Raw genomic sequence first — 115,343 nt, 5'->3', positions numbered from 1 at the left:
GCTCCCCTGGCTCGCGCCGTACGGGGACTCGGCGATGACTGTCCGGTGCCGCGGCTGCGGCGCACTGCATGACGGACAGACGGACAGACGCTAAGCGGGGGATCTTTCAAACGACAAACCGATCACGGGTTTTGTAGCGCATGCCACAGTGCAGACAGCCAACCTCTCCATCAATACGGGCAACTTGCGTATCAATATGGACAAGAGGGGCCCCAGTGACGCATTTGTCACCGGGGCCCCTGCCGTGTACGGCGGTGTCGCTACTCGGCGGGTACGACGCTCACTTCGCCGATACCGAGGGCCCGGACGGGCTCCTCGATCGTCGCCGCGTCGCCGACCAGGACCGTCACCAGCCGGTCCACCGGGAAGGCGTTCACGGCCGCCGCGGTGGCCTCCACGGTGCCGGTCGCGGCGAGCTGCCGGTACAGCGTCGCCTGGTAGTCGTCGGGCAGGTGCTGTTCGACCTGGTCGGCCAGTGTGCTCGCCACGGCCGCCGCGGTCTCGTACTTGAGCGGGGCGACGCCGACCAGGTTCTGCACCGCGACATCACGCTCGGCGTCGGTGAGCCCCTCGGCCGCGAGCGTACGCAGCACCTTCCAGAGGTCCTCCAGGGCGGGACCGGTGTTCGGGGTGTCGAAGGAGCCGCTGATGGCGAGCAGCGCGGCACCCGTGCCGTCCGGGGCCGAGCGCAGGACCTGGCCGAACGCCCGCACACCGTAGGTGTAGCCCTTCTCCTCGCGCAGGACGCGGTCCAGGCGGGAGGTGAGGGTGCCGCCGAGGCAGTACGTGCCGAGCACCTGGGCGGCCCAGACACGGTCGTGCCGGTCGGCGCCGACGCGGCCGATGAGCAACTGGGTCTGCACAGCGCCCGGTCGGTCCACGATGACGACCCGGCCGGTGTCGTCGGCGGTCGCCGGCGGCACGGGCCGCGGCTCGGCCGACGAGCCCGTCCAGGCCCCCAGGGTGTCGCCGAGCAGCGCGTCCAGGTCGATGCCGGTGAGGTCGCCGACGACCACGGCGGTGGCCGTGGCAGGGCGGACGTGCCTCTCGTAGAAGGCGCGTACGGCCGGCGAGTCGATCTTCGCGACCGTCTCCTCGGTGCCCTGGCGCGGACGTGACATACGCGAGGCGGCCGGGAACAGCTCCTTGTACAGCTGCTTGGCGGAGCGGCGGGCCGGGTTGGCCGTCTCGTGCGGGATCTCGTCGAGCCGGTTGCGTACCAGCCGCTCGATCTCGCTGTCCGAGAACGCGGGCGCCCTGAGGGCGTCGGCCAGCAGACCGAGCGCCTTGGGGAGCCGCGACACGGGGACTTCGAGGCTGAGGCGCACACCGGGGTGGTCGGCGTGCGCGTCGAGGGTGGCGCCGCAGCGCTCCAGTTCGGCGGCGAACTCCTCGGCGGAGTGCTTGTCGGTGCCTTCGGAGAAGGCCCGGGCCATGATCGTGGCCACGCCGTCGAGACCGGCCGGCTCGGCCTCCAGGGGGGCGTCGACGAGCACCTCGACAGCGACGACCTGCTGGCCGGGGCGGTGGCAGCGCAGGACGGTCAGGCCGTTGCCGAGCGTGCCGCGTCCGGGTGCGGGGAAGGCCCAGGGCCTGGCCTCGCCCGCCTGGGGCTGGGGGTGGAACTCCATCGTGGCGAGCTCGGTCACTTGGCCGCCTCCTCGTCGGTGGCAGTGTCGGCGGTCGTGGGCTCGTAGACGAGCACAGCGCGGTTGTCGGGACGCAGCCGGTCCTTGGCGGCCTGCTGGACCTCCTCGGCCGTCACCTCCAGCACGCGCTGCACAGCGGTCAGCGCGAGCTGCGGGTCGCCGAACAGCACCGCGAAGCGGCACAGTTCGTCGGCGCGGCCCGCGACCGTGCCGAGCCGGTCCAGCCACTCGCGCTCCAACTGGGCCTGAGCGCGCTCCATTTCCTCGGCGGTGGGACCCTCCGCGGCGAACCGGGCGAGCTCCTCGTCGACAGCGGCCTCGATGACCGGCACCTCGACGTCCGCGGAGGTCTTCACGTCCAGCCAGCCCAGGGAGGGCGCTCCGGCCAGCCGCAGCAGGCCGAAGCCGGCCGCCACCGCCGTACGGTCCCGCCGTACGAGCCGGTTGTAGAGGCGGGAGGACTCGCCTCCGCCGAGGACGGTGAGCGCCAGGTCGGCCGCGTCGCACGCGCGCGTGCCGTCCTCCGGGAGCCGGTAGGCGGCCATCAACGCGCGCGCGGGGACCTCCTCCACGACGACCTCGCGCAGTTCCTCGCCGATGACGTCGGGCAGGGCGCCGGAGCGGGGCGCGGGCTTGCCGTCGTGCCCGGCGATGGATCCGAAGTACTTCGCGACCCAGGCGAGCGTCTCCTCGGGGTCGATGTCCCCGACGACCGAGAGGACGGCGTTGTTCGGCGCGTAGTACGTGCGGAAGAAGGCGCGCGCGTCCTCCAGGGTCGCCGCGTCGAGGTCCGCCATCGAGCCGATCGGCGTGTGGTGGTACGGGTGGCCCTCCGGGTAGGCGAGGGCGGTCAGCTTCTCGAACGCCGTTCCGTAGGGGACGTTGTCATAGCGCTGCCGGCGCTCGTTCTTGACGACGTCCCGCTGGTTCTCCATGGACTCGTCGTCGAGGGCCGCGAGCAGCGAGCCCATGCGGTCCGCCTCCAGCCAGAGGGCGAGCTCCAACTGGTGGGTGGGCATGGTCTCGAAGTAGTTGGTGCGCTCGAAACTGGTGGTGCCGTTGAGCGAACCGCCCGCTCCCTGGACCAGTTCGAAATGGCCGTTGCCCTTCACCTGGCCCGAGCCCTGGAACATCAGGTGCTCGAAGAGGTGAGCGAGGCCGGTACGGCCCTTGACCTCGTGGCGCGACCCGACGTCGTACCAGAGGCACACCGCCGCGACCGGGGTCAGGTGGTCCTCGGAGAGCACCACGCGCAGCCCGTTGGCGAGGCGGTGCTCGGTCGCTTTCAGGCCGCCGGAGCCTGCCTCGGCTGTGGCCGTGTGACCCATGGGCATGTACGTCCCTTCGATCGCGGATGCGGTTGTTGCAACCGCTGATTTCCTGCCGGTCCTGCCACTGTATGCAAGCGTGTGGAGTGCTGGCGAAGTTCCCGGCGGACGTACGCCGACAGCGAGATTCCCCGGCTGCCAGGCGGTACGTTTCAGCATCGTCGCCCACCGCCCAACACCGCCGCAGGGACGAGCCTTGGTCCGCGTTGTCAGTGCGGCAGTCCACAATGGTCCGCGTCAGATCCCGTTCACGTCTCAGCAAGGAGCCGGCAGCGATGGCCCGCCGCAGCACGAAGACCCCGCCGCCCGATGACTTCGAGGAGCGGATCCTCGACATCGACGTCGTCGACGAGATGCAGGGCTCCTTCCTCGAGTACGCCTACTCGGTCATCTACTCCCGAGCCCTGCCCGACGCGCGAGACGGCCTCAAACCCGTGCACCGCCGCATCGTCTACCAGATGAACGAGATGGGGCTGCGCCCTGACCGCGGCTATGTGAAGTGCGCCCGCGTCGTCGGCGAGGTCATGGGTAAGCTGCACCCGCACGGCGACTCGTCGATCTACGACGCCCTGGTGCGACTCGCCCAGCCGTTCTCCATGCGCGTGCCGCTGGTCGACGGCCACGGCAACTTCGGTTCGCTGGGCAACGACGACCCGCCCGCCGCCATGCGGTACACCGAGTGCCGGATGGCCGACGCGACGTCCCTGATGACGGAGTCCATCGACGAGGACACGGTCGACTTCGCCCCCAACTACGACGGCCAGGAACAGGAACCGGTGGCGCTGCCCGCCGCCTTCCCGAACCTGCTGGTGAACGGCGCGTCGGGCATCGCCGTCGGTATGGCCACGAACATGCCGCCGCACAACCTCAGTGAGGTCATCTCGGCGGCCCGTCACCTCATCCGCTACCCGAACGCGGACCTCGACACCCTGATGCGGCACGTCCCGGGCCCCGATCTGCCCACCGGCGGCCGGATCGTCGGCCTCACCGGAATCAGGGACGCGTACGAGAACGGCCGCGGCACGTTCAAGATCCGCGCCACGGTGTCGGTGGAGAACGTGACGGCGCGCCGGATGGGCCTGGTCGTCACCGAACTGCCCTTCACCGTCGGCCCGGAGAAGGTGATCGCGAAGATCAAGGACCTGGTCGGCTCGAAGAAGCTCCAGGGCATCGCCGACGTCAAGGACCTCACCGACCGCAACCACGGCCTGCGCCTGGTCATCGAGATCAAGAACGGCTTCGTGCCGGAAGCCGTCCTGGAACAGCTCTACAAGCTGACGCCGATGGAGGAGTCCTTCGGCATCAACAACGTGGCGCTGGTGGACGGCCAGCCCCTCACCCTGGGCCTCAAGGAGCTCCTGGAGGTCTATCTCGACCACCGCTTCGAGGTCGTGAGGCGTCGCTCGGAGTTCCGCCGCGCAAAGCGCCGCGACCGGCTGCACCTGGTCGAGGGCCTGCTCACCGCGCTGGTGGACATCGACGAGGTCATCCGGCTGATCCGTTCCAGCGACAACTCCGCGCAGGCGAAGGAACGCCTGATGGAGCGGTTCTCCCTCTCCGAGATCCAGACGCAGTACATCCTGGACACCCCGCTGCGCCGGCTGACCCGGTTCGACCGTATCGAGCTGGAGTCCGAGAAGGACCGGCTGGCCGCCGAGATCGCGGAACTGACCCGGATCCTGGACTCGGACGCGGAGCTGCGCAAGCTGGTCTCGTCCGAACTGGCCGCGGTGGCCAAGAAGTTCGGCACCGAGCGTCGTACGGTGCTGCTGGAGTCGGCGAGCTCTGTCACGGCCGCCGCGGTGCCGCTCCAGGTGGCCGACGACCCGTGCCGGGTCCTGCTGTCCTCGACGGACCTGCTGGCCCGTACGGCGAACGGCGAGCCGTTCCCGGCGGACGAGGACAGCAGACGCGCGAAGCACGATCTGATCGTCTCCGCGGTCCCGGCGACGGCACGGGGCGAGGTGGGCGCGGTGACGTCGGCCGGCCGCCTGCTGCGTATCAGCGTCATCGACCTTCCCCGGCTCCCCGACACGATGGCGGCGCCCAACCTCTCGGGCGGCGCCCCGCTGTCGGAGTTCCTCTCCCTGGAGGAGGGGGAGACGGTGGTCTGTCTGACGACGCTCGACGAGTCGTCCCCGGGTCTCGCGCTCGGCACGGAACAGGGCGTCGTGAAGCGTGTGGTCCCCGACTACCCGTCCAACAAGGGGGAGTTGGAGGTCATCACGCTCAAGGACGGCGACCGTATCGTCGGCGCCATCGAACTTCGCACCGGCGAGGAGGATCTGGTCTTCATCACGGACGACGCCCAACTGCTGCGCTTCCAGGCCTCCCACGTCCGCCCCCAGGGCCGCCCGGCCGGCGGTATGACCGGCATCAAGCTCACGGACGGCGCCAAGGTGATCTCGTTCACGGCGGTGGACCCGGCGGTGGACGCGGTCGTCTTCACTGCCGCGGGCTCACGCGGCACGCTGGACGACTCCGTGCAGACGACGGCGAAGCTGACCCCCTTCGACCAGTACCCGCGCAAGGGCCGGGCCACCGGCGGTGTCCGCTGCCAGCGGTTCCTGAAGGGCGAGGACTGTCTGTCCCTGGCCTGGGCGGGACCGACACCGGCGCGCGCGTCCCAGAAGAACGGCACCCCGGCGGAACTCCCGGAGATGGACCCGCGCCGCGACGGCTCGGGCGTGTCCCTGCCGAAGACGGTGGGAGTGGTGGCGGGCCCGGTGTAGCTCAGCCGACCGCTTCGGAGCCGTCCGGGCTCTGCTCCTGTACGTACCTCAGGACGCCCCACATGCTGTGCTCGTCAGCGTGTGGGGCGTCGTCCATACAGGCCTCCAATTCCTTGCCGAGGGCGGGCAGTCCGATGCCGGACCCGATGAGGACGAGCCGGCTGAGCCGGTCCTCGCCGTCGGCCCAGCGCTCGGGATAGAAGCGCAGGAACCGCCCGACGGCGTGCACGGTGTACCGGTTGCCCCGGTCGTGCGGCCCGAAGTCGACGTACCCCTTGATGCGGTAGAGCCCCTCGGGCCGGCTGTCGAGAAACTCCATCAGCCTGCGCGGATGGAGGGGGGTCGAGGAACTGAAGGAGAGACTGTCGTAGGCGGCGTGCAGATGCCCGGAGTGGCCTCCCTCGCCGCCGTCATGACCGTCTTCTTCCTCCCCGTGACCGTGCAGGTCGTCGAAGGACAACTGCCCGACGCGCTCCTCGGTCGGCCGGCAGTCGAAGAGGAACTCGGGGTCGACGCGCCCGTGGTCGGCGGGGACGACGGCGGCACGGTCCACCAGCCCGCGGACGATCCCCAGGATCCGCTCACCGCCGTCGGCGACCCGGCCGACCTTGTTGACGACGACGAGATCGGCGAGGGCGAGATGCCGGTCGATCTCGGGGTGCTTCGCCCGGGTGTCGTCGAACTCGACGGCGTCGACGACTTCGACGAGCCCTCCGTACACGACCCTGGGATTCTCAGTGGCGAGCACCATCCGCACGAGTTCCTGCGGCTCGGCGAGCCCACTGGCCTCGATGACGATGACGTCGATCCGGGCCGAGGGCCGAGTGAGTCGATCAAGATAGACATCGAGTTCGCTCGCATCAACAGCACAGCACAGACATCCATTGCCCAGGGAGACGGTGGAGTCCCCCAGCGCCCCCGCGACAGCCATGGCGTCGATCTCGATGGCCCCGAAGTCATTGACGATGGCCCCGATACGGCTGCCACCGCCGCGGTGGAGGAGATGGTTGAGAAGTGTGGTCTTGCCGGAACCGAGGAAGCCGGCGAGGACGATGACGGGGATCTGCCGAGGGCTCTGGCCCGGACCCGGCTGACTCAATCTGCGACCTCTCTCACGCCGACGCGCACACCGGCTCACGGCGCCGCGCACGTACCAGGAACGAATGCCGCTCCAGGATACGAGCCGGAGGAATCATCGCTGAGCGAACGATTGTCGGCAGCCGGGGCGGGGCACACGTTGGGCATGGCGCCGGAGTGTGCGACCCTCGCTTCCTTCCGTGCGCCTCCTCTCCGCCTCCCCCGCCGGTCGGCGAGCCGTGCTTGGCTGCGGGGTGTTCGTGCGACTGGAGCGGGCTCTCCAGCCATACGACGCTGCCGGGTTCCGCCGGTCGGAGCCACTCGGCACGCGAGAATCCACGCGCGCGTGCCCTCTTCGCTCTCCTGGAGGAGATGCCTCAAACCGCACCCGCCCTCGCCGCCGCCCGGGACGTCGTGACCACGACCGCCCGTCACACGCCGCTGCACGCCAACGTGGACCTTGGGCCGTGTTCACCGTCGCCTGCGGCATGGGCGCGTCGGCAGGCGAGACGATCTTCGCCGTCGCCCGTACGGCGGGCTGGATCGCCCACGCCCTCGAGGAGTACGGCGAGCGTCCGCTGCGGATGCGCCCGTCCGACCTACGTGGGTGAGCGCCCTCCGCAGCCGCTCCCGGAGTAGCCCGACCGTGCCGGAACCACCCGTTCCGCGCGGCTGGAAGTCGTCGCGCTCGAAGTCAGGTTAGGCTCACCTCTGTGAGTAGGTGCGCAACCGTCTCCCGGGACCTCGACGAGCCCCTCGCGGGCACCGCGGCGACCGCGAGGACGTGGCTGCTACTGGAGCAGTCCGGACCCTGGGGTGCCCAGGCGCTCACCACGAGCCACCTGGACCCCGCGCTCGGCCGCGCCCTGGAGAGGGCCGCGGAGGGCACCGGCGTACGGATCGCGCTGATCCGCCGGCCCGGCCGCCACGCCGACTTCGGAACGCCCGCCGTGCGGCAGGTGTACGCCGCCCACACCACGCCCGGAAACGTCTGGCTGCACAGCGCCACGACCCGCAGCCCCGAACAACTGCTCGACCTCGACTTCGCCGCGCTCGGCAAGGGTGCCCCGCAGACCTTCGAGACCACGCTGCAGGGGCGGCCCCACACGGGCGATCCCCTCGCACTCGTCTGCACCAACGGCAAGCGCGACCGCTGCTGTGCGCTGCTCGGCCGCCCCCTCGCGGCGGAACTGGCCGCTTCCGGGGTCGAGGGCGCCTGGGAGGTCACGCACCTCGGCGGACACCGATTCTCGCCGACGCTGCTCGTCCTGCCGTACGGATACGCGTACGGCCGTGCTCAGGCCCCCCACGTCAAGGAGATCCTCCAGGGCGTACGCGAAGGGCGTGTCGTCGTGGAGGGCTGCCGCGGCTGCTCCGCCTGGGAACGGCCCGGACAGGCCGCGGAACTGGCCGTCCGCTCGGCGGCGCGCGAGTACGCGACGGATGCGCTGAGCGTCGTACGGACGGACGGCTCGGCGCCGCGCTGGGAGGTGACCGTCACTCACGCGGACGGGCGCCGGTGGAGTGTCGTGGTGGCGCAGGGCGCCGCTCTGCCGCCTCGACCGGAGAGCTGCGGATCGGCGTTGGGCTCGCCGGCGCGGATGGACGTGGTGGCGGTGCGCGAACTGGAGTTCACGACTCCGGCGCACTGACCGCTCCACGCCGGGACCGGCATCCCTTACAGCCTCGGCCCACCTTTCATGCCTCCCGTACACGCATTGATCAAGGGATCCACGTCATACCCCACTACGGAACGGCCCGCTCGTCCCCGTACCGTCATGGGTATGAGCTCCACTCCCCCCGTACGCCGCCTGCGCCTCGGTCTGCCACGGCGGATGTTCTCGCAGGTGCTGCTGATGCAGGTGGCGATCGCCGCGGGAGTCGCGGTGCTCGCGACCGGGCTGTTCCTCGCGCCGCTCAGTGACCAGCTGGACGACCAGGCGATGCGCCGGGCGCTTGCCATCGCGCAGACCACCGCGGCCCAGTCGCAGATCGCGGAGGACCTGCAGGAAAGCCGGCCGTCGGTCGACGGGCCGGTACAGGCCGAGGCGGAGCGCATCCGGAAGGCCAGCGGCGCCGAGTACGTCGTGGTGATGGACATGCGGGGCGTGCGCTGGTCGCACACGGATCCGAAGGAGATCGGCCGGGTCGTCTCCACCGACCCCCGCCAGGCCCTCGCCGGCAAGGACGTCATGGAGATCGACAGTGGCACCCTGGGCCGCTCGGCCCGTGGCAAGGTACCGCTGCGCGACACCGGCGGCAGGATCGTCGGGGCGGTGTCGGTCGGCATCGAGTACGACAGCGTGCGCGCCCGGCTGATCCACCAGATCCCGGGACTTTTCGCGTACGCCGGTGGCGCCATGGCCGTCGGTGCCCTGGCCGCCTGGCTGATCTCCCGCAGGGTGCAGCGCCAGACCCGGGACCTCGCCTTCTCGGACATCGCGGCGCTGCTCGCGGAACGCGAGGCCGTACTGCACGGTATCCGCGAGGGCGTCGTCGCCCTGGACCGCGCGGGCCGCGTCCGGCTCCTCAACGACGAGGCACAGCGTCTGCTGGGCATCGGCGAGGAGGCCGTCGGCCGCTCCCTGGACGAGGCGCTCGGTGCCGGACGTACGACCGATGTACTGGCCGGCCGCGTGACCGGAACCGATCTGCTCACCGTGCGCGGCCAGCGCGTTCTGGTCGCCAACCGCATGCCCACCGACGACGGGGGCGCCGTCGCCACCCTGCGCGACCGCACCGAACTGGAGCAGCTCGGCCGCGAACTCGATTCCACACACGGTCTGCTCGACGCCCTGCGCGCCCAGGACCACGAACACGCCAACCGCATGCACACGCTCCTGGGGCTGCTCGAACTGGAGATGTACGACGACGCCGTGGAGTTCGTCGGCGAGGTGGTCGGCGATCATCGGGCCACCGCGGAACAGGTCGCAGAGAAGATCCGCGATCCGCTGCTCGCCGCGCTGCTGGTCGGCAAGGCCACCGTGGCGGCGGAGCGTGGTGTGGCCCTGTGGGTCTCGGACCGGACACTGCTCCCGGACCGACTGGTCGATCCCCGGGGGCTCGTCACCGTGGTCGGCAACCTGGTGGACAACGCGCTGGACGCCGTCGCGGGCACTCCGCACGCGCGCGTGGAGGTCGAACTGCGCGCAGAGGGCCGTACCGCGGTCCTCAGGGTGCGCGACACGGGGCCCGGAATCCCCGTGGAACAGCGTGAGTTGATCTTCACGGAGGGGTGGTCCACGAAGAAGCCCCCGGCGCACGGCAAGCGCGGAATCGGACTCCCCCTGGTACGCCGGCTCGCGGAGCGGCAGGGTGGCAGCGCGCGCGTGGAGGACGCCGAGGGCCGGGGCGCGGAGTTCACGGTCGTACTGCCGGAGGCACTCGCGGAGCCGGATCCGACAGTCGAACCCCGGCACGTTCACGTCCCGGCGGCGGACCACGTACCGTGCCCGGAACCTGCCGCCACCACATCCGGCGCGGTCCCCCCCGCCACCGCCGAGGAGGAGTCGGGATGATCGAGGTCCTGGTCGTGGACGACGACATCCGGGTGGCGCGCGTCAACGCCGCCTATGTGGAGAAGGTGCCCGGCTTCCGTGTCGCGGGAGAGGCGCACAGTGCGGCCGGGGCACTGCGACAACTGGAGGCGCTGCCACAGCTCGACCTCGTGCTCATGGATCACTACCTGCCCGACGGCACAGGGCTCTCGGTCGTCCAGGAGATGCGCCGACGCGGCCACGATACCGACGTGATCATGGTGACGGCGGCCCGGGACGTGTCGACCGTGCAGGCGGCGATGCGCCAGGGAGCGCTGCAGTATCTGGTCAAGCCGTTCGCCTTCGCGGGGCTGCGCGCCAAACTGGAGGCGTACGCCGAACTGCGCCGCACCCTCGACGGCGGCGGCGAGGCCGAACAGGCCGAGGTGGACCGGATCTTCGGCGCCCTGTCCTCCGGCCCCGAGCCCGAACTGCCCAAGGGGCACTCCCCCACCACCGCGGAACTCGTCCGCCGCGCCCTGGTGAACGCCGAAGGCCCCCTGTCGGCCCACGAGGTTGCCGAACGGACCGGGGTGAGCCGCCAGACCGCCCAGCGCTATCTGAAGCTGCTGGAGCGCACGGGACGGGCAAGACTGACCCTCAAGTACGGCGACGCGGGCCGCCCGGAACACCGCTACGTGTGGGCGACCCGCACCTGAGGAGCAGCCGGACTCAGCTGTCGGACCCTGCTCGCGCCCCCGCAGTCCATGGCCGGAGATGTGGCGCATGCCACAACATCGGCCTTCGGGGCGCAAGCCGTTCTTCTGCTCGCGAAAGTCTGTTGTGCGGCTCCGCGCGCTGGAACGGCGGAGCCGAAACGCGGGTTCGACGTACGGGCTCAACGCTCGTCGGCATTGAGGGAGAGACGCGATGATTGACGTCCTGGTGGTGGACGACGACCTCCGTGTCGCAGAGATCAACGTCAGGTACGTGGGCCAGGTTCCCGGATTCAGGGTCGCCGCCTGTGCGCACACCGCTGCCCAGGCCCTCGCCGCGGTGCAGCACGGCACGATCGACCTGGTCCTGCTCGACCACTACCTGCCCGACCAGACGGGACTCGAACTCGTCCACCGCATGCGGGACCAGGGGCACTGCACCGATGTCATCATGATCACGGGAGCGAGCGACGTGGTGACCGTGCAGGCCGCGATGCGCCTCGGCGCCCTGCACTACCTGGTCAAGCCCTTCACCTTCGCCGCGCTGCGCACCCGCCTCGACTCCTACGCCGCACTGCGCGCCACCGTCGACCGGGTGGGCGACCGGAACCACACCGGCCAGGAACAGGTCGACCGGATCTTCGGGGCCCTGCGCACCCCGCCCGCCCCCTCGTCCCCCGGCCTTCCGAGCGGCCACTCGGAACCGACCACGGACCTCATCTGCGGGGTGCTCCACCGCGCCGGCCACCCGCTCTCGGCTCACGAGGTGGCCGCCGAGACAGGCCTGAGCCGCTCCACGGCCCAGCGTTACCTGCGCCACCTGGAACAGGCAGGCCGCCTCCGCCTCTCCCTCAAGTACGGCGACACAGGCCGCCCCGAACACCAGTACGCATGGGTGGCCCCCTGAGTCACGGGTCGTCCACGAGCGCCACAGAGCCACCCGGCCGGTGTACGACTTTCGTACGACGGTGAGGTCGCGCCACCCGCTACACAGCTCCCGCGCCCGTGAGTGACCGCACCTCGGTCTCCGCGTGCTTGGCCCTGTCCGCGTCCTCCGCCGAGGTGACCGTGCCGAGCCAGCCGGCAAGGAATCCCAGGGGGATCGAGACGAGCCCCGGGTTCTGCAGCGGGAAGTACTGGAAGTCCACGCCGGGGAACAGCGATTCGGGGCTGCCCGACACCACAGGCGACAGCAACACGAGAATCACCGACGGAATCAGCCCCCCGTACACCGACCACACCGCGCCCCGGGTCGTGAAGCCGCCCCAGAACAATGAGTAGAGCAGCACCGGCAGATTCGCTGACGCTGCGACAGCGAAGGCGAGTCCCACCAGGAAGGCGACGTTGAGGTCGCGTGCCAGCAGGCCGAGGGCGATCGCGACCATGCCGATGCCGACCGCGGCGGTGCGTGCCACGGCCACCTCACTGCGCGGCTTCGCGCGGGGGCGACGCAGGGACGCGTACAGGTCGTGGGCCACGGACGCCGACGACGCGAGCGTGATGCCGGCGACCACCGCAAGAATCGTTGCGAATGCGATGGCGGCGACGATCGCGAACAGAACCGTTCCGCCTGTGGAATCCGCTCCACCACCCAGATCGAGGGCCAGCAACGGGACCGCGGTGTTCCCGGCCGCGTTCGACCCACGGACCGCCTCCGGTCCGACGATCGCTGCCGCGCCGAAGCCGAGGACGATCGTCATCAGATAGAAGCTGCCAATGAGTCCGATCGACCAGACGACCGATCGGCGCGCGGCCCGCGCGGTCGGCACGGTGTAGAAGCGGGAGAGGATGTGCGGCAGCCCGGCCGTACCCAGTACGAGGGCGAGCCCCAGGCTGATGAAGTCGAAGCGCGAGGTCCAGTCTCCGCCGTACCTCAGCCCGGGGGCGAGAAACGCGTCACCGTGACCGCTGCGCTCGGCCGCAGTGCGGAGCAGCTGGTCGAAGTCGCCGTGGAACCGCACCAGAACCAGCACGGTCAGCGTGATCGCCCCGCCCATCAGCAGGACAGCCTTGACGATCTGGATCCAGGTAGTGGCCCGCATCCCTCCCAACGACACATAGATCACCATGAGCGCGCCGACCGCGATCACCGTCCAGGACTGCGCCGCCTCACTCGTCCCGCCCAGCAGCAGCGCGACCAGACTGCCTGCCCCCACCATTTGCGCCACCAAATACAGAACGGACACGGTGACCGAGGAAGTTCCCGCCGCGATCCGTACCGGCCGCTCCCGCATCCGCGCCGCGACGACATCGGCCAGCGTGAACCGCCCGCAGTTGCGCACCAGTTCGGCGACCAGGAACAGCACGACGAGCCAGGCCACCAGGAAGCCAACCGAGTAGAGCAGCCCGTCGTAGCCGAAGAGCGCGATGAGGCCGGAAATGCCGAGGAAGGAGGCGGCGGACATGTAGTCGCCCGCGATGGCAAAACCATTCTCCATCGGGGAGAAGAGCCGGCCGCCTGCGTAGAACTCCTCGGCCGAACCCTGTCGGTGCCGGCTCACCCATGTGGTGATGGCCAGCGTGACGGCGACGAACGCGCTGAACAGCACCAGCGCCAGCATCTGATGGTTGCCGGTCACGATCCACCGCCCCTGAGACCACGCGTCAGCTCCTGGGTGTCCCAGCGCAGATCGAGCGCGGCCCGGTCCCTGCGCAGCCGCGCGTGCCGCGCGTACGCCCAGGTGAACAGGAACGTCGTGAGGAACTGTCCAAGCCCCGCCAGCATCGCCACGTTCACCGCGCCCATCACGGGCCGGGCCATGAACCCGGGTGCCGTGGTCGCGGTCACCACATAGCCCACGTACCAGGAGAAGAAAAGGGCGACGCCGGGGATCACGAACCTCCGATACCGCTTGCGCACCTCCTGGAAGGCCGCGCTGCGCTGCACCTCCAGATAGACGTCGGCCGCGCCGCTGCCCCGCCTCTCCTGCTCCCGGCGCGCGGGAGGGACGACAGGAGCGGGCGCGCCCGTGCCGTCCAACTCGCCCCAGCCAGAGGCGAGCGCGTCGTACCAGGGGTCGTCGAACCGTGTGTCCCCGCCCCCTCCCGCGTGGGCGGGGGCGGCGTCACGACTTTCGGGGGTCTCGGCCGAACTCTCGGGATCGCCTTCGCGTCGGCGAGAACGACCGGTGCTTGACTGCATGCCCAAGGATGGACAGAACGGGAAGATCCCCGGCTCTTCTTCTCCTCGGTCTTCACCCCATTAGGTGACTCACCCCGTGGCAGGCCGCACCGACCCCTTCCCATGGGCGTAACGCACTGCCTGAGGACGGTCCTTGATCCCCGTGGTCCCTGAGGCCGTCCGCGATCAGCGCCAGCACCTCGGTCTCCCCCGCGGTGACCCGTCGGGCGCTTCGGCAGGTGCGGCCGGTTCCCTCTCGGGCTCCGTCAGCCGCTCCAGGAGCCGCCGCTGGACACTCGGCGGCAGCCCTGCGTCCCCGGACAGCAGGCAGTGCACCCCTCATGCCGATCTCGACGCCGTCCGCGTCCTTGGTGAGGCAGCCGCGCGCCCACCGCGGTTCCCCGGACATCAGGCGGGTGTCCACCGTCGGGTGCAGCGGCGGACGGCGTGCGACGGTCACTCGGGACCGTCGCCCCAACCCCCCGTCCATCCGCTCCGCCCAGCCCCGGCCACCCGACCCCGCCGCTCTGATGCCAGGCCCAGCGCAGCGGTTACGCGTCGATTCGGGACCTGTCCAGCGTCGCCGCCGAGCTGGAGATGAATTCCTTGCGAGGAGCGACGTCGTTGCCCATCAGAAGGTCGAAGACCTGTTCGGCGGAGTCCAGGTCGGAGAGGTTGATGCGGCGCAGAGTGCGATGGCGGGGATCCATCGTGGTCTCGGCCAACTGGTCGGCGTCCATCTCGCCAAGACCCTTGTAGCGCTGGATCGAGTCCTTGTGGCGGACACCCTTGCTCTGGAACTCCAGAAGTTTCTCGCGCAGCTCACGGTCGGAGTACGTGTAGACGTACTTGTCCTGGCCCTTCTTCGGCTGCACGAGCTCGATACGGTGCAGCGGCGGCACCGCGGCGAACACTCGGCCCGCCTCGACCATGGGCCGCATGTAGCGGTGGAACAGCGTCAGAAGCAGGGTACGGATGTGGGAGCCGTCGACGTCGGCGTCGGTCATCATGATGATCTTGCCGTAGCGAGCCGCATCAATATCGAACGTACGACCGGAACCCGCTCCTATGACCTGGATGATCGCCCCGCACTCGGCGTTCTTGAGCATGTCGGTCACAGACGACTTCTGGACGTTGAGGATCTTGCCCCGGATCGGCAGCAGGGCCTGGAACTCCGAGTTCCGGGCGAGCTTGGCCGTGCCGAGCGCGGAGTCGCCCTCCACGATGAACAGTTCGCTGCGGTCGACGTCGTCACTGCGGCAGTCGGCGAGCTTGGCAGGCAGCGAGGAGGACTCCAGGGCCGTCTTCCGGCGCTGCGCGTCCTTGTGCTGACGGGCCGCGATGCGCGTACGCGCGGCAGCCACGGCCTTCTCCATGACCACGCGGGCCTGCGCGGCGGCATCCCGCTTGGTGGAGGTCAGAAAATCCTTGAGCTCCTTCGACACCACGTTCGTCACGATGCGGCGGGCCGCCGAAGTACCGAGCACCTCCTTGGTCTGACCCTCGAACTGCGGCTCGGCGAGACGGACGGTGACGACCGCGGTCAGGCCCTCCAGTGCGTCGTCCTTGACGATGTCGTCCTCGGCCACACGCAGCAGCTTCTTGGTGCGGAGCACCTCGTTCATCGTCTTCGCGACGGCCTGTTCGAACCCCGCCATATGGGTGCCGCCCTTGGGCGTGGCGATGATGTTCACGAACGACTTGACGGTCGTGTCGTAGCCCGTTCCCCAGCGCAGCGCCACGTCGACACCCAGCTCGCGGGTGACCTCGGTGGGTGTCATCTGGCCATGGTCGTCCAGGACCGGAACCGTCTCCTTGAAGATGCCCTGCCCGGAGAATCGGAGGATGTCGCAGACAGGCCTGTCGGCGGCCAGGTACTCACAGAACTCGCTGATGCCGCCGTCGAAGCGGAACGACTCCTCGCCCTTGCTGCCGCCCTCGCCGAGTCCGAACTCGTCACGGACGACGATGGTGAGGCCCGGCACCAGGAACGCCGTCTGCCGGGCCCGCTGGTGGAGGTTCTCCAGGGAGAGTTTGGCGTCCTTGAGGAAGATCTGGCGGTCGGCCCAGTAGCGCACGCGCGTGCCGGTGCGGGTCTTGGGAATCCGCTTGGTCTTGCGCAGGCCCCCCGCCTCGAACGTGGCATCCGGGCCGACAGCGGCGAAGGACCCCGGCACGCCACGCCTGAAGCTGATCGCGTGGGTGTTCCCCCCACGGTCGACCTCGACGTCCAGGCGGGCCGAGAGAGCGTTCACCACGGACGCGCCCACGCCGTGCAGGCCACCGGAAGCGGCATACGAGCCGCCGCCGAACTTGCCGCCGGCGTGCAGTTTGGTCATGACGACCTCGACACCGGAGAGGCCGGTCTTGGGTTCCACGTCCACGGGGATACCGCGGCCGTTGTCCCGCACCTCGACGGAGCCGTCGTCGTGCAGGACGACGTCGATGTGGTCGCAGTAGCCCCCAAGGGCCTCGTCCACGGAGTTGTCGATGATCTCCCAGAGGCAGTGCATCAGGCCACGGCTGTCGGTCGACCCGATGTACATGCCCGGGCGCTTGCGCACGGCCTCAAGCCCCTCGAGGACGAGCAGGTGCCGCGCGGTGTAGTTGGAACCGTCCCGGTCTGCTCCTGCCAGCAACGCTGTGGACGGCACGGACGTATCGGCGGTCACGCGGTTCGCTCCTCGCTGAATTTCAATTGGGGCCCTGGTGGGTAAGGGCCCGGCTTCGGTCGCCGCTCAGAGGGTACCGAGGCCTGGTAGAGCCGGTGTAACGCCACCCTCGTCATGAACTCACACTATTCCAAAGTCGTATGCTTGTTCGATCCCTCGTTGGAGTGAAGTACATATCACGTTCCCTTCCAGGCATGAACCATTTAGGCTCCGGGCACGTCCTCATGAACAACCGGCAACCCGGCCGGGGGACCGAATACCCCGACAGACGACAGACAGCGCGAACCCGTACAGACACGAAGACACGCAATACGGCACATTCGCCGCCAACCGGCAGCAGACAGCCGTCTCGAAAAGATTTTTTCGAGGAAGAGCCACAAGCGGGAACGTTTTCGGCCTGGTTGGATGTTGACCCTGGTACGACAGCTCGTCGAGCTAGAGAAGAGGCGACGTGACTACTGTTCTGACCCCCGCGAGCCCGCTGACGGCCGCTGATCGCTGCGACCGCTGCGGCGCCCAGGCATACCTTCGCGTTGTCTTGGCGAGCGGCGGAGAACTGCTCTTCTGCGCCCACCACGGCCGCAAGTTCGAGCCGGAACTCAAGAAGATCGCCGCTGAGATACAGGACGAGACGGAGCGACTGACGACCGTTCCGGCCAGTACAAACGAAGAAGAACGCTGAACTGCGCGTCGACGACGAGCCAGCCCCGGCGGCACAGGCCGGTTGAAGCGGGCGGCCACTCCTGCACCAGGGGTGGCCGCCCGCTTCACGCACAGCACTCACGGGCCGCCTCAGGCGCCGTCCCGGGCTGTAGAGAGCCTGAGGGCGCCGCCTGCAAGGGCCCTCAGGCCCCGTTCCCAGGATCGGCGGCAGCACCCCACCCCATCGTCCTTACGACGTCTGAGACCCGCGTGTAGACGCCCGGACTGCCGGGCCGTCCGCAGCCGCTCCCCCAGGACACGAGGCCGACCAGGCGCCCCTGGGCCACCAGCGGCCCGCCGCTGTCCCCCTGACAGGCGTCCGACCCCCCTGTGGCCTCGCCGGCACACAGCATGCTGTCGGCTCGGTACGTCCCGTCGGCGCTGCCCGGGTACGCCCGCTCACAGAGCGCGTCGGACAGCACGTGCACGCGTGCGGCGCGCAGACTGCGCGCGTAGTCGCCGCCCCCGGTGATGTCGCCCCAGCCGTACACCGTGGCGGTCGCGCCGGCCTGGTAACCCGGGTCGCCGGCAGCCGCCATCCCGATGACCGAGCCCGACGGAAGGGCTTCGGCAAGGGTGAGCACGGCGAAGTCCCCGGCGTTGCTGACCTTGTCGTAGCCCGGATTGACCCAGCTGTCGCGTACGGCGATCTCCCTGCCCTCGGCCGACTTCAGGTCCGTACGCCCGGTAATGACCTTCAGGTCCTGAACGCGGTTGGGCGGGGCTCCAAGGACGTCCCCGTCCATGCAGTGGGCCGCGGTCAGTACGGTGGTCCGGCCCACGGCCACGCCGCCGCAGAACTGTCCGGCCCGCGTACCCCCGAACCGGTCACGGCTGGACAGCGCAACCGTCCATGGGCCCTCGGACACTTCGACCGGGAATCCACCGACCACGACACTGTCGGCAGCCACGGGGGCCGCGGACGCCAGCGGTATCACGGTCGCCGCGGCCGCCAGGACCAGCGACCGGGTCAGGGCCGGGGACAGGGCCCGGACAATGGGACGACGCATGCGCGCTCCTCACTCTGGGTCAATCACGAGAAACCCAGAGTGATCCAACGGGCTCCGCCCCGCACGCGCGCGCCACGAAAGAGGGACGCTGCCGGCTGGAGCACCCGGCACCGCACGCGCCGGGCCGCGCTCCCCGCACGCCGCTTCGACGGCCCCGTACCCGCTCAGCACGAAGGCCCGGCTCCCCTGGGAGAGGCCGGACCTTCCGTGTCGTAGGACCGCGACCTAGTCGAGGTAGTCGCGCAGCACCTGGGAACGCGACGGGTGGCGCAGCTTCGACATCGTCTTGGACTCGATCTGGCGGATCCGCTCGCGGGTGACGCCGTACACCTTGCCGATCTCGTCGAGGGTCTTCGGCTGACCGTCGGTGAGACCGAAGCGCATCGAGACGACGCCCGCCTCACGCTCGGAGAGGGTGTCGAGGACGGAGTGCAACTGCTCCTGAAGGAGCGTGAAGCTGACCGCGTCGGCCGGGACGACCGCCTCGGAGTCCTCGATGAGGTCACCGAACTCGCTGTCGCCGTCCTCACCCAGGGGGGTGTGGAGGGAGATCGGCTCACGGCCGTACTTCTGGACCTCGATGACCTTCTCCGGGGTCATGTCGAGTTCCTTGGCCAGCTCCTCCGGGGTGGGCTCGCGCCCCAGGTCCTGGAGCATCTGGCGCTGCACACGCGCGAGCTTGTTGATGACCTCGACCATGTGCACCGGGATACGGATGGTGCGGGCCTGGTCGGCCATGGCTCGGGTGATCGCCTGACGGATCCACCAGGTGGCGTACGTGGAGAACTTGTAGCCCTTGGTGTAGTCGAACTTCTCGACCGCGCGGATCAGTCCGAGGTTGCCCTCCTGGATGAGGTCCAGGAAGAGCATGCCGCGGCCGGTGTAACGCTTGGCCAGGGAGACCACCAGACGGAGGTTGGCCTCCAGGAGGTGGTTCTTGGCGCGACGGCCGTCCTCGGCGATGATCTCCAGCTCGCGCTTGAGCTTCGGAGCCAGCTTGTCGGCGTTGGCCAGCTTGTCCTCGGCGAAGAGACCGGCCTCGATGCGCTTGGCGAGCTCGACCTCCTGCTCGGCGTTGAGCAGCGGGACCTTGCCGATCTGCTTGAGGTAGTCCTTGACGGGGTCGGCGGTGGCACCGGCCACCGCGACCTGCTGGGCCGGCGCGTCGTCCTCGTCGTCGTCGGAGAGGACGAAACCCTTGTTCTCGGCCCCCTCCTCTTCCTCTTCGCCGGCCTTGACGTCCTCGACTGCTTCGTCCTCGGGGACCTCGGCGTCGTCCTTGCCGGCGGTCGTCTTCTTGGCCACCGCCTTCTTCGCGACGGTCTTCTTCGCGACCGCCTTCTTGGCCGTCGTCGCCTTCTTGGCGGCGGCCTTCTTCACGGGCGCCTCGTCCTCGGCGGAGGGCTCGGCGGAGGGCGCCGTCGGGGTGGCGGAGGCGGTGGCCTTCTTGGTGGTCACCGTCTTCGCCGCGACCGTCTTGGTGGCGGTGCGCTTGGCCGGACTCTTCGCTGCGACGCTCTTTCGGGTGCGCTTGGGCTCCGCGGCACTGACCATCAGCGTCACACCCTCTTCCTCGAGGATCTGGTTGAGGCTGCGCAGTACGTTCTTCCACTGAGTGGCCGGAATCTGGTCAGCTTCGAAGGCCCGACGCACGTCGTCGCCGGCGATCTGCCCCTCAGCCTTTCCCCGCTCAATGAGCGCCATGACAGAGACGGACTCGGCGATCTCCGGCGGGAGCGTACGGGATGTGCTGGCCGACACGAACAACCTCTCGGAACGTTGGAAACGGCTTCCGGCCCCGTCCACTACGGACAGGAGCCGACGACCGCCGACTGGGGATGCCGACGGCGCGGGCAGGGCCGGGAAGATGCACAGCGCCTTGAACGGCGTCCGTATTCCCTCCGCGGCTGTCACCTCTTAGGTCATCGCGCTGCTTCCGCAAGCGTTACGCCCAATCCGCGTGGCCCGAGTCACACCCCGTAAGCACTCAAAAGCGATCAGATATGGCTAGAAGTGGTCAGCCGTGGCGGCGACCAGCCCGTCCCGACCTGCATGAGTCCGTATCCAGCCGCATCCAGAGCTGTGATGGACGCCTCAGGACGGCGCGCCACCTCTTCTCCTCACCGCTCATTGCATGGTCGCCCTGCCCCGCTGCCGGACCCCGCCGAGCCCTCTCGGGGCCCGGCGGGGCCCGGCAGTGACGGTTCGCGGGTCGAGCGAGCCCCCGGAGGGCGACACGGCCCCCGAGCGTGCCGCTCCCGGCGCGCGGTCAATGCTCGCGCGGGGCCGGGACCACGCGCTCCACCTCGGGGTGCACGACGAGGAGCTGCCGCATGGCCGCCTCCGCCCCCGCACCGTCGCCCACCCCGAGAGCGTCGGCGATCCGGGCGTGGTGTGCCAAGGATGCCTCGGTGGGCCGGTCGCAGCCCGTGATCGGACCGCCGGACACGTGAAGGGCGGCGGACACGATGCCGGAGAGGTGCTCCAGCATGCGGTTGGCCGCGAGCTGGATGAGCAGCGAGTGGAACTCGGCGTCGGCCCGCGAGAACGTCAGCGCGTCGCCCTGGCTCATGGCGTGGCCCATGATCTCGACCATGTCGACGAGCCTCTGCTGGACGTCCTCGCGCCCGTGCCCGGCGGCGAGGCGAGCGGCAAGCGGCTCGATCGTCCAGCGCAGCTCGCTGAGCTCCCGGCGCTGATCGTCGCGCTGCGGCCCGTAGGCCCGCCACTCGATGATGTCGGGGTCGAGGAGGTTCCAGTCGCTGACCGGACGCACGCGCGTGCCGACGTTCGGCCGGGCGCTCACCAGGCCCTTGGCCTCCAGGACGCGGAGCGACTCACGGACGACGGTGCGGGAGACCTCGAAACGCTGGCCGATCTCCTCGGGCACGAGGGGGCGGTCCGCGCCGAGGTCGCCGGAGACGATCATCTGGCCCAGTTGCTGGACGAGTTGACCGTGCAGCCCGCGACCACGGCTGCCCGAGGTACGGCGGCCGACACGGCCCAGCTCCGGGTCCGCGACATCCCAGGAGGGGACTCCGACGCGGCCGGCACCGGGGGCCTCGGCATAGGGGTAGCGGTCGAGTTCGCCCGGGCCGACGAGACCGGAGTCTGCGGAGCGGGCGGCGGTCATCATGGTGTGCGCAAGGGTACTCACGGATCATTTGTCGGCTCTGTCTCCAACTCCCTTGAGGTCTTTGGTGAAAAGCACACGAAAGGGTGATCGCTCACCCCGTCGCAATTGACGCCTTATCGGAAAGAAATGGGCGTTCCCCGGGGAGTTGTGCGCAGGGCAGGACCGGAAGGGTGCGGACGGTCGTCATCGGACCCTGCTGCGCAGGGTCGTGAGCAGATACGCACAGAGCAGAGCGGCCAGCGACAACGCCAGCGCGCCACCGACGGGTTGGGCGATCATCCGCGCTGCTGCGGACAGATACCGCTCGCCCCCGAACGGCCACTGCGCCAGGAACAGTTCTCGCAGCCGCACGGAGAACCCGGCCGCGCTCCGCACGGACGCGCCCTCCAGGACTTTCTGTACGAGAGGCACCACGAGGACCGGTACGGCGACCACCGCCGCGAGCCCGGCGGTGGTGGACCGGAAGATGCCCGCGGCCAGCACTCCGGCCCACGAGCAGCCGATCACGAGGCCGATCCAACTCGCGGTCAGCGCGAGCCAGTCCGCGGGTACCTGCGCCAGTTCCCGTCCGTAGACGAGGTAGAGCACTTCGGCGTCGCAGCCGACGGTGAGAAGGGCAAGCAGCAGCCCGGTGGCCGCGGCGACGAGGAGCTTCGCGGCGAGCAGCCCCAGCCGGCGGGGCACAGTGCCACGGTCCACGGCCAGGGCAGGGTGGCGGAACTCGTCGCCGAAGGCGATGGCGCCGAGCAGCCCGGCGCCGAGGGCCGCGGGCGGCAGCGGCAGCTCCTGCGGCCAGGCGGCCAGCAGACGGTGCTGCGGGGTGTGCCCGATGCGGGCCAGGAGCACGGCGACGAGCGCGGACGAGACGAGCACGGCCGCCCCGGTAAGGAAACCGGTACCGACACCGCCGGCCCGCCGGAGCTCGTAGCGGAGGGGGCGCAGAGGACTCGGAGCGGAACGGACGGAGATCGGGGGTGGGAGCGGGGGCAGGTTGGCGGAGGTGAGGGTGTCGGAGGGGCGTGGGCGGGCGCTCTGGAGGCGTTCAGGCGCGGACAGTGCCGGGGAACGGCCGGCTGTCGGCTCGGAGAGATCGGAGAGGTCCGAGAGACGGGTCGCCGGGGTGACCTCCGTCGGCACACAGGGGCCGTACCCGGCAGGGCCGTGCGATGCCGAAGGACCCTGAGGTGTGGCAGCAGAGCCCTGGCTCAGGGCAACGTCCTCAGGCGTGGCCCCAGCAGCGTTCTGATCACCCTGGCGGGTCGAGCCTGCGCCTGGACCCATGTCACCCACCTCGTCGGCGAGTTGGTGTACGAGGATGCCGTGCCGGAACGCGGTCTCGCCGATGATGGCGCACGTGCTGCCGTACACGGAGAGCCGGTTGCCGGACTCGTGTACGACCTCCACGGAGCTCTGTGCGGTCCGGGCCTCTTTGGTCAGCACGGCCGCGAGACGGGTGGCGTGCGGGCTTCGGACGGCGACGCGGGGGCGCAGCCGGGTGCGGGAGAACTCCGCGGCCTCCTGGTCGGCGACGAGTCGCCCCTGTTCCAGGGTGATGATCCGGTCGGCGGTGCGGGCCGCCTCCTTGGGGTCGGCGGTGGCGATCAGGACAGTGCCTCCGTGGGTCGCGTGGGCGCGCAGCATGCCGTGCAGCCACTGGCGCTCGCGGGGGGCCAGACCGTCGGTGTGCGAGTCGAGCACGAGGGTGTGCGGGTCCGCCAGCAGGGCGCAGGCCAGGCCGAGCCGGCAGTCCATGCCGCGTGACAGGGCGCCCAGGCGTTCGTCGCGCAGGCTGACGAGACCCACTACCTCGAGGACTTCGTCGGCACGGCGGACAGGGACGCCTGCCGCCGCGCACAACATGCGGAGTTGGCCTCGGACCGTGCGCGCGGGGTGCCCCGGCACGTCCCCCAGAAGAACGCCGACCTCACCTGACGGATGGGCGATTCGGTGCAGTGGGCGGCCTCTGAAGTAGGTGATTCCACGGCCCTGTTGCAGTTCGAGCATGAGCCTGAGCACCGTTGTCTTGCCGGCGCCGGGGGTACCGAGGAGCGCGGTGACGCAGCCCGCACGCGCCTCGAAGGAGACGTCGTCGACGGCGGGGGGAAGCTCCTTGCGAGGGTTGCTGGTCAGTCCGAAGGCCTGGATCACCCGTAGCAAGATAGCGCTTTATGTCTGTTTATCCGGGTGTGGCAGGGCCACATGGAGACGGCGTTGCCCCAGTCGGCGTTCAGTGTGCGATCCGCCCGTGGGGTTCGGCGTCAGACCTCGGGGCGCAGCATCGGAGGATTGAGCAGGGTGGCGCCACCGGCCCGGAAGAGCTGGGCGGGGCGACCGCCCTGCCGGGTGGTCGTACCTCCGGTGGGGACGAGGAAACCCGGGGTGCCTGTGACCTTGCGGTGGAAGTTGCGCGGGTCGAGGGCCACGCCCCAGACCGCCTCGTAGACACGGCGCAACTCCCCGACGGTGAACTCGGTCGGGCAGAACGCTGTGGCCAGCGACGAATACTCGATCTTGGAACGGGCGCGCTCCACCCCATCCGACAGGATCTGGGCATGGTCGAAGGCGAGTGGCGCCGCCTGTTCGCCGTCGCGGCCGTAGCCGCCCTGCTGCAGGAGCTCCTCGACGGGGGCCCAGCGTGCGCTGTTCGCGTCGCCGCCCGCCCGGGGAGCGGGCAGGTCGGGGGCGAGCGCGAGATGGGCGACGCTTACCACCCGCATCCGGGGGTCGCGCTTGGGGTCGCCGTAGGTCGCGAGCTGTTCCAGGTGGGCGCCGTTGTCCTGAGCCGGGGCGTCCGGGTCGTGGGCGCGCAGGCCGGTCTCCTCGGCCAGTTCACGCGCCGCTGCCTGCGCCAGATCCTCGTCGGCCCGTACAAAGCCGCCGGGAAGCGCCCAGCGCTCCTGAAAGGGCGGCTCGCCCCTCCGTACCGCCAGCGCGCACAGGGCATGACGACGCACGGTCAGCACGACCAGGTCCACGGTGACGGCGAAGGGCGGGAAGGCTGACGGGTCGTAGGGCATGCCGCGATCATAGTCGTCTGCCTGACGATAAACACTCCCCTCTCCCGGCTGCGCCCCTGGCTGATCCACCGTGGTCGGGCACGGGTGTCCCAGGTCGCTTCAGGTCGTCCTGGGCGATATGCCGTACGAGGTCACGCTCCCAGTTGCAGTCCGGCGGCAGCCTCCTCGACCATGGCGACGCCGAGACGGCCGACCCGTACGGAGAAGGGCTCCCCCGCGACCCGTAGCCCCGTCAGGCCGATCTCGCCCAGCGGCACGCTGCGTACGGGACGGAGCATGACCGTGCTCGCCGGGGCGTCCGGACGGATACCGGCCAGAGTCGCGAGCAGCAGTACCCCGGAGGCAGCGGCCGTGGCCGCCGGTCTGCAGGCCGCCGGGTGCGGCAACGGAGCGCTGCCTTCTGTGCGCTGCTCCCCCGCGTACATCTCCGGCAGCCGGTACTCGAAGGCCTCGGCCGCCGCCAGGAGGCCGTGCAGCAGGGAACTCGCCTCCTTCTCGTACCCGGCGGTGGCCAGGCCCGCTACGGCCACCGCGGTCTCCTGGATCCGCACAGCACCGCTCCGGTGGCCGAACGGGTTGTATCCCGCCTCCTTGATGCCCAGGCCGCGCAGTCCCCAGCCGGAGTCCATGGCCGGGCTGCCGAGCAGGCGGGCGAGTTGCCCGGTCTGCACCTTGTCGAGCAGGCCGGGGGCAGGCTCGCCCGCGCCCAGCAACCCGGTGTCGAGGAGATGGGCGGTGACCGCACCGAAGTGCGGCACGATGCGCCCGTCCGGGGTACGGGCAGCCGCCGGTCTTCCGCCACCCCGGTCCTCGATCCAGAAGTCCTCCCGGAACGCGGTGCGCAGTTCCTGGGCCCACTGCCGCAGCCCGGCGCCGCCAGGTCGTCCGTACGCGTCCAGGAGATCGGCGCCGAGGAGGGCGGCACGGTGAGCGTGGGCCTGCGTCTCGCAACGCAGAGGGCCGCCCGGCTGCGGATCGGGCAGATAGATCCCGTCACCCACGGTCGCGCGCAGCCAGGTCAGACAGCGCTCGGCAGTCGGGAGCAGTTCCTCGGTCGCCTGTTCCGGGAGCCCCCAGCGCCGGGCCTCCGCGAGGAGCACGGGGAAGAGCAGTGTGGCCTCCGTACCCGTGCAGCCCGGTGGCAGGTGTGCGCCCGCGTCTCGGCGCGGTCCAGGAAGCATGCCGGACCGCGGGCCCGGCCCTGTGAGCTGGGTACGGGCCAGGGTGCGCAGCGTGCCCGCCGCGAGGCCGGTCCCGAGGGGGAGCGTCATCCGGGCGGCGGCGAGGGCCTCGGCCGGCGCCATGCCGCAGCGCCACGGTGCCCCTGCAGCGAGATGGGTGTCGGAGGGATGCGCGGAGTCCCGCAAGAGCAGAGCCTGGAGATCCTCGATGCTGGTGCGGAGGAGCGCCTCGACGCGTGGATCGTCGCCGACGGCCCGTGCTGGGGCGAGAGGGCTGGTCGCCGCGTGGCCCACGGCTCGGACGGGTCCCGTGCCGTCCGGCCGTATGCGCAGTTCCAGGGTTGTGGAACCGCCCGGGGGCAGTTCGAGCTCCCAGCGCAGCAGGCCCGCGGAGGCCAGCGCGTCGGCGGGTGGCGGGTCGGCCGTGACGGCGGCGCCGCCGGTGGCGCAGGACCAGCGCAGGCCGAAGGCATGGACGCTGGCAGGCAGTTCGGGGCCTGCGCTGCCGGAGGCGATGGTGCCCAGGTCCGCGAGGTCGGTACCGAGAGACACCTCGACCGGCAGGCGCAGCGGGCGCAGCGCCGAACTGTGCAGGGTGATCCGCTCCGTGCCGTCCGCGTGGCGGAGGCGCTCGACGATGACGTCAGGGTCCGGCCCGCCGTCGGGTGAGGCGCGCAATGTCCCCACGAACCGGGCGCGGTCGGCGGCGGTCATCCGGGCCTGGACCGCGAGCGGTTCGCGGCCGGCCACGCGGATTTGGCACCGGGCGAGCACGCGCCTGCCCCCGCGATAGAAGCCCTCCAGTCCTCGGCCGGTGAGCTGCCCCTGGTCCGTGGAGATCGCGAGCCCGGGGAGTGCGACGCAGATCAGGGTGGTGTGGGTCGGGGGCAGTTGGGTGGGACGGCGGGCCGCAGAGGGTGGGGCAAGCGGTGGCCGGGAGGAGGAAGGCGGCGCGAACGGTGGCGGCGCGCCCCTTGCCGCAGGCGAGTAAGGACGTCCGGCGCCCGGGAAACGCGGCTCCGAGCCGCGCGGGTCCCCTGCGCTCCTCGGTGCTCCACCCCCGCCTCCCCGCAAGGGCGGCGCGGGTGTACTGGCGGCACGGGGGTCGTCGGCGGCCGGGGGCGGTGGCGGGTGCATGGGCGGCTTCTTCTGCGCTCTGGGCGCCGGGGGCGCGCTCGGCGCCTGGTGGGGAGCTTCGGCGGGGCGGGGGCGATGTGGCGGCGCGGCCCGTCCAGGGGGTCCGCCACTCAGGTGAACGGGCCAGGGCTTCCCCGAGTCACGCTTCCGGCGGCGGAAGCCGACCGAATGGCGGTGGGGCGGGGCATACGTCCGGCCGGTGCCGGGACGACTGCACCGGCTGTCCGCAGTGATGGGGATGGTGAGGTGTCCGTGAGTTGTCCTGGCGCCGGTCAGTGGTACGTGGGACGCACTGCCGTTGCTCAATCGCCGGACAGGTGTTCCATCTGCGCCGAACCGTTCGCCGACCACCAAGCGGTTGCCCGAGCGCCTCTCAACCGACCCGTCGCCATCAAGTCGCTCCGCAGGCGTCCCGCCGCTGCTCAGCCGCCGGTCACCGGTCCCGGTGCTCTTCGGGCGCCCAGCGGCTGTCCCGCGCGCGTCGGTCCCTCCGCCTGGCTTTCGGTTGCTGCCCAGCCCGCCATGGACCACCCCACCCCTGTTCACGCGTCATCCCCCTTCGCCCGGTGTCCGCGCGGGGCAGCCTCCCCGGTGCGGAGGCTGCGACGACGTACGGCGGGCTTGCCCGGGGGCTGGGGACGGGTCCCGTCCGTCCCCCGGGCGCGAGGGCGCGTGTCGGCGCCATCGAGCGCGCCGACCCGACGTCGGCGCCTCGTGGCAGACTCCAGCGCCCGTGCGGCGCCGCTGACCGACGTCGAGCAGGATGGGGGGCCTGTGGCGTCGAGCGGCGTCGTGGCGTCGGTGCTGTCGATCCGGCTGTCGCTCTCGATGCCCTCCGTACGGTCGACAGCGCTCGCGCCCTCGGCCCCCTCCGGTTCCTGCCACGATTCGGTGGCCGTGTCCTCGCCCGCGTCGCCGCCCCCGATCCACTCGGTGTCCGACGATGTCCGGGGTGGCCCGGCAGTCATACGTGCTCGGCCGCCGCGCTCCGCGCGCAGACAGCGGCGGATCGACTCCGGGTCCAAGCCCTCGTTGCAGGCCTGGTGCAGCAGGCGGGCGAACAGATAGCCCGGGTCCACGCCGAGCGCCATGGCCAGGGCTTCCCTGGCCTCCAGATCATCGCCGGTCGACCAGGCGACCCAGCCGGCGAGTGTCAGAGGTGCCGCGGCGTGCTCGCGGTACGGCCCGACGCAGCGGCGGGCGAGAGCCCGCCAGAGGCGCAGGGCCGGTGCCGCCTCCTCGCCCTCCATCCACTCCGCCGCGCGATCACGGGTCGTGCGATCCTGCAGACCCAGAATGAGCGTGGCGGCCTCGTCGTGTGCGAGCAGTTCGTCGTCGCGAAGGTCTGCCAGGAGCGTGCCGGAGACGGCGGGTGCGTCGGCGAATCGGTTCCTGATCCGGATCGCCTGTCGCAAAGTCTCCTCGGCCACGTCCACGCGGCTCGCGTCGTCGAGGATCCGCGGGACCAGGCGGGCATTCGCGGTGTCGAGTGCGCGTTCCTGTTCCAGCGCCGCGGCGGTCTCCAAGGGGTGGAACCTGGCCCGCAGCTCACGCAGTGTGCCCCGCACCTGCAGGCCGGCATAGGTCGCGGCGGCGGCCAGCACCGAGGTGCCGGGCAGGCCCATGGGTACTCCGTCGTCCGGACAGCAGTCGGGGGTCACGCAGCAGTAGGACCAGAAGCGGTTGTCGGCGATGCAGAGTGCCTCGACCACGGGCACGTCGAGTCGGCCGCATTCGGTGCGCAGCAACTGGGCGAGAGGGCGCAGACGTTCCCTCACCTGATGCCGCGCTTCGCCCTGCGCCGGTTCCTGGCAGAGGTATACGACCATGCTCTCGGGCCGTGCGCCTCTGCGCTCGCTGCCGGTCACCAGGCCGTGCGTCAACTGATGGGCCACAGCGGGCCAGTCGTCCGGGTTCGCGGGAATTCCAAGCCGGGCGCGGCCGCCGAACCGGCCGCGTCCGTCCTTGTCGTGCAGCGCGACCAGGACGATGCTGTCCTCGGGGTGGTAGCCGAGCAAATACGGCAGGGCATCGGCCAGTTCGGCCGGAGTGCGCAGGGTGACCTGATGCGTTTCGCTGTGATTCGTCATGCGGTGACGATCTCGCGGATTGCCAGATTCCGCTTGGGCCTGTGGATAACCTCGACCAGGGACACGTCAAAGACGGCGCAGGGCTCGTGCGGCCGGCAGGACGGGCACGGGGGCGTGCATCGCCGCTCGGTGTGCTCCCGAACCCGCCGAACACACACCCCGCCGGGTGGCCGTGATCCGCCGTCTCACGTGCCGGTTGTCAGCGGCGTCCTGTTGTATGGGGTGCATGGAGCACACGAGCAACGCGGATCTCCGAGCGGCGGCCGACACGGTCCTCGCCCGTCTCGTCGGAGATGCCACGGGCGCGGCCCGGCTGCGCGAGGACCAGTGGCGGGCGATCGAGGCGCTGGTCGCCGACAAGCGCCGGGCCCTGGTGGTGCAGCGCACGGGGTGGGGCAAGTCCGCGGTGTACTTCGTGGCGACCTCACTGCTGCGGGCCCTGGGCAGCGGCCCCACCGTGATCGTCTCTCCGCTGCTCGCGCTGATGCGCAACCAGGTGGAGGCCGCGGCCCGGGCGGGCATTCACGCCCGGACGATCAACTCCTCGAACACCGAGGAATGGGACACGGTTCAGAACGAGATCGCGGCGGGCGAGGTCGACGTCCTGCTGGTCAGTCCCGAGCGTCTCAACAACCCGGACTTCCGCGACCATGTACTGCCCAAGCTCGCCGCCGCGACGGGCCTGCTGGTGGTGGACGAGGCCCACTGCATCTCCGACTGGGGCCACGACTTCCGCCCCGACTACCGCCGACTGCGCACGATACTCACCGACCTCGCACCGGGCGTGCCCGTCCTGGCCACCACCGCCACGGCGAACGCGCGCGTGACCGCCGACGTGGCCGAGCAGCTGGGCACCGGAGGCACCTCGGACGCGCTGGTGCTGCGCGGCCCACTGGACCGGGAGAGTCTGAGCCTGAACGTGCTGCGGCTGCCGGACGCGGCGCACCGGATGGCATGGCTAGCCGACCACCTGTCCGCACTGCCGGGTTCCGGGATCATCTACACGCTCACGGTGGCCGCCGCCGAGGAGGTCACGGCCTTCCTCCGCCAACGTGGGCACACCGTGGCCTCGTACACCGGGAAAACGGAGAACGCCGACCGGCAGCAGGCCGAGGACGATCTGCTCGGCAACAGGGTGAAGGCCCTGGTGGCGACGTCCGCGCTCGGTATGGGCTTCGACAAACCGGACCTCGGCTTTGTCGTGCACCTCGGTTCGCCCTCCTCCCCGATCGCCTACTACCAGCAGGTCGGTCGCGCCGGCCGCGGTGTCGAGCACGCGGAGGTGCTGCTGCTCCCGGGGAAGGAGGACGAGGCGATCTGGGAGTACTTCGCCTCTCTGGCCTTCCCTCCTGAGGAGCTGGTGCGCCGCACGCTCGACGTCCTCGCACGCGCGGAGCGGCCGTTGTCGCTGCCTGCCCTGGAACCTCTGGTGGAGCTGCGCCGCTCGCGTCTGGAGAGCATGCTCAAGGTTCTCGACGTCGACGGGGCCGTCAACCGGGTCAAGGGCGGCTGGGTCGCCACGGGCCGGCCCTGGACATACGAGACGGAGCGCTACGAGTGGGTGGCGCGCCAGCGGAAGGCCGAGCAGCAGGCGATGCGCGCGTACGCGTCGACGACGGACTGCCGAATGGAGTTCCTGCAGCGCCAGTTGGACGACGAGGGCGCCAAGCCCTGCGGCCGCTGCGACAACTGCGCGGGAGCCCGGTTCACACCCGACGCCTCCACTGGGGCCGTGGACGCCGCACGCGCGGATCTGGGCCGGGCCGGTGTCGAGGTCGAGCCACGACGCATGTGGCCGACGGGGCTGCCGGCGATCGGAGTCGATCTGAAGGGACGTATTCCGGCCGGTGAACAGGCTTCCACTGGGCGCGCGTTGGGCCGGTTGTCGGACATCGGCTGGGGCAACCGGCTGCGCCCGATGTTTTCGCCGCAGGCGCCGGACGGGCCGGTGCCGGACGACGTGGCCGAGGCCGTCGTCGGCGTACTGGTCGACTGGGCGAAGGGACCCGACGGCTGGGCATCGGGGGCCTCGTCAGCACAGTCGCGCCCGGTAGGCGTCGTCACCGTCTCCTCGCGCACCCGACCGCAGCTGATCGCGTCCCTGGGCGCACGGGTCGCGGAGATCGGCCGGCTGCCGCTGCTGGGCAGCCTGGAGTACGCCGGTGACGCCCCGCCCGTGTCCCGCAGCAACAGCGCCCAGCGGCTGAAGGCCCTCGACGGAGCCCTGACCGTGCCGCCCGCACTGGCCTCCGCCCTCGCCGGGACGCAGGGGCCTGTCCTCCTTTTGGACGACTTCACGGAGACCGGCTGGACCCTCGCGGTGGCGGCCCGGATGCTTCGACGGGCCGGTGCGCAGGGCGTGTTGCCACTGGTCCTCGCCCTGCAGGGCTGATGACGGGAATATGAACCAAGCCGAACAAGCGGACCAACAGCATGTTCCCGGCGACCCCAGGCATCTACAAATGACACACCTGGCAGGGATATAATCCACAGATCACCAGAAGCCGGTCGGTGGCCCCATTTGCTCGTTGCCGCAACCCAGTTCGACAGCAAGAATTGGAGTCCGCTCCCGCACGGCATGTCCGTGGTCCGGCAGGGCTCCGCTGCGGTGTGCGCTCCCCCAAGTCCGATCTCCCGCCCGCAGTGTTGGGCGCGTAGCCGAAGGGAGGACCGTGACCTTCGGATTCGCTCCGTCCCCCGCGGCATCCATGTCGACGTCTGCCGACCTGTCCGCCGCTTCCACCAACTCAGCAGCCCGCATGCTCGAACCCGCGGAGTGGGCCGCAGCCGGGATTCCTCTGCTGCGCAATCCCCGCGAGGTCGTCAGCGGACTGCACGCCCGGCACCGTCCCGGGCCCGCGACGGCGATCGTGGCCGTCCTCGATCCGGACGAACGGCTGCGCGCGAGCGCCTCGTTCACCCGCCGCTCGGCGCCTGCCGACGGCTGGATGTTCCGTAACTCGCTGCTCGCACAGCTGCGTCGGGTCATCCCTCACGACCTGCGTCGCCGTACGCCGGTGCGCACTGCCGTCCTGCTCTACTGCCGTGACGGCGACGCGCGCTGGACGGAGGAGGACGGCGCGTGGATGTGGGGTCTGCGGGACGCCTGCACTCTGCACGGGCTGCGCTGCGGCGCGTACATCACGCTGACCCGCGACGGCTGGCAGGTGCTCGGCGAGGGCCGCGGCGGGCGCCGTCCGAACACGGATTCGCCACCGGAGCCGTTCGCCATGCCCGAGGCACCGCCACCGCTGCCGATGCCCCGCACCGGAGGCGCCGCCTCGGACATCCTGCGCCGCGCGGCGGCCCGCTGACACCGGTAGGGAGCCAACAACACGCCCCATATTCTCCGGCGGTTGGCCCACCTCCTGGAACTGCGCCTGGCAGCCACGGATGACATCCACGTCGTACATGAGCAGCCACCACGGACAACGGCGTCCGCCTGGTGCGACGTACGACAGTGATCACCTCGCGAACAAGTGCACGACCGGCCGACGCGCACGCGCACGGCGGTCCGGCACACGGCCCGCCCGTACGGCATCCAACGCAAACGACGGGAGCACGCGCACGCGTGCTCCCGTCGCCCGCACGACCCCGTTCCTGCCGGGGCCGTGGCATCGCCAGTGCATGACCGCTCTGACACGTCAGGGCACGTCGAATCCCCGCCGTACATGTATCGCTTCCGCGGCCCTCCGCGAGCCGGTCCGATGTCGCTGGACCGGTTGTCCCCAGAACCGGTCCCGGGGTGTCCCCCGGGCGAACCGGAACCGGCTCAGACCCCCGCGCCCAGCACCGAGTTGATCTGCTGCGGGTCGCCGCAGACGATCAGCAGGGCACCGGCTCGGGCGAGAGCCACGGGAAGGGCTGCGGCAGCCGTCGCGTCAGCACCGCCGTTGACGGCGACGACGACCACGGGACGGGTACCGGCACGACTCACAGCGGCGGCGTCGGCGTAGAAGACGTCGTCACCCGCGTCGTGCTGCGCCCAGTACGGGGCCTCGCCGAAGGACAGCTCGTGTGCGGCCCACGGGTGCGGCTCGCCGGTGGTGATCACCAGCACCTCACTGGGGGCCCGACCCGACTCCAGGAGCAGGTCGACGGCTTCCTCGGCAGCGTCCAGCGCACCCTCGGCCGAGGCCGGGATCAGCTGGATCTGCGGGGCCGCCGAAGCCGCGGAGGCAGGGGCAGAAGGGGTGGAAGGGACAGGGGCGGCCGGAGCCGCGGGCGCGTCGTGCGGTGCGCGCTGGGCCGGCGCGGTGGGCCGGAACGGACCCGGACGGCCGGGACGCGGCGAGGCCGCGGGGCGCGGGCCGGGTACGGGACGGGGGGTCGGCGCGCTGTGGCCACTGGCCGGAGCGACGCGGGGACCCTGGGCACTCTCGTGAATCTGAGGCTCCTCGGGAATGAGAGGCATGACCTGATATTTATCAAACGCCGGTGCGACTCGCATCGGCGGGTGGCACATGGGTGCGAACGGAATCGTCAGAAGTCGAAGCCGAGCTGGCCCTCGATCCCCGGAACGTTCCCGTTCGCCCAACTGCGGGCCTTCTTGAGGTGCCGCCACTGGGGCAGCGCATCAAGATACGCCCACGACAGCCGGTGGTACGGGGTGGGACCCCGCTCCTCCAGCGCGGCCTTGTGCACGGGCGACGGATACCCGGCATTGGCCGCAAAACCGAAGTCTGCATGGTCGATACCCAGTTCGGCCATCATTTTGTCGCGGTGAACCTTGGCGATCACGGACGCCGCCGCAACCGCCACGCACGACTGGTCTCCCTTGATCACCGTACGGACCTGCCACGGCGATCCCAGGTAGTCGTGCTTCCCATCGAGGATGACCGCGTCGGGGCGGACTGGCAATGCCTCCAGAGCGCGCTCCGCGGCGAGCCGCAGCGCTGCCGTCATCCCCAGGTCGTCGATCTCCTCCGGAGAGGCGTGCCCCAGTGCGTAGGACGTGACCCAGTTCCGCAGCACTTCCGCGAGTTGGGTACGCCGCTTGACTGCGAGCAGTTTGGAGTCGGTGAGTCCCTCGGGGGGCCGACGGAGACCGGTGACCGCCGCGCAGACGGTGACGGGGCCGGCCCACGCACCCCGCCCCACTTCGTCGACGCCGGCGATGACCTTCGCTCCGGTCGTGGCGCGCAGGGAGCGCTCGACGGTGTGGGTAGGTGCTTCGTACGGCATGGCGCTCTTAGCCTACGCCGCCCGGAACCCCACGCGACACCCCGGTTCCTCCAAGCGACTTGGGGGTCACCGAGCCCGCAACAGCGGGACCATCAACTGGTCGATCATCTCCTCGATGTCACGCTCCCTCCATTCGCTCGCGCACATCTTCGAGCGGTACATCATCATCGCCGGAATGGCATCGAAAACGTAGCTGTTGGCAGCGTCGGAACGAGTCTCCCCCCGCTCGATTCCACGGTCGACGATCTCCCGGAGGAGCCTCACCGTCGGCTCGACGACCCGTCCGAAGATCACGCCCTGGAAGCGTTCCGCCTGCGGGTTGTCGCATTCGTGAATGACCGAGCGCAGCGCGGATCCGGGACGCGAGAACATCGCCTCACGCACCTGCCGGCACAGTTCGAGAAGGTCGCCCCGCACGCTCCCGAGGTCGGGCGCCCGGTCGAAGCTCGGCAGTCCGGCCTGGAGCGCGTCCGCGACGAGGTCCTCCTTGGAGGGCCACCGTCTGTAGACCGCGGCCTTGCCGGTCTGGGCGCCGGCGGCGACACCTTCCATCGTCAGGCCGTTCCAGCCCACCGTGCTGAGCTGCTCCAGCGCGGCATCGAGGATCGCGCGTTCGAGCACGGCGCCGCGCCGGCGGGGGGAGGCCGTCCGAGCGGGGGCGGCCGTCCAGCGCGAGGTAACCATTCGAGTGTCTCCAGCGGCAAGGGGGAGCGGGCGGTGCGGGGATTATGAGGATTGTCGGCATTAGGGGGATCGCCGACGGGGTGAATCGCAGAGGCTACCGGGCAGCCGGAGTGCGACGCGGCGGCGACTTCAGTGAACGCTTGCGTTCACTGTCGGGAGCTCACTACCGTTTGACGCGACAGTGAACGCGAGCGTTCACTAGCGCTCTCATGGGGGACCCATAGTGACTACCTCTTCAATGACGAAGGACCAGAAACCAGGTGCTGCCCGCCGGGAGGGGCATCCCGGCATAGCGCTCACCGTCATCGCGGCCTGCCAACTCATGGTGGTACTCGACGCGACGATTGTGAACATCGCACTGCCGCACATTCAAGACGCCCTCAAGTTCAGCACCACCGACCTCACCTGGGTGGTCAGCGCCTACACGCTCACCTTCGGCGGTCTGCTCCTGCTCGGCGGCCGGGCCGGCGACATCCTCGGTCGCCGCCGGGTCTTCCTGACCGGCATCCTGCTGTTCATCGCCGCCTCCCTGCTCGGCGGACTCGCCCAGGAGCCCTGGCAGTTGCTGGCCGCGCGGGCCCTCCAGGGCGTGGGCGGCGCGATCGCCTCCCCCACCTCGCTGGCGCTCATCACCACCACGTTCGCCGAAGGCCCGGAGCGGAACAGGGCGTTCGGGGTCTTCGCCGCCGTCTCGGCCGGCGGCGGCGCCGTCGGCCTGCTCGCCGGCGGCATGCTGACGGAGTGGCTCGACTGGCGCTGGGTGCTCTTCGTCAACGTACCGATCGGTCTCCTGATCGCCGTGCTCACGCCGATGTACATCGGCGAGTCCGAACGGCACCCGGGCCGATTCGACATCATGGGCGCGCTCACCTCGACACTGGGCATGGCGGCCCTCGTCTACGGCTTCATCCGCGCGGCGGAGGAGGGCTGGCGGGACAGCCTGACCCTCGCGTCCTTCGGCACGGCGGTGATCCTGCTGGCCGCCTTCGTCTTTGTGGAGATGCGCGCCAAGGAGCCGATCACCCCGCTGAGGATGTTCGCCGACCGCAACCGCTCGGGCACGTACGTGATCATGCTGAGCCTGGCCGCGGCGATGTTCGGCATGTTCTTCTTCATCGTCCTCTTCGTGCAGAACGTCCTGCTGTACACGCCGATCGAGGCGGGCCTCGCCTTCCTGCCGGTGACCTTCGCGATCGCCATCGGCGCGGGCCTGTCGCAGCGGTTCCTGCCTGTCCTGGGGCCCAAACCGTTCATGGTGGTCGGGGCGGCCCTGGCCACGTTCGGCCTCATCTGGCAGGCCTTCATCACCCCCGACAGCTCGTACATCGGCGGCGTGCTCGGCCCGATGCTGGTGTTCGGCTTCGGTATGGGCCTGAACTTCGTGACGCTGACCCTGACAGCCGTCTCCGGGGTCGCCGCGCACGAGGCGGGCGCCGCTTCCGGGCTGCTCAACGTCACGCAGCAGGTGGGAGGTTCGCTCGGCCTCTCCATCCTGACGACGGTGTTCGGCTCGGCCAGCCGCGACGAGGCCGCGAAGCAGGTGCCCAAGTTCCTCGCCGAGGCGTCGGTGGAACAGAAAACGGAGTTCGCCAGGACCCAGCAGCTTCCGGCTCCCTGGAGCCACGAGGTACTCGCCCACGGCATCTCCACGGCCTTCGTCCCGGCCGCCGCGATGGCCGTCCTGGCCCTCGCCACCGCCTGGTTCGTGATCCGCGTCCGCAGGAGCGACCTGGACGCCCTGGCGGGCACGGCGAGCACCGCGGGCCCGGCCGGGGCCTGATCTCCCGCCTGCGGGCCCACAGGCCCTGCTGGCGGGGTCGCGTCCGACGGCGGCAGCCGTACGCCGCTCCGGGCGCCCGGAGCGGCGTACGGCACTGCTGTGCGCGGCAGGGGGTTCGCTCGTTCGGGCGCCGTCCCGCGCCCTGGTGCCGCTCCGGCAGCCACGTCAACAGCCGGCGCACGGCTGCGCGGCACCTCACCGGGGCCGCACCCTCGCACAAGGCAGGGCTCTCAGCCCGCCCGCGCCAGGAACCGCACGGCAGGGCTACAACCCCGTCGGGACCCACTCCGGCAGCGTTTCCGTCCGCTCCAGCCACGCCGACGGCGGCGTCCCCGCTCTCCCCGCGGCGAGTACGCCGCCCACGATGGCGCAGTTCGTGTCCACGTCGCCGCCTGCCTGGGCCGTCACCCAGAAGGCTTCTTCGTAGTCACCCAGGGCGCGCGCGGCGGACCAGAGCGCGAACGGCACGGTGTCGTGCGCCGACGTACGCCGGCCACAGCCCAGTACGGCCGCGACCGTGCCCGCGTCGGCGTAGTCGAGCATGTCCCGGGCGCGCCTCAGCCCGGCGGCGACGGCGCTACTCGGGACGAGCGCGATGACACCGTCGAGGAGTGCGCCGGGGGTCGACGGGCCGCCCGGAGCGGCGACCAGCGCGGCGGCCGCGGCGACGGCCATGGCGCCGACCACGGCCTCACGGTGCTGGTGCGTGGGGTAGGCCGAGATCTCCGCCTGGTGGGTGGCCTGCTCCGGGTCGTCCGCGTACCAGGCGCCAAGGGGAGCGATGCGCATGGCCGCGCCGTTGCCCCAGGAACCCTGTCCGTTGAACAGAGCGGACGCCAGCTCCCGCCAGTCGCCGCCCTCCCGGACCAGCCTCAGGAGCCGGTTCACCGCAGGGCCGTACCCGCGGTCGAAGTCGTGGTGCTGCGCGAAGGAACGGGCCAGCGCGTCCTGGTCGATGCGGTGGTGCGCGGCCAGCACGGCCACCACGGAGCACGCCATCTCCGTGTCGTCCGTCCACTGCCAGGGGCCGGGCGGCAGCTCCCGGAGCTTCAGCAGCGGGTGATTGGCGGGCACGAAGAACTGCGAGCCCAGCGCGTCCCCCACCGCGAGCCCACGCAGGCTGGTCAGGGCGCGCCCCAAGCGCTCACGGGGAGAGGAAACAGTCGTCATCGCCGTGCCACCCTATCCGGTGATTCCATACGATTCCGGATCACGCCAGCGCTCGAACGGCCGGTCAAGGGTGTACCTGCCGTCACTCCCGAGAACGAGCATCCGCATCTCGGCGTTCCCCGGATTCGACAGCGACTCGAACTCCGCGACCGTCCAGTGGAACCAGCGCATGCAGAAGAGCCGCATGGCCAGTCCGTGGGTCACCAGCAGCACGTTGGGCGGATGGTCGGGGGCCTCGAAGCTGCGGTAGAGACTTTCCAGGAAGCCGCCGACCCTGTCGTACACGTCGGCGCCGGACTCCCCCTGGGCGAAGCGGTAGAAGAAGTGCCCGTACGCGTCCCGGTACGCCTTCTGCAGCCGTACGTCGTCCCGGTCCTGCCAGTTGCCCCAGTCCTGCTCGCGCAGCCGGGGCTCCTCGCGTACGCGTATGCGGTCGGCGTTCAGGCGGAACGCGCGCAGGGTCTCGTGCGTACGACGGTATGGGGAGACGTACACACTGACCTGCTCCTGCCCGAACACCTCGCGCAGCCGCTTGCCCGTCTCCTCCGCCTGCCGCCGGCCGCGTTCGGTGAGGGCGAGAGCGTGGTCGGGCTCGCGTTCGTAGACGGTGTCATCGGCATTGCCCATTGACTCGCCGTGCCGGACAAGGACGATGCGCCGTGGTCTTACCATGCCAAAACCCTAGATCGGGTCGGCGCCGGGCGGACACTCACAGGGCTGTTATACGGCGTATGTCACACAAGTCGTGCGCGCTGGAGCACACGGGGCCCGGATCTCAGACTATCCAGCTGGGTTCGAGTTCGACGATGTCACCCGCGAGAGCCGCGACGTCCGCCTCCAGCTGGGCCCGCAGCGCCAGCCGTTCCACGCGCTCGGCCCGGTACTTGCCGTGCTCTGCGGCCGACCGCCACATCGACAGGATCAGGAACTCGTGCCCCGGCGCCTCGCCGAACAGCCCGCGCACCATGCCGGGCGAACCCGCCATCGCGGGGTTCCAGACCTTCTCCTGCATCAGCGCGAAGTGCTCCGCGCGCTCCTTGTGCACACGGCAGTGCGCCACCCGCACCAGGTCGGAGTCCGTGAAGCGCGGCTCGAAGCCGGTCTTCACGTCGAAACGGTGGTCGAAGAGCTTGACCTGCTGGTCCTTGAAGGTGCCCGACTGGGCGGTGGCGAGCCGGTCATGGGACCGGGCCATGAAGGAGTCGTAGAAGGCGCGGCTCTCCCAGAAGGCGAAGACGTGCGCCACACCGGGACGCCCCCGGCTCCAGCCCCCGCCCTGCCCCCGGAATCCCGGCTCACCCAGAAGTCCCGCCCACTTTCGCTGCCCCCGTTCGAAACCGCGGCGGTCCACCACGGTGCAGCGAATCCACTTGACCAGCACCGCGCCATCGTAAGGCCCCGGAGCGTGGCGCCGGTCACGCTCGGGCGGAGTGCGACCGCGCGAGCGCCCCCGCTCGCGTGGCACGATGGACAACCAGCTGTGATGTACCGGCAGTTGAAGCGACAACTTCCGGGGAACGGGGAAGGGGAACTCTGTGAAGGCCCTCAACAAGGGGATCCGCAAGGCCGAAATCTCACTGAAGTGGGATCCCAGTCCGGCGGGGCAGCCACCCACCGATCTCGACATCGTCGCCGCGACCTACCCGGCGACCGATCCGTACGGCGATCCCGCCTATGTGGTGCACTTCGACAGCCGTGCCCCGGACGGCACGATCACGCTCAACCGGGACAGCAAGGACGGCCAGGGCTTCGGCTGGGACGAGGTCATGACACTGGAGTTCGACCGCCTGGCCGCCCAGTACGCGCGCGTGGTGGTCGGCGTCATCATCCAGCAGCGCTCCACGCATCGGACGTTCGTCAGCGTCCCCAAGCCCGGCCTGCGCATTCGGGAGGGCTACACCGTCCTGGCCGAGGACGACTTCGGCGGCGTTCTGGCGTCGACGGCGGCCACGGTCGCGGAGTTCGTCCGCGGCGAGGCCGGGTCGTGGGACTTCCACTCCGGCGTCCAGGGCTTCGAGGACGACCCTTCGACGTTCACCAGGGCGATGGGCCGCATCCGTCAGGCCTGACCCAGCCCGAAGGGGAGAGCAGACAGGGAGTGACGACGGCGAGGGTGGCGGCCAGAGCATCGAGTACGGCCTGCCGATGGGTGACCGTGCTCGGCGGGCCGTCCCCTCCAGGCGCGAGCAGTCCGCGGTTAACCAGCAGGTAGAGCACGCGCAGCGTGCGCATGGTGTTGAGGCCCACGGGGGAACCGGCCACGGCTCCCCCGTCCGGAACGCCGCCGAGACAGCCTCCAGCCATCCCACCGAATCGGCGACACCGAGACCGGGCCGGCACAGAACCTGGGTCAGCGCACGAGCGATCCGGTCATCCTCCTGGGCGTCGAAGACATGCCCGGTGTCGGCCAACCCGCGCGACGGCCAGTTCGATCAACGGTTCGGGGTCCTGCTGGGGGCGCCGCGCGAGAGCCGCCAGCAGATCAGCGCCGTGCGCGGCGGCGTGCACCCAGCCGAGCACAGGGTCGTACCCGCGCAGATCGGTCTCGCCGGGATACCACCCGGCGAAGGCCTCCCACCACTCCCGCCGCCAGTCCCCCGCGTCGACGATCCGGGCGAGGGCAAGGGCAAGGGGAGCGAACGCACGCGCCTGAACGCCGGGATCGTCGAACAGCCCAGCCGTACGGTCCCCGACCCACCGACGCTCCGCCGCGTCGAGGCCGGGTATCCAGCGGACGGCCGTGACATAGCTCCCGCTCGTCGCGCACGGCGGGGTCCGGGAACGAAGATCCACGACCAGCGCGTCGAGCGCGGCGGCCCGAGCAGCCCCCGGGAGTTCGCTGATGTCAGCGTCGTGACGCTGCAACCTGTCGTCCATGGACGGAGGTTACGTGGCCACGGCAGGACGGAGGAGGGGCGCCGGCACATGGCCGGCGCCCCTCCTCCTCACTCACTGGTCAGGGACTGCCCGCCGAGGTCAGCTGCAACCGCTGGTCGACCCGCATCCCTCGCAGATATAGCAGGACCCGGCCCGCTGCATCTTCGTACCGCAGGAGAAGCACAGCGGGGCGTCCGCGTGGATGCCCAGCTGCATCTCCACCAGTTCGGCACTGGTGTGGACCTGCTGCAGCGCGGGCTCCGGCGTCTCCGTGGCGACGGCCTTCGGGGCTGCGACGGCCTTCAGCTCCTGGGTGCGGGGCGCCGACTGGGCCAGCCCCTCGATGTCGACCTCTTCCTCGGTCGGCTCGTAGGAGCCGGTCTCCAGGTGACGCTGACGCTCGTCGGCGGAGTGGATGCCGAGGGCGGAACGCGTCTCGAAGGGGAGGAAGTCCAACGCCAGACGGCGGAAGATGTAGTCGACGATCGACTGGGCCATACGGACATCGGGGTCGTCCGTCATCCCGGCCGGCTCGAAGCGCATGTTCGTGAACTTCGATACGTACGTCTCCAGCGGCACGCCGTACTGCAGGCCCACCGAGATGGCGATCGAGAAGGCGTCCATCATGCCCGCGAGGGTGGACCCCTGCTTGGACATCTTCAGGAAGACCTCGCCGAGGCCGTCGTCCGGGTAGGAGTTGGCGGTCATGTAGCCCTCGGCGCCGCCGACCGTGAAGGACGTGGTGATGCCGGGGCGGCCCTTGGGGAGGCGCTTGCGGACCGGGCGGTACTCGACGACCTTCTCGACGGCCTCACGGATCGTCGCCTCGGTCTTCACGGTCACCGCGGTCTTCTCGTCGTCCTTCTTCTTGACGGAGAGCGGCTGGCCGACCTTGCAGTTGTCGCGGTAGATCGCGAGTGCCTTGACGCCCATCTTCCAGGCCTCGAAGTAGATCTCCTCGACCTCCTCGACGGTCGCCGTCTCCGGCATGTTGACCGTCTTGGACAGTGCGCCGGAGATCCAGGGCTGGATCGCGGCCATCATGCGGACGTGGCCCATCGCGGAGATGGTCCGCTCGCCCATGGCGCAGTCGAACACCTCGTAGTGCTCGTGCTTGAGGCTCGGGGCGTCGATCACATGGCCGTGCTCGGCGATGTGGGCGACGATCGCCTCGATCTGCTCCTCCTGGTAACCCAGGCGGCGCAGGGCCTGCGGGACCGTGCCGTTGACGATCTGCATCGAGCCGCCGCCGACGAGCTTCTTGAACTTGACCAGGGCGAGGTCGGGCTCAAGACCCGTGGTGTCGCAGGACATCGCGAGACCGATGGTGCCGGTCGGGGCGATGACGGACGCCTGCGCGTTGCGGAAGCCGTTCTTCTCGCCGATGCGGACGACGTCCTGCCAGGCCTCCGTGGCGGCGGCCCAGATCGGGGTGTCCAGGTCGTCGATACGGACGGCCTTGTCGTTCTCGTCGGCGTGCTGCTTCATGACCCGCAGGTGCGGCTGCGCGTTGCGGGCGTAGCCGTCGTACGGGCCGACGACCGCGGCCAGTTCGGCGGAGCGGCGGTACGACGTGCCGGTCATCAGAGAGGTGATGGCTCCGGCCAGGGCGCGGCCGCCCACGGAGTCGTACGCGTGCCCGGTCGCCATCAACAGCGCGCCGAGGTTGGCGTAGCCGATGCCGAGCTGACGGAACGCGCGCGTGTTCTCGCCGATCTTCTGGGTCGGGAAGTCGGCGAAGCAGATGGAGATGTCCATCGCGGTGATGACGAGTTCCACGACCTTCGCGAAGCGGTCGATCTCGAAGGACTGGCGGCCCTTGCCGTCGTCCTTCAGGAACTTCATCAGGTTCAGCGAGGCGAGGTTGCAGGACGTGTTGTCCAGGTGCATGTACTCGCTGCACGGGTTCGATCCGTTGATACGCCCGGACTCCGGGCACGTGTGCCAGCGGTTGATCGTGTCGTCGTACTGGATGCCCGGGTCGGCGCAGGCCCAGGCCGCCTCGGCCATCTTGCGGAAGAGCGTCTTGGCGTCGACCTCCTCGATGACCTCACCGGTCATCCGGGAGGTGAGCCCGAACTTGCCGCCCGTCTCGACCGCCTTCATGAACGTGTCGTTCACACGGACCGAGTTGTTGGCGTTCTGGTACTGGACGGACGTGATGTCGTCGCCGCCCAGGTCCATGTCGAAGCCCGCGTCCCGCAGGGCGCGGATCTTCTCCTCTTCCTTCACCTTGGTCTCGATGAAGTTTTCGATGTCGGGGTGGTCGACGTCGAGGATGACCATCTTGGCCGCGCGGCGGGTGGCGCCGCCCGACTTGATCGTTCCGGCCGAGGCGTCGGCGCCGCGCATGAAGGAGACCGGGCCGGAGGCGTTGCCGCCGGAGGAGAGCAGTTCCTTGGAGGAGCGGATCCGGGAGAGGTTCAGGCCGGCGCCGGAGCCGCCCTTGAAGATCATGCCCTCTTCCTTGTACCAGTCGAGGATCGACTCCATGGAGTCGTCGACGGACAGGATGAAGCAGGCCGAGACCTGCTGGGGCTGCGGGGTCCCGACGTTGAACCAGACGGGACTGTTGAAGCTGAAGATCTGGTGCAGGAGGGCGTACGCCAGCTCGTGCTCGAAGATCTCGGCGTCGGCCGGGGAGGCGAAGTACTTGTAGTCCTCACCGGCCTTCGTGTACGTCTTCACGATGCGGTCGATGAGCTGCCTGAGGCTCACCTCGCGCTGCGGGGTGCCCACAGCACCGCGGAAGTACTTGCTGGTGACGATGTTGACCGCGTTCACCGACCAGAAGTCGGGGAACTCGACGCCACGCTGCTCGAAGTTGACCGAGCCGTCGCGCCAGTTGGTCATGACGACGTCACGGCTCGCCCACTCGACCTCGTCGTACGGGTGCACGCCGGGGGTGGTGTGGATCCGCTCGATGCGCAGGCCCTTGGTCGCCTTCGTCCCCTTGGCGCGGGAACTCCGTGCCGGACCGCTCGCCGTCTCTGTCATGCCGCCTCCCTGTATCGGGCAAAACGCCCAGAAGTGTCACGTTGTTCCCATGACACGGTGTTGTTTCTTGCGCTGCGGGCACCTCTCGATGCCGTCCGCAGCAGGTCTTGGATCGCCGTCACCCCGGCCGGCCCGAACACACTGTCCGGGTCCGGCACGCCGGTCAGTCGGCGGCGTTGGCGGGCACGGGGACCTGAGCAGCCCCTACGGACCCGCGATCGTCTTTCTGGCGCCCCACAGCCGGGTCTTCGTCGTCCACGGCGGGGCGGCGCGGCGCTTCCCTGAGCTCCGCGATGGCGGCCTCGAAGTCGTCCAGCGAGTCGAACGCCCGGTAGACGGACGCGAATCGCAGGTACGCGACGAGGTCGAGTTCCTGCAACGGACCGAGTATGGCCAGCCCCACGTCGTGGGTGGTCAGTTCGGCGCTTCCGGTGGCCCGCACCGCTTCCTCGACCCGCTGGCCGAGTTGGGCGAGTGCGTCCTCTGTGACAGGTCGCCCCTGACATGCCTTGCGCACACCGTTGATGACCTTCGTACGACTGAAAGGCTCGGTAACTCCGGACCGCTTGACCACCATGAGCGAGCACGTCTCGACGGTCGTGAACCGGCGGGAGCAGTCAGGGCACTGGCGGCGCCTGCGGATCGACGTGCCGTCGTCGGTCGTACGACTGTCGACGACGCGGCTGTCGGGGTGCCTGCAGAAGGGGCAGTGCATGTTCTCCAACCCTCCCTCACAGCAGACTCAATAGCCTCGCAAGAGCCCTTGAGCCCCTCGAAGCAGCCCCCAGCATAGGTGATGTCCGAGGGACCGAAGACCCGGGGGACCACAACTTCTGGGCTACTGCCGCAATCCAACCACTAGATGTGGGGATTGGCCCGTACATCCACCGCGTACGCGCGTGTCGCACCGGTATTGGCACGTGCCGTACGGCCACACCGCCACGGCAGCCCGGATTCGGCACGGGCGTACCGCCGGGGAACATGCGGAGATACGGTGAGAACCGCGCGCAGCGGGGGCCGATTCCCGGCTGACGGAGTTCCAGGTGGCAGACTTGAGCACCGGCCCACGAGGTCACCACCCCGGCGGTGAAGGGTACGCCAACGAGCCCTTTTGCCCGCGCGACACGGCGTTAGCCATACACCCAAACGTCCGATCACGGCAGGCCATCCGTAATTTTTCACTCGAACGTGTGTTTGGCGCAACCTTTCGAAAGCAACTACCGTTGTCCTGCACGGGAGACCATCGAGAGGGGCCGACGTGACCACCACCGCAGACAGCGCCACCATCACTGCCCAGGACCGCCAGGGCCGACTCGAGCCGGTGCATGCGATGAACGAAGCCACGAATCCCGAGGGACCCAAGCGGTCCCTCCCTGGGCGACCTCCAGGAATCCGAGCGGACAGCTCGGGACTCACCGACCGGCAACGGCGCGTGATCGAGGTCATCAGGGACTCCGTGCAACGGCGCGGTTACCCGCCGTCGATGCGCGAGATCGGGCAGGCGGTCGGACTCTCCAGTACGTCATCGGTCGCACACCAGCTCATGGCCCTGGAGCGCAAGGGATTCCTGCGGCGCGATCCGCACCGCCCGCGCGCCTATGAGGTACGCGGTTCCGACCAGGGGGCTTCCGCGCAGCCCACGGACACCGCCGGCAAGCCCGCCGCGTCGTACGTGCCACTTGTGGGACGTATCGCCGCCGGCGGACCCATCCTCGCCGAGGAATCGGTTGAGGACGTGTTCCCCCTCCCCCGCCAACTGGTGGGTGACGGAGAGCTCTTCGTCCTGAAGGTCGTCGGCGACTCGATGATCGAGGCCGCGATCTGCGACGGCGACTGGGTCACCGTACGCCGCCAGCCGGTCGCCGAGAACGGCGACATCGTGGCCGCGATGCTGGACGGCGAAGCCACCGTCAAGCGCTTCAAGCGCGAGGACGGCCACGTCTGGCTTCTCCCGCACAACTCCGCGTACCAGCCGATCCCCGGCGACGAGGCGACGATCCTCGGCAAGGTGGTGGCGGTCCTCCGCCGCGTGTGAGAGTTGCGGGAGGCGGGTCGTACGGACCCGCCCCTGACCGGGCCCCGGAACCCCTGCGCCGGTTCCGGGGCCCTGTGTTTGTCCCTGAATCCAGGTATTCGGGTGCGTCACTGTGCGGGCCGCCGACCGAAGTCGGCGGCCCGCACAGTGATGTCTACGCTTCCTCCGCCTGCTCGACCTCTTCCCCGGCAGGCTCGGTCGTCTCCGTCTGCTTCGCCACCGCGTCGATCGCCGCCAGTGATCGACGGACCACACTGCGGTCCGTGGTGTACCAGAAGTCCGGGAGGGACGCCTTCAGGTAGCTTCCGTACCGCGCGGTGGCCAGCCGCTGGTCCAGTACGGCGACCACACCGCGGTCGCCCGTCGCCCGTACCAGACGGCCGGCGCCCTGGGCCATGAGCAGCGCCGCGTGGGTGGCGGCTACGGCCATGAAGCCGTTGCCCCCGGCGTCCTCGACGGCCTTCTGGCGAGCGCTCATCAAAGGGTCGTCAGGGCGTGGGAACGGAATCTTGTCCATGACGACCAGCTGGCAGCTGGCGCCCGGGACGTCGACGCCCTGCCAGAGCGACAGCGTGCCGAACAGACAGGTCTTCGGGTCGGCCGCGAAGTTCTTGATCAACTCGCCGAGCGTCTCCTCGCCCTGGAGGAGGATGGGGAACTCGGGGATGCGGGAACGGAGTTCCTCCGCGGCGAGCTGGGCCGCCCGCATCGAGGAGAACAGGCCGAGCGTGCGCCCGCCCGCCGCCTGGATCAGCTCCGTGAGCTCGTCCAGCATGTCCCCGCGGTCACCGTCGCGCGCGGGGCGCGCCAAGTGTTTCGCGACGTACAGGATGCCCTGCTTCGGGTAGTCGAATGGCGAGCCGACGTCGACGCCCTTCCAGTGCGGGAGATCGTCGCCCGCCGTGCCCTCCGGGGCGAGGCCCAGGGAGGCCCCGACGCCGTTGAAGTCGCCGCCCAGTCTGAGCGTCGCCGAGGTCAGGACGACGGAGCGGTCCGTGAAGAGCTTCTCCCTGAGGAGACCCGACACCGACATGGGGGCCACCCGCAGGGAGGCTCCGAAGCGGTCGTGCCGCTCGTACCAGACGACGTCCCACTCGGAGCCGTTCGAGATCCGCTCCGCGACGTCGTGCACGCTCTCCACCGAGGCCAGCGCCTGCTTGCGAACCGCGTCCTCGTCCTGGACCGACTTGTCGCGAGTCGCACCGATCCCCGAGATCACCGTGCGGGCGGCGTCCCTCAGTGCCATCAGCGCGTAGCCGAGATCCTCCGGGATCTCCTCCAGACGTCCCGGCAGGGCCAGCTCCATCACCCGCTCGAAGCCCTCGGCCGCGGTCTGGAGCTGATCGGCTGCCTTCTCGTTGACGAGCTTCGCCGCACGGCGCACGGCGCGGTTGACCTGGCCCGGAGTGAGCTCGCCCGTGGCCACTCCGGTGACCCGCGAGACCAGTTCGTGCGCCTCGTCGACGATCAGCACCTCGTGCGGCGGGAGGACGGGCGCGCCCTCGATGGCGTCGATCGCGAGCAGCGCGTGGTTCGTGACGATCACTTCCGCCAGTTTGGCGCGCTCGCGGGCCATCTCTGCGAAGCACTCGGCTCCGTACGCACACTTCGAGGCACCCAGGCACTCACGGGAGGAGACAGAGACCTGCGCCCAGGCCCGGTCGGAAACTCCGGGAGTGAGGCCGTCACGGTCACCGGTCTCGGTCTCGTCCGACCATTCACGCAGGCGCAGCAGGTCCTGGCCCAGCTTGCTGGTGGGCGCCGCCGCCTCGAACTGGTCGAAGAGGCCCTCGTCCTCGTCCTGCGGCACACCCTCGTGGAGGCGGTGCAGGCACAGGTAGTTCGATCTCCCCTTGAGCATCGCGAACTCGGGGCGGCGGCGCAGCACCGGGTGCAGTGCGTCGACCGTGCGTGGCAGGTCGCGCTCCACGAGCTGGCGCTGCAGCGCGAGGGTCGCGGTCGCGACAACGACCCGCTCCCCGTGCGCGAGCGCGGGCACGAGGTAGCCGAGCGACTTTCCGGTGCCGGTGCCTGCCTGGACCAGCAGATGGGAACCGTCGTCGATCGCCTCCGCGACGGCTTCGGCCATGGTCACCTGGCCGGGGCGCTCCGTACCGCCGACAGCGGTGACGGCAGCATGCAGGAGTTCGGGGAGTGAGGGCTTCGTCATAGCGCGACCACCCTACGGGGCGGCACTGACAATCGGGTGATCGAGACCGGAGCGCACAGTGGGACCAGGAGTGGTGGAAGGGGTCTACAGCGCATCGCGAAGGACCCGGTCCCGGACCATGAGAGCGGCCCGCTTGGCGGGCAGGTCGACCTCGGCGGAGAACCGGAAGCCGGCGCTCAGGAAGGCTGACACGGAGGGTGTGTTCCGCAGGTCGGGTTCCGCGAGCACGCGCGCGCAGGAAGGACGGTTGTCGAGTACGAGGTCGGCGACGGCTCTGAGCAGGATGCTGCCCAGGCCTCGCCCCCGGTCGGCGACACCGCCGAGAAGAAGGTGCACCCCGGTGTCATGGGGACGAGCGGGATAGTACCGGGCCAGCGGGTCGAGGTCGGCGCGGTAGATCTCCCAGTAGCTCATCGGGGTTCCTTCCAGCACGCCGAGACAGGGCACGCTGCTTCCGTCACCGTCGAGCTGGGACCGCAGATGGGCCTCGGTCACACACTCGGTGCCGGCGAGCTCCCAGAAGGTGGCGACGGTGGGGTCGTTCATCCAGCGGCCGATCAACGGGATATCACGCCTGACCTGCACGGGGACAAGCTGGAACGAGCCTGCGGCCGTGAGGCTCGGTCCCCATTCCCCGATGCGGTCGAGGAGGTCGTCATCGGACGGGGCGACCGTGTCCGCCGCCCTGCCGTCGTCGGCGAACAACGCGACGAACTCGTCGGGCAGGCGCAGTTCCAGCGTGTCCTCGCTGTCGCCACCGGTGCGGAAATCGGCGTGGCTCTCCGTGGTCGGAGCGGGTCGGATGTCGGTACGGGCGTCGGCAGGAGGCACTGGACGCTCCTCTCAGGGGATGGGGTGGGTCATGTTCCTCGGGGAGTGGAAGGGGCCGGTGTTGTCAGAGGGGCGGGGGGCGTCAGGGGTGGAGGGGGTTGGCGATGGTGACGTAGACGGACTGGGTGTCGACCGGGCCGACGAGCTCGTCGAGACCGTGCAACCGGGTGAGCAGGTTGGCCTTGCAGCGCAGAACGGGTGAGTCCAGCAGACGGCCGGGCAGCGACGTGCTCAGTCGGGCGGGACCGGACGCGATGTCTGCGAGAAAGCGCCGGAAGGCGGCGAGCAGCAGCTGCTCGTCGGCGAGGCGCTGGGAGCCGAACGCGCCGATGAGGCCGAGGACGTTGTTGATGCCGAGGTAGTAGGCGAAGCGTTCGTCGGTGACCTCGTCGGAGACGAACGTGTCGCTCTGTTCGCCGATGCCGGGGAGTCGGGCGTCGAGTTCGGCGCGCCGGGACTCGCGGAAGTAGTACCCCTGGTTGTCGCGATAGCGGCCTCCCCGGGGCCAGCCTTCGCCGTCCAGCAGGAGCAGGGTGTTCTGCTGGTGGGCCTCCAGGGCGATGCCTGCCTCGCTGTCCAGCCAGAGCACGGGCCGTACGACGGTTTCCAGGTAGCGCAGGAACCACTCGGTGGCGACGGCACCACGGGGACGCCCGGTTCGTCCGGCGAGCCGTGTGACGACCCCCGCCAGTCTGGACCGCAGGATCGGGCCCTCCGGCTGCCCGTCGGCCGGGTCGCCCAGGTGGGCGTGGGGCCGGGGCGAGACGAGTCCGGCGATGCAGGACACGTCGTCCGCCGGGTGGAACGGATTATGGCGGATCACCACGTCGAGGCCGGGGACGGGGCGGCCGTCCGGGTCGTCGACGGCGAGCCAGGCCGGGTCGCGGACGATGTCGAAGCCCGGGTGCGTGGACTGCCACTGCTTGGCCAGTCCACCGCGCAGCAGCCGGTGGACCTCGACGCCCCGGTGGAGTTCCTTGCGGAGGTTCTCGCGCCGGGAGTTTGTGATGCGCAGCCCCAGCGAGAGCTTCAGCATCGCGCGGGCGCCCGAGCGGTGGACGGTGCGCACGGAGGAGGTGGGGTGCCAGGCGGGGCCATGGGTGCAGAGGTCGCGGAGCAGACCGGCTTCGAACAGGGCCGCGATCTGCGGGCGGTGCCGGGTCTCGCGGATCTGCCAGGGGTGCAGGGGAAGGGCCGCGTAGCCGTCGGGCAGAGGCAGTGCGGCGCCGATGAGCTGCCCGGTGAGCTGCTCGGCGCGGATGGGACGGCCGCGGTCGGTCCAGGCGGAGTCCGTGGCGAGTACGGAGGGGGCGACCGCCAGCCAGTGCAGCGGGAAGGAGCCGCGCAACTCCGGTGAGTAGAGCCGGGCTTCGGACTCGGCGAGCCCTTCACGGCTCTTCGGGGTCGGATGCAGCGGGTGACCGAGCAGCAGCGCCTGCTCTGCGGCGAGGAAAAGGTCGGGGCCGTCGGCCGGCTGTGCACGACGGTCGCTGATGAAGGTGGCGGTTCGGCGCACGGAGTCGGCGACACGTGCGACCAGGTCTATGGCGTCGGGGAGCAGGACGGCGGGGGCGGCAGGTCGTGCAGCTGAGGTATCGGCTGCCGCAGAGGTGCCGTCCATGTCGGCCGAGGGTGCCTCGGTCACCGGGCCGGTGTCGGTCGCGGTCGGCGCCGGGCCCTCGTACGCCTCCCTCGCCAGCAGTGTCGCGACGGTCACGGCGTCGGCGGCCGGTGCTCCTGCGGGGGCGTCGGCCAGGTGGGGGAGGCCGAAGCGGTGCCAGCCGGTCGGGGACCAGTAGTGGACCGGGGCCAGCAGGGCGGTGCCGCTGGTGGGGAGGGGGATGCGGAGGGTGCCGTCGTCGGGGGCGGTGAAATTGTTCTCCCGTACCCAGCAGCGCAGCAGGTTCTCGGTGGCGGCGGCCTGGGCCGCGGTGTGTGGATCGAGATGCTCCAGGAGATCGGCCGTGGCGCCGCGCGACCGCTCATCGCCCGCGGCTGCTGTCTTCTGCCGGGGCACCGTCTCCCTGGCCCGCCCGCTCGGCGGCAGCGTGTCGCCGGGGACTCGCGCGGCGGTGGGGCGGGAACGGCCTTCGGGTACGGAGGTGCTGCTGTTCAAGACGGTTCCTCGTGAGGTTGTTCGGGTGCGCGTGCGGCGGGGGCGAACCGTAGGTGGTACGGCCTGGCGGCGGGCCGGGCTACCCCGCTCGCTCGCAGTGGGTGGCATGTGGGCGACCGCCGGTGTGGCCGCGAGCCACCGCCGTCACGGCGTCGGCCAGTCGGTCGAGTACGGCGACGGCCTGTTCGTCGCTGATGGTCAGGGGCGGCAGCAGGCGGACGACGCTCCGTCGGCGTCCGCCGAGTTCGACGATCAGGCCCCGGCGCAGGCACTCCCGCTGTACGGCGGCGGCCAGTTCGGGCGCGACGGGAAGCGGCCCGCCGCCGGCCGGGCCGGGGAAGACCTCCACATCGGTGCCTTGGTCACCGGGGCCGGCGCCGGACTCCGCCCCGGGTTGCACCAGTTCCACCCCGATCATCAGTCCCCGACCGCGTACATCACCGATGATCGGGAACTCCGCTGCCAACTGCCGGAGCTGGGAGAGCATGCGGGCTCCCAGGGCGGCCGCGCGCTCGGCCAGGCCGTGTTCGCGGACGTATGCCAGGGTGGCCGTACCGGCGGCCATGGCGAGCTGGTTGCCGCGGAACGTGCCCGCGTGGGCGCCGGGTTCCCAGACGTCGAGGTCGTCGCGGTAGACCACGACTGCCAGCGGCAGGCTGCCGCCGATGGCCTTGGACAGCACCATCACGTCTGGGGTGACCCCGCTGTGCTCCACCGCCCAGAACGTGCCGGTGCGGCCGACCCCCGTCTGGATCTCGTCGGCGATCAGCGGGATCGACCGTGCTTCGGTGATCCGTCGCATACGCCGCATCCAGGCGTCCGGCGCGGGGATCACCCCGCCTTCGCCCTGCACGGGTTCGAGGACCATCCCGGCGGGCAACGGCACGCCCGACTTGACGTCGTCGAGGACGGACTCGGTCCAGCGGGCGGCGAGTTCGGCGCCCCGGTCACCGCCCGTCCCGAAGGGGCAGCGGTAGTCCTGGGGGAAGGGCAGCCGGGCGACCCGTACGTCGGCGGCGTGGCCGGAGGCGTCGAGCGAACCGGCGGTCATGCCGTGGTAGGCGCCCGTGAAGGCGAGCAGGCCGGTGCGGCCAGTCGCGGCGCGCACGAGTTTGAACGCTGCCTCCACCGCGTCCGTCCCGGCCGGTCCGCAGAACTGCACGCGCGCGCGGTCAGCGAGCCCGGGCGGCAGGGTGCTGAACAGTTCGGTGGTGAAAGCGTCCTTGACGGGGGTCGCCAGGTCGAGGACGTGCAGCGGCGCCCCCGAGTCGAGAACTCTGCGGATGGCCTCCAGCACCACGGGATGGTTGTGCCCGAGGGCCAGTGTCCCCGCGCCCGAGAGGCAGTCGAGGTAGCGGCGGCCGTCGGCGCCCTCGATCGTCAGCCCACGTGCCCGGACGGGGACGATCGGGAGGGCGCGCGCGTAGGTGCGTGCTGCCGACTCGCGCGCCGACTGGCGCCGCAGAATCCCCTCGTGCGCTCCGCGCGCGCCCGCGCACGAGTCGACGTCCGCGTCCACTCCCACGGTTGTCCGGAATTCCCGTGCTCCCGCGTGCGCCCCCTCCTTCCTGGACTCCCACAGCCCCAAGGCCCCAACTCCCTGTTGCTCCACTGCTCCACCGCCCCGCCAGCCACCAACTCGCCGATACACCGCTCCCGTTACCAACACCCGACGCCCCACAGGAGTCACGGGTCACCTCAAGATCGTTGCGGAGACGGTGCCCACACGTCAGCGCTCCCGGAACAGCCGTGAACAGGCGTCACATCGACGGCTCGCCCGACGATCGGCAGACCGAAGAGCCCGTAGCGAAACCGTTGCCGTTCCGTCGGCTGCCACCCACAGCGACCGCATAGTGTGTGGTGGCGTGCGGGGACAGCACACGGTTCGACCACCCCAGGGGGACTCAGATCATGCGACCGATACGCCCACCCTTCATCGCCCGCCGTGGGAGGGGCGCGTGTCGCGGTACCTCCCCCGTGCCGGCCGCCGTCGGCCTCGCCGTGGTGCTCGCGCTCACCGCCACCGCCTGCGGCTCCGACTCCGGAGGCTCCGACGCGAGCGCACAGGCCTCTTCCTCCGCGGCCGACGACGGTGCCGGAAAGATCACGATCCCGGACGGGCTGAAGGACAAGCTCAAAGAGCACGGGATCGACATCGACGAGTGGAAGAACGGCGCCTGGAAGAACTGGGACAAGGACGACTGGCTCCGCGAGGCCGAGGACTACGTCAACCCGATCATCGAGGGCCTCTGGGACACGGACCGGATGCGGGACGCCGACGACCCGCAGAAGAGCGTCGACGGGAGCGACCTCTCGGGTGACCAGGGCGTCTCCGACCCGACGCCGAAAGCGGTGGACGCGAAGGCCGTCCCCCCCAGCTACCACGCCAACGCGCCCGAGGCGGGCAAGGTGTTCTTCGACGGCCCCGAGGGCACGATGGTCTGCTCGGCGACGGTGGTGGAGGACCCCGCCCACCCCGGGAAGTCGAACCTCGTCTGGACGGCGGGCCACTGCGTGCACGCCGGCAAGAAGGGCGGCTGGTACCGCAACATCGCCTTTGTGCCGTCGTACAACAACTCGGGCAGGTCGAGTGCCGAGGTGGGGAAAGCTCCGCGCGCGGAGATCGCTCCCTACGGCCTCTGGTGGGGCGACTGGGCGCAGACCTCTGACCAGTGGATCGAGCAGGGCGGTTCGACGGGTGGCGACGGAGCACCGTACGACTTCGCGGTCATCCATGTGACGCCCGAGAAGGGCGGCGACGGCAGGTCGCTGGAGGAAACGGTCGGTTCGGCCCTGCCGGTGGACTTCGACGCGCCCGCCGTCCCGCAGGTGGGGAGCCTCACCGCGACCGGGTATCCGGCGGCGGCTCCGTTCGACGGCGAGACGATGTACCAGTGCCAGGACAGGCCGGGCAGGCTGTCGATCGTCAGGTCGGATCCGACGATGTACAGGATCGGGTGCACCATGACCGGCGGTTCCTCGGGCGGCGGCTGGGTCGCCACTGGCTCGGAAGGCAACCCGGCCCTGGTCTCCAACACCTCGATCGGCCCGGTGAGTTCGGGCTGGCTGGCGGGTCCGCGGCTGGGCGAGGTGGCGAAGGGCGTGTACGACGAGGTCAGCGCGAAATTCGCCGCCCAGTGACGCGACAGGCCCCCATGCCCAAGGCATGGGGGCCTGCTCAGGGGCGCGGCCGGACACATCGGCCCCGCACGGCGATGCACCCGCCGGCAGAGCCTAAAGCACAGCGGCCGCCGGAACATACGGCGACAGTTCCGCCGCCAGTTCCTCGTGCACTCGCGCCTTCAGCAGCGTGCCCTCCGCGGTGTGCTCTTCGGAGATCACCTCGCCCTCGGTGTGGGCACGGGCAATCAGGTTGCCGTGGGTGTACGGCACGAGAGCCTCGATCTCGACCGAGGGCCGGGGCAGCTCGTTGTCGATCAGCGCGAGCAGTTCCTCGATGCCCTGACCGGTACGGGCGGACACCGCGATCGAACGCGTCTCCATCCGCATCAGCCGCTGGAGCGTCAGCGGGTCCGCCGCGTCCGCCTTGTTGATCACGACGATCTCGGGTACGCCGGTGGCGCCGACGTCCCTGATCACCTCGCGCACGGCGGCCAGCTGCTCCTCCGGCACGGGGTGCGAACCGTCGACCACGTGCAGGATCAGGTCGGAGTCGCCGACCTCCTCCATCGTGGAGCGGAACGCCTCGACGAGGTGGTGGGGCAGGTGCCGTACAAAGCCGACGGTGTCCGCCAGCGTGTAGAGGCGCCCGCCAGGGGTCTCGGTCCGGCGCACGGTCGGGTCGAGGGTCGCGAACAGGGAGTTCTCGACCAGGACGCCCGCGCCCGTGAGGCGGTTGAGCAGCGATGACTTGCCTGCGTTGGTGTACCCCGCGATGGCGACCGACGGCACCTTGTTGCGTCGGCGCACCTGCCGCTGGATGTCGCGGCCGGTCTTCATCTCCGCGATCTCCCGGCGCATCTTCGCCATCTTCTCGCGGATCCGGCGCCGGTCCGTCTCGATCTTGGTCTCACCGGGACCACGGGTGGCTAGGCCGCCGCCCTTGCCGCCGCCCATCTGACGGGACAGCGACTGACCCCAGCCGCGGAGCCTCGGCAGCATGTACTGCATCTGCGCGAGCGCGACCTGTGCCTTGCCCTCCCGGGACTTGGCGTGCTGGGCGAAGATGTCGAGGATCAGGGCCGTACGGTCGATGACCTTGACCTTGACGACGTCTTCGAGGTGGATCAGCTGGCCCGGGCTCAGTTCACCGTCGCAGATGACGGTGTCCGCACCCGTTTCGATGACGATGTCCCGCAGCTCGTTGGCCTTGCCTGAGCCGATGTACGTGGCCGCGTCGGGCTTGTCGCGGCGCTGGACGACGCCGTCGAGCACGAGCGCGCCCGCGGTCTCCGCCAGGGCGGCGAGCTCGGCGAGCGAGTTGTCCGCGTCCCGGACGGTCCCCGTGGTCCAGACGCCGACGAGCACGACCCGCTCCAGCCGGAGCTGGCGGTACTCGACCTCGGTGACGTCCTCGAGCTCGGTGGAGAGGCCCGCCACGCGGCGCAGGGCCGCGCGCTCGGAACGGTCGAACTGGTCGCCGTCCCGGTCTCCGTCGATCTCGTGGCTCCAGGCGACGTCCTCTTCCATCAGGGCATCGGCCCGAAGACCTTCGGAGTAGGTGTGCGCGAGGCGCTCAGTGTCCTGTGAAGGGGAAGAAGAGGAGGTCATTGGGTCCTTACGTCGATGGGGAATCCGTGTGCGGCGACAGAGTGTGCGCCGTCACTGATCACAACGCACGAGCGCCCCGGGAGATTCCCGGAACCCGTCCGTGAGGCCGGGGGCAGCGCCGCCGACCTGAAGATGGTCGCACGGCACGCCCCGTCTCGTCACGGTGTTATTCCGCGGCGTCATGCCGCGGGAGCGGCGGACTTCCAGTCCGGGTGCCCGGGCATGGGCGGCGTCTTCTCCGCGTACAGCCAGGCCTGGAAGAACGCGCTCAGATCCCGCCCGGCGATGTCGGAGGCGAGTCGCTCGAAGTCGGCGGTGCCCGCGATGCCGTCCCGGTGCAGCGCCACCCACGCCTTCTCCAGCCGCTCGAACGCCGGGCGGCCGATCTCCTGGCGCAGGGCGTAGAGGGCGAGGGCGGACCCGTCGTAGACGTTCGGGCGGAAGATCCCGATCTTCTGTCCCGGCTTGGGCGCCTTGGGGGCGGCGGGTGGCCCCCCGGCGGCCCGCCAGCGGTCGGAGGCGCCGTACGCCGCCTTCATCCGGTCCACCAGCGGTCGGCCGGCCTTCTCCTCCGCGTAGAGGGCCTCGTACCAGGTGGCGTGTCCTTCGTTGAGCCACAGGTCGGACCACGTGCGCGGGCTGACGCTGTCGCCGAACCACTGGTGGGCCAGTTCGTGCACCATGATCGAGTCGACGTACCACTCGGGGTACGCGGGCTCGGTGAACAGGTCTCTCTCGAAGAGAGAGAGGGTTTGTGTCTCCAGTTCGAAGCCGGTGGACGCGTCGGCCATGAGCACCCCGTACGTCTCGAACGGGTAGCGGCCGACCTTGCTCTCCATCCACTCGATCTGCGCGGGCGTCTTCTTCAGCCACGGCTCCAGCAGCGCACGGTCCTTGGTGGGGACGACATCACGTACGGGCAGTCCGTGCGGCCCGGTGCGGTGCACCACGGTGGAGCGGCCGATCGACACCTGGGCCAGTTCGGTGGCCATGGGGTGCTGGGTGCGGTACGTCCAGGTCGTGGCCCTGCCGACCCGGTCGACGCCCGCGGGCAGACCGTTGGCCACCGCCGTGTAGCCGTTCGGGGCGGTGACCCTGATGGTGAACATCGCCTTGTCCGAGGGGTGGTCGTTGCACGGGAACACCAGGTGTGCCGCGTCGGCCTGGTTGGCCATCGCGAGTCCGTCCTTGGTCCGCACCCAGCCCCCGTCCCGGCCTGCCTTGGACACGGGATCGCTGGTGTGCCGCACCGTGATCCGCATCCAGCTCCCGGCGGGCAGCGGCGCCCGGGGCGTCACCACCAGGTCCTCGCCCGCACTGGTGAACGGCGCCGGCTCACCGTCGACCTCGACCGAACCGACCGTGCCGTGGGAGAAGTCGAGGTTGACCTGTTCGAGCGCGGCGGTGGTCCAGGCGTCGATGGTCGTGACGGCGGACAGCGGCTTGCTGTTGGTTCCGGGGTAGCTGAAGGCCAGGTCGTACGACGCCACGTCGTACCCGGGGTTGCCCAGGTGCGGGAAGAGGCGGTCGCCGACGCCCAGGGGTGCCGCCGGGGCACTCGCGGCGACGAGGCAGACGGAGACGGCGGAGGCGAGCAGCGCCGACTTGAACCGGGTACGGGGGTTGAGCAGCATGCCCCACCGCTACCAGCGTCCGCCCACCGGACGACGACGACTCGCGCCGGGGCCACCCGAACGGGTACCTCAGGGAACCGCCACGTGATGCTGAGCCCGGGTCACGTCGTACACGCCCGGCACATTGCGCATGGCCCGCATGAGGGCCGGAAGATGCGCCGCGTCCGGGAGTTGGAGTGTGTAGGTGTGGCGTACGCGCTGCTGGGTGGGGGGTTCGACGGTCGCCGAGACGATCGCGACGCCCTCCAGGGCGATGGCTTCGGTGAGGTCGGCCAGCAGATGGGGCCGCCCGAACGATTCGGCGACCAGGGTGACCCGGGCCTCGGTGGTGTCCCCCCAGTGCACACCGACCTCCGCGCGCCCCGTGCTCTTCATGTGCGCCACCCCGGCGCACTCCACCCGGTGGACGGTCACCACTCCCCCGCGCACGGCGAAGCCGGTGACCTCGTCGGGCGGTACGGGTGTACAGCAGCCGGCGAGACGTACGGTCGCGCCGGGCTGGTCGACGACGGCGGTCGCGGCGGCCGGGGACGCGGCGGAACCGTCCTGGGCCGAGCGGGCGTCGGCGGCCGCGCGGGCGGCCTCGGCGGGGGTCTCCTCGGCTTCCGGTAGGCCGCCGGAGGGCCTGGGTGCGTCCGCCGGATCGCTGTGCGCCGGATGGGCTGCCAGCCAGCGCTGGATGGCGATCCTGGCGACGGGTGTGCGCGCGTGCTCCAGCCACTCCCTGGAGGGCTCGGAGGCCGGATCCTGCCCCATGAGGAGCTGGACGGTGTCCCCGTCCCGCAGAACCGTGCTCAGCGTCGCCAGCCGGCCGTTGACCCGGGCGCCGATACAGGCGTGCGCGTCCTCGCCGTACTGCGCGTACGCCGCGTCCACGCAACTCGCGCCCTCGGGCAGCCCGAGCGAGCCCCCGTCGGCCCGGAAGACGGTGATCTCGCGGTCCTGGGCGAGATCCTCGCGGAGGGTGGACCAGAAGGTGTCGGGGTCGGGCGCGGCCTCCTGCCAGTCGAGCAGACGGGAGAGCCAGCCGGGCCGGGTGGGGTCGATGCGCTCGCCGTCGCCGTCGAGGTCGGCCCGTGCCGTGTCGCTCTGCTCCTCCGAAGGAGGAGCGTAGGGATTACCGAGCGCGATGACGCCGGCCTCGGCGGCCTTGTGCATCTGGTGGGTACGGATGAGGACTTCGGCGACCTGACCGTCCGCACGGGCGACCGCGGTGTGCAGTGACTGGTAGAGGTTGAACTTGGGTACGGCGATGAAGTCCTTGAACTCCGAGACGACGGGCGTCATACAGGTGTGGAGCTCGCCCAGTACGCCGTAGCAGTCGGCGTCCTCGTTGACGAGGACCAGGACCCGCCCGAAGTCGGAGCCGCGCAGCCGGCCGCGTTTGCGGGCCACACGGTGCAGGGACACGAAGTGCCGTGGCCGGATGAGGACTTCAGCCTGGATGCCCGAATCGCGCAGTACCGCGCGTACCTCGTCGGCGATCTCCGCGAGCGGGTCGTCCGCGCGGGACGCGTTGCCGACGATCAGCTCCCGGGTGTGCCGGTACTCCTCGGGGTGCAGGATCGCGAAGACGAGGTCTTCCAGTTCGGTCTTGAGCGCCTGGACTCCGAGCCGTTCGGCGAGCGGGATGAGCACGTCCCGGGTCACCTTGGCGATGCGCTCCTGCTTCTCGGGGCGCATCACGCCCAGGGTGCGCATGTTATGCAGCCGGTCGGCGAGTTTGATCGACATCACGCGGACGTCGTTCCCGGTGGCGACCAGCATCTTGCGGAAGGTCTCGGGCTCGGCGGCGGCGCCGTAGTCGACCTTCTCCAGCTTCGTCACACCGTCGACGATGAAGCGGACCTCGGCGCCGAACTCCTCGCCGACCTGATCCAGCGTCACATCGGTGTCCTCGACGGTGTCGTGGAGCAGAGATGCCGTCAAGGTCGTGGTCTCCGCGCCGAGTTCGGCGAGGATCAGGGTCACGGCGAGCGGGTGGGTGATGTACGGCTCGCCGCTCTTGCGCATCTGGCCGCGGTGCGAGGACTCGGCCAGGACGTAGGCCCGGCGCAGCGGTTCCAGGTCGGCGTCGGGGTGGTGGGCGCGATGTGCCTCGGCCACATGGCCGATGGCGTCGGGCAGCCGGTCGCGGGTCGCGGAGCCGAGGAACGCCGCTCTGCCCAGTCGGCGCAGGTCGATCCGCGGGCGGGTCCGCCGGCGGGGCGACGGGGGTCCGCCCGGTTCCAGCGAGGACGACACAGCACCTGGGCTCGCGGGATTCGTGGCCTCCGCACTCATGGGCACCTCCGGCTACCTGGACCGGCGGACGGGATGCCCCATGGCGGACGGCGGCTCAGGGGATGGCGTTGTTCCCCCGTCCGGGCCGGTGCTTGATGCTACCGAGCCCATCACGCGGGACTGACCACCTCTCGTCGAGCGTGAAACGGATCACCCATTCGAGCGATGGTTCGGACGCCTACACTTACGGGCCACCCGATCTGCAGTCAGCCAGGATTTCGAGCCATACCGGACTCAGAGGCTACGATTCCGCATCTCACACCACGTATGGTCTGCGAATCCAGCCCTCGACCACTTCAGCCTACTGCGATTTCCAGCCACTCCGTGTCGATCTCGCCCTCGGCGACGATCACCGCGGGTCCCGTCATCTCGATCTCACCGTCGACCCTCTCAGTGATCATCAGGCGCCCACCGGGCACATCGACGGTGTACGTCACGGGGGACCCGGTCACGGCCGGGTCGTCGCCGTCCCGCCGAGCGGCGGCCACGGCGACAGCACACGCGCCCGTGCCGCACGAGCGGGTCTCACCGGCGCCGCGCTCGTGCACACGCAGCGCGACGTGTCGCGGGCCCCGGTCGACCACGAACTCGACGTTGACCCCGTCCGGGAAGACGGAGGCGGGGCTGAACGGCGGCGCGGTGGACAGGTTCCCCGCGTGCGCGAGATCATCCACGAAGGCGACCGCGTGCGGGTTGCCCATGTTCACGTTCCGCGCGGGCCAGCTGCGCTCACCCACCCGCACAGCGACCTCCCCTTCCGGGAGGAGTGCCTTGCCCATACCGACGGTGACGTCACCGTCCTTGGCGATGTGCACGCTCTTCACGCCCCCGCGCGTGGCGACGACGAGGTCCCCTTCGGACACGTGTCCGGCCCGCTGCAGATAGCGCGCGAAGACCCGCACCCCGTTGCCGCACATCTCCGCGATCGAGCCGTCGCCGTTGCGGTAGTCCATGAACCACTCGGCCTCGGCCGCCATACCCTTGGCCTCGGGATGCGCGGCGGACCGTACTACGTGCAGCAGCCCGTCACCCCCGATGCCCGCACGCCGGTCGCACAGGGCGGTGACGGCGGCCGGGGAGAGGTCGATGACGTTCTCGGGGTCGGGGACGATCACGAAGTCGTTCTCGGTCCCGTGCCCCTTGAGGAAGGCGATCCGCGTGCTCATTCCCCGATCGTACGGGGTGGCACACCCAGCCCGTCCGGCGTCGCCCTAGCGCAGGCGGGCCACTCGCCATACGGCGAGCACGATCACGACGACCACCATCACGACGTACGCCAGCACGACCCGCCAGTCCCGTCGGCCCTCGCCCAGGCCCGGCGCCGTGTAACCCACCCGGCGCGCGGCCATCATGCCCCAACCCGCCGCGCAGGAGCAGATGAGCAGCCCCAGCATGGCGATCACGGCTCCGCTGTCGCCGAAGTCGAACGCCAGCGGAAAGGCGAACATCAGGGAGCCGAGTGCCGCCAGGACCACGATCGGAGCGAGCTGCCAGATACGAAGGCGGCGCTGCGGGCGGAGCTCGACCTCGACCTCGGGCCCGAGGAACATCTCGTCCGGTCCGGGTCCGTCGGCGGTCACACCGCCCTGTGTCTCGTCGGGCCCGTCCGGGCTCAGACGGTCCTCGTCGTGCTCCGCTTCGCCACCGTCACCTGTGACGTGTCCCGCGCCTTGTGCGGGGTCGCGAGGGCCGGCCTCCATCGCCACGCGCCCTCCCAACTCGGCTCCACTTGGTCGATCGAAGCTCGATGATGGCACGGCGCCGGAGGCCTGGATGACGGCCGGAGCGTCCCGATGCCATGACGTGATCAGGCTGTGACCGGTCGTTCGACCAACGCCAGTGCGAGGTGCGGAAGTTCTGTGAGATCCGCCGCAGCCCCACTGAGCCAGTGCACCCGCGGATCGCGCCTGAACCAAGAATCCTGGCGGCGCGCGAAGCGCTTGGTGGCGCGCACGGTCTCGGCACGAGCGTCGTCCTCGCCGCACTCCCCGGCGAGCGCCGCGAGCACCTGCTGATAGCCCAGCGCGCGCGATGCCGTGAGCCCCTCGCGCAGGCCGTGCGCCTCCAGCGCGCGCACCTCGTCCACGAGCCCCGCCGCCCACATCCGGTCGACCCGGCGGGCGATGCGCTCGTCCAGCTCCGGGCGGGACACGTCGACGCCGATCTGCACGGTGTCGTACACGGAGTCGTGGCCCGGCAGGTTGGCGGTGAAAGGCTTGCCGGTGATCTCGATGACCTCCAGGGCCCGGACGATACGGCGGCCGTTGCTGGGCAGGATCGCCTGCGCGGCCTCGGGGTCGGCGGCGGCCAGGCGGGCGTGCAGGGCGCCGGAGCCGCGCAGGGTGACCTCCTCCTCGAGGCGGGCCCTGACCTCGGGATCGGTGCCGGGGAACTCCAGGTTGTCGACGGCTCCCCGGACATACAGGCCGGAGCCGCCGACCAGGACCGGCCAGCGTCCCTCGGCGAGCAGCGCGTCGATCCGCTCGCGTGCGAGGCGCTGGTATTCGGCGACACTGGCGGCGACGGTCACGTCCCAGATGTCCAGCAGGTGGTGCGGGACACCGCCGCGCTCCTCGGGCGTCAGCTTGGCGGTACCGATGTCCATCCCTCGGTACAACTGCATCGAGTCGGCGTTGACGACCTCGCCGCCGAGACGCTGAGCGAGAAAGACGCCCAGATCGGACTTTCCGGCCGCGGTGGGGCCGACGACGGCGATGACTCGTGGGGTGGGGGCTGCGCTGCTCACCGCCACAGTCTCGCAAACCCGGGACCCCTCCTCGAACGAGCTACGTGACGGCGGGGGTCCGGGGTCGTTGCCAGTTGCGAGGTCCGCGCCGCCGGATTCGGGAGGCGGTGACGGGGCCGACGCAAACGGACGCACCGGGCGACGCGGGATTTCGCCCGCACGAGTAACGTATGGAGTGGATATGGGTGTTTTTGCACGTCTTCTCGGACGGTCGAAGACCACGGAGGAGGTGTCGACTGCCGACGACCAGGCCGTCGTCGTGACGGACGAGTCGGCGGAGGAGACGGCGGCGGAGACGGAAGCGGCGAAGGGGTCGCCCGAGGCCGGCAGCGGTGCCGAGAGGGAGATCACGGCGGAGAAGGCGGAAGCCGTGGCCGTACCCGCCACCGACGGCGTCGAGATTCCCAAGCAGCAGTCCGCCGAGGAGGCCGCCGACAGCGAGGCCGGTGAGGGCGCCCGCAAGTAACTGCCCGCGAGGGAAGGTGAACCATGGGTCTGCTGGACAATCTGAAAGCAAAACTCGCCCCGGCCAAGGAGAAGGTCGCGGACTTCGCGCACCAGCACGAGAACCAGATCGAGCGGGGTCTCGACAAGGCCGCGAAGGTGGTCGACGAGAAGACCAAGGGCAAGTACAGCGACAAGATCCATACGGGCACCGGCAAGGCGAAGGGCGCCGTGGACCGACTCGCGCACAAGGACGGCGGCACCCCGGACGACACGTTCACGCCGCCACCGGACGCGCCACCACCGGCTTCCTGACCGGCACGAGCAGCACCATCACGACACATCGGCGGACGGCCGCGGAGCAGACGCTCCCGGCCGCCCGCCATGTCGCGGCAGCGGCCGCGCGGCCAGCCGTCCACGGAGGCCAGGCCCGCACCACACTAGGACCAGGCCGCGACCACGTACCCCACGCCGTACGGCGCGTCCTCGTACAGCAGAGAGCCCGCCAGGTCGGCGCCCTCCGCCGCGCCCGCGAGAACCTGCCAGGGCGCCCGGCCCGAGACTTTCAGCTCGTACGCCAGTTCAGCGTCCAGCGCCTTGAGCGCCGCCCCGTCCGCCGCGCCCAGCGCCCGGCCGATCTCCTCGTCGAAGTCCGTCGCCCGCTCGTCCAGATACCCGGGCGCCTTGAGCGTGCGGCACGCGCTGGCGTCGCCCATCACCAGCAGTGCCACCCTCTGCGCCCGCCCGCCGAGTCCCCTGCCGACCTCGCCACACCGCTCGGCGGCCAGACGTTCCCCCACACCCAGACCCTCCACGGGCGCCTCCGACCAGCCGATCCGCTCCAGCAGCCACGCGGCGACGGCGAGCGGCGGCGGCAGTTCCCGGTCCGCCGCTGCCGGTCCGGCGTCGCCGGGACCCAGGCGTACGTCGAGGTCCACCCCGAAGCCCCTGAACGAGCCCCGCGTGCCCTCCGGGTGCGGTCCGCGCCCGCTCTGCTCGGCAGGCCCGACGACGAACAGGCGGTCGGGGCGGGAGGCCGCGAGCACGCCCAGCGCGTCCAGGCAGGCGGTGCGCGCGGCATCCAGTTCGGGTGCGGCGCCCGCGGCCACGTCGGGGACGAGGAGGGGTGGACAGGGACAGACTGCGGCGGCGACAAGCATGATCGGCAGCGTAACCCCGGAGGCCGACGGCGCGTCAGTCCTCGATGAGCACGTCGGTCAGATCGATGAGCGTGAGCACGAGCACGACCAGCTTGCCGTCGCTGATCACGTACTCGATGAAGAGGTTGCGCGAGAGGGCGATCTCACGCGTCGTCTCGTCACCGCGGACAGGGTGGGAGAGCTTGTGCCGCGGGTCGGTCACCAGTATGGCCAGGCCACGCTCCAGCACATCACGCCGGTCGGCGGGCAGGCTGTCGCGTACCTGGGCGGCCTCTTCGGTGAACGCAACTCTGTACGGCAACATGTGATGCTCCCTTCCACCCGCATTGTGGCAGGACGTCAGTCGCAGCCGCAGCCGCTCCCCGTCGCCACCGGCAGCGGAGCCGGCACCCCGATCCTCGGCAGGCCCAGCATCACGCCCGCCGGCTTCGCGGCCTCCGCGGCGTTGCGCTTCTCCCAGGCGTCACCCGCGCGCGTGGGACGCACGTTCAGGGCGGGACCCTCGGCAAGGAGGTGGTGCGGGGCGGCGTACGTGATCCCGACCGTGACGACGTCACCGGGGCGCACCGCGGTGTCCGGTTTGGTGAAGTGGACCAGGCGGTTGTCGGGGCCACGGCCGGAGAGGCGGTGGGTGGCGCCGTCCTTGCGGCCCTCGCCCTCGGCCACCATCAGCTCCATGGTGCGGCCGACCTGCTTCTTGTTCTCGTCCCAGGAGATCTCCTCCTGGAGGGCGGCGAGACGCAGGTAACGCGCCTGGACGACCTCCTTGGGGATCTGGTTCTCCATCGTGGCGGCGGGAGTGCCGGGCCGCTTGGAGTACTGGAAGGTGAACGCCTGCGCGAACCGCGCCTCGCGCACCGCGTGCATCGTCTGTTCGAAGTCCTCCTCGGTCTCCCCGGGGAAGCCCACGATGATGTCGCTGGTGATCGCCGCGTGCGGGATGGCGGCCCGCACCTTCTCGATGATCCCCAGGTAGCGCTCCTGGCGGTACGAGCGGCGCATCGCCTTCAGGATCGTGTCCGAGCCGGACTGCATCGGCATGTGGAGCTGCGGCATCACGTTCGGTGTCTCGGCCATGGCGGCGATGACGTCGTCGGTGAAGTCGCGCGGGTGCGGGGAGGTGAAGCGGACGCGCTCCAGGCCGTCGATCTTCCCGCAGGCCCGCAGCAGCTTGCTGAATGCCTCACGGTCACCGATGTCGGAGCCGTACGCGTTGACGTTCTGGCCGAGCAGGGTGATCTCGGAGACGCCCTCGCCGACCAGCGCCTCGATCTCGGCGAGGATGTCGCCGGTGCGGCGGTCCTTCTCCTTGCCACGCAGGGCCGGCACGATACAGAAGGTGCAGGTGTTGTTGCAGCCGACGGAGATCGACACCCAGGCCGCGTACGCGCTCTCGCGCCGCGTCGGCAGCGTCGACGGGAACGCCTCCAGCGACTCGGCGATCTCGACCTGAGCCTCTTCCTGCACGCGCGCGCGTTCCAGCAGGACGGGCAGCTTGCCGATGTTGTGCGTACCGAAGACGACGTCCACCCAGGGCGCCCTCTTCACGATGGTGTCGCGGTCCTTCTGCGCGAGGCAGCCGCCCACGGCGATCTGCATCCCGGGGCGCTTGGTCTTCATCGGTGCGAGGCGGCCGAGGTTGCCGTACAGCCGGTTGTCGGCGTTCTCGCGTACGGCACAGGTGTTGAAGACGACGACGTCCGCGTCACCGTCCGCGCCCTCGGGCGCACGCACGTAACCGGCGTTTTCGAGCAGTCCGGACAATCGCTCGGAATCGTGGACGTTCATCTGACACCCGTAGGTGCGGATCTCATACGTGCTGGTTCTCTGAACGTCCACTGCCGGGCTCCGGTCGCTGCTGCTGGTCATGTTTCAAGAGTAGGCGGTCGCGAACGGGGTCTTGTCTCCGCCGCCGCTCCCCCTCTCCAGCTCCAACGCACCGGGGACGGCGGGACGCCCCAGCTCCCGTATCCCGGTGTCCCAGAACTCCCCGTGCACGCGTCGCAGGCGCGGACCGGAAGCTGGTGGATGAAGCCGGACGGTACGCCGCCGCCGTCGGCCACCGCCGCAGGACACCGGGGGAACTGATGGAGCGCGGCCGGGGCAGGGGCCGCCCGGCCCCTGTGCGGAGACCTTCGCCTCTGCGCCCGCCGTCCCTGCGGCCCTGGCGTTCCGCGTAGGTTCCGTCCGCCTTGGCCGAAACGGCACGCGTGCGAGGGAGGGGCCCATGTCACCCACCAGAACCACCGTTACCGAACCCGTCGCTGACGAGCCGTCACGACAGCGGCCCGTTCCGGCCACCGGCTACGGGCGGCCGGAATCGAGGGACGGCAACGGCCCCTGCTCGCCGACCGGTACGGCCGCCGGCACCGCACCCAGCGGCACCCTGAGCGCGCCCCAGAAGACCACGCTCGCCCGCGTGGCCGAGGAGGAGCAACTCGCCCCCGACCCCCGAAGCGCGTTCGCCGCCCGGTACGACGCACAGGTCGTCGACCGGATCGTCACTGCCGAGACCCGTCACCTCGATGCGGTCCGCACGCCCCTCGACCGCTACGACGCGACCGACCCCACCGCCCGCAGGCTGCCGGTGACTTCACCGACTCCACCGTCCAGGCCACGTACGACCGATTGCTGAAGCAGGGCACGGCAAGCGCGGACGTCGCACTGGAGGTCGGCCACACGTTCGAGACCGACCACATCGCCGCTCTCACGAAGGCACCCTCCGGGCTCGACGCCCCGGACGCCGAGCAGGTGTACACCGACCTGCTCACCGCCTCCCGTATGCACCGGGCCGCCTTCGACAGGTGGCTCGTCCGCTGCCCTCTGCCGGCCAGGGTCCCCACCCAGGAAGCAAATACCCCAGGGGGTATTTGACAGCACTTCGACGAGGGCCCTACCCTTAAGGTCATAGATACCCCCCAGGGTATTACCAGGAGGCTCTGAACATGGCTCGCGAAGTGGATGCGGAAGCGCTCTCCACGACTCCTGCCACCGACGGGGTCGCCGTGGACGTCCGCGAGCCGGGCGAAACCCGGCCGACCGCGCACCGGGCGCACGGCTGATGCCGCTCAGCTCACCGCCGGACCGGATCGGTGAACCGCCGGCCACGCGGGCGGCATACGAGATCCACGCCGTCGGCCACCGCAGCCCGACCGCGCCGCCGGCCCGACGAGCGGGGCCGGCATCGACGCGCACTCCGCGGCGGGCGGCACCAGCAACCGGGGCCGAACCGGCCACCCGCCGGTCACCGGACGGCACGCCACCGCCACATGCACTCGGGTACGACCGCCTCCACCCACCCGGCCACACCGCTCAAGCGCGACACCCCGCAGAAGATCGCGCACCCGGCCGCCGCGCCACCGGCACGGCATGCCCCCCGACCGCCTCTGACCGACCGGCCCGCGCATCCCCCGACCCGGGCCAGCCATCTCGCCACCCTGCACCACGGGGAAAACCTGACCATTTAAATACCCCCTCGGGTATGTGGTCTCATCAACCCGCCATGGAGGTCATCCGTGTTCTTCTCCCAGCACTACCTAGACTGCCTCTCCCAGGCGTCCTACTTGATCGCCGACGAGTCCACCGGCAAAGCCGTGGTCGTCGACCCGCGCCGCGACATCTCGGAGTACCTGGCCGACGCCGAGGCCCACGGCTTCACCATCGAGGCCGTCATCAACACCCACTTCCACGCCGACTTCCTCGCCGGCCATCTGGAGCTCGCCGACCGCACCGGCGCCTGGATCGGCTACGGGCACCGCGCCGAGACGGAGTACTCCATCCGCAAGCTCACCGACGGCGAGCGCATCAGCCTCGGCGACGTCACCCTGGAAATCCTGGAAACCCCCGGCCACACGCCGGAGTCGATCAGTGTCCTGGTGTACGAGCACGCGGCCGACACGGTCCCGTACGGAGTACTGACCGGCGACGCACTGTTCATCGGCGACGTCGGCCGCCCCGACCTGCTCGCCTCGATCGGCGTCACCGCCGACGAACTCGGCGGCATGCTCTACGACAGCATCCAGAACAAGCTCATGGCCCTGCCCGACCCCGTCCGCGTCTTCCCCGCCCACGGCGCCGGGTCCGCCTGCGGCAAGAACCTCTCCACCGAACGGCAGTCCACCATCGGGCAGCAGCGCGCCACCAACTACGCATGCGCACCCATGAGCGAGCAGGAGTTCGTCACCCTCGTCACCGCCGGACAGCCCTCCGCGCCCGGCTACTTCGTTTATGACGCCATCCTCAACCGCAGGGAACATGGCCTGTTCGACGAGGCCGTCGCCCAACAGCCGCTGTCCGCGGCAGAGTTTTCCGACCGCCGGTCCGCCGGCGCGCTGGTCCTGGACGCCCGCGACCCGCAGGAGTTCGCAATCGGCCACCTGCGCGGCTCCGTGAACGTGCCCGCCGACGGACGGTTCGCCGAACAGGCCGGCACGGTCGTCGCCCCCGACCGGGAGGTCGTGGTCATCGCACCGCAGGACCGCGAGGAGGAGATCGTCACCCGGCTCGCCCGGATCGGCTTCGACCACGTCGGCGGCTACCTCCACGAGCCCGCGGGCGCCTTCCCCGCCCTGGCCGACGAGATGCAGCAGGCAAGCCGCCTGACCGCCCACCAACTGCGCCGGGCACTCGACGGCGACCGGCCCCCGCTCGTCATCGACGTCCGCTCCACAGCCGAACGCGAGGAGGGCTTCATCGGGGGATCCGCACCCATCCCGCTCGCCGAACTCCCCCGCCGTCTCGACGAGATCCCCGCCGACCGGCCCCTCGTCGTGCACTGTGCGGGCGGCCACCGGTCGTCCATCGCCGCCAGCCTGCTCCGCCACAACGGCTTCGCCGACGTCTCCGACCTCCTGGGCGGTTACGGCGCCTGGCTGACCGAACCCGCAACGGCCAACGCCTGACACCCCTCCTGCCGGTCGGCGCCGGCCACCTCGACGGCCACACCCGCCCGGCGCCGCACACCCTCACTTCTCGAATCCCCCGTTCCGGCGGCTTCGTCCGCCCTCTGAAGGAGATCCTTTGACCGCCGACGCCACCAGCCCCCATCCCATCTCCCAACTCGACCCGGCCGCCCTGCACGAGATCACCGAAAGCGGCTCCGGTCCCCGGCTGCTGGACGTACGCACCCCCGGCGAATTCCGGACCGCCCACATACCGGGCTCCTACAACGTCCCCCTCGACACCCTCCGTGAACACCGGGCCGAACTCCTGCGCCACCTGGACGAGGACGTCGTCCTGATCTGCCGCTCCGGCGGACGCGCCGCCCAGGCCGAACAGGCCCTGGCCGAGGCCGGACTGCCGAACCTGCGTATCCTCGACGGCGGCGTCCTCGCCTGGGAGGCGGCCGGGGGCCGGCTCAACCGCGGCCCGGCCCGCTGGGACCTCGAACGCCAGGTGAGGCTGGTCGCGGGAGGCATCGTCCTGCTGTCCGGCCTCGCGGCCCTCCTCGTCCCCGGGCTGTACCTCATCGGCACGGCGGTCGGCGCGGGGCTCACCGTCGCCGCACTCACCAACACCTGCGCCATGGGCATGCTGCTGTCGAAACTGCCCTACAACCGCGGCCCCCGCCCCGACCTGCAGTCCGTCATCAGCGCGCTGAGGGCCCACTCATGATCACCGTGGTCATCGCCGCATCCCTGCTGATCGGGGTCAGCCTCGGCATCCTGGGCGGCGGCGGATCCATCCTGACCGTGCCCATCCTGGTCTACCTGGCCGGTCTGGAGGTCAAGCAGGCCATCGCCACCTCCCTGTTCGTCGTCGGTGTCACCAGCGCCGCCGCCGTCGTCCCGCACGCCCGCGCCGGACGCGTCCGCTGGCGCACCGGGCTGCTGTTCGGCGTGGCCGGCATGGCCGGAGCGTACGGGGGAGGGCGACTGGCGGAGTTCATCCCCGGCACCGTCCTGCTGATCGCCTTCGGCCTGATGATGGTCGCGACGGCGATCGCCATGATCCGCGGCCGCAAGCAGGCTCCTGCCAAGGTTCACCACGAACTGCCCGTCGGGCACGTTCTGCTGGAGGGGATCGTCGTGGGCCTGGTCACCGGGTTGGTCGGTGCGGGCGGAGGCTTCCTCGTCGTGCCCGCCCTTGCCCTGCTCGGCGGCCTCCCGATGAGCGTCGCCGTCGGCACCTCGCTTCTGGTGATCTCCATGAAGTCCTTCGCCGGGCTGGCCGGCTACCTCTCCAGCGTCCACATCGACTGGGGGCTCGCGACACTCGTCACCGCGACCGCCGTCGTCGGCGGACTCGTCGGCGGCCGTCTCGCGGGACGCATCCCGCAGGACACACTGCGCAAGGCGTTCGGCTGGTTCGTGGTCACCATGGGCGTCTTCGTCCTCGGCCAGCAGATCAGCCCCGGGATCCGCGGCACCGTGCTGACCCACCCGGTCACCTGGGCCCTAGCGGCGACCATCACGGCGCTCCTGCTCGGCCGGTACCTCCACGGCCGTTCCCGGCGGACGCCCGACCCGGCACGAATCCACCCACCAGGCCGTAGCCCCTCACACCCCTGAGGGTGCAGCCAGGGCATGCGGGCCGACTCCGAGGAGGTGTCCGGTGAACAGAGAAGAGACAGCGACGACCGAGGTCCTCAACCGTCTCCATCGCGCGCAGGGCCAGCTGGCCGGGGTCATCGCCATGATCGAGGCCGGCCGGGACCGCAGGGCCGTGGTCACCCAGTTGGCAGCGGTCTCCCGGGCCCTCGACCGGGCCGGGTTCAAGATCGTGGCCGGTGGCATGCGGCAGTGCCTCGCCGGGCAGCAGGACGGGAAAGCCCCGCCCATGACGGAAGCGGAACTGGAGAGGCTGTTCCTGGCCCTGGCCTGAACCGCGTCCCGGCAGTCGAGCCCCCTGGACGCCTACGCGGTCGGACCGCCTGGCAACCGGGCACGCTTGGGGCACCCCGCCAGCCGTACGGCGTAGGCGGCCCCGCCCTCCGGCCGCTGCAGCCGGCGATCCTCCACACGACGGCAAGGTCGGAGGCCGGACAAACCGGCCGCGGGTCCTGGTGGAGGAGGCGTGCAGCCACCACGGTCGGACGCGATGCGGACACCCTCGGCCCCGGCCCCCGGCACCCCGTCACACACCTGACCCAGGGGTCCGTCACGGTCCGGCCAGAGCCCGCGCATCCGTGGGCCGCAGCCATGGACAGAACATCCAGCGGCTCACCAGAACGCGTCGGCGGAGGAAGACGGGACTCAGCCCGGCAGTTCCCCGACCTCACCCCCGCCACACTTAATACCCCTAGGGGCATTAAGTGTGACCTGCATCAAATATCCGCCCGGGTATAAGTGACCGCGCACGCCCGGGTCACACCCGGCATTTCGCATACCCTACGGGGTATTATGAGCGTATGAGGGAAACCCCGTACGGCATCACACAGTTGGGCCTCCCGGGTCGACAGGCCACGGCCACCGAACGGGACAGGCACTGCCGTGACACCCGGCCGGCCGCGCGGCCGGCACCCGCTGCCGAGGGACGCGGCCGCGAGGATGTTCTGGGGCGACTGACCCGCGCTTTCCCGGACACCCCAGTCGCGACGCTCTTCCTCGTGACGGCAGAGGCATTCGACTTCTTCGCCTCCGCCCGGATCCGTCACTACGTGCCGGTACTGGCGTTCAAACGCGCCTCCCGGAGGCTGGCCCAAGGCCGCCCGGAGCCCGAAGCACGAGGCGGGTGAACATGAAGCCGAGCCCGAAGTGCGTCACGGCCGGGCGGCTGAAGAGCACCAGTCAGCGCCCGGTGTAGTCGGTCAGCCGGACCGGACCGTGCGTGGACTCGGCCTCGAAGCCCGGCGCCTTGTCGCCGACGAGGGAAGGCGGGGTGGGACTGGTGGTCGGCTGTTCGACGACGGCCATGGGGCACTCCCTCGAAGAGGACACTCGAATACCCCTGAGGGTATTAATGTCCATGACGGCACCCCAGGGCCGAACGGCCCTTACGCCGACCCCCTTGGCCCCTCCCGATGACGCCCCGGCCTCGGTGCACTGAATAGCAAAGCGACTCGGCGGACCGGAGGAGACGCGTCCATGGCCCACACCCCACCTGACACCGTCACCCCCACCCGTCCGCCACAACCGGATGCGCACCGGCTGGAGGCAGCCCGTGTCGAGGGGAATGCGTACGCCGTCCAGGTACGCGGCCACCGGCTGCTGGTCGACCAGCCCGAGCACGTCGGCGGGCATGAACCGGAGCGACCCGCGGCGGCCGATCCGGCAAGGCGGGCATCGCGGGCGGCTCGGGGGAAGGCCAACGGCGGGCGCCCCGCTCCAGGTCTCCCGAGCACCACGGCCCCAGGCATCCGCCGCCAGCCAGGGGCGACGCCATCGCCCTGAACGATACGAACAGGAAGGCCGACTCCATGCGTTACGACCGCACCGTGCACCTCGACACCGACTTCGCCACCACTGTGGAAAGGGTCCGGGAGGCCCTGGCCCAGCAGGGCTTCGGCATCCTCACCGAGATCGACGTCACCGCCACCCTCAAGGCCAAGCTCGACCAGGACATGGAGGACTACGTCATCCTCGGCGCCTGCAACCCACCCCTGGCCCATCGCGCACTGGAGACCGACCGCACCATCGGTCTGCTGCTGCCCTGCAACGTCGTCGTCCGCCGCGACGGCGACCGCACCGTCGTACAGGCCCTCGACCCCGGCACGATGGTCACCCTCACCGAACTGGACGCCCTGCGCCCGGTCGCCGAAGAGGCCACCCGCCGCCTCGACGCCGCCCTCGCCTCTCTCACCGCACCCGGCACGGGCGTCTGACAGCCCTCCCCGAGGAAGGCAGCAGGCGACTCGGAAAACACCGGGCCAGGGGCGCTTCCGAGGGTTTGAGAGCGTCACCACCCGTAGGTGCGCACTGCGTATGTCCTGACGTCCCCGGCCTGGATCCGGTCGCTGCTGCTCATGCGACAAGGGCAGGCGGGGTGCGTGGAGCAGGGCCGTACGGGTTACCGCTCGCCCGCGTTCCAGCCCTGGCTGCGCAGAACGGCCCCGACGTCCGGGGCCCGGTAGTGGCCGCCCTTGAGCACCTTGCCGTCGGCTCTGCGGGCGACCAGGCCGTCGGGGCCCAGCTTCGTCATATCGGCCCGGTGAATCTCCGCGATCACCGCGTCGAGGTCGATCCCGTGCACCAGGGCCGTGCCGTACACGACGTCGGCCGGCTCGTGTGCCAGCCAATCCAGCGGGACCGCGACCGCGACCTCGGCGACCTCCTCCGCGAGCAGCTCGCCCCGGTGCGCCGCGAGCTTCGGGGAGACCTCGGCAGGCGTGCTGCGGGTGTCGGGGCCGAAGGCCAGGTGGAATTCCCGGACGAGGTCGGCGGGCAAGGCGGAAGAGGCGACAGCGGAGCACATGCGGTGACTCCAGCGATCTCGCGGCGGCTCTCCGGAAGTCGGTCCGATCGCCGTACGGCAGACGCCCGCCCTTTCGCCTCCCCTGGCCAGCACCGGGGCCGTACTGGCAGGATCGCGCGCATGTTCAAGGTGCTCCCCCGGTTCCGCAGGCGACGGGCCCTCATGGGCTCGGCCGCCGGTTTGGTGGTCTTCGGGCTGCTGCTGTGGTGGCTGCTGCCGCTGGACGATGAGCCTCCGGACGGGACGATCACGTTCAGCACCGGGACACCGGCCGGCGTCTACCACCAGTACGGTTCGCGGCTCAGTAACGCCTTCGCCAGGGACATGCCCAACCTCAACGTACGGCTGCTGACGAGCCAGGGATCGCAGGAGAACGTCGAGCGGCTGGCCACGGGCGACGCGGACTTCACCATCGCGGCGGCCGACGCGGTGGAGACGTACAAACTGAGGAAGCTGCCGGGGGCCGACGCGCTGCGCGGGGTCGCGCGCCTCTACGACGACTATGTGCAGCTCGTCGTGGCACGCGACTCCAAGATCTCGACCGTGGAGGACCTGCGGGGGAAACGGGTGGCCATAGGGCTGGACAACTCAGGCGTGCGACTGATCGCGAACAGGGTGCTGGCCGCCGCCGGTCTCGACCCGGCGAAGGACATCAAGGCCTTCACCGACGGCATCGACACCGGGCCCGGGCGGCTCAAACGGGACCAGATCGACGCCTTCTTCTGGTCCGGCGGACTGCCCACGAACGGTCTGGTGGAGCTGGCGAAGGACTTCCCCTTCCGTTTCGTCCCGCTCGACGCGGCCCTGCTCACCAAGCTGCACGAACAGGGCGGAGCCTCCCGCTACTACCGGGCCACCAACATGCCCGAGTCGGCCTACCCGTCCGTCCAGGACGGCTCGACCGTGGCGACGCTCGCGGTGTCCAACCTGCTCATGACACGCGAGGACATGGACCCGAAGCTCACCGAGTGGCTGACCCGTTCGGTGATCAACAGCCGGGACGTCATCGGCGCCCACGTCCACTCGGCGCAGCTCGTGGACCTGCGGACCGCCATCTACACCGACCCGCTGGCCCTGCACGACGGCGCGCGGCGCTACTACCGCTCGGTCAAGCCGTAGAGCCTGACGCCGTGCGGGTCCGTCACGACGCCGGGCCCGTCCTCGGCAGCCGCACCGTCACCTTCAGGCCGTGCGGCTCGTGATGGTCGTACGAGATCGAGCCGCCGCCCGCCGCCAGCAGGACCCGGGAGATGGAGAGGCCGAGTCCCGAGCCCTTGACGTTCTGGTGCCGGCCGCTGCGCCAGAAGCGGTCGCCGATACGGACGAGTTCCTCGTCGGTGAGGCCCGGGCCGCCGTCGGTGACCACGATCGTGGACGTCCCGCCGTTCGACGCGACCGACACCTGCACACGCTCGTCCCCCGGCGTGAACTTCACCGCGTTGTCGATCACCGCGTCCAAGGCGCTGGACAGTGTGACCGGGTCGGCCCACGCTGTGGTGGCCGGGCAGTCGCCGACCAGGCGGACGCCCTTGGCCTCGGCGAGCGGGGTCCAGGCCGCGACGCGCTCGGCCGTCAGCGCGCCGATGTCGGTGAGTGCGAGATCCACCTCTGCATGCTCGGCCAGCGCCAGGTCGAGGAGGTTGTCCAGTACCTCGGCCAGACGCTTTCCCTCGGTGCGGACCGAGGCGACCTCCTCGTTTCCCTCCGGCAGTTCGAGGGCGAGCAGTTCGATACGCAGCAGCAGCGCCGAGAGAGGGTTGCGCAGCTGGTGCGAGGCGTCGGCGACGAAGGCACGCTGCTGCTCCAGCACCTCCTCGACGTTGTCCGCCATCTCGTTGAACGACCGGGCCAGCCGTCTGAGTTCCGGCGGCCCGCCGGCCACCGCGACCCGGGACTTCAGGCTGCCGGTCGCGATGCGGTGCGTGGTGGCGTCGAGGACGCGTACGGGCTTGAGTACCCAGCCGGTGAGGCGCAGCGCGGCGCCCACGGCGAGCAGCATCGCGGCGATCTCGCCGGCGCCGATGACGAGCCAGCCGTGCAGCGTCCGTGAACGCATCTGTCCGGTGGGCGAGTCGGTGACCACGACGGCCACGACGTCGCCGTCCCGGATGACCGGCGACGCGACGACGAGCCGGTGCCGCTGCCAGGGCCAGACCTGCTGCGGATCGTGGCTGCGGCGGGAGAGGAGCGCCTCGGCGAACGCGTCACGCACCTCGCCCGTTTCCGGCAGGTACCAGTCGGCCGGAGCATTGGCCATGGGAACGTCATTGCGGTAGAAGACACCAGCACGGATGTCGTAGACGTCGTAGTAGCTCTCCAGTTCCCGTTGGAGGGTTTCACCGCGCTCGTCGGTGACCGCGTCCTTGACACGGGACCCGGTGGGCCGGTCGGTGACGAACTGAGCTAGCGCCGCGAAGCGCGCGGTGTCGTCGATCCGGTCGACGACGACCGTCTGCTGTTGAGCCGCGGCCACGCTGATGGCGAGAGGGATGCCGAGCGCGAGCAGGACGGCCGCCATCAGGACGATGAGCAGCGGGAGGAGACGTGTGCGCACCCGTCCCCGCTACTGCGTCGGAGCGACGAGCCGGTAGCCCACGCCGCGGACGGTCTCGACCAGCGCCGGCATGCGCAACTTCGCGCGCAGGGAGGCGACATGCACCTCCAGGGTGCGGCCGGTCCCCTCCCAGCTGGTGCGCCAGACCTCACTGATGATCTGTTCGCGGCGGAACACCACTCCGGGACGCTGCGCGAGGAGGGCGAGCAGATCGAACTCCTTACGGGTCAGTTGGACCACCGAACCGTCCACGATGACCTGCCGGGTGGACAGTTCGATCCGCAGGGAGCCCAGGAGCAGCTCGTTCTCACCGGCCTCGGCGGCGTCCTCGTGGACGCTGCGCCGGCTGACGGCGTGGATCCGGGCGAGCAGCTCCCCGGTGTCGTACGGCTTCACGACGTAGTCGTCGGCACCGAGGTTGAGGCCGTGGATGCGGGAGCGGACGTCGGAACGCGCGGTGACCATGATCACGGGGGTACTGGTGCGCTTGCGGATCTTGCCGCACACCTCGTAGCCGTCCTGGTCGGGCAGACCCAGGTCGAGCAGCACCACGCCGAAGCCGTTGCCTTCCGGGACGAGCGCCTGGAGTGCCTCCTCGCCGCTGCGGGCGTGCGTGACGTCGAAACCGTGCCGTGCCAGCACCGCGGAGAGCGCGGCGGCGACATGGTTGTCGTCCTCGACGAGGAGCAGTCGCATCGCGGCCTCCTTCGGTTCATCGGCCGTACCACTTCGACTGGCGCACCACACGCGGCGCACCAGCGGAGTACACCATGTGGACACACACGCGCGCGTGCACGTTCCGGTTGCGGACCGCTTCCGTTATCCACCCGGTACGCCTCTTTCGGAGGACGCTACAAAGCGTGTTGACCTGACATCAGATCGTTATCCTCAATTCTCCCTCAGATGTAATGACGCTGGTCTCACGGGGTCACTACTGTCCTCCGAAACCGAGGCGGACGGAGCCAGTAAGCGATGACCGAAGTATCGGTGACCAAGGACGACGTGCCCGCGACCGGCGATCTGGTCGTCCTGAAGAGCGTCAACAAGCACTTCGGCGCGTTGCACGTTCTCCAGGACATCGACCTGACTATCGCCCGCGGCGAGGTGGTCGTGGTCATCGGACCCTCCGGGTCCGGTAAGTCCACCCTGTGCCGTGCTATCAACCGTCTGGAGACCATCGACTCGGGAGACATCTCGATCGACGGCAAGCCGCTGCCCCAGGAGGGCAAGGCGCTGGCCCGGCTGCGGGCCGACGTCGGCATGGTGTTCCAGTCCTTCAACCTGTTCGCGCACAAGACCGTGCTCGAAAACGTGATGCTGGGCCAGATCAAGGTCCGCAAGGCCGACAAAAAGGCGGCCGAGGAGAAGGCCCGCGCCCTGCTCGACCGGGTGGGCGTGGCCACGCAGGCGGACAAGTACCCCGCGCAGCTGTCCGGCGGCCAGCAGCAGCGGGTCGCCATCGCACGAGCCCTGGCCATGGACCCCAAGGTCATGCTCTTCGACGAGCCCACGTCGGCTCTCGACCCGGAGATGATCAACGAGGTCCTGGAGGTCATGCAGCAGCTCGCCCGCGAGGGCATGACCATGATCGTCGTCACCCACGAGATGGGGTTCGCCCGTTCGGCCGCGAACCGAGTGGTGTTCATGGCGGACGGCCGCATCGTCGAAGAGGCTGTCCCGGACCAGTTCTTCAGCAACCCGCGCAGCGACCGCGCCAAGGACTTCCTGTCGAAGATCCTGCACCACTGACGAATGCGCACCGACGACGCGCCCGAATCAGTGACGGCCTGTGTCACCCGCAACGACGGCATTCTCCTCACCACGCAAAGGATGTTCACCATGAAGCTTCGCAAGATCTCCGCCGCGGCGGCCACCGCACTCGTCCTCGCCCTGACCGCGACCGCATGTGGCGACGACAGCGACAGCAGCGACACCGGCTCGGGTTCCGGCGGCGGCGACAAGATCAAGATCGGCATCAAGTTCGACCAGCCCGGTCTCGGCCTGAAGGAGCCCGACGGGTCCTTCTCCGGCTTCGACGTCGACGTGGCCACGTACGTGGCCAAGGAACTCGGTTACGAGCCCGACCAGATCGAGTTCGTCGAGACCAAGAGCGCCGACCGCGAGAACGCGCTCGCCCGCGGCGACGTGAAGTTCATCGCGGCCACCTACTCGATCAACGACGAGCGCGCCGAGAAGGTCGACTTCGCCGGCCCGTACCTGCTGGCCCACCAGGACCTGCTGGTCAAGGCCGACTCGGACATCACCGAGAGCACCGACCTCAACGGCAAGAACCTGTGCTCGGTGACCGGCTCCACCTCGGCGCAGAACGTCAAGAACGACTTCGCCCCGGAGGCCAACCTCAAGGAGAACAGCGGCTACTCGGAGTGCATCGCCGCTCTGCAGAGCGGCGCCGTGGACGCTCTGACCACGGACGACTCGATCCTCGCCGGTTTCGCCGCGCAGGAGCAGTACAAGGGCCAGTTCAAGCTCGCCGGCCTCAAGCTGAGCAACGAGAACTACGGCATCGGCGTGAAGAAGGGCGACACCGAGACCGTCAACAAGATCAACGACGCCCTCGAGAAGATGGTCAGCGACAAGGCCTGGGACCAGGCGGTCCAGGACAACTTCGGTCCGGCCAACTACAAGAACGAGCCCGCGCCGAAGATCGGCGACATCGTCAAGTAGCACGAGGGTTCACCGGCGTGCCGTCGCCGACTGCGGTCAAGGCGGCGGCACGCCGCGCTGTCCACGTACGCCACACACCCGGAAGCGCGGGGAATCGTGTTCGACTTTCTTTCAGACTATGACGACCCGAGCCTGCTGGGCGCCTTCTGGACGACGGTACAACTCACCGTCTTCTCCGGCGTCGGCTCTCTGGTCTGGGGCACCCTCCTGGCCGCGATGCGGGTCAGCCCGGTGCCGCTCATGCGCGGGTTCGGCACGGCCTACGTCAATATCGTCCGGAACATCCCCCTGACCGTCATCATCGTCTTCACCTCGCTCGGCCTCGCCGACATCTTCGGCGTGACGATGGGCGCGTCCGACTTCCAAGTCCAGGGCTTCCGCCTGGCGATACTAGGCCTCGTCGCCTACACCGCGGCGTTCGTCTGCGAGGCGATCCGCTCCGGCGTCAACACGGTGCCGCTCGGACAGGCCGAGGCGGCCCGTGCCATCGGACTGAGCTTCAACCAGACCCTGCGGCTGATCGTACTGCCGCAGGCCTTCCGTTCGGTGATCGGCCCGCTGGCCAACGTACTGATCGCCCTGACCAAGAACACGACCGTGGCAGCCGCGATCGGCGTGGCCGAGGCCGCCCTCCTGATGAAGGAAATGATCGAGAACGAGGCCCAGACGCTGCTCATCGGTGCCGTCTTCGCATTCGGGTTCGTGGTACTGACCCTCCCCACCGGCCTCCTCCTCGGCTGGCTGAGCAAGCGACTGGCGGTGAAGCGATGAGTTCCGTTCTCTACGACACTCCGGGGCCCCGCGCCAAGCGGCGCAACGTGCTCCTCTCGGTGGTCTTCGTCGTCCTGCTCGCCCTGCTCCTGTGGTGGATCTGGCAGACCATGGACGACAAGGGCCAGCTGAGGTGGGCCCTGTGGAAGCCGTTCACCGAGTCCCAGGCCTGGACGACCTATCTGCTGCCGGGCCTCGTCAACACACTGAAGGCCGCGGCACTGGCCATGGTGATCGCCCTTCCGCTGGGCGCGTTCTTCGGTATCTCGCGCCTCTCCGACCACCGGTGGGTGAGGGGTCCGGCAGGCGCCGTGGTCGAGCTCTTCCGAGCGATCCCGGTCCTGCTGCTGATGCTGTTCGCCAACGAGTTCTACGACCGCTACACGAACGTCAGCAGCGAACAGCGGCCGCTCTACGCCGTCGTCACAGGCCTGGTCCTCTACAACGCGTCCGTCCTCGCCGAGATCGTACGGGCCGGCATCCTTTCCCTGCCCAAGGGCCAGTCTGAGGCCGCGATGGCGGTCGGGCTGCGCAAGGGGCAGACGATGACCAACGTCCTGCTGCCGCAGGCCGTCACCGCGATGCTGCCGGCCATCATCAGCCAGCTCGTGGTCATCGTGAAGGACACCGCGCTGGGCGGCGTGATGATCGGGTTCACCGAGTTGCTCAACACGCGCGGCACACTCGCGGCCAACTACGCCAACGTCGTTCAGAGCTTCGTCGTGGTGGCGGTCATCTTCATCGCGCTCAACTTCCTCATCACCAGCTTCGCGAGCTGGCTGGAGGCCAGACTGCGACGCGGCAAGAAGTCGACCGGTGTGGTGCTCGGAGCGGCGACCGTGGCCGGCACGGAGGCGACCGGCGCGGGCGGCACCATCTGACGGACGCTCAACTCGATGACCCGCCCGGACGCAGCGGCGTGACCGGCACGGAGGCAGTGGCGCGTTCGCCACTGCCTCCGTCGTCTGCCACCGGCACCGGGTGCACATGCCGTACCAGGGGAAACGTCGAACGGGTCGGGGCAGGCGCCTGTGGTGCGTCCAGCTTGACCGGGTGGCGCGGAGTCTGTTGCATACGTTCTGTGATCGTGCACCCCGCTCCAACTTCCTGTTCACTTGTGTCGATGAAGACGTCGCTCTGGGCAGGGGGCGCCGCGCCATGGACCCGGTGATCATCGTCGGAGCGGGGCCGGTCGGACTCACGCTGGCGCTTGCGCTGGCGCGTCAGGAGGTCCCTTCGGTCCTTTTCGACGAGGGGCCGGGCAAGGACGACCAGCGCCCCGCGCGTACCGTCGTGCTGCGCGAGGACACCGCCGCGCTGCTGGAGCGGCTGACCGGTGTGCCGATCACCGAGGCCGGTTTCCACTGGGCCGGATGGCGGTCGATGCGGCGCAGGCAGGTGATGCGCCAGATCTCCTTCGGCGCCGAGGAACCCGGCGAGCCTGCCGACGCGCCCCCCTTGGGGCTCGGACCGGCGCCCCTCACGGAATCCGCCATCCCCTTGCACGTCGCCCAGCACGTACTGACCGGTGCCCTGCGGAGCGCCATCGCGCGTGAGCGGCTCGTCAAGGTCGCCGTCAACAGCCGTCTCGACTCCGTGGAGCAGGAGCCCTCCGGCGTCACGGCACACACCCGTGGCCCCGGCGGCACGTGGTGGCGCGGCAGTTACCTGGTCGGCTGCGACGGCCCGCGCTCCACGGTGCGCAAACTCCAGGACATCCGCTTCCCCGGACGTACGGCCGTGGAACGACACGCCGTGGCGGCGCTGCGTACGGAACTTCCGTGGCCCGGTGAGGCGTTGTTGCACCGGATGCCGCCGTGGCGGACATCCGGACCGTCCGCCGGGGAGATCACCGCCCGCCCGCTGCCCGACGGCGTGTGGCGCCTGGACTGGCTGCTGCCGCCCGGCAAGGACCTGGTCACGCCCGAACTTCTCGTGACCCGCGTCCGGGAGACCCTCGCGGGCTGGAGCGGAGGCACCACGCCGCCGTACGACCTGCTCGACACAGGCGTCCACATCGTCCACCACCGGCTCGCCCGACGCTGGCGGGCCGGCCGGGTCTTCCTCGCCGGGGACGCCGCCCACCTGCTCGGCGCGCTCGGCACGCAGGGGCTGGACGAGGGGCTTCGGGATGCCGACAACCTCGCCTGGAAGCTGGGCCTGGCCTGGCACCACGGGCCACACGAGGCGCTGCTGGACAGCTACCAGACCGAGCGGCGCGCGGCCGTCTCCGCCCGGCTGCGCGCCGCCGACCAGGCACTGCCGTTGCTGCGCGGCGGCGGAGGGCTGCGGTCGTACGTCCCGGTGTCGGCCCGCGGGCACGACGCGCTGCTCACGGACGGTCACTTGGGGCGCGGAGTCCTGGGCGGGCCGGGGGCGTACGACCGTTCGCCGCTGGCGCCTCAGCACATCGAGGCGGAGATCTCGGTGGACACCCCGCCCGGCGCACAGGTGACGGACGTCCGCGTCACCGCGGAGGACGGCTCCTTCGTCCGGCTGCGGGAGCGGCTGGGCCGCGGTGCGCTGCTGGTGGTGCTGATCGCGCCGGGGACGGGGGTGTGGGAACGCAAGCACTGGGTGAGCGCCGGGATCATGCCCAGGCTGGCGGCCGCGGTGGCGGCGCTGCCGCACCCCGCGGAGCTGCTGGTCACCGAGAGCTATCCGGGCGCGGCCGCCCACACCGTGCTTCTGGTACGCCCGGACGGGCATCTGGTCACGGCGCTGAGCGGCGTGCGCCCGGCCGACCTGTACGCGGCGGCCGAGGCGACACTGGGCGGGCGCGTGCAGGACAGCACGGACAACGCGACGGACAAGGCAGGCGAGACCGGCAAGGCGAGCGAGTCGAACACCTCGACGAACACCGAGGCGGCGGCAGGCACGCGCTGACGCCTCCTCCTGGCCCCGCCCTCTTGTCGTCCGCTCCTCGGCCGTCCGCCCCTCGCATCACCACGCGCCCACATGGTGACAACCAGTTGACCGCTCCGCACCCCCATGCTCTAGCCCGGAGCGTGACCGACGCCGACACCTATGTGCGCCTGTGGCGGACCTCGTCCGCTATGCGGGCTGCCTATGTCGCCCGTCCCGCTGAATTCGCATCCCGATCTCCGCGCCGCCGCTCTCCCGCGCAGTCGCGCGCTCCCGCGAACGTTCACCAGGACGGTACCCGTGTCCGTGTCACCCTCAGTATCCCCACCCGCCCGGCTCTCCGGGGCTCCCGAGACCCCGGCGCAGGCGGACCTCCTCGATTTCGTACGACGTACGGCCGCCGACGCCGAGCTGATCGCCTCCCTGCCGCTCGACCCCGAGGGCCGCACCTGGGGTACGCCTGGAGGGACCCGGCGGCAGCGAGGCCTGGCTGCCGACCTGGCCGGAGGGTTCCAGGCGTGGCGGGCGGCCAGGCTTCCGGGGAGGCGCCGGCCGCGCTGAACACCCGAAACAGTCGTGCCGTTCACCCGGCCCTGAACGCGGTCGGCGCCCCCGCGCGTCTACCGTGTTCAGGGCCGGACGCAGACCTCCCGAGCACACAACCGCCTCTCGGAACGGCCAAACCTCGGCACAGCAGGGTTCAGTACCCGTCGTCCGCGAGGAACTCGGTGTCCTCGCCCTCCTCCTCCAGCGCCTGCCGGACCACCCTCAGGGCCATGCCCTGGGGGTAGCCCTTGCGGGCGAGCATGCCCGCCAGGCGCCGCAGCCTCTTGTCGCGGTCGAGGCCGCGTGTCGCACGCAGCTTGCGGGCGACGAGCGCACGCGCGGTCGTCTCCTCCTGCTCGGAGTCGAGCTGTCCGACAGCCTCGTCGATGAGCGTCGAGTCCACGCCCTTGGTACGCAGTTCCTGTACGAGCGCCCGCCGGGCCAGTCCCCGGCCGTGGTGGCGGGACTCGACCCAGGCGTCCGCGAACGCGCCGTCGTTGATCAGTCCGACCTCCTCGAACCGGGACAGCACCTCCTCGGCCACCTCGTCCGGGATCTCGCGCCTGCGCAGGGCGTCCGCGAGCTGCTTCCTCGTACGCGGGGTCCCGGTGAGCAGGCGCAGACAGATCGCCCGCGCCCGCTCAGCCGGGCCCGCCGGGGGTTCCGTCGCCTCGGCCCTCGACGAGGAAACGGAACCTCCGTCCTGTGGGTCGCCGCCCGGCTCGCCGAAGCCGCGCTGCCGGCGACGACCACGCGAGCCCGTACCGCGTGAGCCGCCCTCCTCGTGCCGGCCGCCGTCACCACCGCGCCGCCTGCCTCCCGGAGAACCGTCACTCCGGTATCCGCCGCTCCCCGGCGAACCATCACCGCGACGCGTTCCGACGGCAGAGCCTCCGTCACCCTCGTACATCCCGTCGCCCTCGTGGGCCCCGTGGCCACCCCCGTATGGCCCGGGATCCCCATAGGCGCTGTCCCCGTACCCGCCAAAGCCCTCGCGGCCCCCGCCACCCCGGTCTTCCGAGGCACCAGGGTAGGCGTACTCGGCCCAGTCGGTTCGTCGTGTCACGGGCTAGCTCTTGGCCGCCGTGGCCTTGGCCTTGGTGGTCTTGGCCGCGGGAGCCGGAACCGTCTTCGCGGCCTCGTGCCCGGTGGTGCCCGTGGCCGCCGATACCGCCGCGTCCGCACCCGGCTCGGCCGTCGGCTCCTGAGGCCGTACGCCGACGCCCAGCTTCTCAAGGATCTTCTTCTCGATCTCGTTGGCGAGGTCGGGGTTGTCCTTCAGGAAGTTGCGCGCGTTCTCCTTGCCCTGGCCGAGCTGGTCACCCTCGTACGTGTACCAGGCACCGGCCTTGCGGACGAAGCCGTGCTCCACGCCCATGTCGATCAGACCGCCCTCGCGGCTGATGCCGTGCCCGTAGAGGATGTCGAACTCCGCCTGCTTGAAGGGCGGCGCGACCTTGTTCTTGACGACCTTGACGCGGGTGCGGTTGCCGACCGCGTCGGTGCCGTCCTTCAGCGTCTCGATGCGCCGGATGTCGAGCCGCACCGAGGCGTAGAACTTCAGCGCCCGGCCACCGGTCGTGGTCTCCGGGGAGCCGAACATCACGCCGATCTTCTCGCGGAGCTGGTTGATGAAGATCGCGGTGGTCCCGGACTGGCTCAGCGCACCGGTGATCTTGCGGAGTGCCTGGCTCATGAGGCGAGCCTGCAGACCCACGTGCGAGTCACCCATCTCACCCTCGATCTCCGCGCGCGGGACGAGCGCGGCGACGGAGTCGATGACGATGAGGTCGAGGGCACCGGAGCGGACCAGCATGTCCACGATCTCCAGGGCCTGCTCACCGTTGTCCGGCTGCGACAGGATCAGGTTGTCGATGTCGACGCCGAGCTTCTTCGCGTACTCGGGGTCGAGGGCGTGCTCCGCGTCCACGAAGGCGACCTGTCCGCCGGCCTTCTGCGCGTTCGCCACCGCGTGCAGGGTCAGGGTCGTCTTGCCGGAGGACTCCGGGCCGTACACCTCCACCACTCGGCCGCGCGGCAGACCGCCGACACCGAGGGCGACGTCGAGTGCGGTCGACCCGGTGGGGATGACCTCGATGGGCTCATTCGGCCGCTCGCCCAGGCGCATCACTGCGCCCTTGCCGAACTGCCGTTCAATCTGTGCGAGCGCGGCGTCGAGCGCCTTCTCGCGGTCGGTTCCTGCCATGGGTTCCACCCGGTTTGCTTGAGTCGATCGCTTCACGTCAAAGACGCTAACGCCTGCCACTGACAATGCGCCCCGACGCCCGTCCGGCCTGTGGATAACTCGGGCACACATCTATGAAAACCCTGACGAAATCCCCGTCGAGAGCCTCGCCGGAACCTCAATCAGAATGGATGTTCGATTTTTGTGTCAAGCGCGACACACGGCACCTCCGAGACCGAGTTCGTGGTCCGACGGGCGGCCCGGATGCCGGGGTCGCACTCCAGGAGCCCACGAACGAGGCATCGTCGACCGGACAGGGCGGTGCCGGGCACCCCTGTCACACTGCGAGCCCCCGCGACACCCGGGCGGCAGGCGGCGGCCGCGCGGCGTACGTGAGCGGCGCCGCGGCCCGGGGCTCGCTCACGCGGGCGTGGAGCCCTTCCCCGGATCCGAGTGTGTCGACCCCTGTTCCGGCACCCCCGCGGAGTGCGCCGAATTCTCGGTGACGGCAACCCGCCGCCCGTCCACCAGGTTCCGCACCCGCGTGACGACACTCGTCCCCCGGCCCCGTCCGCGGTGCCCCTGGACACGAGGGTCGTCCGTGACGTCATACCGCTTCACGTACGCCCCCAGGAACGCCTGGAGCGTGGCGACCGCCGGGATGGCGATCAGCGCGCCGACGGCGCCGAGGAGCGCGGTGCCGGCGACGACCGAGCCGAAGGCGACCGCGGGGTGGATGTCGACGGTCTTCGCGGTCAGCTTGGGCTGCAGCACGTAGTTCTCGAACTGCTGGTAGAGCACGACGAAGACCAGCACCCACAGTGCGTACCAGGGGTTGACGGTGAAGGCGATCAGCATCGGCAGGGCGCCGGCGAGATAGGTGCCGATGGTCGGGAGGAACTGCGAGACCAGCCCCACCCAGACGGCGAGCACGGGCGCGTTCGGCACGTCCAGGAACTCCAGCAGGACGTAGTGGGCGACCCCGGAGATGAGCGCCATCAGGCCGCGGGAGTACAGATAGCCGCCGGTCTTGTCGACGGCGATCTCCCACGCGCGCAGCACCTCGACCTGCCGGGCGGGCGGCAGTACGGAGCACAGCGTGCGGCGCAGCCTCGGCCCGTCGGCGGCAAAGTAGAACGCGAACAGCGTGATCATCAGCATCTGGAAAAGGCCACCCAAGACCTGGGTGGAGACGTCCAGGACACCGGTGGCACTGTTCTGTACATAACTGCGCAGCCAGTCGGAGCGGAGCAGGCCCTCCTGGACGTCCACGCGCTTCAGGTCTGTGTTGAAATGCGCGTTGATCCAGCTGATGACGGAGTCGAGATAGGCCGGGAAGTCCTCGACGATCTTGATGATCTGGCCGGCGAGCATGGAGCCGAGCAGGGTGACGAATCCGGCGATCGCGATGAGCAGGCCGATGAAGACCAGGAAGGTCGCCAACCCCCGGCGCACACCGCGCGCCGCCATGCGACTCACCGCGGGTTCGATCGCGAGCGCGGCGAAGAACGCGATCAGGATGTTGATCAACAGGCCCGTGAGCTGATGGAAGGCCCAACTGCCCAGTTGGAACAGGCCGACGAGGGCGAGCGCCAGCATCATGGCACGCGGCAGCCAGCGTGGCATGCGCGCGCCCTGCCCGGCGGCGTTCCCGGCCGGGGGCGGGGGCGGCGTCGCGCCGAACGGGGACGCCTGCTGTCCGAGCTGCCCGGTGTCGTCTGTGGATGCCACGGTGCAAGTCTCGCCCACGCCACCGGCAATCAGTCGCCGCCCTGCGACCTTCGCGGCCGACCGGCGTCACTTACGTACGATTTCAGCGGTTTTCCGCCGGAACGTTCATAGCAGTGCACACCACACGCCACACGTCCTTGGCCTCCCAACCGGCGTCCAGTGCCTCGTGCACAGTCCGTCCGCCGAGTTCCGTCATCACGTGGTCGCGCGCGAAGGTGTCGGCATACCCCGACCCGAAGTGTTCCGCCATCCGCTGCCAGAAGACCGTCAACCGCATGACTTCAGTATCCCGCCCCTGAGGGTGGGCCGACGCCGTGACCGCTCGCCGGGACCGCTCTGCGCCCTACGGTCTGACACATGGCCGAAACAGGAGCATCCCCACTCCCCCCGACGCCCCCGGCGCGCTCCCCGCTCTTCCGTGCCGAGCACTTCGTGTGGCTCACCGCGCGCGTGCTGGAGCAGCGCCGCTTCGCGTACCACTTCCTGAACGGAGACGCCGACTCGGTCGAGACCGCGCTGGACGCCTACCGCAACGAGGACGGCGGATACGGCCACGCGCTGGAACCCGATCTTCGCGGCCCCGTCAGCCAGCCCCTGCACACAGGGCACGCGCTGCGCGTCCTGGACGCCATCGGGCGCTGCGGCGGGCAGCGGGTGGAGCGCGTGTGCCGCTATCTGACCTCGGTCTCCGCGCCGGACGGCGCGCTGCCGGCGATCCATCCCAGCCAGCGCGGCTATCCGGCGGCGCCGTTCGTGTCGATCGTGGCCGATCCACCGAGCGAACTCCTCGCCACCGGCCCGGTGGTGGGCCTGCTGCACCGCAACGAGGTGTGGCACGCCTGGCTGTTCCGGGCCACGGACTTCTGCTGGCAGGCCGTCGACTCCCTGGAGAAGTCCCATCCGTACGAGGTGGAGGCCGCCGTGGCCTTCCTGGACTCGGTTCCGGACCGCTCACGCGCGGAGGCGGCGGCCGACCGGCTGGGCCGCCTGGTGCGCGAGCAGCGGCTCGTGGCACTCGACCCGGAGCGCCTCGGCTCCCACCCGGTGGCCCCCGGCTACGCCCCGGGCGAGCACCACTTCCCGTACGACTACGCGAGGACACCGGGCTCGCTCGCGCGCGCGTGGTTCACGGAGGAGGAGATGACACGCTCCCTGGACTTCCTCGCGAGCGAGCAGCGCGAGGACGGCGGCTGGCCCATCCGCTGGCGCGCGTGGGCACCGGGCACCGCCCTGGAGGCACGCCCCATGGTGACGGTCGAGGCACTGCGCACCCTGCAGGCATACGGCCGCCCCGTCGGCTGACCCCCACAGCGCGGGCACGGCCCCACCTCAGCCGGTCATCGCCCGAACCACCGCCGTCACCGCCACGGCCGCCGCGACGACGAGCAGGAAGGGAGCGCGCAGCACCAGCGCCACGGCGGCTGCGGCGAGCCCTGCGGCCTTCGCGTCCAGGACGAGCACCCGCCCGTCGGCGGAGGCCTGCTGGGCCGTGAGAGCGGCAAGGAGGGCGACGGGCAGCAGGACGGCCAGCCGCCTGACGAGCGGACGTTCCAGAGCGCCGGCGGGCACGAGCAGTCCGGCGAGTTTGACGGCGTAACAGCCAATGGCCGTCACGCCGATCGCGATCCAGACGTTCAACGGTCCACACCCTTTCCGTCCCTCGCCCCACGACGGGCCTGTACGTACAGAACAGCGGGCGCGGCGAGCGCGGCCGTCAGCACCGGCACACCGGCGGGCAGTACGGGCAGCAAGCCGAGCACCAGCACCACGGCGAGGCCCGCGACAGCACGCTCCGCGCCGGACTTCAGCATCGGCGCGAGCAGTGCCAGGAAGACGGCCGGCCCGGCAGCGTCCAGACCCCACGCGTCGGTGTCCCCAATGGCCCCGGCCCCCAGTCCGCCGAGCAGCGTCGTGAGGTTCCACAGCACGTACAGGGTGAGCCCGGTGACGACGAACCCGATACGCGCGCTGCGCCGCGTGGGCTGCGCCAGGGCGACCACCGTGGTCTCGTCGATGACCCACTGGGCCGCGAACGGCCGCACCGCGCGCGGGAGGGCCAGCAACTGCGACAGACGCAGCCCGTAAACGGCGTTGCGCGCCCCCAGGAAGAAGGCTCCCGCTGCTGCGGTGAGCGGATTGCCGCCGGCCGCGAGCGCGCCCACGAGCGCGAACTGGGAGGCCCCGGTGAACACCAGAAGGCTGAGCGCACAGGTCTGCAGAAGGGTGAGCCCACTGCCGACCGAGGTCACTCCGAAGGCGAAGCCGGACAATCCGACGGCGACCCCGACCCCGAGGGCGTCTCGTACGACGGCGGCGTCCGGCTTGCCGCCGTCGTCGGCACGTATGTCTGCGAAAGCTGTCTGTTCTGCCACTCGTCGGACGGTAGGAGCAGGTACCCCGACGGGTCTTGTACGTTCTTGCGCTCGCGCTGGTACGCCCCTGGGGGCACGCCCACGATCCGGGTGAAGTGCCGGTTGAGGTGGGGTTGATCGGTGAAGCCGACGGCGACGGCCGCGTCGGCGGGTGCGGTACCCGCGTCCAGCAACCGCCGCGCCCGACGCACGCGCGCGTGCGTCAGCCAGGCGTGCGGCGGCAACCCGTACGTGTCACGGAACGCCCGCAGCAGCGCGAAAGGGCTGGTGCCAAGGTCTTTGGCGAGTTTCTCCAGAGTCGGCGGCTCGGCCATCGTCTCCTCCAGCACAGCACGGGCGCGTGCCGCGATCCGCCAGCCCGCCGTATGCACCGTCCGTTCCTGAAAGGCCCCGCCGTTGAGCCGGAGCAGCCGGGTCACCGCCACCCGCAGGAGCGTGTCGGCGGCCAACGCGTTGCCCTCCTCCGCCGCACGCAGCACCTCATGTACGAGAGCGACCGAATACTGATCGTCGAACACGGGCGCGGCAAAGCCCGGGGTCCCCCGGATCGCCGTGGTCTCCGCGGCGATCGCGGCCACCACGTCGGGCGCCGGGTAGACAGCCCCGTACCGCCATCCCTCGGGCACCCCCGCGCGCCCCGTGTGCGGTGTATCGGGATTGACCAGCGCGAGCGCCCCCGGCCCCGCGTACTGATCGGTCCCCCGGTGGTGAAAGACCTCCACCCCTTCGGAAATGGCGGCGATGACGAAGTTCTCGTGGGTGTGCCGGACAAAGGTCTTGTGGATGTACCGGGCACGCAGAAGATCGACACCGGGCAACTCCGCGTATTGCCAGTGCCGAGCCAGCTCCACCGAACCTGCCATACCCACCATTCTCCGTGAGGGCGGCCCAGCCCGCCGAGGCGCACTCCCGCGCAGCCTCCGCAGCGGCCGGCGCGTCAAACACCGCCAGGTTGGTGAGAAGCCGGTTCCGCGCCCGACCGAGGACGGCTCCCCCGGCGCGACCCCGACCCAGCACACAACCGAGCGCACGCCCCCGGCCGGGAAGCCGCACACGACCACGCCCCACTCACCACCAACCCGCCGCCGCACCCCACAGCCTCACAGCTCCGCGGCTCCCCAGCCGGAGGCAAACGTGCAGGTCAGGCCGATTGTCAGTGCCGAGGTGCAGGATGGACGCATGGTCAGCTCCGCACACCGAGCCCTCGACGGCTTCTCCCCCGCGACCCGCGGCTGGTTCACGGGGGCCTTCTCCACGCCCACCGCGGCCCAGGCCGGCGCGTGGCGGGCCATCGGCGAGGGCTCGGACGTGCTGGTGGTCGCCCCGACCGGCTCCGGCAAGACCCTGGCCGCGTTCCTCGCCGCACTCGACCAGCTCACCTCGACACCCCCGCCGGCCGACCCCCACAAACGGTGCCGCGTGCTCTACGTGTCCCCGCTCAAGGCCCTCGCGGTCGACGTGGAACGCAACCTGCGCAGCCCTCTGACGGGCATCCGCCAGGAATCCGTACGCCTGGGTCTGCCCGAGCCCGAGGTCAAGGTGGGCATCCGCTCCGGCGACACCCCGCCCGCCGAGCGCCGTGCCCTGGCCACCCGCCCGCCGGACATTCTGATCACCACCCCGGAGTCGTTGTTCCTGATGCTCACGTCGGCCACGCGCGACGCGCTGACGGGCGTGGAGACGGTCATCCTGGACGAGGTGCACGCGGTCGCGGGCACCAAGCGCGGCGCGCACCTCGCGCTCTCCCTGGAGCGACTGGACGAGCTGCTGCCGAGGCCTGCCCGGCGCATCGGCCTCTCGGCGACCGTCCGCCCGGTCGACGAGATCGCGCGCTACCTCTCCCCCGGTCGCAAGGTGGAGATCGTCCAGCCCAAGTCCGGCAAGGAGTTCGACCTCTCGGTCGTCGTCCCGGTCGAGGACCTGGGCGAACTGGGCGGCTCCCCGGTCGCCGACGCGAACGAGGGGGCCGAACGGCCGTCCATCTGGCCGCATGTCGAGGAGCGGATCGCCGACCTCGTCCAGGCGCACCGCTCGACGATCGTGTTCGCCAACTCCCGCCGCCTCGCCGAGCGCCTGTGCAACCGGCTCAACGAGATCGCGTACGAGCGGGCCACCGGCGAGCCCCTCCCCGAACACCACGCTCCCGCCGAACTGATGGGCGGCTCGGGCGCGGCCCAGGGCGCGCCTCCGGTCATCGCCCGGGCCCATCACGGGTCGGTCTCCAAGGAACAGCGCGCGCTCGTCGAGGAAGACCTCAAGGCCGGCCGGCTGCCCGCCGTGGTGGCCACCTCCAGCCTCGAACTGGGCATCGACATGGGCGCCGTGGACCTGGTCGTCCAGGTCGAGTCACCCCCGTCCGTGGCCTCCGGGCTGCAGCGCGTCGGCCGCGCCGGGCACCAGGTGGGCGCGGTCTCCACCGGCGTCGTCTTCCCCAAGTACCGGGGAGACCTCGTCCAGGCGGCTGTGGTCACCGAGCGCATGCGTACCGGTTCCATCGAGTCCCTGAGGGTCCCCGCCAACCCCCTGGACGTCCTCGCCCAGCAGCTCGTCGCGATGGTGGCGCTGGACACCTGGCAGGTCGACGACCTGCTGACCACGGTCCGCCGCGCGGCGCCCTTCGCCTCCCTCCCGGAGTCGGCGTTCACCGCCGTCCTCGACATGCTCGCGGGCCGCTATCCGTCGGACGCGTTCGCGGAGTTGCGCCCGCGCGTGGTGTGGGACCGCGTCGCCGGCACGGTGACCGGCCGCCCTGGCGCGCAGCGTCTCGCCGTCACCTCCGGGGGCACGATTCCGGACCGCGGGCTCTTCGGGGTCTTCCTCGCCGGCGCCGATCCCAAAAAGGGCGGCGGCCGGGTCGGCGAGCTGGACGAGGAGATGGTGTACGAGTCCCGCGTGGGCGACGTCTTCACGCTCGGTACGAGCTCCTGGCGCATCGAGGACATCACCCGCGACCGCGTCCTGGTGTCCCCCGCTCCCGGGGTCCCGGGCCGTCTCCCCTTCTGGAAGGGCGACCAGCTGGGCCGTCCCCTCGAACTGGGCCGCGCGGTGGGCGCGTTCCTGCGCGAGGTGGGCTCACTGTCCGAGGAAGACGCCCGCCTCCGGCTCCTCGCCGCCGGCCTTGACACCTGGGCCGCCAGCAATGTCCTCTCCTACCTGGCCGAACAGCGCGAGGCCTGCGGCCACATCCCGGACGACCGGACCATCGTCGTGGAGCAGTTCCGCGACGAACTCGGTGACTGGCGGGTCGTCGTCCACTCCCCCTTCGGAGCCCAGGTCCACGCCCCGTGGGCGCTCGCCCTGGGCGCCAAGCTCGCCGAGCGGTACGGCATGGACGCCCAGGTCATGCACGCCGACGACGGCATCGTGCTGCGTCTCCCGGACGCCGATCTGATGGGCCTGGACCTGCTCGGCCAGGAGCCGGTGAAGACCGGCACCGCCTTGAACACGGCGGTCGACGCCGAGCAGGCCCCCGTAGGCGCGGCGGACGTGGCGTTCGACAAGGGCGAGGTCAACCAGATCGTCACCGACCAGGTGGGCGGCTCGGCCCTGTTCGCGGCCCGCTTCCGCGAGTGCGCCGCGCGCGCCCTGCTGCTCCCACGCCGCAACCCCGGCAAACGCACCCCCCTGTGGCAACAGCGTCAACGGGCCTCCCAACTGCTCCAGGTAGCAAGCGAGTTCGGTTCGTTCCCCATCGTCCTCGAAGCCGTCCGCGAATGCCTCCAGGACGTCTTCGACGTGCCCGGGCTCGTGGAACTGATGGGTGACATCGAGTCCCGCAAGGTGCGCCTGGTCGAGGTCACCACCCCTGAGCCCTCCCCCTTCGCACGCTCCCTCCTCTTCGGGTACGTCGCACAGTTCCTGTACGAGGGCGACTCACCGCTGGCCGAGCGGCGTGCCGCCGCCCTGTCGCTGGACTCGCGGCTGCTGTCCGAGTTGCTGGGCCAGGCGGAGCTGCGCGAACTGCTCGACGCCGAGGTCCTGACCGAGCTGGAGCGGGAACTCCAGTGGCTCACCGAGGACCGGCGCGTGAAGGACGCCGAAGGCGTGGCGGACCTGCTGCGCCTGCTCGGCCCCCTCACGGACGCCGAGTTGGCCGAGCGCGGAGCCGATCCGCAGTGGGCCCGGGAGCTGGCCGACGCCCGCCGAGCGATCCGGGTCCGCATCGGCGGCGCCGGCCACTGGGCGGCGATCGAGGACGCGGGCCGTCTGCGCGACGCGCTCGGCACGGCGCTGCCGGTAGGTGTCCCGGAGGCCTTCACCGAGCCGGTGAAGGATCCGCTCGGCGACCTCCTCGCCCGGCACGCCCGCACCCACGGCCCGTTCACCTCGACCACGGCGGCAGCCCGTTTCGGCCTGGGCGTGGCGGTCACCGAGGGCGCACTTCATCGTCTGGCGGCAAGCGGCCGTGTCGTACAGGGGGAGTTCCACCCGGCGGGCATCGGCCAGGAGTGGTGCGACGCGGCGGTCCTGCGGCGTCTTCGGCGCCGCTCCCTGGCCGCCCTGAGGCACGAGCTGGAGCCGGTGCCGCCCGCGGCGCTCGCCCAGTTCCTGCCGCAGTGGCAGCACATCGGCAAGGGCCATTCGCTGCGCGGCATCGACGGACTGGTGCGTGCGGTCGAGCAGTTGCAGGGCGCCTCCGTGCCGGCGTCCGCCCTGGAGAAGCTGGTCCTGCCGTCCCGGGTGGCGAACTACGCCCCCGCGATGCTCGACGAACTCACGGCAGCCGGCGAAGTCATCTGGGCCGGGGCGGGCGCCCTCCCCGGCAAGGACGGATGGGTGTCGCTGTACCTCGCGGACGCGGCCCCGCCGCTCCTGCCACCGCCCCACCCCCTGGAACCCACCGCACTCCACCAGTCCGTCCTCGACACCCTCAACGGAGGCTACGGGCTGTTCTTCCGCCAGATCGCCGACCAGGTCCGCGCCACCACGCACCCGGACGCCACGGATCCCCAACTGGCCGACGCCGTCTGGGACCTGGCCTGGTCGGGCCGGCTCACGAACGACACGCTCGCCCCGATGCGCGCCCTCCTCGGCTCGGGCCGTACCGCAGGCTCGACGGCACACCGGGCGAAACGCGCCGTCCCCCGCGGTCGGTACGGCTCACTGACGTCCGCCGCGCGCCCCGCCTCGCGCAGCGGCCCACCGACCGTGGCCGGCCGCTGGTCCCTGCTCCCCGGGCAGGAACCCGACCCGACCGTCCGCGCCCACGCCCTGGCCCGCACCCTGCTCGACCGCCACGGCGTGGTGACCCGGGGAGCCGTTTCGGCGGAGGGCATCGAAGGCGGCTTCTCAGCCGTGTACCGCGTCCTCTCCGCCTTCGAGGACAGCGGTCAGGCCCGTCGCGGCTACGTGGTGGAGGGCCTCGGAGCCGCCCAGTTCGCCATGGACGGCGCGGTGGACCGCCTCCGGGCAACAGCGAACGTCCGAGATCGCGGCGACTCCCGGCCCGTCCCGGCATTCGGCACCGTCATCCCCGGAAACTCCCGCACACCGGGCGATGACGCCACGGCCGACACACACGGCGTCGTCTTCCCCGCGGAGCACGGCTTCGCAGAGTACGGCTTCACAGAGGACGTCGACCTCGACTTCAGCTCCGAGTCCCCCCGCTCCCCCACCGCCCAGAACACGCTCGCCTCCCCCCACGGCTTCGCCGGAAACGTTCTGTCCCGCACCCACTCCGCTTCTTCCGGAGCCATCCGTGCCGTAGTCCTCGCCGCCGCCGATCCGGCGAACGCGTACGGTGCCGCGCTCCCCTGGCCCGAGCCCCCGACCGACGCCGGCCACAAGGCGGGGCGCAAGGCCGGTTCGCTGGTGGTCCTGGTCGACGGAGAGCTGACGCTCTACATGGAACGCGGCGGCAAGACACTGCTCGCCTGGCCCTCCGCACCTGACAGCCGGCCAACCGACGACCCCCGTCTGCGCGCGGCGGCGGAAGCCCTCGCCGCAGCGGCCCGCGCAGGTTCCCTCGGCACGGTCACGGTGGAACGGGTCAACGGCGCCTCGGCCCTGACCTCCCCCTTCGGCACCCTCCTGGAAGGAGCGGGCTTCATCGCGACCCCTCGCGGCCTGCGCCTGCGCGCCTGAGCAGCGGCCTCGTTCACTCCAACATGCCACCCTGGACCCATGCCCGAAGGTGACACGGTCTGGCAGGCCGCGAGGCGGCTGAACGACGCGCTCGCGGGCAAGGTGCTGACCCGTTCCGATCTCCGTGTGCCCAAGTACGCCACGGCCGACCTCACCGGCCGCACCGTCCTGGACGTCACCCCGCGCGGCAAGCACCTCCTCACCCGTGTCGAGGGCGGCCTGACCCTCCACTCGCATCTGCGGATGGACGGTTCCTGGAGGGTGTACGAGAACGGCCGGCGCTGGAGCGGCGGCCCGTCGCACCAGATCCGGGCGATCCTCGGCAATGCGGACCGCACCGCCGTCGGCTACCGCCTCCCCGTACTCGAACTCCTGCGCACTGGCGACGAACACCGGGCCGTCGGTCACCTCGGCCCCGACCTCCTGGGCCCGGACTGGGACCCCGACCAAGCTCTCGCCAACCTCCTCACGGCCCCTGCCCGTCCCCTCGGCGAAGCCCTGCTCGACCAGCGCAATCTCGCCGGCATCGGCAACGTCTACAAGAGCGAGCTGTGCTTCCTCCTGGGCGTCACACCGTGGCTGCCCCTCCGCGATCTGCCCGCCGACCGCATCACGAAGCTGCCCGCGCTCGCGAAGAGACTCCTCGAAGCCAACCGGGACCGCCCCGTCCGCAGCACTACGGGCCGGCGGGGCCAGGACATGTTCGTCTACGGCCGTGCACCTCGCCCCTGTCTGCGCTGCCACACCCCGATCCTCGTCGCCGACCAGGGCGACGGCTCGCGAGAACGCCCCACCTACTGGTGCCCGACCTGCCAACCGGGCCCGGCCCCCACCCCCGGCAGCGCCAGAACTCGGCGGAAGTCAACCCCGTACAACTGACTTCGCGCACGAACAGTTGACGACCCATCAGAAACTTTCGTACCGTCCCAACATGCCTGTACAGGCGTACGACCTCACCGGACGCACCGCATTCGTGACCGGAGCCGCCAGTGGCATCGGACGCGCATCCGCCGTACTGCTCGCCGAAGCGGGCGCGGTGGTGCACTGCGCCGACCGGGACGCGCAGGGACTGCACGAGACGGCGACGCTGATCAAGGGCATGGGCGGCACGGCCCGTACCCACCATCTGGATGTCACCGACCGGGCCCAGGTACGGCAGGCCGTCACAGCGTGCGAGCGACTGGACGTCATGGCGGCGGTCGCCGGGATCATGCACAGCAGCCCCGTACTGGAGACACGTGACGAGGATCTCGACCGGGTCCTGGGTGTCAACTTCAAGGGCGTGCTGTACGCCTGCCAGGAAGCGGCCCATCTGATGATCTCCGGGAACACCAGAGGCAGCATCATCACCATGGCTTCGGGCGCCGTCGACACCGGCAACCCCGGCCTGCTCTGCTACGGCGTGGCGAAGGCAGCGGTCGTCCAGCTGACGAAGACGCTGGCCGCCGAGATCGGGCGCCACGGCATCCGCGTCAACGCGGTCGCGCCGGGGTGGATCCGTACGCCGATGACCGACCGCCACGACGGCGAGGCACAGGCGCACGCCGAGGCTCTGATGGCCCGGATGTCCCCACTGGGCCGGGTCGGCGAGCCGGAGGAGGTCGCGCACGCGGTGCTCCACCTGGCGTCCGACGCGTCGGCGTTCACGACGGGCCAGATCCTCCGCCCGAACGGCGGCGTAGCGATGCCCTGGTAGGACCGGCACCCCCACCGGCCTGCCCCCGTACCACCCCCGCGACGCGCGCCCCCCGGGTCTTCGGCACGCAGTGCACCGGAAGCAGGCTCAACCCCCACCCCCCGGCCGCGACCGCCCCCTCCAGCGCCCCCGCACCGGGCGCCAGCACGAGCCGCAGAACGGCCCACCACCACAAGGCCCCGAGCCCCAGAAGCGCCCCCCAGTGAACTGTCCGCACCGTCATGACTCACCTCCGGCCCCACGCTAGAACGCCACGCTCACCCACACACAGGGCGCATCACCGGCACAGAGGCGCACCGCTTTCCCGGAGGCGACCGCCCGGAACGCCCGCATGCGCCCGCCTCCTCCCCACCATGACCGCCCGACGACCCCCCGGCAAACGGACCCATGACGGACGGACCGATGGAGGGACTCATGACCCGTGCCGCCGAAACGCACAACGCGAAAACCCCGACCACACTCCCCCGGGTCTCCCCGGAGAAGCCCCGGTCGGGGCTCTCAGGCACTCACTGTTCGTGCACCTCAGGCGGCGACGACATCCACCGCCTCGGCGGGCGCCTTGATGGTCACCCGTTCCGGTGGCACACCGGCCACCGATACGGAACCCAGCATGGGACGCACCGGCGTGGGCACAGGCTCGTTGGCCGCAGCAGACTGGGCCAGCTCGGCGAGGGCGAGCTCGTCGCTCACTTCCCGCATGAGCTCGGACATCCGTACGTCCAGCGCGTCGCAGATCGCGGACAGCAACTCGGAGGATGCCTCCTTCTGCCCCCGCTCCACCTCGGAGAGATAGCCGAGTGAGACTCGGGCGGACGAGGAGACTTCGCGCAGAGTACGGCCCTGGCGCTGGCGCTGCCGACGCAGCACGTCACCCAGCAGGCGACGGAGCAGAATCATCGGTGGCTCCCTCCTCGGACCGCGTAGCCGCATCCTTCACGCCCCACCGTACCGCCTTGCGCCGCGGCCGTGCGGGGAGCGATGTCGTGTTCACTCAGGGCTGCAAACATCAGGTCCCCCCGTTCCGTTCCGTATGCTGTGCCCGCTCGTTCTTGGTCTGTTCGCCCGCAATCCCCTCCAGGAGGAGTGCGAGTACGCTCCGTACACTCTCCATACGAATTTCCGCCCGGGAGCCGTTCAACCGCAGCGACGCCACTTTTCCGCCACCTTCGGCATCTGTATCCGCCGCGAAAGGGCCGTCCACGGCCACGAAGACCGTCCCGACGGGCTGTCCGTCCTGCGGTTCCGGGCCGGCGACACCGGTCGTCGCGATACCCCAGTCGGCGCCGAGAATCTTGCGGACCCCGGCCGCCATCTGGGCCGCGACCTGCGGATCCACCGCGCCTCGGGCGGCCAGCAGGCGGGCGTCGACCCCGAGCACTTCGTGCTTCAGTTCGGTCGCGTACGCCGTCACCGCGCCCCGGAACGCCTTGGAGGCTCCGGGCGCCGATGTGATCTCCGCCGCAACCAGGCCACCTGTGAGGGACTCCGCGACAGCGAGCGTCTCACCCCTCACCGTCAGTAGTCTCACCACGTCAGCGGCTAAGGAACTCACCGTTCCGCCTCCATCGACGTGGCTTCGCGCTCGGCGATTCCCTGCCTGCGCAGCACAATGGCCTGTCTTACATAGTCGAGCCCGGTCACCACGGTCAGCACGACCGCCGCGGCCATCACCCAGAACCTCAGCGTCGCCAGCGGACCCGTCAGCGCCAGGACGTACATCCCGACGGCCACGCCCTGTGTGAGCGTCTTGAGCTTGCCGCCACGGCTCGCGGGAATCACGCCGTAGCGGATCACGACGAAGCGCAGCAGAGTGATCCCGAGCTCACGCCCGAGGATCACACCGGTCACCCACCACGGCAGATCGCCGAGCGCGGAGAGGCAGATCAGGGCCGCTCCCATGATCGCCTTGTCGGCGATGGGGTCGGCGATCTTCCCGAAGTCGGTGACGAGATCGTACGTACGCGCCAGATGCCCGTCGAAAATGTCGGTGATCATGGCGACGGCGAAGGCCGCCCAGGCGAGCGAGCGCCACGCCGGGTCGTACCCTCCGTCCGCGAGCATCAGGGCCACAAAGCCCGGCACCAGCAGCAACCGGATCATCGTAAGAATGTTCGCGATGTTCCAAAGGCTGGCCTGATTGACGGCCGCGGCCCCCAACTTCCCGCCGCGCACCGCCTTCGCACCCCCGTGAACGTCGGATTCCAGGGAGTCAGCCCCGGACCCGGACACCCCGGAGACGACAGCGGGCCCAGCGGCGACCGAGGAACCGGATGCCCCGGCAGCGCCCAGCGCGCCCGGCACACTCACCGCACCCGGCACGCCCTTGGCGTTCCGCGCGCTGGAGGAGCCGCCCGCTGCGGATGCCGGGACTCCGGTCATCTGGTCGCCTCCTCTGACTCCGAACACGCGAGCGAGCCCGGAAGCAGCTCGGCCACCAGGTCGACACCTTCCGTACCGACCACTTTCGCCTCGACCATACGACCGACACTCGGGCCTTCGCCGCTCGCGAGGCCCGCGAAATCCGCGAAGTTGGTGAACAGCACCTGACCGTCCGTCTCCGGCGCCTGGTGCGCACCACGGCCGTACGCGCCCTCCTCGCCGCCGACCGACTCGACCAGCACGTGCACCGTCTCGCCGACGCGCTCCTCCGCGCGCTGCGAGACCAGTTCCTCGGCCAGCCGGGAGACCCGGGCGAGCCGGGCCTCGACGACGTCCTCGTCCAGCTTGTTCTCGTACGTCGCCGCTTCCGTGCCGTCCTCGTCGGAGTACCCGAAGACACCGATGGCGTCCAGGCGCGCGTTGTTCAGGAACCGCTCCAGCTCCGCCAGGTCGGCCTCGGTCTCGCCGGGGAAGCCCACGATGAAGTTGGACCGCACGCCGGCCTGGGGAGCCTTGCTCCGGATGGTGTCGAGCAGCTCCAGGAAGCGGTCGGTGTCACCGAAGCGCCGCATTGCACGCAGCACATCGGGCGCGGAGTGCTGGAAGGAGAGGTCGAAGTAGGGGGCGACCTTCGGGGTCGAGGTCAGTACGTCGATGAGCCCCGGGCGCATCTCGGCGGGCTGCAGGTAGCTCACGCGCACGCGCTCGATGCCGTCGACGTCCGCGAGTTCGGGCAGCAGCGACTCCAGCAGGCGGATGTCGCCAAGGTCCTTGCCGTACGAGGTGTTGTTCTCGGAGACCAGCATGACCTCCTTGACCCCCTGCTCGGCGAGCCACCTGGTCTCGTTCAGTACGTCGCTGGGGCGGCGCGAGATGAAGGAGCCCCGGAAGGACGGGATGGCGCAGAAGGTGCAGCGCCGGTCGCAGCCGGAGGCGAGCTTCACCGAGGCGACGGGCGCGCCGTCGAGCCGGCGGCGCAGAGGCGCACGGGGGCCGGAGACCGGAGCGACACCGTCGGGGAGATCGGCAGGCGCCTCGGCGGGTTCCACCGGCCCGGCAGCCGAGCCGGCGTCAGCGTCCGTGGTGGTCCCGTGCCCCGGAAGAGCGATCCCCGCACCCGCACCCTGCCGCTCCGCCGGGCTGATCGGCAGCAGCTTGCGCCGGTCGCGGGGGGTGTGCGAGGCGTGGATACCGCCGTTCAGGATGGTCCGGAGGCGGTCGGAGATGTCGGCGTAGTCGTCGAAGCCGAGCACGCCGTCGGCCTCGGGGAGGGCCTCGGCGAGTTCCTCGCCGTACCGCTCGGCCATGCAGCCCACCGCCACGACGGCCTGGGTTCTGCCGTGCCCCTTGAGGTCGTTGGCCTCCAGCAGGGCGTCGACGGAGTCCTTCTTGGCGGCCTCGACAAAGCCACAGGTGTTGACGACGGCGACGTCCGCGTCCTCGGCGTCCTCCACGAGTTGCCAGCCGTCCGCCTCCAAGCGGCCTGCGAGCTCCTCCGAGTCCACCTCGTTACGGGCGCAGCCAAGAGTGACGAGTGCGACGGTACGGCGTTCAGGCATGGGCTCAAGACTACTTCGTCCCACTGACACCCCACGTCGACGGGGCCAGCCGATCTAGGCAGGCCCCGTACCTGTGAACCCCGGAAGCGCAGTTCCGCTCAGCCGACCTCCGGGTCGCCCTTCGTGTACGTGAGCCGCTCCACGGCACCCGGCTGGAACTCGTCCTCGATCTTCTTGCCGTTCACGTACAGCTGGATCGCGCCCGCATCGCCCAGGACGAGATTGATCTCCTCGTTGTCCTGGAACGTCTGGGACTGGCCCTGCTTGAGCAGGCCGTCGAAGAGCAGCCGGCCGTTGTGGTCCTTGGCGGAGATCCAGCTGCGCCCGTCCGCGGCGCTCACCTGGACGGTCACCTTGTCTCGCGGCGCCGCCGCGATCGCGCTGTCCGACGGGTCCGGCTTCGGGTCGGTGGGCTTGTCCTTCTTGGGTGTGGGCGAGGCAGGCTGGCCGGCCGTGGGTGTGGAGCCCTCGGCGACCTGGGCCTGCGTGCCGTCCTCGTCGCCCCCGTTGACCAGGGTGAAGCCGACGAAGCCGATCACGGCGACGATCGCGGCGACCATCGCCGCGGTCCAGTTCGGTCCGCGCCGCTCGGGGCGGATGCGTTCCGCCTCGAACAGGGGCGCGGCCGGGGTCGGCGCCGGACGCCCGCCGCGGGCGTCGGCGAACTGCGCGAGCAGCGGCTCGGGGTCGAGGTGGACGGCACGGGCGAGGGTCCGGATGTGCCCGCGCGCGTAGACGTCTCCGCCGCAGGGGGCGAAGTCGTCCTGTTCGATCGCGTGCACGATGGCGATCCGGACCCGGGTGGCGGAACTGACGTCGTCGACGGTCAGCCCCGCCGCGATGCGCGCCTGCTGGAGGGCACGACCGATCGAAGGGCGGGCTGCTTCCTCGCGATCGTCGCGGTCTTGTTCGGACGGACGCTCGTCTTGTGGAGAGTTGCCGATGGACACGGGGGCGCCTTTCGAGCGTTTAGCCACCTGTGCTGGAGGTTCAGTTTAGGGGGGTTCGGAAAGGGTGGGGCAACCGGGCGGACGGACTTTGTACGCCATCGGTATGGCCAGGACACGCCGATGGCCAGGTCATGGAGAGACAAGGATCTGCCGCCTCCCTCAACTTGACGTACGCCGAAGGGAAACGGTTGCTCAATGATCCCTTACGAGTGAGTCACGATCGACCACCCGGTTGCCGCACACACGGACCCCCGCACACCGGACGACTCCCTAGGAGTCAGTCTCCCCACGAATCACCGCGAGCATCTCGTCCAGCCCGTCAGCCTTCACAAGAACGTCACGCGCCTTGGACCCCTCGGTCGGCCCGACGATCCCCCGCGTCTCCATGAGGTCCATCAGCCGTCCCGCCTTGGCGAACCCGACCCGCAGCTTGCGCTGGAGCATCGACGTGGACCCGAACTGGCTGCTGACGACCAGTTCGGCCGCCGCGCACAGCAGTTCGAGATCGTCGCCGATCTCCTCGTCGATCTCCTTCTTCTGCTTGGTGCCCACGGTGACGTCGTCCCGGAAGACCGGCGCCATCTGGTCCTTGCAGTGCTGGACGATCGCCGCGACCTCGTCCTCGGTCACGAAGGCACCCTGCATACGGGTGGGCTTGTTGGCGCCCATCGGAAGGAACAGTCCGTCGCCCTTGCCGATCAGCTTCTCGGCGCCGGGCTGGTCCAGAATGACGCGCGAGTCGGCCAGGGAGGAGGTGGCGAAGGCAAGCCTCGACGGCACGTTCGCCTTGATCAGCCCGGTCACCACGTCGACGGACGGCCGCTGCGTGGCGAGGACCAGGTGGATGCCGGCCGCGCGCGCGAGCTGCGTGATGCGCACGATCGCGTCCTCGACGTCCCTGGGGGCCACCATCATCAGGTCGGCCAGCTCGTCGACGATCACCAGCAGATACGGGTACGGCTGGAGCTCGCGCTCACTGCCTTCGGGTAGTTTGACCTTGCCGTTCCTGATGGCCTCGTTGAAGTCGTCGATGTGCCGGAATCCGAACGCGGCCAGGTCGTCGTACCGCAGATCCATTTCCCGTACGACCCACTGGAGCGCCTCCGCGGCCCGCTTCGGGTTGGTGATGATCGGCGTGATCAGGTGCGGGATGCCCTCGTACGCGGTCAGCTCGACACGCTTGGGGTCGACGAGGACCATGCGGACGTCCTCAGGGGTCGCCCGGACCATGACCGACGTGATCAGACAGTTGATACAGGACGATTTGCCCGAACCGGTCGCACCCGCGACGAGCAGGTGCGGCATCTTCGCGAGGTTGGCCATCACATAGCCGCCCTCGACATCCTTGCCGAGCGCCACCAGCATCGGGTGGTCGTCCTCCGCCGCGTCGGCCAGCCGGAGCACATCCCCCAGATTGACCATCTCCCGGTCGGTGTTGGGGATCTCGATGCCGACCGCCGACTTGCCGGGGATCGGACTGATGATCCGCACATCGGGGCTGGCGACGGCGTAGGCGATGTTCTTGGTGAGGGCGGTGATCCGCTCGACCTTGACCGCGGGGCCCAGTTCGACCTCGTACCGCGTGACCGTCGGACCGCGGGTGAAGCCGGTGACCGCGGCGTCGACCTTGAACTCCATGAAGACGTTGGAGAGGGAGGCGACCACCGCGTCGTTCGCCGCGCTGCGGGTCTTGCCGGGGCCGCCGCGCTCCAGCAGGTCGAGGGAAGGCAGCGCGTACGTGATGTCCCCGGAGAGCTGGAGCTGCTCGGCACGCGGCGGCAGGTCGCGCATCGCCTCCGGCGGCGCCTTCGTGAGGTCGGGAACCCCGGTCTTGACCGGTTCCGCCTTGAGCTTCTCCTGCTTGGGACGTGCCCCCGGGACGGGAGTGCGCGTCGGGGTCGTCTCCTCGCGGTCGCCGCCCGTACTCACCCCCTGGGTGAGGTCGGCGACGATCGGCGAGGGCGGCATGCCGTGCAGGACAGCCCCGTCGAGCGCGGCAGCGGCGGCCGCGGCGACGTCCACGGCGTCCATCGGCCGCCCGGGGTCGGGCTGGCGTACCGCGGATCGCCTGGGGCGGCTCCGGCGCTTGGTGAGCGCCTCCTGCTCGGCACCGTCCGGGTCGTACTCCTCAGGGGCGGACCCGCGCCCGCGGGCGCGAGTGGGCATCGACTCGCGCCACTGGTCGTCGTACCGCTCGTCGTCCTGGGAGAGCCCGTCCTCCTCGGGGTCTCCCAGGATACCGAGCCGGATCCCGAGCTGCCGCAGCCGCTGCGGAATCGCGTTGACGGGCGTCGCGGTGACGACGAGCAGTCCGAAGACGGTGAGCAGCACCAGCAGCGGTACGGCGAGGACCTCGCCCATGGTGTGCGTCAGCGGGGTCGCCGCTCCCCAGCCGATGAGCCCGCCGGCGTCCCTTATGGCCTGCATGCCGTCGCTGCGCGCAGGGGCGCCGCACGCGATGTGGACCTGGCCGAGCACACCGATGACGAGCGCGGACAGACCGATGACGATCCGCCCGTTCGCCTCGGGCTTCTCCGGGTGCCTGATGAACCGGACGGCGATGACCGCCAGCAGTATTGGCACGAGCAGGTCGAGGCGGCCGAACGCGCCGGTGACCAGCATCTCGACCAGGTCACCGACGGGGCCGCGCAGGTTGGACCAGGTACCCGCGGCGACGATCAGCGCGAGGGCGAGCAGCAGCAGTGCCAAGCCGTCCTTCCGGTGTGCCGGGTCGAGGTTCCTCGCGCCCTGCCCTATGCCGCGGAACACGGCACCGACGGCGTGTGCGATACCGAGCCACAGGGCGCGTACGAGACGGTAGACGCCCCCGGTGGGGCTGGGTGCCGGTGGGGGCGCGGCCTTCTTCGCCGCGGCCTTCCTGGCAGGCGCCTTCTTGGCTGGGGCTTTTTTCGCCGCGGCCTTCCTCGCCGGAGCCTTCGCGGGCGCGGCTGCCTTCTTCGCGGGCGGCTTCTTGGCTGCGGAAGGACGTGAGGCCATGTGTGTGAGGTTACCGGTGGAGGCGACAACGGACACGTGTGCTCAGTGCTTCACCCGTTCGTGTCGCCCTTGCGTGAGCACGAAACTGACGCGTGCTCACGCGCAACTACGCTCGATGCGCGGGTGAGTCCTGTGCCGGAAGAGCTGACCGATGCGCGGATCAGTTCGGCGACGGCACCGAAGGTGCCCCGCTCCCGGTGCCCGGTTCGAGCGCGTCCAGAGCCCGGCGCAGGCCGGTCAGTTTGCGTTCGAGATGGGCTGCGGTGGCCACCGCGGCCGCGTCCGCCGACTCGTCGTCGAGCTGTTTGGACAGCGCCTCGGCCTGCTCCTCGACCGCCGCGAGCCGCGCGGACAGTTCGGCGAGCAGACCCGCCGGCTCCTTGGCCGAACCGACCGCCGCCCTGCCACCGCCGCCCTCCAGCTGAAGCCGCAACAGGGCTGCCTGCTCCCGGAGTTGGCAGTTCTTCATGTACAACTCGACGAACACCGAGACCTTCGCGCGCAGCACCCACGGGTCGAACGGCTTGGAGATGTAGTCCACCGCACCCGCCGCGTACCCCCGGAAGGTGTGGTGCGGACCGTGGTTGATCGCGGTGAGGAAGATGATCGGGATGTCCCGGGTCCGCTCCCGCCTCTTGATGTGCGCGGCCGTTTCGAAGCCGTCCATGCCCGGCATCTGCACGTCCAGCAGAATGACCGCGAAGTCGTCCGTCAGAAGTGCCTTGAGCGCTTCCTCCCCGGACGATGCCCGCACCAGTGTCTGATCCAACGCAGAGAGAATGGCCTCCAGCGCCAGCAGATTCTCCGGCCGGTCATCGACCAGGAGGATCTTGGCCTTCTGCACCATGGCCCGCCCTCCTCGCCCCGGCTTGGGGCCTCCCCTGTCCTCAGGACTTGGGGCAGCACCACCGGGCGCCGTCCCAGGGGACGGCTCCCTTACGCCGCCCGTCCTCGTGCCGGTCATGGTAGCCGCACCCCGCCCGTCGCCACACCCTGTCACCGCGATGTCACTGTGCACGTAGCAGAAACGTAGCGGGAGACCAGAAGGTTCCCCGAATCCCGTACTTCTACACGGCTTCGGCCACACTGAGTCAGCAACTCCGCGTGAACACCGGAGGTTCTAGTCCGCACGACGGAAACCCCCAGCTCAACCGTCACCCCTCACGCATCCACTGCTCCATCACCGTCAACAGGTGATCGGGGTCAACGGGCTTGGTCACATAGTCCGAGGCCCCCGACTCGATCGCCTTCTCCCGGTCGCCCTTCATCGCCTTGGCGGTCAGCGCGATGATCGGGAGTCCGGCGAACTGCGGCATCCTACGGATCGCCGTGGTCGTCGCGTAGCCGTCCATCTCGGGCATCATGATGTCCATCAGTACGACTGTCACATCGTCATGCTGTTCCAGGACTTCGATGCCTTCCCGGCCGTTCTCGGCGTACAGCACCGACAGGCCGTGCTGCTCCAGGACGCTCGTCAGCGCGAAAACGTTGCGGATGTCGTCGTCGACGATCAGCACCTTCTCGCCGTCGAACTGGATACCCCGACGCGGCTGGTGTACCGACTCCTGCTCCGCGGCCGCCGCCCATTGGCCGTTCGCCCTGGAGGACGCGTTCAGCTCAGTCACCGACACGGCCCTGCGGCGCCGCCTGAACAGCGCGGCGGGCCCGTTCTGTGCCTCGTGGTACGACTTCACCTCGGCCGGCGTCTCGACGTCCGTCCCGGCCCGCTCCGCATCGGAGGACAGCAGTTCGCCGACCTCCAGGGAAGGCGCCAGCTGCGCATAGCCCTGCGGGGGCAGTTCACTCGGGTGCAGCGGCAAATACAACGTGAACGTCGAGCCCCGGCCGGGCTCGCTCTGCGCGTGGATCTCACCGCCGAGCAGCCGCGCGATCTCCCGCGAGATGGACAGCCCCAGCCCCGTGCCGCCGTACTTGCGGCTGGTCGTGCCGTCCGCCTGCTTGAACGCCTCGAAAATCACCCGCATCTTGCTGGCCGCGATACCGATTCCGGTGTCGGTCACCGAGAACGCGATCATGTCGGCGTCCGCGTCCCGCAGCGAGCCCGCCTCCAGCAACTGCTCCCGGATGGCCACCGGGACCTCCGCGCCGGCCGACCGGATCACCAGCTCGACCGCTCCCGTGTCGGTGAACTTCACCGCGTTGGACAGCAGATTGCGCAACACCTGGAGCAGCCGCTGCTCGTCCGTGTGCAGCGTGGCGGGCAGGTCGGGCGAGACCCGTACGGAGAAGTCGAGACGCTTCTCCGCGGTCAGCGGACGGAACGTGGCCTCCACGTAGTCGACGAGCTGCACGAGCGCGATGCGCGTCGGGGAGACGTCCATCTTGCCCGCCTCGACCTTCGACAGGTCGAGGATGTCGTTGATCAGCTGGAGCAGGTCCGAACCCGCCCCGTGGATCGTCTCGGCGAACTCGACCTGCTTGGGGGTGAGGTTGGTGTCCGCGTTGTCGGCGAGCAGCTTGGCCAGGATCAGCAGCGAGTTGAGCGGCGTACGCAGCTCGTGCGACATGTTGGCGAGGAACTCGCTCTTGTAGCGCATCGACACGGCGAGTTGTTCGGCGCGCTCCTCCAGGACCTGCCGCGCCTCCTCGATCTCCGTGTTCTTGACCTCGATGTCACGGTTCTGCTGGGCCAGCAGTTCGGCCTTCTCCTCCAGCTCCGCATTGGACGACTGAAGCGCCTTCTGCCGGTTCTCCAGCTCGGCCGAGCGCTCCCTCAACTGTTCGGTCAGCTCCTGCGACTGCTTCAGCAGCACCTCCGTCTTGGTGTTGACGGAGATGGTGTTGACGCTGGTCGCGATCATTTCGGCGATCTGGTTGAGGAAGTCCTTCTGAATCTGCGTGAACGGCGTGAACGACGCCAGTTCGATGACACCCAGCACCTTGCCCTCGAACAGCAGCGGCAGCACGATCACCTGCGCGGGCGGCGCCTCGCCCAGCCCGGAGGAGATCTTCAGATAACCGCTCGGCGCGTTCTCCACAAGGATCGTGCGCTTCTCCTCGGCGGCGGTACCGACCAGCGCCTCACCCGGCCGGAAAGAGGTCGGCATGGAGCCCATGGAGTATCCGTACGAGCCGAGCATGCGCAGTTCGTACGCGTCCTCCGGCACGCTTCCCGGGTCCTTGCCGTCGACCGTCTGCATCGCCAGGAAGAACGCGCCGTGCTGGGCGGTGACCACCGGTGTCAGCTCGCTCATGATCAGCGAGGCCACGTCGTCGAGGTCCCGGCGGCCCTGCATCAGGGCCGAGATACGGGCGAGGTTGCCCTTGAGCCAGTCCTGTTCCTTGTTGGCGATCGTGGTGTCGCGCAGGTTGGCAATCATCTTGTTGATGTAGTCCTGAAGTTCCTGGATCTCGCCGGAAGCGTCCACGTCGATCTTCAGGTTGAGGTCACCGCGGGTCACCGCGGTCGCCACGCGAGCGATGGCACGCACCTGCCGGGTCAGGTTCCCGGCCATCTCGTTCACCGACTCGGTGAGGTCGCGCCAGGTGCCGTCGACGTCCCGCACGCGCGCCTGACCGCCGAGCTGGCCTTCCGTACCCACCTCTCGGGCGACTCGGGTGACCTCCTCGGCGAAGGACGACAGCTGATCAACCATGGTGTTGATCGTCGTCTTGAGTTCAAGGATCTCGCCGCGAGCGTCAATGTCGATCTTCTTCGTCAGGTCACCCTTGGCGATGGCTGTCGTCACCATCGCGATGTTGCGCACCTGACCGGTCAGGTTGGACGCCATCCCGTTCACCGACTCGGTGAGGTCCTTCCACGTACCGGCCACACCCGGCACCCGCGCCTGCCCGCCCAGGATGCCGTCCGTACCCACCTCACGGGCCACCTTGGTGACCTGGTCGGCGAACGAACTCAGCGTCTTCACCATGGTGTTGAAGGTGTCGGCGAGTTGCGCGACCTCGCCACGCGCCTCGATCGTCACCGTCCGCGTCAGGTCGCCGTTGGCGACGGCCGCCGCGACCTGGGAGATGTTCCGCACCTGCACGGTCAGGTTGTTGGCCATCAGGTTGACGTTGTCGGTGAGGTCCTTCCAGATGCCCGTGACACCCGACGCGTGGGCCTGACCGCCGAGGATGCCCTCCGTACCCACCTCACGGGCCACCCGGGTCACCTGCTCGGCGAACGACGACAGCTGATCAACCATGGTGTTGACCGTCGTGACGAGTTCCAGGATCTCGCCCTTCGCGTCAACAGTGATCTTCTTAGACAGATCACCCTTGGCGACGGCGGTCGTCACCTCGGCGATGTTGCGCACCTGGATGGTCAGGTTGTTCGCCATGAAGTTCACGGACTGCGTGAGGTCCTTCCAGGTACCGGAGACACCCTGCACCTCGGCCTGACCGCCGAGCATGCCCTCCGTACCCACCTCACGGGCCACACGCGTGACCTCCTGGGCGAACGACGACAGCTGGTCGACCATCGTGTTCAGGGTGTTCTTGAGCTCCAGGATCTCGCCGCGAGCATCCACGGTGATCTTCTGGGACAGGTCACCCCGGGCCACCGCGGTCGCCACCTGGGCGATGTTGCGCACCTGGGCGGTGAGGTTGCCGGCCATGCCGTTCACGGAGTCGGTGAGGTCGCGCCACACACCGGCGACCCCGGGCACCTGCGCCTGCCCGCCGAGCCGGCCCTCGGTACCCACGTCACGGGCGACCCGGGTCACCTGGTCGGCAAAGGCCGAGAGTTGGTCAACCATGGTGTTGATCGTGTTCTTCAACTCGAGGATCTCACCGCGCGCGTCGACATCGATCTTCTGGGACAGGTCACCCCGGGCCACAGCCGTCGTCACCTGGGCGATCTGCCGCACCTGGGAGGTGAGATTGCCACCCATGAAGTTGACGGAGTCGGTGAGTTCCTTCCACGTACCGGACACGCCGTCCACACGCGCCTGACCGCCCAGGCGACCCTCCGTACCCACGTCGCGGGCCATCCGCGTCACCTGGTCGGCGAAGCTCGACAGCTGGTCCACCATCGTGTTCACGGTGTTCTTCAGCTGGAGCATCTCACCGGAGACATCGACGGTGACCTTCTGGGACAGGTCGCCGTTGGCCACCGCTGTCGTCACCTGGGCGATGTTCCTCACCTGTCCGGTGAGGTTCCTGAACGCCGTGTTGACGGAGTCCGTCAGGTCCTTCCACGTGCCCGCCGCACCCGGCACCTGGGCCTGCCCGCCCAGCTCGCCCTCGACACCGATCTCCCGCGCGACCCGCGTGACCTCGGCACCGAACGCGGACAGCTGGTCGACCATCCCGTTGACGGTGTTCTTCAGCTCCAGCATCTCGCCGGCGACCTCGACACTGACCTTCTGCGACAGGTCACCGCTGGCCACAGCGGTCGTCACGGCGGCGATGTCCCGCACCTGCGTGGTGAGATTCCGGAAGACCGTGTTGACGGAGTCCGTCAGGTCCTTCCACGTACCCGCCGCACCCGGCACATTCGCCTGCCCGCCGAGCCGCCCCTCGCCACCGACCTCGTTGGCGACCCGGGTGACCTCGTCCGCGAACGTCCGCAGCGTCTCCGTCATCTGGTTGATCGTCTCGGCGAGCTGAGCGACCTCGCCGCGCGCCGACACCGTCACCTTCTGTGACAGATCGCCGTTCGCGACCGCCGTCGTCACCTGCGCGATCCCGCGCACCTGGGCCGTCAGGTTACCGGCCATAAGATTCACCGAATCGGTGAGATCCTTCCACACTCCCGCCACACCCGGCACCTGCGCCTGCCCGCCGAGCTCACCCTCCGTACCCACCTCGCGCGCGACTCGCGTCACCTCGGAGGAGAAGGACGACAGCTGATCGACCATCGTGTTGACGGTGTTCTTCAGCTCGAGCATCTCGCCGGCCACATGAACCGTGACCTTCCGGGACAGATCACCCTTGGCGACGGCCGTCGTCACCAGCGCGATATCCCGCACCTGCGCCGTCAGCCGGTACGCCATGGTGTTGACCGAGTCCGTGAGATCCCGCCACGAACCAGACATACCGCGCACCTGGGCCTGACCACCCAGCTTGCCCTCCGTACCGACCTCGCTGGCCACACGCGTGACCTCGTCGGTGAACGTCGACAACTGGTCGACGAGATTGTTGACCGTGCGCCCGACCTTCAGGAACTCCCCGCGCAGCGGATGCCCGTTGCCGTCCGCAGCCTGCGTCCGCAGTTCCATCCGGGGCGACAGATCACCCTCCGCGACCGCGCTCAGCACCCGGCCGACCTCGGAGACCGGGCGTACGAGATCGTCGACGAGCGCGTTCGAGGCATCGATGGCCGCAGCCCACGAGCCCTCACTGGCACCCGCCTCCAGCCGCTCGGTCAGCTTCCCCTCGCGCCCCACCATGCGCCGCACGCGCGACAATTCACCTGTCAAGTGGAGATTACGGTCGGCCACCTCATTGAAGACCGCCGCGATCTCCGACATGACGCCGTCGCCGGCCACCGTGAGCCGCTTCCGGAAGTTGCCGTCACGCATCGACTCAAGGGCCGACAGCAACCTGTCCAGGGATGCCGTATCCACCTCGGTCGTTCCATTGCGCGGTTTGCGCCGGTTACTCAGGGATTGTCCGCCTTTCGCGCGCGTCTTAGTGCCCCGCGTCGCTGCGCCAGACTCCACTGTGTCCCTCCCGCAGGGGTCGACCGTTTCTGCTCTGCGTGCTCTGTCATCACTCGGGCGTACCCGGATACTGCCAGCCGTGCGTAGAACTTCTTCTGGAGCCTGCCCAGTGTTTCACCCCGTCCGAACCCGGCCATAACAGTTCGGCAGCTTCGCACACCGTCCGCACACTCTGGGGACGTAAACACTGCAGACCTGCATCCGCATGGACCGCGAAGGTAAGTAACCTTGCATACGGCTGTCCAGCCACACCGGTCCGTCCGGTCTGGGCGGTGGCACGACCACGAGCGGGCAGGCATCGGAGGGGCACCGCACCATGACCACCGGACTGCATCCCGGGGAAGCACCCCAGGATCCCCGGCCGACGGGGAACCACACCCTGCCCCGGCAGGAGCGGGTCGGCCCCGGCACACTGCATGCCGACAATCGGACAAGGAGTTCTGTGATCACCGCGCGCGCGGCCGCCACCTTCGACCCCGTCGGACGATCGGTAGCGACCGCCCGTTCCTTCGTCCGCGACACCCTGCAGGGCTGGGGCTTCGCGGACATCGTCGACGATGCCGTGGTCCTCACGAGCGAACTGGTCACCAACGCCGTGATCCACGCGGGCACCTCCGCGGACGTCCTGTGTCTACGCAGTGACGACGGCGTACGCATCGAGGTGGCCGACCTCTACCCGGAGCGCGAGATCCCCCTCCAGGGCTCGCCCGCCAACATGGGCAGTCCCGACCGGGAGGGCGGCCGCGGCCTCCAGTTGTGCGCGGCACTGGCCGGCCGCTGGGGGGTCGAGTACACGCCCACCCAGAAGCAGGTCTGGTTCCAACTCGACCTTCCCGAAAGGGCGGTGGGCACCCGCTCCGCGGGTCCTTCCCTCCCTGCCGCCCTCCTCCCGCTGGCCGACGGTCGCGTCCGGGTCGCGGTCATCCAGATCGACCGCGCCGGAGCCATCGCGGCGTGGAACGAGGACGCAGACGAACTCTTCGGCTACGCGCCCGAGTCGGTCATCGGCAAACCCCTCACCGACCTCGCCGCCTGGCCGCACACGCCGGGCACCAGCACCGGTGTCGTCGAGGCCCTCCAACTCTCCCGCTGGGAAGGCAGCTACGGCATAAGGGGCGCCAACGGCCGCGTCACCCCGGTGTACGCCTCCCATCTCCGGGTCCGCGACACGGACGGCGAGCCCTCGACGGTCTGCCTCCTCGTCCGCGACCATGAACGGGCGGTCCTTCAGACCCCCTTGCGCGGCAGTTCGTCCGACACGTCGTCGAGCTCCGAGGGCCCGAACACCGATCCCTTCGAGGTGTTCATCGGCTCCCCGGCCCCGGACGACCTCGACGGTCTGCTCCAGCGCACGGTGGAACGCGCCCGCGACATGCTCGACGCCGACTCCGCCTTCCTGCTCCTGGCCACGGACGACGAAACGGAGTTGGAGGTACGGGCCTCGACAGGCCTGCCCTCCGCCCGCCAGCGCTTTGCCCGCGTCCCGGTCGAGGCAGGCCCCGGCCGCTACGGCTCGGCCCGTATGCCGGCCGTCCACGACGACCTCTCGGCCGTCCCCGGAGCCGTCCCTCTCCTGAGCGGCACGGGCATGCGCTCCGTCGTCACCGTCCCCTTGAAGGTGGAAGGCCGCCTCACCGGCTCCCTGGGTGTAGCGGCCGAGTCCCCCGGCCGCTACACGAACGAAGAGGCCCTGCGCCTCCAGTTCGCCGCCGACCGCATCGCACTGGCGGTGGAGTCGGCCCGCCTGGGTGAACTGGAACGCCTTCGCCGAGGCTCGCTGAGCTTCCTGGTCGAGGCCTCCGACCTCCTCGCGGGAACGCTCGACCGCGACCAGACCCTCGCCCTCATGGCCCAGATGACGGTCCCGACGCTGGCGACCTGGTGCGCGGTCTACACGATCGCCGACCAGGCCTCGGACCCGTACCTCTCGTACGTTCTGCACGAGGACGAGGACCTCATCGACGGCCTCAAGGCCCTCCTGTCGAAGATCGCCACGCCGGACCCGGTGCCCACCCCAGGCGCCCGCGTCTGGTCGGCCCCCGCCGAAGCGGCCCACCAGGCTGCCCTGCGCACCTCCATGCGCAGCCTGGGCCTCAACGCACCCACCTCGATCAGCTCGGGCATCGGCACAACTCTCGCCACGGCGGCAGCAGTCGGCGGCGAGACGGTCGTCCTCCCCCTGGTTGCCCGCAATCGCGTGATCGGCATGCTCACCCTCGGCAAGCCGACGGACGAGCACTTCCGCCAGGAGATCCTGGAACTGGCCGAGGACTTGAGCCGCCGGGCCGCTCTTGCCCTGGACAACGCCCGCCTCTACTCGGAACGCAGCGCCATCAGCCAGTCCCTGCAACGCAGCCTCCTGCCTCCGGAGTTGCCGGAGATCGAGGGCGTTGAGGTAGAGGTCATCTACCGCGCGGCCGGCGAGGGCAATGAGGTCGGCGGCGATTTCTACGACCTCTTCCCCATCCGCGACGGCGCCTACGGCTTCGCCATCGGCGACGTCTGCGGTACGGGCCCGGAGGCCGCGGCGGTAACGGGCCTGGCCCGCCACGCCCTCCGCCTTCTGGCGAGAGAGGGCTTCGGCGGCCCGGCGGTACTGGAGCGCCTCAACTCGGCGATCCTCGACGAGGGCGCCCGCAGCCGCTTCCTGACCCTCCTGTACGGCGAGTTGTGGCCGCAGGAGGACGGCAGTGCCGTACTGAAGGTGGTGTGCGCCGGCCACCCCCTCCCGCTCCGCCTGCGCCAGGACGGCACAGTCGAACCGGCAGCGGAGCCCCAGCCCCTCCTGGGCGTCCTGGAGGACCTGGAGCTGTACGAGCAGACGATCACGCTCGACCCCGGCGACGTCCTCCTCTGCGTCACGGACGGCGTCACGGAACGCCGCGAGGGCACCCGCATGCTGGGCGACGACGGCCTGACGGATGTCCTGAGGACGTGTACCGGCCTGACGGCCGGGGCGGTGGCGGCCCGTATCATGCGCGCCGTCGAACGCTTCGCCTCCGATGCCCCGTCCGACGACATGGCAATCCTGGCGATGCGTGTGCCGGGCCTGCAGAAGGACTGATGAACTGACGACGGGCATGAAAAAAGGCCCCGCCCAACTGGGCGGGGCCTTCTGCGTGGAGCCCCCCAACGGAATCGAACCGTTGACCTTCTCCTTACCATGGAGACGCTCTGCCGACTGAGCTAGGGGGGCCAGTTACTTTTCGAGGTTTCCCTCGCGGCAACGAAAGAGATCATACCCCCAACAGCCCCGTGCTCCCAACTACGCCCGCGCAATCAGAACGCGGGCTGCAACAACCCTCCGAGCGAATTGCACACGGAGACGATCCGCTGCATGTCCCGCTTGGTCAACGAGGCGTCCACCGGCAGCGCCAGCGTCTCGTCGACGGCCAACTCGGTCTCGGGCAGCGAGACACAGCACCGGAAGGCGGGCATGCGGTGCACCGGTGCCTTCACCGGCACCCGGCAGTCAACACCCCTGGCACGCAAGGCCCGAGCGAAGGCGTCCCGATCCGGCCGCCCGTTGCCGGGCACCCGCACGACATACTGCTGGTAGGTGTGACCGTCCCCGTCATCGGGCGTCCGCACACCCCGCAACTTCAGGTCGAGAAACGCCGCACGCTGCCGCCGCTGAGCGACCTCGTCGTACGGCGACTCCGACTCCCCGTGCTGCAACACCAGAAGCCCGCGTCGCTGTCCGACCTCGAGCAGTCGCCCCATGTCGGCCGGCCGCCCAAATCGGTGTACGGCAACGACGGCCGCTGTCCGCGGAGTTGTGGCCGCCTCGACAGCTGACGCGGCAAGGCAGTACGTCACCGGATCTATGTCGGCGAACACCGGCAGCCCACCGGCCAGAAGCACGGCTTCGGCGACTTCCACGTTCCCGAAGGCCGGGACGACGACCTCATCACCGACTCCGACGCCGGCGGCCCTGAGCAATGCAGCAGTACCCATGCCCTGGATGTTGGGCGCGAGACGTGAACGTCAAGTGACGCACAACAAAAAAGGGTTGGACCCCGAACCGAAGTTCAGGATCCAACCCTTTCAATATTTGTTCGGCGGTGTCCTACTCTCCCACAGGGTCCCCCCTGCAGTACCAT

At 70.0% G+C, this 115,343-nt stretch carries 87 protein-coding genes, 1 tRNA gene, 4 pseudogenes and 1 riboswitch (1 of these 93 running past the window's edge); of the genes and pseudogenes, 34 read left to right on the top strand and 58 right to left on the bottom strand.

Translation table 11 applies throughout. The annotated features are described in order from the left end of the window. Positions 1-44: riboswitch (cyclic di-AMP (ydaO/yuaA leader) on the bottom strand; its annotated part reaches 118 nt to the left of the window's first position. This riboswitch is flagged as partial in the annotation. 216 nt (positions 45-260) lie between these two features. Next, a complete protein-coding gene (locus RB628_RS09505) occupies positions 261-1,649 on the bottom strand; it encodes a pitrilysin family protein (protein ID WP_318319878.1) in 1,389 nt (462 codons plus the stop codon). After that, the gene (locus tag RB628_RS09500; protein WP_318319877.1) at positions 1,646-2,983 is read right to left on the bottom strand and encodes a pitrilysin family protein; all 1,338 of its coding nucleotides are present in this window, start codon (positions 2,981-2,983) and stop codon (positions 1,646-1,648) included. Before RB628_RS09500 ends, RB628_RS09505 begins: the two co-directional genes overlap by 4 nt. Before the next feature lie 269 nt (positions 2,984-3,252). On the opposite strand from RB628_RS09500, the gene RB628_RS09495 reads away from it, so the two are divergent. Beyond that, the gene (locus tag RB628_RS09495) at positions 3,253-5,709 is read left to right on the top strand and encodes a DNA topoisomerase IV subunit A (protein ID WP_318319876.1); all 2,457 of its coding nucleotides are present in this window, start codon (positions 3,253-3,255) and stop codon (positions 5,707-5,709) included. A gap of 1 nt (position 5,710) precedes the next feature. Here the strand turns inward: RB628_RS09495 and RB628_RS09490 are convergent, their stop codons facing one another. Then, positions 5,711-6,808, bottom strand: coding sequence for a GTP-binding protein (locus tag RB628_RS09490; protein ID WP_318319875.1), 1,098 nt, complete (start codon positions 6,806-6,808; stop codon positions 5,711-5,713). 308 nt (positions 6,809-7,116) lie between these two features. Between RB628_RS09490 and RB628_RS09485 the strand changes: the two are divergent. The 5 genes and pseudogenes from RB628_RS09485 to RB628_RS09465 form a co-directional block, all read left to right on the top strand. Continuing rightward, positions 7,117-7,425, top strand: a pseudogene (locus tag RB628_RS09485) (citrate/2-methylcitrate synthase); the annotation flags it as partial. Between the two features lie 74 nt (positions 7,426-7,499). Then, positions 7,500-8,438 carry a sucrase ferredoxin gene (locus RB628_RS09480; protein WP_318319874.1) on the top strand — a complete coding sequence of 313 codons (939 nt, stop codon included), beginning with the start codon at positions 7,500-7,502 and terminating at the stop codon, positions 8,436-8,438. Between the two features lie 132 nt (positions 8,439-8,570). After that, positions 8,571-10,304, top strand: a complete 1,734-nt coding sequence (locus RB628_RS09475) for a sensor histidine kinase (RefSeq protein WP_318319873.1) — start codon at positions 8,571-8,573, stop codon at positions 10,302-10,304. Next, positions 10,301-10,981 carry a response regulator gene (locus tag RB628_RS09470; RefSeq protein ID WP_318319872.1) on the top strand — a complete coding sequence of 227 codons (681 nt, stop codon included), beginning with the start codon at positions 10,301-10,303 and terminating at the stop codon, positions 10,979-10,981. Before RB628_RS09475 ends, RB628_RS09470 begins: the two co-directional genes overlap by 4 nt. A gap of 211 nt (positions 10,982-11,192) precedes the next feature. Then, on the top strand, positions 11,193-11,885 hold the full coding sequence (locus RB628_RS09465) for a response regulator (RefSeq protein ID WP_318319871.1): 693 nt from the start codon (positions 11,193-11,195) through the stop codon (positions 11,883-11,885). 79 nt (positions 11,886-11,964) lie between these two features. Here the strand turns inward: RB628_RS09465 and RB628_RS09460 are convergent, their stop codons facing one another. From RB628_RS09460 to RB628_RS09445, 4 genes and pseudogenes are all read right to left on the bottom strand, one after another. Then, a complete protein-coding gene (locus tag RB628_RS09460; protein ID WP_318319870.1) occupies positions 11,965-13,557 on the bottom strand; it encodes a cation acetate symporter in 1,593 nt (530 codons plus the stop codon). Continuing rightward, positions 13,554-14,120, bottom strand: coding sequence for a DUF485 domain-containing protein (locus RB628_RS09455; protein ID WP_318319869.1), 567 nt, complete (start codon positions 14,118-14,120; stop codon positions 13,554-13,556). Before RB628_RS09455 ends, RB628_RS09460 begins: the two co-directional genes overlap by 4 nt. A gap of 69 nt (positions 14,121-14,189) precedes the next feature. Beyond that, positions 14,190-14,487 (bottom strand): annotated as a pseudogene (locus RB628_RS09450) (DNA-binding response regulator); the annotation flags it as partial. 163 nt (positions 14,488-14,650) lie between these two features. Then, positions 14,651-16,771: a DNA topoisomerase IV subunit B gene (locus tag RB628_RS09445; RefSeq protein ID WP_318319868.1), complete on the bottom strand. Its 2,121-nt coding sequence runs from the start codon at positions 16,769-16,771 to the stop codon at positions 14,651-14,653. A 451-nt stretch (positions 16,772-17,222) separates the two neighbouring features. Here RB628_RS09445 and RB628_RS09440 point away from each other — a divergent pair, with 451 nt between their 5' ends. Next, positions 17,223-17,453 (top strand): hypothetical protein, encoded by a 231-nt coding sequence (locus RB628_RS09440; RefSeq protein ID WP_318319867.1) that lies wholly within the window; start codon positions 17,223-17,225, stop codon positions 17,451-17,453. A gap of 163 nt (positions 17,454-17,616) precedes the next feature. Here RB628_RS09440 and RB628_RS09435 read toward each other — a convergent pair whose 3' ends face one another. The 7 genes from RB628_RS09435 to RB628_RS09405 form a co-directional block, all read right to left on the bottom strand. Next, positions 17,617-18,483 carry a serine protease gene (locus RB628_RS09435; RefSeq protein ID WP_318319866.1) on the bottom strand — a complete coding sequence of 289 codons (867 nt, stop codon included), beginning with the start codon at positions 18,481-18,483 and terminating at the stop codon, positions 17,617-17,619. A 225-nt stretch (positions 18,484-18,708) separates the two neighbouring features. Beyond that, the gene (locus RB628_RS09430) at positions 18,709-20,244 is read right to left on the bottom strand and encodes an RNA polymerase sigma factor (RefSeq protein WP_318319865.1); all 1,536 of its coding nucleotides are present in this window, start codon (positions 20,242-20,244) and stop codon (positions 18,709-18,711) included. 508 nt (positions 20,245-20,752) lie between these two features. Beyond that, the gene (locus RB628_RS09425) at positions 20,753-21,640 is read right to left on the bottom strand and encodes a FadR/GntR family transcriptional regulator (protein WP_318319864.1); all 888 of its coding nucleotides are present in this window, start codon (positions 21,638-21,640) and stop codon (positions 20,753-20,755) included. Positions 21,641-21,802: 162 nt separating this feature from the next. After that, positions 21,803-23,767 carry an ATP-binding cassette domain-containing protein gene (locus RB628_RS09420; RefSeq protein ID WP_318319863.1) on the bottom strand — a complete coding sequence of 655 codons (1,965 nt, stop codon included), beginning with the start codon at positions 23,765-23,767 and terminating at the stop codon, positions 21,803-21,805. A 110-nt stretch (positions 23,768-23,877) separates the two neighbouring features. Next, complete coding sequence (locus RB628_RS09415) at positions 23,878-24,636, bottom strand: NUDIX hydrolase (RefSeq protein WP_318319862.1); 759 nt, start codon at positions 24,634-24,636, stop codon at positions 23,878-23,880. Positions 24,637-24,767: 131 nt separating this feature from the next. Next, on the bottom strand, positions 24,768-26,954 hold the full coding sequence (locus RB628_RS09410; protein WP_318319861.1) for a glycogen debranching N-terminal domain-containing protein: 2,187 nt from the start codon (positions 26,952-26,954) through the stop codon (positions 24,768-24,770). A gap of 542 nt (positions 26,955-27,496) precedes the next feature. Then, positions 27,497-29,044, bottom strand: coding sequence for a DUF4192 domain-containing protein (locus RB628_RS09405; protein ID WP_318319860.1), 1,548 nt, complete (start codon positions 29,042-29,044; stop codon positions 27,497-27,499). Positions 29,045-29,270: 226 nt separating this feature from the next. Here RB628_RS09405 and RB628_RS09400 point away from each other — a divergent pair, with 226 nt between their 5' ends. Beyond that, entirely contained in the window at positions 29,271-31,436 is a 2,166-nt protein-coding gene (locus RB628_RS09400; protein WP_318319859.1) for a RecQ family ATP-dependent DNA helicase, read from the top strand. A 280-nt stretch (positions 31,437-31,716) separates the two neighbouring features. Continuing rightward, positions 31,717-32,358, top strand: a complete 642-nt coding sequence (locus tag RB628_RS09395; RefSeq protein WP_318319858.1) for a hypothetical protein — start codon at positions 31,717-31,719, stop codon at positions 32,356-32,358. Positions 32,359-32,816: 458 nt separating this feature from the next. Here RB628_RS09395 and RB628_RS09390 read toward each other — a convergent pair whose 3' ends face one another. The 3 genes from RB628_RS09390 to RB628_RS09380 form a co-directional block, all read right to left on the bottom strand. Next, positions 32,817-33,458 carry a hypothetical protein gene (locus RB628_RS09390; RefSeq protein ID WP_318319857.1) on the bottom strand — a complete coding sequence of 214 codons (642 nt, stop codon included), beginning with the start codon at positions 33,456-33,458 and terminating at the stop codon, positions 32,817-32,819. A gap of 68 nt (positions 33,459-33,526) precedes the next feature. Next, positions 33,527-34,228, bottom strand: a complete 702-nt coding sequence (locus RB628_RS09385; RefSeq protein ID WP_318319856.1) for a ribonuclease HII — start codon at positions 34,226-34,228, stop codon at positions 33,527-33,529. A 66-nt stretch (positions 34,229-34,294) separates the two neighbouring features. Continuing rightward, positions 34,295-34,912, bottom strand: coding sequence for a TetR/AcrR family transcriptional regulator (locus RB628_RS09380; RefSeq protein ID WP_318319855.1), 618 nt, complete (start codon positions 34,910-34,912; stop codon positions 34,295-34,297). 223 nt (positions 34,913-35,135) lie between these two features. Between RB628_RS09380 and RB628_RS09375 the strand changes: the two genes are divergently transcribed. Further along, a complete protein-coding gene (locus RB628_RS09375; protein WP_318319854.1) occupies positions 35,136-36,692 on the top strand; it encodes an MFS transporter in 1,557 nt (518 codons plus the stop codon). A gap of 264 nt (positions 36,693-36,956) precedes the next feature. Here RB628_RS09375 and RB628_RS09370 read toward each other — a convergent pair whose 3' ends face one another. The 3 genes from RB628_RS09370 to RB628_RS09360 form a co-directional block, all read right to left on the bottom strand. Next, positions 36,957-37,862, bottom strand: coding sequence for an ADP-ribosylglycohydrolase family protein (locus RB628_RS09370; protein ID WP_318319853.1), 906 nt, complete (start codon positions 37,860-37,862; stop codon positions 36,957-36,959). A 12-nt stretch (positions 37,863-37,874) separates the two neighbouring features. Continuing rightward, complete coding sequence (locus RB628_RS09365) at positions 37,875-38,534, bottom strand: histidine phosphatase family protein (protein ID WP_318319852.1); 660 nt, start codon at positions 38,532-38,534, stop codon at positions 37,875-37,877. Positions 38,535-38,637: 103 nt separating this feature from the next. After that, positions 38,638-39,243: a YdbC family protein gene (locus RB628_RS09360; protein ID WP_318319851.1), complete on the bottom strand. Its 606-nt coding sequence runs from the start codon at positions 39,241-39,243 to the stop codon at positions 38,638-38,640. 154 nt (positions 39,244-39,397) lie between these two features. Here RB628_RS09360 and RB628_RS09355 point away from each other — a divergent pair, with 154 nt between their 5' ends. After that, positions 39,398-39,931, top strand: coding sequence for a TerD family protein (locus tag RB628_RS09355; protein WP_318319850.1), 534 nt, complete (start codon positions 39,398-39,400; stop codon positions 39,929-39,931). Between the two features lie 301 nt (positions 39,932-40,232). On the opposite strand, the gene RB628_RS09350 is transcribed toward RB628_RS09355, so the two are convergent. The 3 genes from RB628_RS09350 to nrdR form a co-directional block, all read right to left on the bottom strand. Beyond that, entirely contained in the window at positions 40,233-40,739 is a 507-nt protein-coding gene (locus RB628_RS09350) for a DUF2785 domain-containing protein (RefSeq protein ID WP_318319849.1), read from the bottom strand. 99 nt (positions 40,740-40,838) lie between these two features. Further along, a complete protein-coding gene (locus RB628_RS09345) occupies positions 40,839-43,736 on the bottom strand; it encodes a vitamin B12-dependent ribonucleotide reductase (protein WP_318319848.1) in 2,898 nt (965 codons plus the stop codon). A 163-nt stretch (positions 43,737-43,899) separates the two neighbouring features. After that, positions 43,900-44,451: a transcriptional regulator NrdR gene (nrdR, locus tag RB628_RS09340; RefSeq protein ID WP_318319847.1), complete on the bottom strand. Its 552-nt coding sequence runs from the start codon at positions 44,449-44,451 to the stop codon at positions 43,900-43,902. Between the two features lie 543 nt (positions 44,452-44,994). On the opposite strand from nrdR, the gene lexA reads away from it, so the two are divergent. Beyond that, entirely contained in the window at positions 44,995-45,771 is a 777-nt protein-coding gene (lexA, locus tag RB628_RS09335; protein WP_318319846.1) for a transcriptional repressor LexA, read from the top strand. A 154-nt stretch (positions 45,772-45,925) separates the two neighbouring features. Here lexA and RB628_RS09330 read toward each other — a convergent pair whose 3' ends face one another. The 4 genes from RB628_RS09330 to RB628_RS09315 all read right to left on the bottom strand — a co-directional run bounded on the left by RB628_RS09330 (position 45,926) and on the right by RB628_RS09315 (position 52,413). After that, positions 45,926-47,941 (bottom strand): ATP-dependent DNA helicase, encoded by a 2,016-nt coding sequence (locus tag RB628_RS09330; RefSeq protein ID WP_318319845.1) that lies wholly within the window; start codon positions 47,939-47,941, stop codon positions 45,926-45,928. Positions 47,942-48,025: 84 nt separating this feature from the next. Continuing rightward, positions 48,026-48,772 carry a GNAT family N-acetyltransferase gene (locus RB628_RS09325; protein ID WP_318319844.1) on the bottom strand — a complete coding sequence of 249 codons (747 nt, stop codon included), beginning with the start codon at positions 48,770-48,772 and terminating at the stop codon, positions 48,026-48,028. A gap of 82 nt (positions 48,773-48,854) precedes the next feature. Beyond that, positions 48,855-50,888 carry an IucA/IucC family protein gene (locus RB628_RS09320; RefSeq protein WP_412180620.1) on the bottom strand — a complete coding sequence of 678 codons (2,034 nt, stop codon included), beginning with the start codon at positions 50,886-50,888 and terminating at the stop codon, positions 48,855-48,857. A 79-nt stretch (positions 50,889-50,967) separates the two neighbouring features. Further along, positions 50,968-52,413 (bottom strand): diaminobutyrate--2-oxoglutarate transaminase family protein, encoded by a 1,446-nt coding sequence (locus RB628_RS09315; RefSeq protein ID WP_318319882.1) that lies wholly within the window; start codon positions 52,411-52,413, stop codon positions 50,968-50,970. A gap of 386 nt (positions 52,414-52,799) precedes the next feature. Between RB628_RS09315 and RB628_RS09310 the strand changes: the two genes are divergently transcribed. Next, positions 52,800-54,029: a hypothetical protein gene (locus RB628_RS09310; RefSeq protein WP_318319843.1), complete on the top strand. Its 1,230-nt coding sequence runs from the start codon at positions 52,800-52,802 to the stop codon at positions 54,027-54,029. 93 nt (positions 54,030-54,122) lie between these two features. Here RB628_RS09310 and hflX read toward each other — a convergent pair whose 3' ends face one another. The 6 genes from hflX to miaA form a co-directional block, all read right to left on the bottom strand. After that, complete coding sequence (hflX, locus tag RB628_RS09305) at positions 54,123-55,619, bottom strand: GTPase HflX (RefSeq protein ID WP_318319842.1); 1,497 nt, start codon at positions 55,617-55,619, stop codon at positions 54,123-54,125. Between the two features lie 179 nt (positions 55,620-55,798). Continuing rightward, the gene (locus RB628_RS09300; RefSeq protein ID WP_318319841.1) at positions 55,799-57,253 is read right to left on the bottom strand and encodes a M1 family metallopeptidase; all 1,455 of its coding nucleotides are present in this window, start codon (positions 57,251-57,253) and stop codon (positions 55,799-55,801) included. A gap of 69 nt (positions 57,254-57,322) precedes the next feature. Continuing rightward, complete coding sequence (locus RB628_RS09295) at positions 57,323-59,536, bottom strand: RelA/SpoT family protein (protein ID WP_318319840.1); 2,214 nt, start codon at positions 59,534-59,536, stop codon at positions 57,323-57,325. 296 nt (positions 59,537-59,832) lie between these two features. Then, positions 59,833-60,702 carry a diaminopimelate epimerase gene (gene dapF / locus RB628_RS09290; protein WP_318319839.1) on the bottom strand — a complete coding sequence of 290 codons (870 nt, stop codon included), beginning with the start codon at positions 60,700-60,702 and terminating at the stop codon, positions 59,833-59,835. Positions 60,703-60,747: 45 nt separating this feature from the next. Next, positions 60,748-61,236 carry a hypothetical protein gene (locus tag RB628_RS09285; protein WP_318319838.1) on the bottom strand — a complete coding sequence of 163 codons (489 nt, stop codon included), beginning with the start codon at positions 61,234-61,236 and terminating at the stop codon, positions 60,748-60,750. A 107-nt stretch (positions 61,237-61,343) separates the two neighbouring features. After that, entirely contained in the window at positions 61,344-62,282 is a 939-nt protein-coding gene (gene miaA / locus RB628_RS09280) for a tRNA (adenosine(37)-N6)-dimethylallyltransferase MiaA (RefSeq protein ID WP_318319837.1), read from the bottom strand. A gap of 181 nt (positions 62,283-62,463) precedes the next feature. On the opposite strand from miaA, the gene RB628_RS09275 reads away from it, so the two are divergent. Both RB628_RS09275 and RB628_RS09270 read left to right on the top strand, forming a co-directional pair. Then, positions 62,464-62,748, top strand: a complete 285-nt coding sequence (locus tag RB628_RS09275; RefSeq protein ID WP_318319836.1) for a hypothetical protein — start codon at positions 62,464-62,466, stop codon at positions 62,746-62,748. A gap of 23 nt (positions 62,749-62,771) precedes the next feature. Further along, positions 62,772-63,041, top strand: a complete 270-nt coding sequence (locus RB628_RS09270; protein WP_318319835.1) for an antitoxin — start codon at positions 62,772-62,774, stop codon at positions 63,039-63,041. Positions 63,042-63,166: 125 nt separating this feature from the next. On the opposite strand, the gene RB628_RS09265 is transcribed toward RB628_RS09270, so the two are convergent. Genes RB628_RS09265 through miaB form a run of 3 tightly spaced genes read right to left on the bottom strand, consistent with a single transcriptional unit; the run spans position 63,167 to position 65,755 of the window. Then, complete coding sequence (locus RB628_RS09265) at positions 63,167-63,886, bottom strand: class III extradiol dioxygenase subunit B-like domain-containing protein (protein ID WP_318319834.1); 720 nt, start codon at positions 63,884-63,886, stop codon at positions 63,167-63,169. Positions 63,887-63,920: 34 nt separating this feature from the next. After that, a complete protein-coding gene (locus tag RB628_RS09260) occupies positions 63,921-64,190 on the bottom strand; it encodes a hypothetical protein (RefSeq protein ID WP_318319833.1) in 270 nt (89 codons plus the stop codon). Between the two features lie 35 nt (positions 64,191-64,225). Further along, positions 64,226-65,755 (bottom strand): tRNA (N6-isopentenyl adenosine(37)-C2)-methylthiotransferase MiaB, encoded by a 1,530-nt coding sequence (miaB, locus tag RB628_RS09255; RefSeq protein WP_318319832.1) that lies wholly within the window; start codon positions 65,753-65,755, stop codon positions 64,226-64,228. 358 nt (positions 65,756-66,113) lie between these two features. Here miaB and RB628_RS42545 point away from each other — a divergent pair. The 6 genes and pseudogenes from RB628_RS42545 to RB628_RS09220 all read left to right on the top strand — a co-directional run bounded on the left by RB628_RS42545 (position 66,114) and on the right by RB628_RS09220 (position 71,561). Then, a pseudogene (locus tag RB628_RS42545) lies at positions 66,114-66,760 on the top strand (DUF2202 domain-containing protein). Between the two features lie 641 nt (positions 66,761-67,401). After that, positions 67,402-68,787 carry an MBL fold metallo-hydrolase gene (locus RB628_RS09240; protein ID WP_318319830.1) on the top strand — a complete coding sequence of 462 codons (1,386 nt, stop codon included), beginning with the start codon at positions 67,402-67,404 and terminating at the stop codon, positions 68,785-68,787. A 118-nt stretch (positions 68,788-68,905) separates the two neighbouring features. Next, positions 68,906-69,499, top strand: a complete 594-nt coding sequence (locus tag RB628_RS09235) for a rhodanese-like domain-containing protein (protein WP_318319829.1) — start codon at positions 68,906-68,908, stop codon at positions 69,497-69,499. Beyond that, the gene (locus tag RB628_RS09230) at positions 69,496-70,395 is read left to right on the top strand and encodes a sulfite exporter TauE/SafE family protein (protein ID WP_318319828.1); all 900 of its coding nucleotides are present in this window, start codon (positions 69,496-69,498) and stop codon (positions 70,393-70,395) included. Before RB628_RS09235 ends, RB628_RS09230 begins: the two co-directional genes overlap by 4 nt. A gap of 43 nt (positions 70,396-70,438) precedes the next feature. Beyond that, positions 70,439-70,708, top strand: coding sequence for a metal-sensitive transcriptional regulator (locus RB628_RS09225; RefSeq protein WP_318319827.1), 270 nt, complete (start codon positions 70,439-70,441; stop codon positions 70,706-70,708). Positions 70,709-71,234: 526 nt separating this feature from the next. Next, on the top strand, positions 71,235-71,561 hold the full coding sequence (locus tag RB628_RS09220) for a three-helix bundle dimerization domain-containing protein (RefSeq protein ID WP_318319826.1): 327 nt from the start codon (positions 71,235-71,237) through the stop codon (positions 71,559-71,561). Positions 71,562-71,613: 52 nt separating this feature from the next. On the opposite strand, the gene RB628_RS09215 is transcribed toward RB628_RS09220, so the two are convergent. Further along, entirely contained in the window at positions 71,614-71,739 is a 126-nt protein-coding gene (locus RB628_RS09215) for a hypothetical protein (RefSeq protein WP_318319825.1), read from the bottom strand. Positions 71,740-72,242: 503 nt separating this feature from the next. On the opposite strand from RB628_RS09215, the gene RB628_RS09210 reads away from it, so the two are divergent. Beyond that, on the top strand, positions 72,243-72,647 hold the full coding sequence (locus RB628_RS09210) for a DUF302 domain-containing protein (RefSeq protein ID WP_318319824.1): 405 nt from the start codon (positions 72,243-72,245) through the stop codon (positions 72,645-72,647). Positions 72,648-72,832: 185 nt separating this feature from the next. On the opposite strand, the gene RB628_RS09205 is transcribed toward RB628_RS09210, so the two are convergent. Then, positions 72,833-73,237 (bottom strand): hypothetical protein, encoded by a 405-nt coding sequence (locus RB628_RS09205; protein WP_318319823.1) that lies wholly within the window; start codon positions 73,235-73,237, stop codon positions 72,833-72,835. Positions 73,238-73,357: 120 nt separating this feature from the next. Here RB628_RS09205 and RB628_RS09200 point away from each other — a divergent pair, with 120 nt between their 5' ends. Next, positions 73,358-74,356 carry a TAXI family TRAP transporter solute-binding subunit gene (locus tag RB628_RS09200; protein ID WP_318319822.1) on the top strand — a complete coding sequence of 333 codons (999 nt, stop codon included), beginning with the start codon at positions 73,358-73,360 and terminating at the stop codon, positions 74,354-74,356. Positions 74,357-74,378: 22 nt separating this feature from the next. Here RB628_RS09200 and RB628_RS09195 read toward each other — a convergent pair whose 3' ends face one another. Next, a complete protein-coding gene (locus RB628_RS09195) occupies positions 74,379-75,791 on the bottom strand; it encodes a HAMP domain-containing sensor histidine kinase (protein WP_318319821.1) in 1,413 nt (470 codons plus the stop codon). A gap of 9 nt (positions 75,792-75,800) precedes the next feature. Next, complete coding sequence (locus RB628_RS09190) at positions 75,801-76,487, bottom strand: response regulator transcription factor (RefSeq protein ID WP_318319820.1); 687 nt, start codon at positions 76,485-76,487, stop codon at positions 75,801-75,803. 276 nt (positions 76,488-76,763) lie between these two features. On the opposite strand from RB628_RS09190, the gene RB628_RS09185 reads away from it, so the two are divergent. The 6 genes and pseudogenes from RB628_RS09185 to RB628_RS09160 all read left to right on the top strand — a co-directional run. Continuing rightward, a complete protein-coding gene (locus RB628_RS09185) occupies positions 76,764-77,540 on the top strand; it encodes an amino acid ABC transporter ATP-binding protein (RefSeq protein WP_318319819.1) in 777 nt (258 codons plus the stop codon). A gap of 90 nt (positions 77,541-77,630) precedes the next feature. Then, entirely contained in the window at positions 77,631-78,476 is an 846-nt protein-coding gene (locus tag RB628_RS09180) for a glutamate ABC transporter substrate-binding protein (RefSeq protein WP_318319881.1), read from the top strand. A gap of 96 nt (positions 78,477-78,572) precedes the next feature. Continuing rightward, positions 78,573-79,247 (top strand): amino acid ABC transporter permease, encoded by a 675-nt coding sequence (locus tag RB628_RS09175; protein WP_318319818.1) that lies wholly within the window; start codon positions 78,573-78,575, stop codon positions 79,245-79,247. Further along, positions 79,244-80,128, top strand: coding sequence for an amino acid ABC transporter permease (locus RB628_RS09170; protein WP_318319817.1), 885 nt, complete (start codon positions 79,244-79,246; stop codon positions 80,126-80,128). Before RB628_RS09175 ends, RB628_RS09170 begins: the two co-directional genes overlap by 4 nt. Before the next feature lie 277 nt (positions 80,129-80,405). Continuing rightward, entirely contained in the window at positions 80,406-82,133 is a 1,728-nt protein-coding gene (locus tag RB628_RS09165; protein WP_318319816.1) for an FAD-dependent monooxygenase, read from the top strand. Between the two features lie 279 nt (positions 82,134-82,412). Further along, positions 82,413-82,635: pseudogene (locus tag RB628_RS09160) on the top strand (cysteine dioxygenase); the annotation flags it as partial. Between the two features lie 177 nt (positions 82,636-82,812). Here the strand turns inward: RB628_RS09160 and recX are convergent. The 4 genes from recX to RB628_RS09140 all read right to left on the bottom strand — a co-directional run bounded on the left by recX (position 82,813) and on the right by RB628_RS09140 (position 86,851). Then, positions 82,813-83,724: a recombination regulator RecX gene (recX, locus tag RB628_RS09155; RefSeq protein ID WP_318319815.1), complete on the bottom strand. Its 912-nt coding sequence runs from the start codon at positions 83,722-83,724 to the stop codon at positions 82,813-82,815. Between the two features lie 3 nt (positions 83,725-83,727). Further along, the gene (recA, locus tag RB628_RS09150; RefSeq protein ID WP_318319814.1) at positions 83,728-84,864 is read right to left on the bottom strand and encodes a recombinase RecA; all 1,137 of its coding nucleotides are present in this window, start codon (positions 84,862-84,864) and stop codon (positions 83,728-83,730) included. 399 nt (positions 84,865-85,263) lie between these two features. Beyond that, entirely contained in the window at positions 85,264-86,574 is a 1,311-nt protein-coding gene (locus RB628_RS09145; RefSeq protein WP_318319813.1) for an AI-2E family transporter, read from the bottom strand. Positions 86,575-86,656: 82 nt separating this feature from the next. After that, a complete protein-coding gene (locus tag RB628_RS09140; RefSeq protein WP_318319812.1) occupies positions 86,657-86,851 on the bottom strand; it encodes a DUF3046 domain-containing protein in 195 nt (64 codons plus the stop codon). 80 nt (positions 86,852-86,931) lie between these two features. Here RB628_RS09140 and RB628_RS09135 point away from each other — a divergent pair, with 80 nt between their 5' ends. Next, positions 86,932-87,876, top strand: a complete 945-nt coding sequence (locus RB628_RS09135) for a hypothetical protein (protein WP_318319811.1) — start codon at positions 86,932-86,934, stop codon at positions 87,874-87,876. A 27-nt stretch (positions 87,877-87,903) separates the two neighbouring features. Here the strand turns inward: RB628_RS09135 and RB628_RS09130 are convergent, their stop codons facing one another. From RB628_RS09130 to RB628_RS09120, 3 genes are read right to left on the bottom strand one after another with little or no spacing between them, the layout of a single operon-like run. Further along, entirely contained in the window at positions 87,904-88,212 is a 309-nt protein-coding gene (locus RB628_RS09130; protein ID WP_318319810.1) for an AzlD domain-containing protein, read from the bottom strand. Then, the gene (locus RB628_RS09125; protein ID WP_318319880.1) at positions 88,209-88,919 is read right to left on the bottom strand and encodes an AzlC family ABC transporter permease; all 711 of its coding nucleotides are present in this window, start codon (positions 88,917-88,919) and stop codon (positions 88,209-88,211) included. The genes RB628_RS09130 and RB628_RS09125 overlap by 4 nt, the downstream gene beginning before the upstream one ends. Further along, positions 88,820-89,809: an AraC family transcriptional regulator gene (locus tag RB628_RS09120; RefSeq protein WP_318319809.1), complete on the bottom strand. Its 990-nt coding sequence runs from the start codon at positions 89,807-89,809 to the stop codon at positions 88,820-88,822. The genes RB628_RS09125 and RB628_RS09120 overlap by 100 nt, the downstream gene beginning before the upstream one ends. 316 nt (positions 89,810-90,125) lie before the next feature. Here RB628_RS09120 and RB628_RS09115 point away from each other — a divergent pair, with 316 nt between their 5' ends. Genes RB628_RS09115 through RB628_RS09105 form a run of 3 tightly spaced genes read left to right on the top strand, consistent with a single transcriptional unit; the run spans position 90,126 to position 96,726 of the window. Further along, a complete protein-coding gene (locus RB628_RS09115; protein ID WP_318319808.1) occupies positions 90,126-95,030 on the top strand; it encodes an ATP-dependent helicase in 4,905 nt (1,634 codons plus the stop codon). A gap of 39 nt (positions 95,031-95,069) precedes the next feature. After that, positions 95,070-95,909 carry an Fpg/Nei family DNA glycosylase gene (locus tag RB628_RS09110; protein WP_318319807.1) on the top strand — a complete coding sequence of 280 codons (840 nt, stop codon included), beginning with the start codon at positions 95,070-95,072 and terminating at the stop codon, positions 95,907-95,909. A gap of 52 nt (positions 95,910-95,961) precedes the next feature. Beyond that, complete coding sequence (locus tag RB628_RS09105; RefSeq protein ID WP_318319806.1) at positions 95,962-96,726, top strand: SDR family NAD(P)-dependent oxidoreductase; 765 nt, start codon at positions 95,962-95,964, stop codon at positions 96,724-96,726. Here the strand turns inward: RB628_RS09105 and RB628_RS09100 are convergent. From RB628_RS09100 to RB628_RS09060, 9 genes are all read right to left on the bottom strand, one after another. Then, a complete protein-coding gene (locus RB628_RS09100) occupies positions 96,674-96,949 on the bottom strand; it encodes a hypothetical protein (RefSeq protein ID WP_318319805.1) in 276 nt (91 codons plus the stop codon). The two genes, RB628_RS09105 and RB628_RS09100, sit on opposite strands and share 53 nt — an antisense overlap. 299 nt (positions 96,950-97,248) lie before the next feature. Then, entirely contained in the window at positions 97,249-97,623 is a 375-nt protein-coding gene (locus RB628_RS09095; protein ID WP_235474452.1) for a helix-turn-helix domain-containing protein, read from the bottom strand. A 109-nt stretch (positions 97,624-97,732) separates the two neighbouring features. Beyond that, positions 97,733-98,278, bottom strand: a complete 546-nt coding sequence (locus RB628_RS09090; protein WP_318319804.1) for a CinA family protein — start codon at positions 98,276-98,278, stop codon at positions 97,733-97,735. Then, a complete protein-coding gene (gene pgsA / locus RB628_RS09085) occupies positions 98,275-99,105 on the bottom strand; it encodes a CDP-diacylglycerol--glycerol-3-phosphate 3-phosphatidyltransferase (protein WP_318319803.1) in 831 nt (276 codons plus the stop codon). The genes RB628_RS09090 and pgsA overlap by 4 nt, the downstream gene beginning before the upstream one ends. Further along, positions 99,102-100,664, bottom strand: a complete 1,563-nt coding sequence (gene rimO / locus RB628_RS09080; protein ID WP_318319801.1) for a 30S ribosomal protein S12 methylthiotransferase RimO — start codon at positions 100,662-100,664, stop codon at positions 99,102-99,104. Before rimO ends, pgsA begins: the two co-directional genes overlap by 4 nt. 98 nt (positions 100,665-100,762) lie before the next feature. Further along, entirely contained in the window at positions 100,763-101,614 is an 852-nt protein-coding gene (locus RB628_RS09075; RefSeq protein WP_318319800.1) for a helix-turn-helix domain-containing protein, read from the bottom strand. Positions 101,615-101,884: 270 nt separating this feature from the next. Then, complete coding sequence (locus RB628_RS09070) at positions 101,885-104,611, bottom strand: DNA translocase FtsK (RefSeq protein WP_318319799.1); 2,727 nt, start codon at positions 104,609-104,611, stop codon at positions 101,885-101,887. Between the two features lie 160 nt (positions 104,612-104,771). Then, entirely contained in the window at positions 104,772-105,458 is a 687-nt protein-coding gene (locus RB628_RS09065) for a two-component system response regulator (protein ID WP_318319798.1), read from the bottom strand. 307 nt (positions 105,459-105,765) lie between these two features. After that, positions 105,766-111,240 carry a HAMP domain-containing protein gene (locus RB628_RS09060; RefSeq protein ID WP_318319797.1) on the bottom strand — a complete coding sequence of 1,825 codons (5,475 nt, stop codon included), beginning with the start codon at positions 111,238-111,240 and terminating at the stop codon, positions 105,766-105,768. 316 nt (positions 111,241-111,556) lie between these two features. Here RB628_RS09060 and RB628_RS09055 point away from each other — a divergent pair, with 316 nt between their 5' ends. Next, on the top strand, positions 111,557-114,304 hold the full coding sequence (locus RB628_RS09055; protein ID WP_318319796.1) for a SpoIIE family protein phosphatase: 2,748 nt from the start codon (positions 111,557-111,559) through the stop codon (positions 114,302-114,304). A 56-nt stretch (positions 114,305-114,360) separates the two neighbouring features. On the opposite strand, the gene RB628_RS09050 is transcribed toward RB628_RS09055, so the two are convergent. Continuing rightward, a tRNA-Thr gene (locus RB628_RS09050) sits at positions 114,361-114,436 on the bottom strand. Between the two features lie 83 nt (positions 114,437-114,519). After that, entirely contained in the window at positions 114,520-115,182 is a 663-nt protein-coding gene (locus RB628_RS09045) for a DegT/DnrJ/EryC1/StrS family aminotransferase (protein ID WP_318319879.1), read from the bottom strand. Positions 115,183-115,343 lie beyond the last annotated feature (161 nt).

Source organism: Streptomyces sp. ADMS, from assembly GCF_033441795.1.
Taxonomy (GTDB): domain Bacteria; phylum Actinomycetota; class Actinomycetes; order Streptomycetales; family Streptomycetaceae; genus Streptomyces.
This window is presented reverse-complemented; position numbering and strand designations above follow the sequence as displayed.

Bases quoted from the DNA above. Each gene is read 5' to 3' on its own strand.
- RB628_RS09170 (WP_318319817.1), top strand. From the start codon at position 79,244: ATGAGTTCCGTTCTCTACGACACTCCGGGGCCCCGCGCCAAGCGGCGC.
- RB628_RS09260 (WP_318319833.1), bottom strand. From the start codon at position 64,190: ATGTTGCCGTACAGAGTTGCGTTCACCGAAGAGGCCGCCCAGGTACGC.
- RB628_RS09385 (WP_318319856.1), bottom strand. From the start codon at position 34,228: ATGCCGTACGAAGCACCTACCCACACCGTCGAGCGCTCCCTGCGCGCC.
- RB628_RS09365 (WP_318319852.1), bottom strand. From the start codon at position 38,534: ATGGTAAGACCACGGCGCATCGTCCTTGTCCGGCACGGCGAGTCAATG.
- RB628_RS09270 (WP_318319835.1), top strand. From the start codon at position 62,772: ATGGGTCTGCTGGACAATCTGAAAGCAAAACTCGCCCCGGCCAAGGAG.
- RB628_RS09140 (WP_318319812.1), bottom strand. From the start codon at position 86,851: ATGCGGTTGACGGTCTTCTGGCAGCGGATGGCGGAACACTTCGGGTCG.
- RB628_RS09165 (WP_318319816.1), top strand. From the start codon at position 80,406: ATGGACCCGGTGATCATCGTCGGAGCGGGGCCGGTCGGACTCACGCTG.
- RB628_RS09370 (WP_318319853.1), bottom strand. From the start codon at position 37,862: ATGACGACTGTTTCCTCTCCCCGTGAGCGCTTGGGGCGCGCCCTGACC.
- RB628_RS09220 (WP_318319826.1), top strand. From the start codon at position 71,235: ATGAGGGAAACCCCGTACGGCATCACACAGTTGGGCCTCCCGGGTCGA.
- RB628_RS09465 (WP_318319871.1), top strand. From the start codon at position 11,193: ATGATTGACGTCCTGGTGGTGGACGACGACCTCCGTGTCGCAGAGATC.
- RB628_RS09115 (WP_318319808.1), top strand. From the start codon at position 90,126: ATGGTCAGCTCCGCACACCGAGCCCTCGACGGCTTCTCCCCCGCGACC.
- RB628_RS09470 (WP_318319872.1), top strand. From the start codon at position 10,301: ATGATCGAGGTCCTGGTCGTGGACGACGACATCCGGGTGGCGCGCGTC.
- RB628_RS09330 (WP_318319845.1), bottom strand. From the start codon at position 47,941: ATGACGAAGCCCTCACTCCCCGAACTCCTGCATGCTGCCGTCACCGCT.
- pgsA (WP_318319803.1), bottom strand. From the start codon at position 99,105: ATGACCGGAGTCCCGGCATCCGCAGCGGGCGGCTCCTCCAGCGCGCGG.
- RB628_RS09390 (WP_318319857.1), bottom strand. From the start codon at position 33,458: ATGCCTCTCATTCCCGAGGAGCCTCAGATTCACGAGAGTGCCCAGGGT.
- RB628_RS09410 (WP_318319861.1), bottom strand. From the start codon at position 26,954: ATGCACCCGCCACCGCCCCCGGCCGCCGACGACCCCCGTGCCGCCAGT.
- recA (WP_318319814.1), bottom strand. From the start codon at position 84,864: ATGGCAGGAACCGACCGCGAGAAGGCGCTCGACGCCGCGCTCGCACAG.
- RB628_RS09495 (WP_318319876.1), top strand. From the start codon at position 3,253: ATGGCCCGCCGCAGCACGAAGACCCCGCCGCCCGATGACTTCGAGGAG.
- RB628_RS09135 (WP_318319811.1), top strand. From the start codon at position 86,932: ATGGCCGAAACAGGAGCATCCCCACTCCCCCCGACGCCCCCGGCGCGC.
- RB628_RS09380 (WP_318319855.1), bottom strand. From the start codon at position 34,912: ATGGTTACCTCGCGCTGGACGGCCGCCCCCGCTCGGACGGCCTCCCCC.
- RB628_RS09275 (WP_318319836.1), top strand. From the start codon at position 62,464: ATGGGTGTTTTTGCACGTCTTCTCGGACGGTCGAAGACCACGGAGGAG.
- RB628_RS09285 (WP_318319838.1), bottom strand. From the start codon at position 61,236: ATGGAGGCCGGCCCTCGCGACCCCGCACAAGGCGCGGGACACGTCACA.
- RB628_RS09345 (WP_318319848.1), bottom strand. From the start codon at position 43,736: ATGACAGAGACGGCGAGCGGTCCGGCACGGAGTTCCCGCGCCAAGGGG.
- RB628_RS09185 (WP_318319819.1), top strand. From the start codon at position 76,764: ATGACCGAAGTATCGGTGACCAAGGACGACGTGCCCGCGACCGGCGAT.
- hflX (WP_318319842.1), bottom strand. From the start codon at position 55,619: ATGACCTCCTCTTCTTCCCCTTCACAGGACACTGAGCGCCTCGCGCAC.
- RB628_RS09190 (WP_318319820.1), bottom strand. From the start codon at position 76,487: ATGCGACTGCTCCTCGTCGAGGACGACAACCATGTCGCCGCCGCGCTC.
- RB628_RS09070 (WP_318319799.1), bottom strand. From the start codon at position 104,611: ATGGCCTCACGTCCTTCCGCAGCCAAGAAGCCGCCCGCGAAGAAGGCA.
- RB628_RS09435 (WP_318319866.1), bottom strand. From the start codon at position 18,483: ATGCGTCGTCCCATTGTCCGGGCCCTGTCCCCGGCCCTGACCCGGTCG.
- RB628_RS09105 (WP_318319806.1), top strand. From the start codon at position 95,962: ATGCCTGTACAGGCGTACGACCTCACCGGACGCACCGCATTCGTGACC.
- RB628_RS09500 (WP_318319877.1), bottom strand. From the start codon at position 2,983: ATGCCCATGGGTCACACGGCCACAGCCGAGGCAGGCTCCGGCGGCCTG.
- RB628_RS09300 (WP_318319841.1), bottom strand. From the start codon at position 57,253: ATGCTGCTCAACCCCCGTACCCGGTTCAAGTCGGCGCTGCTCGCCTCC.
- RB628_RS09400 (WP_318319859.1), top strand. From the start codon at position 29,271: ATGGAGCACACGAGCAACGCGGATCTCCGAGCGGCGGCCGACACGGTC.
- RB628_RS09205 (WP_318319823.1), bottom strand. From the start codon at position 73,237: ATGTGCTCCGCTGTCGCCTCTTCCGCCTTGCCCGCCGACCTCGTCCGG.
- rimO (WP_318319801.1), bottom strand. From the start codon at position 100,664: ATGCCTGAACGCCGTACCGTCGCACTCGTCACTCTTGGCTGCGCCCGT.
- RB628_RS09310 (WP_318319843.1), top strand. From the start codon at position 52,800: ATGCGACCGATACGCCCACCCTTCATCGCCCGCCGTGGGAGGGGCGCG.
- RB628_RS09100 (WP_318319805.1), bottom strand. From the start codon at position 96,949: ATGACGGTGCGGACAGTTCACTGGGGGGCGCTTCTGGGGCTCGGGGCC.
- miaB (WP_318319832.1), bottom strand. From the start codon at position 65,755: ATGACCAGCAGCAGCGACCGGAGCCCGGCAGTGGACGTTCAGAGAACC.
- RB628_RS09455 (WP_318319869.1), bottom strand. From the start codon at position 14,120: ATGCAGTCAAGCACCGGTCGTTCTCGCCGACGCGAAGGCGATCCCGAG.
- RB628_RS09065 (WP_318319798.1), bottom strand. From the start codon at position 105,458: ATGGTGCAGAAGGCCAAGATCCTCCTGGTCGATGACCGGCCGGAGAAT.
- RB628_RS09405 (WP_318319860.1), bottom strand. From the start codon at position 29,044: ATGACGAATCACAGCGAAACGCATCAGGTCACCCTGCGCACTCCGGCC.
- RB628_RS09350 (WP_318319849.1), bottom strand. From the start codon at position 40,739: ATGGACGACAGGTTGCAGCGTCACGACGCTGACATCAGCGAACTCCCG.
- RB628_RS09095 (WP_235474452.1), bottom strand. From the start codon at position 97,623: ATGATTCTGCTCCGTCGCCTGCTGGGTGACGTGCTGCGTCGGCAGCGC.
- RB628_RS09180 (WP_318319881.1), top strand. From the start codon at position 77,631: ATGAAGCTTCGCAAGATCTCCGCCGCGGCGGCCACCGCACTCGTCCTC.
- nrdR (WP_318319847.1), bottom strand. From the start codon at position 44,451: ATGCACTGCCCCTTCTGCAGGCACCCCGACAGCCGCGTCGTCGACAGT.
- dapF (WP_318319839.1), bottom strand. From the start codon at position 60,702: ATGAGCACGCGGATCGCCTTCCTCAAGGGGCACGGGACCGAGAACGAC.
- RB628_RS09415 (WP_318319862.1), bottom strand. From the start codon at position 24,636: ATGCCCTACGACCCGTCAGCCTTCCCGCCCTTCGCCGTCACCGTGGAC.
- RB628_RS09265 (WP_318319834.1), bottom strand. From the start codon at position 63,886: ATGCTTGTCGCCGCCGCAGTCTGTCCCTGTCCACCCCTCCTCGTCCCC.
- RB628_RS09120 (WP_318319809.1), bottom strand. From the start codon at position 89,809: ATGGCAGGTTCGGTGGAGCTGGCTCGGCACTGGCAATACGCGGAGTTG.
- RB628_RS09110 (WP_318319807.1), top strand. From the start codon at position 95,070: ATGCCCGAAGGTGACACGGTCTGGCAGGCCGCGAGGCGGCTGAACGAC.
- RB628_RS09475 (WP_318319873.1), top strand. From the start codon at position 8,571: ATGAGCTCCACTCCCCCCGTACGCCGCCTGCGCCTCGGTCTGCCACGG.
- RB628_RS09295 (WP_318319840.1), bottom strand. From the start codon at position 59,536: ATGAGTGCGGAGGCCACGAATCCCGCGAGCCCAGGTGCTGTGTCGTCC.
- RB628_RS09210 (WP_318319824.1), top strand. From the start codon at position 72,243: ATGCGTTACGACCGCACCGTGCACCTCGACACCGACTTCGCCACCACT.
- RB628_RS09230 (WP_318319828.1), top strand. From the start codon at position 69,496: ATGATCACCGTGGTCATCGCCGCATCCCTGCTGATCGGGGTCAGCCTC.
- RB628_RS09200 (WP_318319822.1), top strand. From the start codon at position 73,358: ATGTTCAAGGTGCTCCCCCGGTTCCGCAGGCGACGGGCCCTCATGGGC.
- RB628_RS09215 (WP_318319825.1), bottom strand. From the start codon at position 71,739: ATGGCCGTCGTCGAACAGCCGACCACCAGTCCCACCCCGCCTTCCCTC.
- RB628_RS09055 (WP_318319796.1), top strand. From the start codon at position 111,557: ATGACCACCGGACTGCATCCCGGGGAAGCACCCCAGGATCCCCGGCCG.